Source organism: Microvirga mediterraneensis, assembly GCF_013520865.1.
In the GTDB taxonomy this organism is placed as follows: Bacteria; Pseudomonadota; Alphaproteobacteria; order Rhizobiales; family Beijerinckiaceae; genus Microvirga; species Microvirga mediterraneensis.
In genome coordinates, this window is the sequence record NZ_JACDXJ010000001.1 from 339,119 (window position 1) to 451,898 (window position 112,780).

At 65.6% G+C, this 112,780-nt stretch carries 106 protein-coding genes (2 of these 106 cut by a window edge); 53 read left to right on the forward strand and 53 right to left on the reverse strand.

The genetic code is table 11. From position 1 onward, the window contains the following. The 6 genes from H0S73_RS01560 to H0S73_RS01585 form a co-directional block, all read right to left on the reverse strand. Positions 1-82, reverse strand: partial view of a glucokinase gene (locus tag H0S73_RS01560; protein WP_425488208.1) — the beginning only. Its footprint begins 860 nt before the window's first position; 82 of the gene's 942 nt are visible here — the first part of the coding sequence; the start codon lies at positions 80-82; its stop codon lies off the left edge, out of view. 104 nt (positions 83-186) lie between these two features. Continuing rightward, positions 187-1,995 carry a glycoside hydrolase family 15 protein gene (locus H0S73_RS01565; protein ID WP_181050507.1) on the reverse strand — a complete coding sequence of 603 codons (1,809 nt, stop codon included), beginning with the start codon at positions 1,993-1,995 and terminating at the stop codon, positions 187-189. A gap of 1 nt (position 1,996) precedes the next feature. Next, positions 1,997-2,749 carry a trehalose-phosphatase gene (gene otsB, locus H0S73_RS01570; RefSeq protein ID WP_181050508.1) on the reverse strand — a complete coding sequence of 251 codons (753 nt, stop codon included), beginning with the start codon at positions 2,747-2,749 and terminating at the stop codon, positions 1,997-1,999. 21 nt (positions 2,750-2,770) lie between these two features. Next, positions 2,771-4,972, reverse strand: coding sequence for an alpha,alpha-trehalose-phosphate synthase (UDP-forming) (locus H0S73_RS01575; protein ID WP_246389186.1), 2,202 nt, complete (start codon positions 4,970-4,972; stop codon positions 2,771-2,773). A gap of 314 nt (positions 4,973-5,286) precedes the next feature. After that, positions 5,287-6,609: an HlyD family type I secretion periplasmic adaptor subunit gene (locus tag H0S73_RS01580; RefSeq protein WP_181050510.1), complete on the reverse strand. Its 1,323-nt coding sequence runs from the start codon at positions 6,607-6,609 to the stop codon at positions 5,287-5,289. Beyond that, positions 6,610-8,475 carry a type I secretion system permease/ATPase gene (locus tag H0S73_RS01585; RefSeq protein ID WP_181050511.1) on the reverse strand — a complete coding sequence of 622 codons (1,866 nt, stop codon included), beginning with the start codon at positions 8,473-8,475 and terminating at the stop codon, positions 6,610-6,612. It lies immediately after the preceding gene. A gap of 307 nt (positions 8,476-8,782) precedes the next feature. Between H0S73_RS01585 and H0S73_RS01590 the strand changes: the two genes are divergently transcribed. Then, complete coding sequence (locus H0S73_RS01590; RefSeq protein ID WP_181050512.1) at positions 8,783-9,625, forward strand: hypothetical protein; 843 nt, start codon at positions 8,783-8,785, stop codon at positions 9,623-9,625. 127 nt (positions 9,626-9,752) lie between these two features. On the opposite strand, the gene cydB is transcribed toward H0S73_RS01590, so the two are convergent. The 6 genes from cydB to H0S73_RS01620 form a co-directional block, all read right to left on the reverse strand. Then, on the reverse strand, positions 9,753-10,802 hold the full coding sequence (gene cydB / locus H0S73_RS01595) for a cytochrome d ubiquinol oxidase subunit II (RefSeq protein WP_181050513.1): 1,050 nt from the start codon (positions 10,800-10,802) through the stop codon (positions 9,753-9,755). 11 nt (positions 10,803-10,813) lie between these two features. Further along, positions 10,814-12,250 (reverse strand): cytochrome ubiquinol oxidase subunit I, encoded by a 1,437-nt coding sequence (locus tag H0S73_RS01600; RefSeq protein WP_181050514.1) that lies wholly within the window; start codon positions 12,248-12,250, stop codon positions 10,814-10,816. A gap of 162 nt (positions 12,251-12,412) precedes the next feature. After that, positions 12,413-13,291 carry an MBL fold metallo-hydrolase gene (locus H0S73_RS01605; protein ID WP_181050515.1) on the reverse strand — a complete coding sequence of 293 codons (879 nt, stop codon included), beginning with the start codon at positions 13,289-13,291 and terminating at the stop codon, positions 12,413-12,415. An 88-nt stretch (positions 13,292-13,379) separates the two neighbouring features. Further along, complete coding sequence (locus tag H0S73_RS01610) at positions 13,380-13,718, reverse strand: hypothetical protein (protein ID WP_181050516.1); 339 nt, start codon at positions 13,716-13,718, stop codon at positions 13,380-13,382. A 127-nt stretch (positions 13,719-13,845) separates the two neighbouring features. Further along, complete coding sequence (locus tag H0S73_RS01615; RefSeq protein WP_181050517.1) at positions 13,846-15,012, reverse strand: DNA topoisomerase IB; 1,167 nt, start codon at positions 15,010-15,012, stop codon at positions 13,846-13,848. A gap of 27 nt (positions 15,013-15,039) precedes the next feature. Further along, entirely contained in the window at positions 15,040-15,357 is a 318-nt protein-coding gene (locus H0S73_RS01620; RefSeq protein WP_181050518.1) for a SemiSWEET family sugar transporter, read from the reverse strand. Between the two features lie 109 nt (positions 15,358-15,466). Between H0S73_RS01620 and H0S73_RS01625 the strand changes: the two genes are divergently transcribed. The 6 genes from H0S73_RS01625 (at position 15,467) to H0S73_RS01650 (ending at position 22,141) form a co-directional block, all read left to right on the forward strand. Continuing rightward, positions 15,467-16,618 (forward strand): glycosyltransferase family 4 protein, encoded by a 1,152-nt coding sequence (locus H0S73_RS01625; RefSeq protein ID WP_181050519.1) that lies wholly within the window; start codon positions 15,467-15,469, stop codon positions 16,616-16,618. Beyond that, a complete protein-coding gene (locus H0S73_RS01630) occupies positions 16,615-17,265 on the forward strand; it encodes a class I SAM-dependent methyltransferase (protein ID WP_181050520.1) in 651 nt (216 codons plus the stop codon). Before H0S73_RS01625 ends, H0S73_RS01630 begins: the two co-directional genes overlap by 4 nt. A gap of 144 nt (positions 17,266-17,409) precedes the next feature. Next, positions 17,410-17,925, forward strand: a complete 516-nt coding sequence (locus H0S73_RS01635; protein WP_181050521.1) for a Fur family transcriptional regulator — start codon at positions 17,410-17,412, stop codon at positions 17,923-17,925. Between the two features lie 87 nt (positions 17,926-18,012). Next, positions 18,013-19,299: a flavodoxin-dependent (E)-4-hydroxy-3-methylbut-2-enyl-diphosphate synthase gene (ispG, locus tag H0S73_RS01640; RefSeq protein WP_181050522.1), complete on the forward strand. Its 1,287-nt coding sequence runs from the start codon at positions 18,013-18,015 to the stop codon at positions 19,297-19,299. A 196-nt stretch (positions 19,300-19,495) separates the two neighbouring features. Then, complete coding sequence (locus H0S73_RS01645) at positions 19,496-21,442, forward strand: potassium transporter Kup (protein ID WP_181050523.1); 1,947 nt, start codon at positions 19,496-19,498, stop codon at positions 21,440-21,442. Between the two features lie 153 nt (positions 21,443-21,595). Then, on the forward strand, positions 21,596-22,141 hold the full coding sequence (locus H0S73_RS01650) for a GNAT family N-acetyltransferase (RefSeq protein WP_181050524.1): 546 nt from the start codon (positions 21,596-21,598) through the stop codon (positions 22,139-22,141). A gap of 64 nt (positions 22,142-22,205) precedes the next feature. Here the strand turns inward: H0S73_RS01650 and H0S73_RS26035 are convergent, their stop codons facing one another. Both H0S73_RS26035 and H0S73_RS01665 read right to left on the reverse strand, forming a co-directional pair. Then, entirely contained in the window at positions 22,206-23,276 is a 1,071-nt protein-coding gene (locus tag H0S73_RS26035; RefSeq protein ID WP_281369095.1) for a calcium-binding protein, read from the reverse strand. 444 nt (positions 23,277-23,720) lie between these two features. Further along, a complete protein-coding gene (locus H0S73_RS01665; protein WP_181050525.1) occupies positions 23,721-24,647 on the reverse strand; it encodes a polyprenyl synthetase family protein in 927 nt (308 codons plus the stop codon). 103 nt (positions 24,648-24,750) lie between these two features. Here H0S73_RS01665 and mtgA point away from each other — a divergent pair, with 103 nt between their 5' ends. The 3 genes from mtgA to H0S73_RS01680 all read left to right on the forward strand — a co-directional run bounded on the left by mtgA (position 24,751) and on the right by H0S73_RS01680 (position 27,602). Beyond that, complete coding sequence (mtgA, locus tag H0S73_RS01670) at positions 24,751-25,437, forward strand: monofunctional biosynthetic peptidoglycan transglycosylase (RefSeq protein WP_181050526.1); 687 nt, start codon at positions 24,751-24,753, stop codon at positions 25,435-25,437. 150 nt (positions 25,438-25,587) lie between these two features. After that, positions 25,588-25,773, forward strand: coding sequence for a 50S ribosomal protein L32 (gene rpmF, locus H0S73_RS01675; RefSeq protein WP_009493255.1), 186 nt, complete (start codon positions 25,588-25,590; stop codon positions 25,771-25,773). Between the two features lie 206 nt (positions 25,774-25,979). After that, positions 25,980-27,602: an EAL domain-containing protein gene (locus H0S73_RS01680; RefSeq protein WP_181050527.1), complete on the forward strand. Its 1,623-nt coding sequence runs from the start codon at positions 25,980-25,982 to the stop codon at positions 27,600-27,602. Positions 27,603-27,609: 7 nt separating this feature from the next. Here H0S73_RS01680 and phaR read toward each other — a convergent pair whose 3' ends face one another. Continuing rightward, the gene (gene phaR, locus H0S73_RS01685; protein WP_181050528.1) at positions 27,610-28,185 is read right to left on the reverse strand and encodes a polyhydroxyalkanoate synthesis repressor PhaR; all 576 of its coding nucleotides are present in this window, start codon (positions 28,183-28,185) and stop codon (positions 27,610-27,612) included. A gap of 235 nt (positions 28,186-28,420) precedes the next feature. On the opposite strand from phaR, the gene H0S73_RS01690 reads away from it, so the two are divergent. From H0S73_RS01690 to yddG, 4 genes are all read left to right on the forward strand, one after another. Further along, entirely contained in the window at positions 28,421-29,599 is a 1,179-nt protein-coding gene (locus H0S73_RS01690) for an acetyl-CoA C-acetyltransferase (RefSeq protein ID WP_181050529.1), read from the forward strand. Between the two features lie 178 nt (positions 29,600-29,777). Beyond that, positions 29,778-30,503, forward strand: coding sequence for an acetoacetyl-CoA reductase (gene phbB / locus H0S73_RS01695; protein ID WP_181050530.1), 726 nt, complete (start codon positions 29,778-29,780; stop codon positions 30,501-30,503). A gap of 130 nt (positions 30,504-30,633) precedes the next feature. After that, positions 30,634-31,380 (forward strand): SDR family NAD(P)-dependent oxidoreductase, encoded by a 747-nt coding sequence (locus H0S73_RS01700; protein ID WP_181050531.1) that lies wholly within the window; start codon positions 30,634-30,636, stop codon positions 31,378-31,380. Positions 31,381-31,453: 73 nt separating this feature from the next. Further along, on the forward strand, positions 31,454-32,329 hold the full coding sequence (gene yddG, locus H0S73_RS01705) for an aromatic amino acid exporter YddG (RefSeq protein ID WP_181050532.1): 876 nt from the start codon (positions 31,454-31,456) through the stop codon (positions 32,327-32,329). On the opposite strand, the gene H0S73_RS01710 is transcribed toward yddG, so the two are convergent. Next, positions 32,301-33,065 (reverse strand): GNAT family N-acetyltransferase, encoded by a 765-nt coding sequence (locus tag H0S73_RS01710; RefSeq protein WP_181050533.1) that lies wholly within the window; start codon positions 33,063-33,065, stop codon positions 32,301-32,303. The two genes, yddG and H0S73_RS01710, sit on opposite strands and share 29 nt — an antisense overlap. Before the next feature lie 33 nt (positions 33,066-33,098). Further along, on the reverse strand, positions 33,099-33,866 hold the full coding sequence (gene gloB / locus H0S73_RS01715) for a hydroxyacylglutathione hydrolase (RefSeq protein WP_181050534.1): 768 nt from the start codon (positions 33,864-33,866) through the stop codon (positions 33,099-33,101). Positions 33,867-33,981: 115 nt separating this feature from the next. Here gloB and H0S73_RS01720 point away from each other — a divergent pair, with 115 nt between their 5' ends. The 3 genes from H0S73_RS01720 to H0S73_RS01730 all read left to right on the forward strand — a co-directional run bounded on the left by H0S73_RS01720 (position 33,982) and on the right by H0S73_RS01730 (position 37,355). Next, positions 33,982-34,734: a class I SAM-dependent methyltransferase gene (locus tag H0S73_RS01720; protein WP_181050535.1), complete on the forward strand. Its 753-nt coding sequence runs from the start codon at positions 33,982-33,984 to the stop codon at positions 34,732-34,734. 123 nt (positions 34,735-34,857) lie between these two features. Beyond that, positions 34,858-35,811 (forward strand): acetyl-CoA carboxylase carboxyltransferase subunit alpha, encoded by a 954-nt coding sequence (locus H0S73_RS01725; protein WP_181050536.1) that lies wholly within the window; start codon positions 34,858-34,860, stop codon positions 35,809-35,811. A gap of 257 nt (positions 35,812-36,068) precedes the next feature. After that, a complete protein-coding gene (locus tag H0S73_RS01730; RefSeq protein ID WP_181050537.1) occupies positions 36,069-37,355 on the forward strand; it encodes a L,D-transpeptidase family protein in 1,287 nt (428 codons plus the stop codon). A gap of 137 nt (positions 37,356-37,492) precedes the next feature. Here the strand turns inward: H0S73_RS01730 and H0S73_RS01735 are convergent, their stop codons facing one another. From H0S73_RS01735 to H0S73_RS01745, 3 genes are all read right to left on the reverse strand, one after another. Beyond that, positions 37,493-38,200 carry a protein phosphatase CheZ gene (locus tag H0S73_RS01735; RefSeq protein WP_181050538.1) on the reverse strand — a complete coding sequence of 236 codons (708 nt, stop codon included), beginning with the start codon at positions 38,198-38,200 and terminating at the stop codon, positions 37,493-37,495. Positions 38,201-38,205: 5 nt separating this feature from the next. Further along, complete coding sequence (locus H0S73_RS01740) at positions 38,206-38,589, reverse strand: response regulator (protein ID WP_114943316.1); 384 nt, start codon at positions 38,587-38,589, stop codon at positions 38,206-38,208. Positions 38,590-38,770: 181 nt separating this feature from the next. Further along, positions 38,771-40,393, reverse strand: coding sequence for an ABC-F family ATP-binding cassette domain-containing protein (locus H0S73_RS01745; protein WP_181050539.1), 1,623 nt, complete (start codon positions 40,391-40,393; stop codon positions 38,771-38,773). A 380-nt stretch (positions 40,394-40,773) separates the two neighbouring features. Between H0S73_RS01745 and H0S73_RS01750 the strand changes: the two genes are divergently transcribed. Further along, positions 40,774-41,214, forward strand: coding sequence for a c-type cytochrome (locus tag H0S73_RS01750; RefSeq protein WP_181050540.1), 441 nt, complete (start codon positions 40,774-40,776; stop codon positions 41,212-41,214). Between the two features lie 50 nt (positions 41,215-41,264). Further along, positions 41,265-42,107, forward strand: a complete 843-nt coding sequence (locus H0S73_RS01755) for a DUF1194 domain-containing protein (protein ID WP_181050541.1) — start codon at positions 41,265-41,267, stop codon at positions 42,105-42,107. Positions 42,108-42,127: 20 nt separating this feature from the next. On the opposite strand, the gene H0S73_RS01760 is transcribed toward H0S73_RS01755, so the two are convergent. Both H0S73_RS01760 and secA read right to left on the reverse strand, forming a co-directional pair. Beyond that, the gene (locus tag H0S73_RS01760; RefSeq protein ID WP_181050542.1) at positions 42,128-42,550 is read right to left on the reverse strand and encodes a GFA family protein; all 423 of its coding nucleotides are present in this window, start codon (positions 42,548-42,550) and stop codon (positions 42,128-42,130) included. A gap of 222 nt (positions 42,551-42,772) precedes the next feature. Further along, positions 42,773-45,586, reverse strand: a complete 2,814-nt coding sequence (gene secA, locus H0S73_RS01765; RefSeq protein WP_181050543.1) for a preprotein translocase subunit SecA — start codon at positions 45,584-45,586, stop codon at positions 42,773-42,775. Positions 45,587-45,835: 249 nt separating this feature from the next. Between secA and H0S73_RS01770 the strand changes: the two genes are divergently transcribed. Further along, on the forward strand, positions 45,836-46,741 hold the full coding sequence (locus H0S73_RS01770) for a peptidylprolyl isomerase (RefSeq protein WP_181050544.1): 906 nt from the start codon (positions 45,836-45,838) through the stop codon (positions 46,739-46,741). Positions 46,742-46,929: 188 nt separating this feature from the next. Here H0S73_RS01770 and H0S73_RS01775 read toward each other — a convergent pair whose 3' ends face one another. Then, entirely contained in the window at positions 46,930-47,142 is a 213-nt protein-coding gene (locus H0S73_RS01775; RefSeq protein ID WP_181050545.1) for a hypothetical protein, read from the reverse strand. A gap of 164 nt (positions 47,143-47,306) precedes the next feature. Here H0S73_RS01775 and argJ point away from each other — a divergent pair, with 164 nt between their 5' ends. Next, complete coding sequence (argJ, locus tag H0S73_RS01780) at positions 47,307-48,548, forward strand: bifunctional glutamate N-acetyltransferase/amino-acid acetyltransferase ArgJ (RefSeq protein WP_181050546.1); 1,242 nt, start codon at positions 47,307-47,309, stop codon at positions 48,546-48,548. On the opposite strand, the gene H0S73_RS01785 is transcribed toward argJ, so the two are convergent. Next, a complete protein-coding gene (locus tag H0S73_RS01785; RefSeq protein WP_181050547.1) occupies positions 48,549-48,926 on the reverse strand; it encodes a hypothetical protein in 378 nt (125 codons plus the stop codon). A gap of 160 nt (positions 48,927-49,086) precedes the next feature. Between H0S73_RS01785 and mutT the strand changes: the two genes are divergently transcribed. Beyond that, positions 49,087-49,500, forward strand: coding sequence for an 8-oxo-dGTP diphosphatase MutT (gene mutT / locus H0S73_RS01790; protein WP_181050548.1), 414 nt, complete (start codon positions 49,087-49,089; stop codon positions 49,498-49,500). A gap of 8 nt (positions 49,501-49,508) precedes the next feature. Then, positions 49,509-50,438 carry a DMT family transporter gene (locus tag H0S73_RS01795; protein ID WP_181050549.1) on the forward strand — a complete coding sequence of 310 codons (930 nt, stop codon included), beginning with the start codon at positions 49,509-49,511 and terminating at the stop codon, positions 50,436-50,438. Here the strand turns inward: H0S73_RS01795 and H0S73_RS01800 are convergent. The 4 genes from H0S73_RS01800 to H0S73_RS01815 form a co-directional block, all read right to left on the reverse strand. Beyond that, a complete protein-coding gene (locus tag H0S73_RS01800; RefSeq protein WP_181050550.1) occupies positions 50,422-50,856 on the reverse strand; it encodes an acyl-CoA thioesterase in 435 nt (144 codons plus the stop codon). The two genes, H0S73_RS01795 and H0S73_RS01800, sit on opposite strands and share 17 nt — an antisense overlap. Positions 50,857-50,864: 8 nt before the next feature. Next, positions 50,865-52,013, reverse strand: a complete 1,149-nt coding sequence (locus H0S73_RS01805) for an iron-containing alcohol dehydrogenase (RefSeq protein ID WP_181050551.1) — start codon at positions 52,011-52,013, stop codon at positions 50,865-50,867. 194 nt (positions 52,014-52,207) lie between these two features. Continuing rightward, entirely contained in the window at positions 52,208-52,573 is a 366-nt protein-coding gene (locus tag H0S73_RS01810; RefSeq protein WP_181050552.1) for a DUF427 domain-containing protein, read from the reverse strand. Positions 52,574-52,651: 78 nt separating this feature from the next. Continuing rightward, a complete protein-coding gene (locus H0S73_RS01815; RefSeq protein ID WP_181050553.1) occupies positions 52,652-53,536 on the reverse strand; it encodes a methyltransferase domain-containing protein in 885 nt (294 codons plus the stop codon). 123 nt (positions 53,537-53,659) lie between these two features. On the opposite strand from H0S73_RS01815, the gene H0S73_RS01820 reads away from it, so the two are divergent. From H0S73_RS01820 to H0S73_RS01835, 4 genes are read left to right on the forward strand one after another with little or no spacing between them, the layout of a single operon-like run. Next, on the forward strand, positions 53,660-54,442 hold the full coding sequence (locus tag H0S73_RS01820) for a ComF family protein (protein ID WP_246388697.1): 783 nt from the start codon (positions 53,660-53,662) through the stop codon (positions 54,440-54,442). 51 nt (positions 54,443-54,493) lie between these two features. Continuing rightward, positions 54,494-54,751 carry a glutaredoxin 3 gene (gene grxC, locus H0S73_RS01825; protein WP_181050554.1) on the forward strand — a complete coding sequence of 86 codons (258 nt, stop codon included), beginning with the start codon at positions 54,494-54,496 and terminating at the stop codon, positions 54,749-54,751. Positions 54,752-54,766: 15 nt separating this feature from the next. After that, positions 54,767-55,630: a carbon-nitrogen hydrolase family protein gene (locus H0S73_RS01830; RefSeq protein ID WP_181050555.1), complete on the forward strand. Its 864-nt coding sequence runs from the start codon at positions 54,767-54,769 to the stop codon at positions 55,628-55,630. 43 nt (positions 55,631-55,673) lie between these two features. Next, entirely contained in the window at positions 55,674-56,114 is a 441-nt protein-coding gene (locus H0S73_RS01835) for a DUF1178 family protein (protein ID WP_181050556.1), read from the forward strand. Here the strand turns inward: H0S73_RS01835 and H0S73_RS01840 are convergent. Next, positions 56,111-56,443 carry an ArsR/SmtB family transcription factor gene (locus tag H0S73_RS01840; RefSeq protein ID WP_181050557.1) on the reverse strand — a complete coding sequence of 111 codons (333 nt, stop codon included), beginning with the start codon at positions 56,441-56,443 and terminating at the stop codon, positions 56,111-56,113. The two genes, H0S73_RS01835 and H0S73_RS01840, sit on opposite strands and share 4 nt — an antisense overlap. Before the next feature lie 45 nt (positions 56,444-56,488). Between H0S73_RS01840 and H0S73_RS01845 the strand changes: the two genes are divergently transcribed. Together H0S73_RS01845 and H0S73_RS01850 are read left to right on the forward strand one after the other, a co-directional pair. After that, the gene (locus tag H0S73_RS01845) at positions 56,489-56,944 is read left to right on the forward strand and encodes an SRPBCC domain-containing protein (RefSeq protein WP_181050558.1); all 456 of its coding nucleotides are present in this window, start codon (positions 56,489-56,491) and stop codon (positions 56,942-56,944) included. Positions 56,945-57,015: 71 nt separating this feature from the next. Beyond that, a complete protein-coding gene (locus H0S73_RS01850; protein WP_181050559.1) occupies positions 57,016-57,549 on the forward strand; it encodes a metallophosphoesterase family protein in 534 nt (177 codons plus the stop codon). Positions 57,550-57,558: 9 nt separating this feature from the next. Here H0S73_RS01850 and H0S73_RS01855 read toward each other — a convergent pair whose 3' ends face one another. Further along, a complete protein-coding gene (locus H0S73_RS01855; RefSeq protein ID WP_181050560.1) occupies positions 57,559-58,749 on the reverse strand; it encodes an MFS transporter in 1,191 nt (396 codons plus the stop codon). Between the two features lie 114 nt (positions 58,750-58,863). Between H0S73_RS01855 and H0S73_RS01860 the strand changes: the two genes are divergently transcribed. Together H0S73_RS01860 and nhaA are read left to right on the forward strand one after the other, a co-directional pair. Continuing rightward, the gene (locus tag H0S73_RS01860; RefSeq protein WP_181050561.1) at positions 58,864-59,769 is read left to right on the forward strand and encodes a LysR family transcriptional regulator; all 906 of its coding nucleotides are present in this window, start codon (positions 58,864-58,866) and stop codon (positions 59,767-59,769) included. 99 nt (positions 59,770-59,868) lie between these two features. After that, the gene (gene nhaA, locus H0S73_RS01865; RefSeq protein ID WP_181050562.1) at positions 59,869-61,089 is read left to right on the forward strand and encodes a Na+/H+ antiporter NhaA; all 1,221 of its coding nucleotides are present in this window, start codon (positions 59,869-59,871) and stop codon (positions 61,087-61,089) included. Here nhaA and ubiG read toward each other — a convergent pair. Next, positions 61,058-61,786, reverse strand: coding sequence for a bifunctional 2-polyprenyl-6-hydroxyphenol methylase/3-demethylubiquinol 3-O-methyltransferase UbiG (gene ubiG / locus H0S73_RS01870; protein WP_181050563.1), 729 nt, complete (start codon positions 61,784-61,786; stop codon positions 61,058-61,060). The two genes, nhaA and ubiG, sit on opposite strands and share 32 nt — an antisense overlap. A 271-nt stretch (positions 61,787-62,057) precedes the next feature. Between ubiG and H0S73_RS01875 the strand changes: the two genes are divergently transcribed. From H0S73_RS01875 to H0S73_RS01900, 6 genes are all read left to right on the forward strand, one after another. Further along, entirely contained in the window at positions 62,058-63,296 is a 1,239-nt protein-coding gene (locus H0S73_RS01875; RefSeq protein WP_181050564.1) for an aspartate kinase, read from the forward strand. An 88-nt stretch (positions 63,297-63,384) separates the two neighbouring features. Further along, on the forward strand, positions 63,385-65,652 hold the full coding sequence (gene ptsP / locus H0S73_RS01880) for a phosphoenolpyruvate--protein phosphotransferase (RefSeq protein ID WP_181050565.1): 2,268 nt from the start codon (positions 63,385-63,387) through the stop codon (positions 65,650-65,652). After that, a complete protein-coding gene (prfA, locus tag H0S73_RS01885) occupies positions 65,652-66,740 on the forward strand; it encodes a peptide chain release factor 1 (protein ID WP_181050566.1) in 1,089 nt (362 codons plus the stop codon). Before ptsP ends, prfA begins: the two co-directional genes overlap by 1 nt. After that, positions 66,737-67,162, forward strand: a complete 426-nt coding sequence (fosX, locus tag H0S73_RS01890) for a FosX/FosE/FosI family fosfomycin resistance hydrolase (protein WP_181050567.1) — start codon at positions 66,737-66,739, stop codon at positions 67,160-67,162. The genes prfA and fosX overlap by 4 nt, the downstream gene beginning before the upstream one ends. After that, positions 67,146-67,994, forward strand: coding sequence for a peptide chain release factor N(5)-glutamine methyltransferase (gene prmC / locus H0S73_RS01895; RefSeq protein ID WP_181050568.1), 849 nt, complete (start codon positions 67,146-67,148; stop codon positions 67,992-67,994). Before fosX ends, prmC begins: the two co-directional genes overlap by 17 nt. A gap of 361 nt (positions 67,995-68,355) precedes the next feature. Then, the gene (locus tag H0S73_RS01900; protein WP_246388699.1) at positions 68,356-69,393 is read left to right on the forward strand and encodes a DUF4167 domain-containing protein; all 1,038 of its coding nucleotides are present in this window, start codon (positions 68,356-68,358) and stop codon (positions 69,391-69,393) included. A 317-nt stretch (positions 69,394-69,710) separates the two neighbouring features. Here H0S73_RS01900 and H0S73_RS01905 read toward each other — a convergent pair whose 3' ends face one another. The 3 genes from H0S73_RS01905 to H0S73_RS01915 form a co-directional block, all read right to left on the reverse strand. After that, positions 69,711-70,493, reverse strand: a complete 783-nt coding sequence (locus H0S73_RS01905) for an MOSC domain-containing protein (protein WP_425488209.1) — start codon at positions 70,491-70,493, stop codon at positions 69,711-69,713. 224 nt (positions 70,494-70,717) lie between these two features. Further along, complete coding sequence (locus H0S73_RS01910; protein WP_181050570.1) at positions 70,718-70,996, reverse strand: hypothetical protein; 279 nt, start codon at positions 70,994-70,996, stop codon at positions 70,718-70,720. A 6-nt stretch (positions 70,997-71,002) separates the two neighbouring features. Continuing rightward, positions 71,003-71,329 carry a hypothetical protein gene (locus H0S73_RS01915; protein ID WP_181050571.1) on the reverse strand — a complete coding sequence of 109 codons (327 nt, stop codon included), beginning with the start codon at positions 71,327-71,329 and terminating at the stop codon, positions 71,003-71,005. 175 nt (positions 71,330-71,504) lie between these two features. Here H0S73_RS01915 and clpB point away from each other — a divergent pair, with 175 nt between their 5' ends. Further along, on the forward strand, positions 71,505-74,126 hold the full coding sequence (gene clpB, locus H0S73_RS01920; RefSeq protein WP_181050572.1) for an ATP-dependent chaperone ClpB: 2,622 nt from the start codon (positions 71,505-71,507) through the stop codon (positions 74,124-74,126). Between the two features lie 63 nt (positions 74,127-74,189). Here clpB and H0S73_RS01925 read toward each other — a convergent pair whose 3' ends face one another. The 4 genes from H0S73_RS01925 to H0S73_RS01940 all read right to left on the reverse strand — a co-directional run bounded on the left by H0S73_RS01925 (position 74,190) and on the right by H0S73_RS01940 (position 78,093). Beyond that, the gene (locus H0S73_RS01925; RefSeq protein ID WP_181050573.1) at positions 74,190-75,140 is read right to left on the reverse strand and encodes a prephenate/arogenate dehydrogenase family protein; all 951 of its coding nucleotides are present in this window, start codon (positions 75,138-75,140) and stop codon (positions 74,190-74,192) included. Continuing rightward, entirely contained in the window at positions 75,133-76,233 is a 1,101-nt protein-coding gene (locus H0S73_RS01930) for a pyridoxal phosphate-dependent aminotransferase (RefSeq protein WP_202049764.1), read from the reverse strand. Before H0S73_RS01930 ends, H0S73_RS01925 begins: the two co-directional genes overlap by 8 nt. Positions 76,234-76,285: 52 nt before the next feature. Continuing rightward, complete coding sequence (locus H0S73_RS01935; RefSeq protein ID WP_181050575.1) at positions 76,286-77,125, reverse strand: chorismate mutase; 840 nt, start codon at positions 77,123-77,125, stop codon at positions 76,286-76,288. A gap of 86 nt (positions 77,126-77,211) precedes the next feature. Further along, positions 77,212-78,093, reverse strand: coding sequence for a LysR substrate-binding domain-containing protein (locus tag H0S73_RS01940; RefSeq protein ID WP_181050576.1), 882 nt, complete (start codon positions 78,091-78,093; stop codon positions 77,212-77,214). Between the two features lie 103 nt (positions 78,094-78,196). Between H0S73_RS01940 and H0S73_RS01945 the strand changes: the two genes are divergently transcribed. The 3 genes from H0S73_RS01945 to metW all read left to right on the forward strand — a co-directional run bounded on the left by H0S73_RS01945 (position 78,197) and on the right by metW (position 80,886). Then, positions 78,197-78,904, forward strand: a complete 708-nt coding sequence (locus H0S73_RS01945) for a glutathione S-transferase family protein (RefSeq protein ID WP_181050577.1) — start codon at positions 78,197-78,199, stop codon at positions 78,902-78,904. Between the two features lie 168 nt (positions 78,905-79,072). Then, positions 79,073-80,245 carry a homoserine O-acetyltransferase MetX gene (gene metX / locus H0S73_RS01950; protein ID WP_202049765.1) on the forward strand — a complete coding sequence of 391 codons (1,173 nt, stop codon included), beginning with the start codon at positions 79,073-79,075 and terminating at the stop codon, positions 80,243-80,245. Beyond that, positions 80,242-80,886, forward strand: a complete 645-nt coding sequence (metW, locus tag H0S73_RS01955) for a methionine biosynthesis protein MetW (RefSeq protein ID WP_181050578.1) — start codon at positions 80,242-80,244, stop codon at positions 80,884-80,886. The genes metX and metW overlap by 4 nt, the downstream gene beginning before the upstream one ends. A gap of 151 nt (positions 80,887-81,037) precedes the next feature. On the opposite strand, the gene xerD is transcribed toward metW, so the two are convergent. Then, positions 81,038-81,973: a site-specific tyrosine recombinase XerD gene (gene xerD / locus H0S73_RS01960; protein WP_181050579.1), complete on the reverse strand. Its 936-nt coding sequence runs from the start codon at positions 81,971-81,973 to the stop codon at positions 81,038-81,040. After that, positions 81,970-82,119: a histidine kinase gene (locus H0S73_RS01965; protein WP_181050580.1), complete on the reverse strand. Its 150-nt coding sequence runs from the start codon at positions 82,117-82,119 to the stop codon at positions 81,970-81,972. Before H0S73_RS01965 ends, xerD begins: the two co-directional genes overlap by 4 nt. 306 nt (positions 82,120-82,425) lie before the next feature. Here H0S73_RS01965 and H0S73_RS01970 point away from each other — a divergent pair, with 306 nt between their 5' ends. Genes H0S73_RS01970 through H0S73_RS01980 form a run of 3 tightly spaced genes read left to right on the forward strand, consistent with a single transcriptional unit; the run spans position 82,426 to position 85,498 of the window. Then, a complete protein-coding gene (locus H0S73_RS01970; RefSeq protein WP_246388701.1) occupies positions 82,426-83,058 on the forward strand; it encodes a shikimate kinase in 633 nt (210 codons plus the stop codon). Next, positions 83,055-84,203, forward strand: a complete 1,149-nt coding sequence (aroB, locus tag H0S73_RS01975) for a 3-dehydroquinate synthase (protein ID WP_181050582.1) — start codon at positions 83,055-83,057, stop codon at positions 84,201-84,203. The genes H0S73_RS01970 and aroB overlap by 4 nt, the downstream gene beginning before the upstream one ends. Then, positions 84,200-85,498, forward strand: coding sequence for an HlyC/CorC family transporter (locus tag H0S73_RS01980; RefSeq protein ID WP_181050583.1), 1,299 nt, complete (start codon positions 84,200-84,202; stop codon positions 85,496-85,498). Before aroB ends, H0S73_RS01980 begins: the two co-directional genes overlap by 4 nt. 2 nt (positions 85,499-85,500) lie before the next feature. Here H0S73_RS01980 and H0S73_RS01985 read toward each other — a convergent pair whose 3' ends face one another. The 6 genes from H0S73_RS01985 to H0S73_RS02010 form a co-directional block, all read right to left on the reverse strand. Next, complete coding sequence (locus H0S73_RS01985) at positions 85,501-86,370, reverse strand: alpha/beta fold hydrolase (protein WP_181050584.1); 870 nt, start codon at positions 86,368-86,370, stop codon at positions 85,501-85,503. Further along, positions 86,367-88,163, reverse strand: coding sequence for a glucan ABC transporter ATP-binding protein/ permease (locus tag H0S73_RS01990; protein WP_181050585.1), 1,797 nt, complete (start codon positions 88,161-88,163; stop codon positions 86,367-86,369). Before H0S73_RS01990 ends, H0S73_RS01985 begins: the two co-directional genes overlap by 4 nt. Before the next feature lie 122 nt (positions 88,164-88,285). Continuing rightward, on the reverse strand, positions 88,286-90,253 hold the full coding sequence (locus H0S73_RS01995; RefSeq protein WP_181050586.1) for an ABC transporter ATP-binding protein/permease: 1,968 nt from the start codon (positions 90,251-90,253) through the stop codon (positions 88,286-88,288). A gap of 102 nt (positions 90,254-90,355) precedes the next feature. After that, positions 90,356-90,853, reverse strand: coding sequence for a CAP domain-containing protein (locus tag H0S73_RS02000; protein ID WP_181050587.1), 498 nt, complete (start codon positions 90,851-90,853; stop codon positions 90,356-90,358). Continuing rightward, on the reverse strand, positions 90,850-93,363 hold the full coding sequence (locus tag H0S73_RS02005; protein WP_181050588.1) for a DUF3772 domain-containing protein: 2,514 nt from the start codon (positions 93,361-93,363) through the stop codon (positions 90,850-90,852). Before H0S73_RS02005 ends, H0S73_RS02000 begins: the two co-directional genes overlap by 4 nt. A 231-nt stretch (positions 93,364-93,594) precedes the next feature. Beyond that, positions 93,595-93,885, reverse strand: a complete 291-nt coding sequence (locus H0S73_RS02010) for a hypothetical protein (protein WP_181050589.1) — start codon at positions 93,883-93,885, stop codon at positions 93,595-93,597. Between the two features lie 320 nt (positions 93,886-94,205). On the opposite strand from H0S73_RS02010, the gene H0S73_RS02015 reads away from it, so the two are divergent. Further along, positions 94,206-96,956 carry a glycoside hydrolase family 2 protein gene (locus tag H0S73_RS02015; RefSeq protein ID WP_181050590.1) on the forward strand — a complete coding sequence of 917 codons (2,751 nt, stop codon included), beginning with the start codon at positions 94,206-94,208 and terminating at the stop codon, positions 96,954-96,956. Positions 96,957-97,027: 71 nt separating this feature from the next. Here the strand turns inward: H0S73_RS02015 and H0S73_RS02020 are convergent, their stop codons facing one another. The 7 genes from H0S73_RS02020 to H0S73_RS02050 form a co-directional block, all read right to left on the reverse strand. Next, positions 97,028-99,199 carry a family 1 glycosylhydrolase gene (locus H0S73_RS02020; RefSeq protein ID WP_181050591.1) on the reverse strand — a complete coding sequence of 724 codons (2,172 nt, stop codon included), beginning with the start codon at positions 99,197-99,199 and terminating at the stop codon, positions 97,028-97,030. 71 nt (positions 99,200-99,270) lie between these two features. Continuing rightward, complete coding sequence (glf, locus tag H0S73_RS02025; RefSeq protein ID WP_181050592.1) at positions 99,271-100,425, reverse strand: UDP-galactopyranose mutase; 1,155 nt, start codon at positions 100,423-100,425, stop codon at positions 99,271-99,273. Between the two features lie 6 nt (positions 100,426-100,431). Next, positions 100,432-101,544 carry a glycosyltransferase gene (locus tag H0S73_RS02030; protein ID WP_343058191.1) on the reverse strand — a complete coding sequence of 371 codons (1,113 nt, stop codon included), beginning with the start codon at positions 101,542-101,544 and terminating at the stop codon, positions 100,432-100,434. Between the two features lie 300 nt (positions 101,545-101,844). Beyond that, on the reverse strand, positions 101,845-102,156 hold the full coding sequence (locus H0S73_RS02035) for a polyhydroxyalkanoic acid system family protein (protein WP_181050594.1): 312 nt from the start codon (positions 102,154-102,156) through the stop codon (positions 101,845-101,847). Positions 102,157-102,210: 54 nt separating this feature from the next. Continuing rightward, a complete protein-coding gene (locus tag H0S73_RS02040; protein WP_181050595.1) occupies positions 102,211-102,516 on the reverse strand; it encodes a hypothetical protein in 306 nt (101 codons plus the stop codon). 113 nt (positions 102,517-102,629) lie between these two features. Beyond that, positions 102,630-102,896, reverse strand: coding sequence for a hypothetical protein (locus H0S73_RS02045; RefSeq protein ID WP_181050596.1), 267 nt, complete (start codon positions 102,894-102,896; stop codon positions 102,630-102,632). Between the two features lie 148 nt (positions 102,897-103,044). Beyond that, on the reverse strand, positions 103,045-103,365 hold the full coding sequence (locus H0S73_RS02050) for a septal ring lytic transglycosylase RlpA family protein (RefSeq protein ID WP_343058440.1): 321 nt from the start codon (positions 103,363-103,365) through the stop codon (positions 103,045-103,047). A 357-nt stretch (positions 103,366-103,722) separates the two neighbouring features. Here H0S73_RS02050 and crtI point away from each other — a divergent pair, with 357 nt between their 5' ends. The 8 genes from crtI to H0S73_RS02090 form a co-directional block, all read left to right on the forward strand. Continuing rightward, entirely contained in the window at positions 103,723-105,303 is a 1,581-nt protein-coding gene (crtI, locus tag H0S73_RS02055) for a phytoene desaturase family protein (RefSeq protein ID WP_181050598.1), read from the forward strand. Positions 105,304-105,329: 26 nt separating this feature from the next. Next, positions 105,330-105,719: a DUF2141 domain-containing protein gene (locus tag H0S73_RS02060; protein ID WP_246388703.1), complete on the forward strand. Its 390-nt coding sequence runs from the start codon at positions 105,330-105,332 to the stop codon at positions 105,717-105,719. Between the two features lie 9 nt (positions 105,720-105,728). Then, positions 105,729-106,823, forward strand: a complete 1,095-nt coding sequence (locus tag H0S73_RS02065; protein ID WP_181050599.1) for an SAM-dependent methyltransferase — start codon at positions 105,729-105,731, stop codon at positions 106,821-106,823. A gap of 81 nt (positions 106,824-106,904) precedes the next feature. Beyond that, positions 106,905-108,440 carry a phytoene desaturase family protein gene (locus H0S73_RS02070; RefSeq protein ID WP_181050600.1) on the forward strand — a complete coding sequence of 512 codons (1,536 nt, stop codon included), beginning with the start codon at positions 106,905-106,907 and terminating at the stop codon, positions 108,438-108,440. A gap of 95 nt (positions 108,441-108,535) precedes the next feature. After that, positions 108,536-109,276: a lysophospholipid acyltransferase family protein gene (locus H0S73_RS02075; protein WP_181054211.1), complete on the forward strand. Its 741-nt coding sequence runs from the start codon at positions 108,536-108,538 to the stop codon at positions 109,274-109,276. After that, entirely contained in the window at positions 109,273-110,385 is a 1,113-nt protein-coding gene (locus H0S73_RS02080; RefSeq protein WP_181050601.1) for a glycosyltransferase family 2 protein, read from the forward strand. The genes H0S73_RS02075 and H0S73_RS02080 overlap by 4 nt, the downstream gene beginning before the upstream one ends. Next, a complete protein-coding gene (locus H0S73_RS02085; protein ID WP_181050602.1) occupies positions 110,382-112,040 on the forward strand; it encodes a squalene/phytoene synthase family protein in 1,659 nt (552 codons plus the stop codon). The genes H0S73_RS02080 and H0S73_RS02085 overlap by 4 nt, the downstream gene beginning before the upstream one ends. Further along, on the forward strand, positions 112,037-112,780 hold the 5' portion of the coding sequence (locus H0S73_RS02090) for a hydroxysqualene dehydroxylase (RefSeq protein WP_181050603.1). The gene runs 543 nt beyond the window's last position; the window shows 744 of its 1,287 coding nt (coding positions 1-744); its start codon is at positions 112,037-112,039; the stop codon falls past the right edge of the window. The genes H0S73_RS02085 and H0S73_RS02090 overlap by 4 nt, the downstream gene beginning before the upstream one ends.

Below are 112,780 nucleotides of genomic sequence, written 5' to 3' on the forward strand. Positions count from 1 at the left end.
TGATCGCTCCGGCCGGGTCGGGCGTCTGCGCCGTCAGCTTGCGCGGCAGAAGTTTGACGGCCGCTCCGGGCGCGGACAGCACGGCGAAGCGGGCGTTGGTCCCGCCGATATCCCCGAGCAGAACAGGAAATGCAAACATCGAAGCCTATCGTCCTTTCTGCCTCTTTCCGCGCCCGAAGACCGCGATCAGAACGCTTCCTCCCAGCTCCGACTCAGGCGCACGGCGGAGTTGATGAGGCCGACCATGGAATAAGTCTGCGGGAAATTCCCCCACAATTCCCCGGTTGTGAAATCCGCATCTTCCGAGAAGAGCCCGAAGGAATTGCGCAAGCTCAGGATGTGCTCGAACAGTTCCTTCGCCTCGTCCTTGCGCCCGATGGCGTTCAGCGCATCCACGTACCAGAAGCCGCAGATCATGAAAGCCGTATGCATGAGGCCGAAATCGTCTTCCACATCATAACGCAGGAGAAGATCGCCGCGCCGCAGCTTCGCGCCCACCGCTTCCACGGTCGCGATGAAGCGCGGATCCTCGGCCTTCACGAAATCGAGCTCCGCCAGCAGCAGAAGCGTCGCATCGAGATCCTTGCCGTCGAAGGAGGACACGAAGGTCCCCGTCTCGGAATTGTAGGCGCGCTCGTTGATCACCCTGTGCATGTGGTCGGCATTCTCCCGCCAGAACGCGGCCCGGTCCTCGCGTCCCATGGCTTCGGCGATCTTGACGAGACGATCGCAGGCCGCCCAGCACATCACGCTCGGAAAGGTATGAACGGCCGCCTTGGTGCGCAGTTCCCACGGGCCGGCATCGGGCTGGTCGAAAACCTCGATGGCCCGGTGTCCCAGCTTTTCCAGATGCGCGAACAGGGCCCGGTTGCCGGTACGGATCAGGCGCCTGTCGAGGAAGGCGTGCACGGAGGCCAGGACGACGCTGCCATAAGCATCGTTCTGGATCTGCGTGTAGGCCGCGTTGCCCACGCGCACGGGCCCCATGCCGCGATAGCCGGCCAGCGCCGTCGCCTCCCGCTCGTCCAGATCGGGCGAGCGCGTGATGCTGAAGAGCGGCGGCATGTCCTTCTGGTCGGGGATCGCTTCCATGTCATCGACGATGTTGGTGATATAGGTGAGGTATTCCTCCATCGTCTTGGTGGTGCCGAGCCGGTTCAGGGCCTGGATGACGAAATAGGCGTCGCGCAGCCAACAATAGCGGTAGTCCCAGTTGCGTTTGGTGTGCGGCGCTTCCGGCACCGAGGTGGTGAGCGCCGCCACGATGGCGCCCGTCTCCTCGTAGTTGCAGAGCTTGAGCGTGATGGCGGCGCGGATTACCGCCTCCTGCCAGTCGAACGGGATCGAGAGCGAGCGCACCCAGTCGCGCCAGAAATCGACCGTGCTGTCGAGGAAGGCGCGGGCCGTGGAATCCGTCTCCGACCGGAGCGGTTCGTCCTCGCCGAAGAAGAATGACAGGGGCCGGTCGACCACGAAGGGCCTCTCGTCCTGCACATAGGACACGGAGGCGTCGGTGGTGAGCCGCAGCGAATAGGCCGGACCGACGAAGCGCAGGTGGTTGCTGCCGCGGGTCAGGCTGGGCGGGCAGCCGCCCCAGTCGTAATGGGGCCGCAGGCGCACGCGGATGCGCGGACGCCCTTTCACCGGGTAGACCCGGCGGATCAGCATCGGTGGACGGAAGGTGCGGTCGTAATGCTTGAAGCGCGGTGCGAAATCCGTGACCTCGAGAATATTGCCGAAGGAGTCCGTCATGCGCGACACGAGAACGGCCGTGTTCTCGAGATAGGTCTGCTCGCAGCTGACCATGCCGACCATGTCGATGGCGAAGATTCCCTTCTGCTCCGCGTCGGTCCGGCCCTCCGGGCTGTCGAGCAGGGCGGAAAACACCGGGTCGCCGTCGAAGCGGGGAAAGCAGCTCCAGACGATCTGCGCACGGCGGTCCACAAGGGCCGAGATCGTGCAGTTGCCGATGACGGCAAGATCTAGCGAACTCATATCAGTATTCATCCCCTTTGAAAGGCGGCGTCCCTTCGTAAGCCCACGTGGACAGGCAATGTCGCAGATCCGAAGGCGTTCCAAGGCGGACCTTGGCAATGGTGTCCCCCTGGCCGATGCGCACGGACAGGCCATCATGAGCATTGACGGTCTTGAAGCCATGCTCGTCGGTGAGATCGTCGCCGATGAAGATCGGACGCCGACCCTTGTAGGGAGCTTCCTGGAGAAATCTCTCGATCACCTTGCCCTTCCCGGCCGCCGAGGGAAGGATTTCTGCCACAGCTTTCCCGTGTTGAACACGGTAATCCGCACCGAGCGCCTCGACGGCCGCCCGGGCGGTGGCGAGGGCGAAATCCTTCTCATGCGGAGCAAGGCGCCAATGGATGGCGACGGAGCAGCCCTTGTCCTCGATCAGGACGCCCTCCTTATCGGCAACGATCCTGCACAGGCGCTCGACCGCCTCCCGCAGGGCGGGGTGCTCGTCGGGATCGCACATGGAGAGGTGGCCGGCAATGCGATGCTCGAGCCCGTGAAGCCCGGCCATGTCGAAGACATGTGGAGCGAAGCGCGCATCGAGGAACTCGACGGGGCGTCCGCTGATGATCGCGAGCGCCCCGCCGAGCCGCTCCTGCAGGCGGGTGAGAATGTCCGGCAGGGCCGGGTCGACGGCCACCGCATCGGGCCGTTCGACGATGTCGACGAGGGTTCCGTCGAAATCGAGAAACAGCGCGCAGTCCTTGTTCATATCAGGCATCGAATCGGGTCTCGCAGGGTTTCACGCATTGGCCGGTGCGAGCTTCCGCCCCCTGGCGATCAAACGCCTGATCCGCTGCTGCTTGCGCAGGCGGGAGGCGGCCAGCAGCATCTGGCCCGCCCAGCGATAGACGTTTCTCTCCTTGACCTGATCGCGCATCAGCCGCATCCGCTCCCGTTGTTCGGGCTGCGGCATGGTCAGCGCGCGGTTGATGGCCTCGCCCATGGCGTGGGCGTTATACGGATTCACGATCAACGCTTCGGACAGCTCGCGGGATGCACCGGCGAAGGCCGACAGGATGAGCACGCCCTGTTCGTCGTCCCGCGCGGCCACGAACTCCTTGGCGACGAGATTCATGCCGTCGTGCAGGCTCGACACGATGCACAGATCCGCCGCGCGGAAAAGCTCGAAGACCTGGGCGGGCTCGTGATGGCGCACGAGCAGCTTGATGGGCTCGTAGCCGTTGCCGCCGTGCCTCTCGTTGATGTCGCGCGCCAAGGCTTCGGCCTCTTCCTGGAGCTGGCGGTAATTGGAAAGCTTGCTTCTGGTAGGCGCCGCAACCTGAACGAAGGCAAAATTACCATGCCATTCCGGATGCTCCGTCAGCAGCACATCGATGGCCTGCATGCGGTCGAGAATGCCCTTCGTATAGTCGAAGCGTTCGATGCCGACGCCGATGCGCATGTCGGGAGACAGACCCAGACGCTCGCGTACGATCCTGCGGCATTCCTCCACGGGCTTCTGGCCCTCCATGGCGGTGGGCGGCCACTCGATGGAGATCGGATAGGGGCGGATCAGGGTTTCCTCGCCGCCGAAGATCACCGAATCCTTCTCCCGGTCGATGCGGCTTTCCACATAGGAATCGACCGCGTCCATGAAGTTGTTGCAATGGGCCTGGGTGTGGAAGCCGAGGATCGAGGAGCCCAGGAGCCCGTCGATGATCTCCTCGCGCCAGGGACAGATGCCGAAGGTCTCCGCATTGGGCCAGGGGATGTGCCAGAAGGTCACGATGGTGGCCCGGGGCAGCCGGTCGCGGATCATGCGCGGCAGCAGGGCGAAGTGGTAGTCCTGCACGAGGATGATCGGATCCTCGCGCTTGGCCTCGGCCACGATCGCCTCGGCGAATTTCTCGTTGACGGACCGGTAGTACTGCCAGTCCGCCTCCCGGAAGATCGGCCGCACGAAGGCGATGTGGCACAGCGGCCAAAGTCCCTCGTTGGCCGCGCCGTAATAATACCCGTCCTGCTCCTCGTCCGTGAGCCAGACGCGGCGCAGGGTGTAGGACGGGTGATTCGGCGGCACGGGCACCCGGTCGTTGGCATCGACCGTCTCCCGGTCGGCCGTGCCGCTGCCATGGGCGACCCATGTGCCTCCGCAGGCGCGCACCACCGGCTCCAGGGCCGAGACGAGGCCGCTGGCCGGGATCTGCAGGGAGATCTCGCCGCTCTCCGTCCGGTTGTGGATGTACGGCTCGCGATTCGACACCACGATGACCTCCGAGCCCGACAGCTCGTTGGAGAGGGCGGCCCTCAGGGTTTCGGGGCTCCAGTCCGTATGGGCGGCGTCGATGGTCCGCCGCGAGGCTTCCAGTTCCTGGAGCACGTCGCGGATTTCCTGCCCGAGCGGAATGATATTCTCCTCGACGGGCGGGTTGGCGTTGCCCGCGCGGGCGCTTTCGAGGGCCTGCCGGATGGACGCCAGCCAGCGGCGCATGATGATGGCCGCGATCATGGCCGCCAGGGCCGCGGCCCCGAAGGCGACGCCGGCGAGCGCCAGGAAGAGATAGTTCCTCGCCTCCCCGCCGCGCTGATCGGCATAGCTCAGGTCGTGCAGCACCACGAGATGCCCGGTCCGTCCCCCGACATTGAGCGGGAAGGAGCTGACCAGGATGTTGTGATCCTGGTTCCTGACGACGGAGAAGCTTTCCGCGTCGGACCGGGAGGCCTCCCGGCAGGAGAAGGACGGCGGCATGTTGCTGGTGGGGAAGCGCAGTTCCTGCCCGTCGCAATAGCCGATGGCGAGAACGCGCTCGTCGGTGGCGATGCGCTCGAACAGGATGCCGGCCTGCTGGGTGTCGTTGCGGGCCAGGAGACCGCTGACCTGGTCCCGGACGGAGTTGAAGACGAGGCGGGATCGCAGCTCGACGTCGCGGCGCGACCATTGTTCCACGAAGGATGTAGCAAAGGGCAGCACGGCCAGGATGACGATGGCCGCGACGAGCATTGCGATACCGCCAAAGCGGAAGATGATCCTCAAAACGCTAAGTCCCTTAAGAATACCAAGGCCGTCATCGAGGCGGGCCGGTCCGATCCTGCGACGGGACCGCGGATTTTGCCTTCGATGGAGGAGCGCAGGAGAACGCAGCCCTCGCCCCTGTTATGGGTTCCCGAGCGGAACTTTCCAGGCTTGGCCGGTCTGCGGTCGATGCTCTTACGCCTTGTTCGGCACAGGCAACGCTCTCGAGGGCTCGAACGAAAACCGCGGCCGAAGCTCATGGCCCCGACCGCGGTTTTCGTTATTCGTCCGGCAAGGAGAGATCAATGCTCGCGGAAGGCGCGGGCGATCTGCTCTTCCATGGGCTTGAAGAAATACTCGAACGGGGTGCGCTGGTTCACCTCGACAAAGACCTCGGCCTGCATGCCGGCGATCAGATGGAGGTTCTCGAGCTTCTTGATTTCGTCCTGGGGCAGCTCGATCCGGATCGTGTAGAAGGTCGCGCCGGTCTGCTGGTCCCGCGACACGTCCGCCGAGATGCGGCTGACGGAGCCGTGCAGATCCGGGATCATGCGCGCATTCGAGGCATGGACCTTCACGGTCGCCTTCTGGCCCAGTTTCACCTGATCGATCTCGTTGGGCAGCACCTTGGCCTCGAGTTCGAGCTTGTCGTTCACCGGCACGATGTTCATCACCGGCTCGGCCGGGGAGATCACGCCGCCGATGGTGTGAACGTTCAGCTGGTGCACGTAGCCGTCGCTCGGCGCACGGATGTCGATGCGCTTCAGCTGGTCCTCGGCCGCCACGCGCCGCTCGGTATATTCCGCGATCTTGCCCTGGATCTCGCGCAATTCCTGCATCGCCTCGGCGCGCATCTGCTCGTCGATCTGGATGATCTGGAACTTGGTCTCGGCGATCCGGCTCTCGGCCTGGGCGACGGCGGCGATGAGCTGGCCGCGCTGGCCCTCGATGCTCGCGGCGTCGCGCTCGAGAGCGTTCAGGCGGGTGATCGGAACCAGGTTCTTCTCGTAGAGGTCGCGAACGCCCTTGAGCTCCGCCACGATCAGATCGGCCTCGCGGGCCTTGGCCGTCTGCTGGGCCTTCAGGCCCACGATCTCGTCCTCGGACTGCGAAATGCGCTTGCGGAGCTGGTCCTTCTGCGCATCGCGGGAGGCGCCGCGCGCGGTGAAGAGCGTGCGCTCGGAGGACATGATCTTCTGGACGGCCGGTTCGCTGGTGCGGCTGGCGAATTCATCAGGCGTCCTGACCTCAGGCGATCCATCGCGCTCGGCTTCCAGGCGCGCCTGGCGGCCGAGATACTCGTCGAGCTGCTTGGCCACCACCTGCAGGTTGGCGCGGGTCAAGGTCTCGTCCAGGCGGACTAGGAGATCGCCCTGGGACACCCGGTCGCCTTCCTTGACCTTCAGCTCGCCGACGATACCGCCGGTCGAGTGCTGGACCTTCTTGACGCTGGTATCGACCACGAACTGGCCGCCGGCGACGACGGCGCCGGACAGGGTCGACGTGGCCGCCCAGAGGCCGATGGTCCCGCCGAAGAGGGCGATCATGGCCACGCCCGCGATGGTCGACTGACGCAGCATCCGCTGGTGCACGGAGGGTTTTTGGGGAGCTTGAATGACCAACATTTAACCAACCTCTCGCAGGTTCGCAGCCGGGGCTGCCGGGGCCTGCTGCGGCCGCACCGGTGCCGGTGCCGGCGTCGCATTGCGTTTCATGACGGACTGCAGAACCTCGTCGCGCGGTCCGACGGCCTTGATCCGGCCTTCTTCCATGATGGCGACCTGATCGACCTGGCCGAGAGCCGCCGGACGGTGCGTGATCACGATGACGACGCCGCCGCGCTTGCGGACTGCCAGGATGGCCTGGTTCAGGGCCTCGTCGCCAGCGCCGTCGAGGCTGGCATTCGGCTCGTCGAGCACGACCAGGAACGGGTTGCCGTAGAGGGCGCGGGCGAGGGCCACGCGCTGGCGCTGGCCGCCCGACAGGGAGGCTCCGCCCTCGCCGATCCGAGTATCATAGCCTTCGGGCAGGTTGAGGATCAGCTCATGCGCACCCGCGGTCTGCGCCGCCGCGATGATGTCCTCCGGGTTGGGCTTCGGCTGGAAGCGGGCGATGTTCTCGGCGACGGTGCCCTCGAACAGCTCCACGTCCTGCGGGAGATAACCCACATGGCGGCCGAGCGCGTCCGGCTCCCACTGGTCGAGCGCCGCTCCGTCGAGGCGGATCTCGCCGCGCAGGGTCGGCCACACGCCGACGAGGGCGCGGGCAAGGGTCGATTTGCCCGAGGCGCTGGGGCCGATGAGGCCGAGGCCCTGGCCTGCCTGGAGCTTGAGCGAGGCGGCCTGGACGATCGGCAGCGAGGCGCCGGGAGCGCCGACGAAGACCTCTTCCACCGACAGGGCGGCCTTCGGGGCAGGCAGCGGCATGCGCTGGCCCTGGGCCGGCACGAGCGACATGATGTGCTGCAGGCGGCGATAGGCTTGGCGGGAGGCGGTGAACCCCTTCCAGTGCGCGACCGCGATCTCGATCGGGGCGAGCGCGCGGGACATCAGGATCGAGCCGGCGATCATCAGGCCGCCCGACATCTGCCCCTGGATCACGTAATAGGCGCCGAGGCCGAGGACGGCCGACTGGATCACCATGCGGAAGACCTTGGCGAAGGCGCTGATGCCGGCCGAGGATTCGCTGGCGAGCAGGCCATCATTGACGTGACGGACATGCACTTCGTCGTAGCGCTTGGCCAGGAAGCCGAGCATGCCGTTGGCGCGGATGGCCTCCGCGTTGCGGCGGCTGGTCTCGGCCATGGCATGGCGCTCGGCGCCGCTCTTGGTCACCTCGTAGGATGGGCCCTTGCTCTTGGCGTCCGTATAAAGGGTCAGGAAGATGATGACCACGCCGCCGACCACCGACAGAACGCCGATGCCGGGGTGGATCATGAAGCAGCCGATGAGGAAGATCGGCATGAAGGGCATGTCGAACAGGGCCGTCGGACCCAGGCTCGACAGGAAGCCGCGGATCGTGTCGAGGTCGCGGATCGGCTGCATGCTCTCGGCCTGCTTGGCGCCTTTGAGGGGCATCGTGGCCACGAGATCGAACACCCGGTGGGAGAGCAGCTCGTCGAAGCGGGCGCCGATGCGCGCCAGCATGCGGCCACGCAGCATGTCGAGGCCGCCCGAGAGTGCAAATGCCGCGAGGGTGATCAGGGACAGACCGATCAGGGTGGGAATGCTCCGGCTCGACAGCACCCGATCGTAGACCTGGAGCATGTAGATGGAGCCCGTGAGCGCCAGTAGGTTGACCACTGCCGAGAACACGGCAACCCCGGTGAAGGAGGGAAGACAGGACTTCAGAGCGTCTTGGACCTCTGTGCTTTCTTCCCGATTTCTCGATGCCTGCTTCATAATCTTTTTCCATCGGCCGACCGGTAATCCGGTGCCTTCGTGGTGGTAGAGCCATTGCGCAAGGTTATACCTTACCACAATGTTCGCCATCTGGCGATGGCTGCGATGTCGGGCAGTGGCCCCACGAGAGTATCCCGTTATGGTTAGGCCTGAAAGGCCCCGTTTCTTAGCACTCTTATGGGTATTGGAGGTGCCCCAAGATGGTCGCTTTCCGTTACGCCATCTTTTGTAACCTTATTATATGTAACTATGTCAACAAAAAGTTCGGTTCAAATATAAATTCTTGACGCTCATCCCATTTTTGGGAGGGCCTGCAACGTAAACACTTAACGGCAAAGATAACCCTTTGGTAAACTTTCAGGGTTAATGCTCTCTGACCTGGAAATGAGGTCGGAATATGGACATCAACATACGTTCTCAGGATCGTGCCGGAGCCGCCGAACAGCCCAGCGCACCATCCGTTCAGCCGATCCAGCTCGACCCTAAAGCCAGTGCGGCCCTGGAAGAGGCCATCCGAAGCGCGAAGCTCGGCCCGAAGCCGGCTCCCTCCCACAAAGCCGGGACGGGCGAAGCGGCCGCATCCGGTCGCCGGGCGTCTCCCGCCAGATTCCTGGGGCAGTCCGCCATGGCCCTGCTCCTCGTCGGAGCCGGGTGGGCGGCCTCCTATATGGGAACATTGGCCAACCAGGACGCCATCCGGCGCCTCGAGACCGAGACGGCCCGCAGCCAGGAGATCCTCGCCCGGCTGAGCACCGACCTGGATGCCCTCAAGGCGACGGTCGTCGCGTCCAAGGATGTCGAGCACACCGCTTCCCTATCGTCGGCATCGGAACGAACGGAGCTGTCGGACAGGGTCGAGCGCCTGACCATCAGCCTGCAGGAGCCGGCCAAGAAGCTCTCCTCCCTCGAGGAAAGGCTGGGCCGGATGGAAAACCAGATCATGACGACCCTGGCAGAGCTGAACACGAAACCGGCGACGCCGGCCGCGCCTCCGGTGACCGAAGCGGCCTTGCGCGAGGAAGCTCCCGCGCCCAAGCCGGTGAAAAGCGAACCCGTCGACGGATGGGTGCTCCGGGAAGTCTATGACGGCGCGGCCCTCGTCGAGAATCGCAGCCGCCGCCTCTACGAAGTCATGCCGGGCGGCACGTTGCCCGGCGTCGGCCGCATCGAGGCCATCGAGCGCCGCGGCGCCCGCTGGGTGGTCGTCACCGACAAGGGCTTCATCGGCACGTATCGTTAACGGGGAATGATGCCCCTCAGGCCATAGACGAGCCCCGCGAAGACCGCGAGGCTCGCGACATACAGAAAGACGAACCAGAGAAGGCGCTTGGAGCGCGATTCCCGCGGGCGATCCATGTCGGCCTGCATCAATGATACCCGTAGCCGCCGCCCGAGATCTCCTCGGCGACCTTGCCGCGAAAGACGTAATAGGCATAGGCCGTGTAGGCGAAGGTGATCGGCAGCACGATGGCGAAGCCGACCAGTGCGAAGAGTTGAGAATGAACGGTGTTGGCGGTGTCCCAGATCGTGAGGCTCGGCGGCACGAGGAAGGGGAAGAGGCTGACGCCGAGGCCGAGATAGCCCAGCAGGAACAGCGAGATCGCCAGAAAGAATGGCCTCACGTGCCGGCCTTCCTCCAGGTCGCGGAAGAGCCTGTAGGCGACATAGGCCGTGACCAGCGGGATCGGCGCCAGAAAGGCGATGTTCGGCCAGGTGAACCAGCGCGTTTCGATCTGTCTGCCTAAGAACGGCACCCATGCCGACACGGCGGCCATGGCGAGAATGGTGGCGAGAAGAAAGCGCACCGCGATACGACGCGCCCAGATCTCCAGCTCGCCCGTGGTCTTCATCACGCACCAGGTCGCGCCGAGAAGCCCGTAGCCGCAGATCAGGCCGATGCCGGTGAGCACGCTGAACGGCGTCAGGAAATCGAAGGTGCCGCCGGTGAACTGGCGGCCATCGGTGGGAAAGCCCTGCACGAAGGCGCCCAGCACCATGCCCTGGAAGAACGTCGCCAGCAGAGAGCCGAAGAAGAAGGCGTTGTCCCACACGAATTTCGACCGATCCGCCTTGAACCGGAATTCAAAGGCGACGCCGCGAAAGATCAGCGCGATCAGCATGAGGATGATCGGCACATAGAGGGCTGGCATGAGCACCGCATAGGCGACGTGGAACACGGCGAAGAGACCGCCGCCGCCGAGGATGAGCCAGGTCTCGTTGCCGTCCCAGATCGGCGCCACCGAAAACATCATCCGGTCGCGCCAGTTCTCGCTGCCGGCCGCCTTGAACATGATGCCGACGCCGAGATCGAAACCGTCGACGATCACGTACATGGCGACGGCGACAGCGATCAGCCCCGCCCAGATCAGCGGCAGCCAGAAGGCCAATCCTTCGTGTTCCATTCCGAAACCGAACATGCCCTGCCCTCCTATTCCGCCGGCTGCGCGCGATGGCCCGGCCGTCCTTCGATCGCTTCATCCGGCACCGAAAGCGGACGTTTCGGCTTTCTGTCGAGATCGTCCCCGGGAATATCCTCGACCGGATCGGGGCCGCGCCGCAGGATCTTGGCGAGATAGTAGGAGCCGAAGCCGAACACGAAGGCATAGACGACGATGAAGATCAGGAGCGAGGCGGTCACCGCTCCGGCCGTGATGGGCGACACCGCATCGGCCGTGCGAAGATGGCCGTAGACCACATAGGGCTGCCGGCCGATCTCCGCGACGAACCAGCCGAAGAGCACGGCGCCGAAACCGGACGGCGTCATGATCATGGCGGCCGTCAGGAAGGCTCTGTTGGTGAAGAGCGTCCCCTTCCAGCGCAGATAGACGCTCCACAGCCCGATGCCGAGCATCGCGAAACCGATGGCGACCATGATGCGGAAGGAAAAGAAGACCGGCCAGACCGGCGGGCGCTCGTCCGGCGGCACTTCCTTCAGGCCGGGCACGACGCCGTCGAAGGCATGAGTCAAAACCCAGCTCCCGATCTTCGGAATGGCGATTTCGTAATGGTTCGTTTCCGCCACCTCGTCGGGAAGGGCGAAAAGGCGAAGCGGCATGTTCGCCATCCTGTCCCAGTTGCCCTCGATGGCAGCCAGCTTCGTCGGCTGATATTTGAGCACGCCGAGGCCATGGAGATCGCCGATCAGGATCTGCACCGGCACGAAGATGGTGGCGAACCACAGCGCCATGGACATGGAGCGCCGCGACGCCTGCAGCTTCGCGGGCGGCGCATCGTGCGGATGCCGGAGCAGCATCCAGGCCGACATGCCGGCGACCGCGAAAGCCGTCGTCAGGTAGCAGCCCATCACCATATGCGCGTAGCGAAGCGGGAAAGACGGGTTGAAGACGACCTTGAACCAATCGACCGGCACCGCCTTGCCGTTCTCGATGGCGAAACCGTCGGGTGTCTGCATCCAGGAATTGGCGGACAGGATCCAGAAGGCCGAAATCAGGGTTCCCAAGGCCACCATGCAGGTGGCGAAGAAATGCAGGCGGTCGCCGACCTTTTCCCAGCCGAAGAGCATGATGCCCAGGAAGGCCGCCTCCAGGAAGAACGCGGTGATGACCTCGTAGGCGATGACGGGCCCGAGCACGTTGCCTGTGAATTCGGAGAAGCGCGACCAGTTCGTCCCGAACTGATAGCTCATCACGATCCCCGACACGACCCCGAGCCCGAAGGAGACGGCGAAGACCTTGACCCAGAAGCGGAAGAGATTGCGATAGAGCGGGTCGCCCGTGCGCAGCCAATTGAATTCCAGCGCCGCGAGCCAGCTGGCAAGCCCGATGGTGAAAGCCGGGAAGATGATGTGGAAGGCGACCGTGAACGCGAACTGGATGCGCGAGAGCAACAGGGCATCGAATTCCATTTTCCGCTTCCCCTCATCGGCCTACCTGCCTGCTTTTAGGGCGACGGCGGGCAGCGACCAGAGGGAGGAGCCGTTTCCACCGGCATGGAGGCAGCTCTCTTCTCAATATGTCGCGCTTTCAACGGCGAACCGGGTTTCCTTCGCGGAGCATGCCCGCACGGTTCAATGGGCGCGCGAATGCGGACTGTATTGCATCGGGACCGGTCGCCATCCCGTGCTCAGACGCTGCAGGGCCTCGAGCTCGATCGGGTCGTGGCTGCAGAAGATCTTCACGTTGCTGCGTCCGTCGTTGGCCAGAACGCGCAGCCGTTCCTGATTGTGGAGGCGCAGCGGCCGATCCTCCTCCATCAAGGCCTGGTAGGCGCGCAGCCCCGGCGTGCAGGACGGGTCCTCGTCCATCTCGTGCCGATGGAAATAGGCGTCGCCCGCATTGAGCAGCCAGCCCTCCGGCGTATCGATGGCGATGCCCGCATGGCCCATGGTGTGGCCCGGAAGCGGGATCATCAGGATCTCGGGCGGCAAGCCGTCGAGGTCGCGCACGGAACGGAAGCCGAACCATCCCTCCCCCGTCGGGTCGTAGAACCGCCAGTCCCGCACCTCGTCCCATTGCCGGGGGCTGTAGCGGCGGCGATGGATGAAGCCGTGCCTTACCTCGGCTTCTTCGATTTCCGCGCGCAGGACGTGAACGGTCGCCTCCGGGAAATCCTCGAGGCCGCCGGCATGGTCGAAATCGAGATGGGTCAGCACGATGTGGCGCACGTCGCGGGGCGAAAAGCCGAGGCTCCGCACCTGCTCCAGCGCTGTGTAGCGGTGCTCCAACTGGATCCGGTTGGTGTGGATGAAGAGCGGGCTGATCCGCCCATAGGGATCGTCCACGTCCCTGGAGCCGAAGCCCGTATCGACGAGGACGAGGCCGCTGTTGTCCGTCTCGACGAGCAGGCAATGGCAGATCAGATGCCCGGTCAGGCCGCCGCTCGCGCCGTCCCAAAGCTTTCCCCCAACCGGACACATGCAGCCGCAATTGAGATGATGAATGCGCATGGCGGGGCCTCGCTGAAATCGTGGTGGCGAAGCCCTAACGGACGAGACAGGGAAATGTTCGCGCTGCCGGGCGAAGGCGGGCGGTCCGTCACTTGCGGCAGGCGAAGGGCGGGAACGTGCTCGCCGTTCCGGCATTCATGGCGGCGACCACCATCATGTTGGCGAGGTCGAGCTCCTCCGCGGAGCGCGGGCAGACATCGCCCTTCGCCGTGCAGCCCGATGCCAGGAAGTCATCGTGCCGCGCGACGAATTCCTGGCTCAAGCCCTTCATGCCGCGATGGGCTAGGGCGTCCGACCACGCCTTCCTGTAGCGGGCGCACTTCACCTCGGGCCAGCTTTGGCCTTGCGGCTCCTGCGCGACCGATGGCTCGGCGAAGCACGCGAGAAAGGTCACGATGGCGGCGATCGTCGGCAGTGAACGGCTCATCTCGCGCAGTCCCGGTTGATGGGATGGGATGACCACGTGCGAGACGGGAGGTCAAGGTGTTGTGCTTTTGAAGCCATCACGTCGAGCGTTTCGCTCCGGACGGAGCGACCTCGAACCGCCCGGTTCCTCAAACCCGCATCTCGGGCTGATGCTTGTGCTTTCGACCCGCCGAGGCGCGGCGCTTCTTCGCGGGCTTCTTCTCCGCCTGCTTCTCGACCTCGCGGGAGAGGCGCTGCTCCAGCAGGGCCAGGACGGCGGCCTCCTCGGGCTTCAGGCTGGAAAGATCCTCGCGGAGTTCCGTCTCGATCTCCTGCTTGATGTCCAACAGCAGATCCCCGTCGAGATAGCTGGCGAAGACCTCCGGGTGCACGTAGCATTTGCGGCAGATGCTCGGCGTGTTGCCGAGGCGGGACGAGACCTTCTCGATGGCCGCGCGGATGTTCTTCTTGGCCTTCGCGTCGCTGTCGAATTCCTCGAATTCGGCGAGGGCGAGCGCCGCCAGCACCGTTCCGGCCCAGGTGCGGAAATCCTTGGCCGTGATGTCGCGTCCGGTGATCTCCTTCAGGTAGGCGTTCACATCGGCCGAAGCGATCGATTGCTGCTCTCCCGTCTCGTCGAGATACTGGAACAGATCCTGCCCCGGCAGGTCCTGGCAGGCCTTCACGATCCTGGCGATGCGCCGGTCCTTGACCTGCAGGCGCCACGTCTTGCCGCTCTTGCCCTTGAATTGGAAGCGCAGCTCGCTGCCGTCCACCTTCACATGCGGGTCGCGCAGGGTGGTGAGGCCGTAGCTCTTGTTCTGCTTGACGTAGTCGGAATTGCCCACGCGGATGAGCGTGTTCTCGAGCAGGTGAACGACCGTCGCCAGAACCTTTTCGCGCGGCAGGCCGCGTAGTCTCATATGCTCGTCGATGGTCTTGCGGATCGCCGGCAGGCCCTTGGCGAATTCGAGCATGTGCTCGTACTTCGTGCTCTCGCGAACCTCGCGGAAGGCGGGATGGTAGCGGTATTGCTTGCGGCCCTTGGCGTCGCGGCCCGTCGCCTGGATATGGCCGCTGGCCTTGGCGCAGATCCACACATCCGTGTAGGCGGGCGGGATCGCGAGCGATCGGATGCGATCGAGCGTCGCCTTGTCCTCCACCTTCTTGCCGTCCGGCTTGGTATAGGAGAAACCCTTGCCCGACTTCTTGCGCCGGATGCCGGGCTCCTCGTCGGAGACGTAGAGCAGTCCCGCCGTCTCGGCGGCATCGCGAGGATCGACGATGTTCTCGGTGGTGGCGTTCGGGTCCAGCATGGGAAGCCTTGATTGAGGTGCAGGACGTCAACCGGGCCGCGCCAGTCCGGGTTCCCTGGAAGACCGCGCTCCTCGGGATTTGCGCCTGTCGTCGCGGATCTTGAAGACCAGGATGGTGGCGCTCAACCCTAAGCTCAGCAGGTTGAAGACCATCATGGGCCAGCTGCCGATCAGGAATCCGTAGGCCGACCAGAGGACGAACGCGGTGACCGTGACCATGTACATGTGCTTCGAGATCGCCTTCGTATCCCGCTCGCGCCACGCCTTGACCACCTGCGGGACGAAGCTCGATGTCGAGAGGATGCCCGCAATCGTCGCCAGGAATGTCGGCAGCCAATCCGGCATGCAGTTGTCTCCTTGTATCAAGATGACGGCAACGGATCCCGATCGGGGGAGTTCCCTTTTGCCCCTCGCGGAGGGTAGAAGGGCGAAACCGTTTCATCTGGATGATCCCTTGTCTTCCTTGTCCAAGCCTGACGTCCAGGGCCGCAAGCTCGTCTTCGTGGTCACCGAGGACTGGTTCTTCGCCTCACACTTCCTGCCCATGGCCAGGGCCGCGCGCGAACTTGGGCTCGCCGTGACGGTCGTGACTCGGGTGCGCTCGCACCGGGACGCGATCGAGGCCACGGGCGCCAAAGTGATTCCGCTCGAAGCCGAACGGCGCAGCCTGAACCCCATGGCGGCGGGCTATGCCGCCGGACAGCTGGCTGCGATCCTGAAGAGCGAGAAGGCGGATCTCGTCCATTGCATCGCTCTCAAGAGCATCCTGGTCGGGGGCTTCGCCGCCGCCATGGCGGGCATCCCCCGCCGGGTCTATGCCCTGACCGGTTCCGGCTTCCTGGGCGCGCGCACGGACATGGTCGCGCGCCTGTCGCAGCGGGCGGTGCGCCTGCTCGTGCGCTGCCTGGAGACGGGCAAGACCCATTTCGTCTTCGAGAACACGGATGATCCGAAGCTCCTCGGCCTCGACCCGGGGAGCGACCGGGTCACGATCCTCGGCGGTGCCGGCATCGATCCGGATCGTCTCAGGCCCAGCCCCCTGCCCCCGGAGCCGCCGCTCAAGGTCGCGGTGGTGGCCCGCATGCTCTGGTCCAAGGGAATCGACGTGGCCGTGGAGGCCGTGCGAACAGCGAGGGCGAGGGGCGCGGCCGTCGAGCTGTCCCTCTACGGCGCCCCCGATCCCTCGAACCCAAAGGCGATTCCCGAGGAAACCCTGAAGGCCTGGAGCGCCGAGCCGGGCATCTCCTGGTATGGGGCGACCAGGGACGTGGCCGCCGTCTGGCGCGATCATCACGTCGCCTGCCTGCCTTCGCGAGGCGGCGAGGGACTGCCCCGGTCGCTTCTGGAAGCCGCCGCCTGCGGCCGCGCCATCGTCACCACGGACGTCCCCGGGTGCCGCACCCTGGTGCGGGACGGCGTCGAAGGACGCCTCGTCCCTCCCGGCGATGCGGCTGGCCTCGCGGAAGCACTCACGGTCCTGTCCAGCCGGCCTGATCGCGTCGCCCTCATGGGCGAGGCCGCCCGTGCCCGGGTTCTCGACGGATTCACGGAGCGGGACGTCGTCGACAGCGTCAAACGGCTCTACCGCTCCATGCTGGCCGCATGATTCCCGATCCCGCCGCCTTCATCCGGTCCGAAACCCGCCTTCGTCCCGTGCCCCATGCGCCGGAAATCTCCCTGCATGTGGCCGACGAAGCGACGGAGCTTTGGCAGAAGACCGAGGAGGAACTGGGCGAGATCGGCCTGCCGCCCCCTTTCTGGGCCTTTGCCTGGGCGGGCGGACAGGCGCTCGCCCGCTACATCCTCGACCATCCGGAGACGGTGCGCGGACGTCGCGTGCTCGATTTCGCCTCGGGCTCGGGGCTCGTCGCCATCGCGGCCGTGAAGGCCGGCGCCACGGAGGTGACCGCCTGCGACATCGATCCCTTCGCCATCGCGGCCATGGACATCAATGCGGCGGCCAACGGCGTTTCGATCACCCCGCTCCAGGCGGACATCGTCGGAGAGGACAGAGGCTGGGATACGGTGCTGGCCGGCGACATCTGCTACGAGCGCGACCTCGCCGAGCGGGTGATCCAGTGGCTGTTCGCCTTGAGCGAGAGGGGCGCGACGGTGCTGATCGGCGATCCCGGGCGCAGCTATCTGCCCAAAGACCGACTGGAAATTCTTGCGGACTACGAGGTTCCGGTGACCCGCACGCTCGAAGACGCCGACATCAAGAAATCCAACGTCTGGCGCTTCCGGCAACCCTGATCCCGTTCTTTCGGAGCGATTTCTTATTTGAGCGGATTGCCTCTTCAAATGAGTAGTGTTATAACCTATATGAATGAAGTGGATCCACCTCTCGGACGCGGAGGCCACGGAACATTCGACAGCGATTGAACGAGGACCTACCCGATGGCTCATTCGCCTTCTCTTCCGCAGGAACTACCCTATGGCGGCGCTCCGGTTCACGCTTCCGGAACCTCCGAGAAGACGAAACAGGCCCTGGCCCTGTCGGAGGCCCTCTGCCGGGCCAAGGGAGCGCGCCTGACGCCGATCCGCCGCCGTGTCCTCGAGGTGTTGCATGGCGCCGACAAGCCGCTTGGGGCCTATGACCTCGTGGATTTGCTCGGATCGCACGCACGGCGCATGGCTCCGATCACCGTCTACCGCGCCCTGGATTTCCTCATCGGGCAGGGTCTGGTGCATCGGCTGGCGAGCCTGAACGCCTATATCGCCAGTTCCGAGGTTTCCGCGAGTCGAGGTCCCTCGGCCTTTCTGATCTGCGAAGGCTGCGGGGACGTCACCGAAATCACGTCTCCGGACGTGGCTGAGACCGTGCTCAAGGTCCTGCAGGAGCAGGGCTACCAGCCTCGTACGAGGATCCTGGAGATCGCCGGACGCTGCACCCATTGCCAGGACGCTCACTAAGGCGCTCCATTAAGCCGCGCTTGACGAAGAAGGCTTTTGGCATCAGCTAAACGGCGGCAGCCCGGAGCTGCTGTCGTGGATTGCAGCATGTCCTTCATCTCGTCTCCCGAGACCTCCTCCGCCTCCGAGAGCCTTGCCGGTCCGGCCCCACGCCACCGCACCGTAGGGGTGCGCGTGGGCTCCGTCATGGTCGGCGGCGGCGCGCCGATCGTCGTCCAGTCGATGACCAACACCGATACGGCGGACGTGGACGCGACCGTGAAGCAGGTCGCCGCGCTCGCCCGGGCGGGCTCGGAGATCGTGCGGATCACCGTGGACCGCGACGAGGCCGCCGCCGCCGTGCCGAAGATCCGCGAGAGGCTCGACCGGCTGGGAATCGACGTGCCGCTCGTCGGCGACTTCCATTATATCGGCCACCAGCTCCTCGCCGATCACCCCGCCTGCGCCGAGGCTCTGGCCAAGTACCGCATCAATCCCGGCAATGTGGGCTTCAAGGAGAAGAAGGACCGGCAGTTCGGCGCCATCGTCGAGCAGGCGATCCGGTACGGCAGGGCGGTGCGGATCGGGGCCAATTGGGGCTCCCTCGACCAGGAGCTGCTGACCCACCTGATGAACGAGAATGCGGCCTCGGCGAACCCTCGCGACATGCGCTGGGTCACCCGCGAGGCCATGATCCAGTCCGCCCTGCTCTCCGCCGCCCGCGCGGAGGAGATCGGCCTGGGGAAAGACCGGATCATTCTCTCGGCCAAGGTCTCGGCCGTGCAGGATCTCATCGCCGTCTACCAGGATCTCGCCCGCCGGTCCGATTACGCCATCCACCTCGGCCTGACCGAGGCCGGCATGGGCACGAAGGGAATCGTGGCCTCGTCCGCCGCTATGGGAATCCTGCTCCAGCAGGGCATCGGCGACACGATCCGCTATTCCCTGACCCCGGAGCCGGGCGGGGACCGGACCCTGGAGGTCAAGACCGCCCAGGAGCTGCTCCAGACCATGGGGTTCCGCACCTTCGTGCCGCTGGTCGCCGCCTGCCCGGGCTGCGGGCGCACCACCTCGTCCGTCTTCCAGGAGCTGGCGCGGGATATCCAGAACTGGATCTCCACCTCCATGCCCGAATGGCGCCGGACCTATTCCGGCGTCGAGAACCTGAACGTGGCCGTGATGGGCTGCATCGTGAACGGGCCGGGCGAGTCGAAGCATGCCAATATCGGCATCTCGCTTCCCGGAACCGGCGAGCAGCCGGCCGCCCCGGTCTTCATCGACGGCCGCAAGGCCATGACCCTGCGCGGCCCGACCCTGGCCCAGGACTTCCAGAAGATCGTCCTCGACTACATCGAGAAAAACTACGGCCAGCCCGGGCGCGATGCCGCCGAATGAGGCCGCAAGCGGGGCCATGGAACCTCAGGCGAAATTCCGTTTTTAAGCTAAAGCGCGATGTGCTAGAGAGCGCCGCGCCGGCAGTGACAGCCGCTGCGCTCTTTGGAAAAATGGGGCGGAGAAGAAGCCGCCCTTCGTCGTTTGCAGGGTGTTTAACCAGAGCCGTCTGCGGGCACGTCCGCGAAGAAAAGCACACATGGCAGAACAACAAGCCGTTGCCCCAGGACATGCAGACTCAGCAGCCCCTGAGGCCACTCTACCGGATAGCCATTCCAAGGCGAGCTTCTGGACCCTGACCCTCGGCGCAATCGGCGTCGTGTATGGCGATATCGGCACCAGCCCGCTTTACGCCATGCGGGAGACGGTGATGGCCGCCACCGGCGGTCACCATGGAACTCCTGTCCCCCTGACCCGCGAATTGGTGATCAGCATCCTGTCCCTCCTGCTGTGGGCGCTGATCCTCACGGTTTCCGTCAAATACGTGGGCCTCCTGCTGCGGGCCGACAACAAGGGCGAAGGCGGTTCGCTGACCCTGGTTGCGCTGGCGCAGCGCGCCCTCGGACGGCGCAGTCTGCCCGTGCTCATGATGGGCATGGCGGGAGCGGCCCTGTTCTATGGCGATGCCGCCATCACGCCGGCGATCTCGGTGCTCTCGGCCCTCGAAGGCCTGAAGCTCGTCACACCGACGTTCGAAGCTTATGTCCTGCCCGGCGCCCTGGCGATCCTCATCGCCCTCTTCGCGGTGCAGAGCCGAGGCACCGGCAAGGTGGCGGCCTTCTTCGGCCCTCTCACGCTCCTGTGGTTCATCTCCATGGCGGGCCTCGGGCTTTTCCATATCGCCGACGACTGGGAAGTGTTCCTGGCCTTCAACCCATATTACGGCGTGTCCTTCCTCCTGACGCATCCGGGCACGGCCTTCGCCATCCTCGGCAGCGTCTGCCTTGCCGTGACCGGCGCCGAGGCGCTCTATGCGGATCTCGGCCATTTCGGCCGCAACCCGATCCGCGTGGCCTGGGGCACCGTCGTCTTCCCGGCACTGGCGCTGAACTATCTCGGTCAGGGCGCCCTCGTTCTGTCCAACCCGGAAGCCATCACGAACCCCTTCTTCCTGCTGGCCCCACCCTGGCTGCTCCTGCCCCTCGTGATCCTCGCGACGCTCGCAACCATCGTGGCGAGCCAGGCCGTGATCACCGGCGCCTATTCCCTGACCCGGCAGGCCGTGCAGCTCGGCCTGCTGCCGCGCCTGGAGGTCCGCTTCACCTCGGAGACGCACCAGGGGCAGATCTACCTGCCGCGGGTGAACTGGCTCCTCCTGGCCGCCGTCGTCGGCCTGGTGCTGCTCTTCGGCTCCTCCAGCAGCCTCGCCAGCGCCTACGGCATCGCGGTCTTCGGCACCATGGTCGTCACCACCCTGCTCGCCTGTCTGGTGATGAGCAGGAGCTGGGGCTGGGGTCCGGTGAAGACCGGGCTCATCATGATCCCCCTGCTGCTGATCGACCTCACCTTCCTGTCGTCGAACCTGGTCAAGCTTCTCGACGGCGGCTATGTCCCCCTGATCATCGCGGGCATCTTCTTCGTGCTCATGTGGACCTGGGTGAAGGGAACCAGGATCCTGTTCGAGAAGACCCGCAAGATCGACGTGCCGTTCCTCGAACTGGTGCAGATGCTGGAGAAGAGCCCCCCGCACCGCGTGAAGGGCACGGCCGTGTTCCTGACCAGCGACCCGGACACGGCGCCGGCTGCCCTCCTGCACAACCTCAAGCACAACAAGGTCCTGCACGAGAAGAACGTGATCCTCACCGTCAACAGCGCCGATGTTCCCCGGGTGGAGGACGAGGATCGCGTGAGCCTGGAGAATGTGGGCGATTCGTTCTGGCGCATCCGTCTGAGCTACGGCTACATGGAAACGCCGAACATTCCGCGCGGCCTCGCGATCCTGCGCAAGCAGGGGTTCAAGTTCGACATCATGGCGACGTCGTTCTTCCTGTCCCGGCGGTCGATCCGCCCCGCCAGCCAGTCGGGCATGCCGCTCTGGCAGGACAAGCTTTTCATCGGCTTGGCCAAATCGGCGAGCGACGCCACGGACTTCTTCCAGATCCCGACCGGGCGCGTGGTGGAGGTCGGCACGCAGGTGACGGTCTGACGCATCGGACCCAAAAGTGGACTTGCACTTTTGGGATCCCATCCGATGCTTTCCTTTTGAAAGAGCATCGTGCGGACAACCGGATCCTCTTCTCAGCACGATGCTCTAGGGCCTGTTGCCCTCGAGATCGTGCGATGTCAGTTTTGACGGTTCATGACCGACATCACCCTCATTCACCCAAGCCTGGACTGGCTTCCCTCCTACGCCGACGCCCTCGCGCGGGGCTGGTCGCCCAACACGGACCAGGATGTCAGCCGCGAGCAGCTTCTCCAGCTCCGACGCAACCCTGAGCGCTTTCTCCACGACCTCTACAACAGCCCCATGGTTCTGCTGCCGGACGGCCGCGAGGTGCCGCGTCTTCCGGCGCGCGACTTCTGGATCAGCGACGGGGAATTCTGCGGTCGCATCGGGTTCCGCTTTCAGACGGGTACGGAAGACCTGCCGGTCGCCATCTACGGCCATATCGGGTACACCGTCGTGCCCTGGAAGCAGCGGCGCGGCTATGCCACGCAGGCGCTTCGCATGATCCTGCCGGTCTGCCGCTCGGAAGGTTTCTCGCGCGTGCTGATCACCTGCGACGACGACAACGAGGCCTCGCGAAAGGTCATCCTTGCCAATGGCGGCGTGCCCGCGGGCTTTCTCCCGCACAACCGCCGCCCCGGTCACGCCAAGCTGAAGTTCTGGGTGCCGACGGGCTGAGCATGAGCCCCGCCCGCTCTTGGCTGCGGTCTGGAGACATCCTGCGCGCGCTTCGCCTGCCGGTTCAGACGATGAAGAAATCGGCAAAGGTCAGGGCCTGCGCGCCCTGCATGACGGCGAATTGGACCGGCGCAAAGGCTGTCGCTGTGCCGTCGGCGTCGTAATAGAGGGCTCCCGTCGTATTGTCGTAGATGATGCGGTCGGTGGCATCGGCGGCGGCCGTTCCGACATGGAAGGCATCCTCCGTCAGAGCGCCCTTCGGCAGTGCCGCGAAGATGGAGCTGTCCAGCTGGATCGTATCGGCCGCGCTGTTGTAGCCTCGAATGGTATCGACGTTGCTGCTGCCCAGGGCGGTGTTGAAGACGAATGTATCGGCACCGCTGCCGCCGGTCAGCACGTCGTTGCCGAGGCCGCCGTTGAGACTATCGCGGCCGCTGCCTCCGGACAGGCTGTCGTTGCCGCTCCCTCCATCGAGCCGATCATTCCCCCGGCCTCCGATCAAGATGTCGTTGCCGCTGTCACCGAACAGCCGGTCGTTGCCCGCTCCGCCATCCAACAGGTCGTTCCCCTCCCGGCCGTGGATGCGGTCGTTGCCGCCGAGCCCGGGCAGGAAGTCGGCATCGGCCGTGCCCCTGATCGTATTGCTGCTGTCGTTCGCGATCGTAAGCCATTGCCCCCGGATCGCGCCATCCGGGAAGCCCGACGTCGTGGCGTCCGTATAGAAGCCCGCGTCGGACCCGGGAAGACTCAGGTTGAGAATGCTGGCGAACCCCACGATCCAGACGCTGGCCGGATCCGCCGGATCCCAAGTGCCGCTCAACGTCCAGGATCCATCGCTATTGGGAGTAATCTGCAGATTGGGGTCTTGGTTAGGATCGATCTGACCGAAAACGAGATCGCCGTTATAGCCTGCCGTACCGAAATGAAAATGGAATCCCGTGACATCGTCACTGGTATCGGCCGTCTGTGGTCCAAGGCCCGTTACGGCTCCGAAGTCGAGGCCCTTCACGGTGAACGAGTAGGATGCCGTGACAGCAATGCTGTCATAGATCACCGTCCCAACAGCTGTCGCTGTTGAATTCGTCGACGGCACGACTTGATCTCCGGTCATGTTAACGCGGAACGCTGTGGCCATCTATTCCTCCCGTTGATCCAAGCCCCCGGGGTAAGAAGCCCAACTGAATGTCTCCGATCGACACGCTCTGCCGATGGTTGGATGCACCTCGTGATTGCATCGTCTCTTGGTGCCAGGCTGGGAAGATTGTGAAGCAACTCACGTTGTTTTCCCAGGGGAAAGAGCCTGGTAGCTTCCGGGTTACGCCTTCATCGCAAGAGATCGAACAGCACGATCTTCGCGTGCAGATCCGCAGGGTAACATTCGCCGTTTTTTGACAGGGTGAGCCTTTCGACGGATGCAACGCTCCCAATGCGCATTCACGCGATTACCCATAATAGTTCAATGGCTTAGCTTTCGATGAAGGGATGGACGCGTCTCTGCGCATCAAGGGTTCGAGAAGCCACGGGCGAATCTGACCTGAATTGGATTCGCCCCAGGCGATCCTGTCGGGCAAGAGCCCCCTCACACCTGCCGCTCGACCACGAAGCGCACGGCTTCGCGCAAGGTCTGGGCCGGCGGCCCGAACTCGTCGAGAGCGCTCTCGGCCTTCTCCACGAGCTGCCGGCACTCGCGCTGGGCGCCCTCCATCCCGAGCAGGTCGACCAGGGTGGCCTTGCCTTTCTCCTGATCCTTGCCGGTGCGCTTGCCGAGGGCTTCCGGGGTCGCCTCCCGGTCGAGAATGTCGTCGGCGACCTGGAAGGCCGCCCCGAGCGCGCGCCCGTATGCGACGAGCTTGCCGCGCGCCGCCGCGTCGGCCTGTCCCAGGATGGCACCCGCCTCGACCGAGAAGGTGAGGATCGCACCGGTCTTCATCATCTGGAGCAGCCGCACGTCGGCCTTTCCCATCTCGACGGCTCCGTAACGTCCCTCGGCGGTCAGGTCGAGCAGCTGCCCTCCGACCATGCCGCCCGGGCCCGAGGCTCGGGCGAGGCCGAGCACGAGGTCCGAGCGGATAGCCGCATCCCCGGCCGTCGCCGGATCGGCGAGGACCTCGAAGGCGAGGGTCTGAAGGGCGTCGCCCACCAGGATGGCCGTGGCCTCGTCATAGGCCCTGTGGACGGTCGGACGCCCCCGGCGCAGGTCGTCGTCGTCCATGGACGGCAGGTCGTCATGGACCAGGGAATAGCAATGCAGGAGCTCGACCGCGCAGCCCGCCCTGAGCGCCCCCTGCCCTTCCACGCCACAGAGACGTGCCGCCTCGATGGTCAGGAAGGGGCGCAGGCGCTTGCCGCCTCCCAGGACCGCGTGACGCATGGCGGCCATGAGGCGCGGCGGACGGGCAAGCTCGCCGGGAGCCGCTTTGTCTGATAGCAAGGCTTCGAGACTTGCTTCGACAACCTTCGCGGCGTCGGAGAGCCGTGTGGTGAAAGAGCTGGTGGATGGCGTCATGATGAGCCTGAATTCGGATGGAGCCGCCGCTCCACCCGAGGGGAGCGTTGATGAACGAGCGAGGCCGAAATGGACGCTGCGGTCGGGGCGGCCGCGGAGGCCTATGACGGTCACCCGCTTTCTCCACCGAGTCGTCCGGATCGGCCTTGGTCTCACTCTCTTATGGGTCGGGGCGGTCTTTTGGCTAGGCCTTTTGTACTGGGCCGTGCCGCCGGTCTCGACCCTGATGGTCGGACGCTGGCTCACCCTGCAGCCCGTCGAGAGGACCTTCGTCAGCCTGAACGAGATTTCGCCGAACCTGCCGCTCGCCGTCATGACGTCCGAGGACAGCCGCTTCTGCGAGCATAACGGCGTGGACTGGGACGCGCTCTGGGACGTGGTGGAGGCCGCCGACGGGGACGGACCGTCCCGTGGCGCCTCGACCATTCCCATGCAGGTGGCGAAGAACCTCTTCCTGTGGCCGAGCCGCTCCTATGTGCGCAAGGGGCTGGAGATCCCGGTCGCCCTCTATCTCGACCTGATCTGGTCGAAGCGGAAGATGATGGAGGTCTATCTCAACGTGGCCGAATGGGGCGACGGCGTCTTCGGGGCCGAGGCGGCGGCCCAGAGATATTTCCGCAAGTCGGCCAAGACCCTGACCCGCCAGGAGGCGGCTCTCCTGGCCAGGGCCCTGCCCAATCCCCTGGTGCGCAATCCGGCCCGTCCGCGGCCCGGCCATCGGGCCCTGGCGGGCCAGCTCCAGGCGCGCATGGCGCGAGCCGCGCCTTTCAGCGATTGTCTCAAGCCTTGAGGCTTCCTGCGGCAATGAAAAACCCTCGGATTGCGTCAAAGGGCTAGATATTTCCCCAAAGACCTTGTATGAGGCGCAACCTCATCAAGTTTGAGATGTGAGCGTTCCCCGGTTGAGCGGGCGCTCCGCTATTTTAACCGGAGACGAGAAATGGCCGTTCCAAAAAGAAAAACGTCGCCTTCGCGGCGCGGAATGCGTCGCTCCGCCGATGCCTTGCAGGCCCCGACCTATATCGAGGACAAGGATTCCGGCGAGCTGCGCCGCCCTCACCATGTTGACCTGAAGACCGGCATGTACCGCGGCCGTCAGGTCCTCAAGGTGAAGACCGACGCGTAATCGACGCGACATGCGACAATCCGAACCGGCGCCTCCGAGCGCCGGTTTTTTTATGCCCGCAATCCCCAAGGAGCCTGATTTCCTTTCGCTTTTTACCCTTCATTAAGCGTGAGGGCGGATCCTGTATCCCTTGGTTTCCCGGGCAGTCAGGCTTGTGCAGGCGCTTTGGCCGCTCCCGGGTCGGGCGTATTTCGAGGGTGAGTGTGATGGCGACGAAGGGGCAGGGGCGGACGGGGCTTTTCAAGGGCGTTTCCCGGCCGCGACGCCAAGCCTCCCGGAGCCCTCTGCCTCCGGCGAGCGTCACCTATGCCTGGGACATGGTGTCCGACACCCTCACCTGGGGTCCCGGCGCGGCCGAAACCCTCGGCGTACCGGCGAAGGATCTGCCGAAGACGGGGCAAGCGTTCTCCCACCTGATCGAACACGGCTGCGGCCTGTCCCGCCGGGACGCCATTGCCTCCGCCGAGGCTCGGGGCGGAGCCTACGAAACCCGGTATGCCCTGCGCTTCGAGCCGGACCGGGTGACGATGGTCGAGGATGCGGGCCGCTGGCAGCCGGACACCCTCGGTCGCCCTGCCTTCGCCCGTGGCCAACTGCGCCTCGATCCGGTTTCAGGCGCATTGCTGCCTGCGGTGCTGAACCAACGCTCGGAGCTTCTGTGCAGCATCCAGAACGGCATCAATGAAGCTCTGAGGGTGTCTCATACCTGCACCCTGATCGTCGGTGCCCTCGACGATCAAGGAGCCGACGCGATGACGGAGATCGCCCGGAAGGTGCGCCCGATGATGCGCCGTCACGACCTCTTCACCGTCCTCGGGCCCGATCGCTTCGCCCTCGCCCTGACCTGCTGCCCGGCCGCCGATGCTCCGAGCGCCATGAAGCGTCTCGCCGGGCTCATCGGGGATCATCCGGCCGTCGCCTCGCTGAGCCTAGGGGCCGCCTGCGCGCCGGACCATACCTTCAAGGCCACCAAGCTGCTGCGGTTCGCCGAGCAGGCCCTGGCCTCGGGTCTCGAGCGCGGGGAAACCTGCAAGCTCTACGACACGCGCCCGAAGTCCCCCTCGCCGGCTGCCGATCAGGCCCCGTTCGACTGGGTCGACGCCCTCAACAGCCGGAACCTGACGCTCGCCCGCCAGCCGGTGGTAGAGGCCCAAAGCCGTACGCCAGCCCTGATGCAGGCCTGCGCCTCCCTGGCGGGTCCTGAGGGGCGCCCCCTCATGCTCGGCCCGGTGCCGAAGCTCAAGGATACGAACCTCGCCCTTCTCGTGGACGGGCGCATGCTGGAGCTGGCGGCCGATTACCTGAAGGACCATCCCGGCCAACGCCTGGCGCTGCCGGTCTCCGTCAGGACCCTGCAGGATGCCGAGTGGCTGTCCATGCTGGCAGCCCATCTCGGTGCCCGTCCCGGCATCGAATCGCGGCTCATCGTCGAGGTTCCCGAAGCTGCCATGGCCGAGAGCCGGACGGTTCTGGGCCGCCTCCACGCCATGAAGGCCTTGGGCATCGGTCTCGCGCTCACCGGCTTCGGAGCCGGCTACGTGACGCCGGACCAGCTGCGGATGCTGCCCGTCGACCTTCTCAAGATCGACGGCGTCTTCATCCAGCCGCTCAAGCGCTCGACCGACGACCGGCTCACCGTCAGGACCCTGGTCGACAGGGCCCAGCACCTCGGCATCGCCACGGCGGCGGAATGGGTGGAGGATGAGGCCACCGCCCGCCTGCTGGCATCCTGGGGCGTGGATTATTTGCAGGGCGGATTGTTCGGAGAGCCCGAGGCGCTGCCGCAGGCTTCAGGCCTGCAGCGGATGCTGAAGACGGCGCGCGGCTGAACCCGGACTATTTGCTCGCCAGCTTGTCGAGCTTGGCCTGCATGTCGGCCATCTGCTGCTTCAGGCGGTCGAGATCGGTCGTCTCCTCGCTCTTGGCCGACGGCTTCGTCTCGGATGTCCCGGACGAGGTCTGAGGGAAGGGCGCGAACATGCGCATCGCTTCCGTAAAGAAGCCCATGTTCTTGCGCACCTGCTCCTCCATGGCCTGGAAGGCCCCGGGCCCGAAGGCCTGCGCCATCTGCTCCCGGAGCTTCTGCTGCTCCTGGGACAGGTTGTTCATGGAAAATTCGAGGTAGCTCGGCACCAGGGCCTGCATGCTGTCGCCGTAGAAGCGGATCAGCTGGCGGAGCACCGTGACCGGCAGGAGGTTCGGCCCCTCCTTGTTCTCCTGCTCGAAGATGATCTGCGCCAGGACCGAGCGGGTGATCTCCTCGCCGGACTTCGCGTCATAGACCACGAAGTCCTCGCCCTTGCGCACCATGCCGGCCAGATCTTCCAGCGTCACGTAGGTCGAGGTGCCCGTGTGGTAGAGGCGGCGGTTGGCATATTTCTTGATGACCGTCGGTTGTTTGTCCGTCGCCATTTCGCCCGATACGCTCCCGGGAAAACTACCATGGCCGACACTCCCGATCCCGATCCGTCGGAATGCCAGCCGTTTATGATTATAAGTCTTATGCCGGACGATCAAAGCGCCAAAAGTCTAAGGCGTATCGGAGCAGGGTTGCGCATCGGGTCCTTGACATCCCACCCCCTGGGGATTTGATCGAGCCGGCACTACATTCATTCTGCGACCAGACAATCAGCATGAGGAGAGAGGAATGGCCGGAGACAGGATCGTCATCGTCGGCGCGGCGCGCACCCCCGTCGGCTCGTTCAACGGCGCCTTCGCCAATACCCCGGCTCATGAGCTCGGCGCCGTCGCCATCAAGGCTGCCCTCGAGCGCGCCAAGGTCGAAGGCGGAGAAGTGGACGAGGTGATCCTCGGCCAGATCCTCACCGCGGGCCAGGGCCAGAATCCGGCTCGCCAAGCCGCGATGGCGGCGGGCATCCCGCAGGAAAAGACCGCCTGGGGCCTCAACCAGCTCTGCGGCTCGGGCCTGCGTACGGTCGCCATCGGCATGCAGCAGATCGCCAACGGCGACGCGAGCATCATCGTGGCGGGCGGCCAGGAATCCATGTCCCTCGCCCCGCACGCGGCTCACATGCGCTCCGGCACCAAGATGGGCGATTTCAAGCTCATGGACACCATGCTGAAGGACGGCCTGATGGACGCCTTCCACGGCTACCACATGGGCAACACCGCCGAGAACGTGGCCCAGCGCTGGCAGCTCACCCGCGAGGAGCAGGATCAGTTCGCCACCGGCTCCCAGAACAAGGCCGAGGCCGCCCAGAAGGAAGGCCGGTTCAAGGACGAGATCACGCCCGTGACGATTTCCACCCGCAAGGGCGACATCGTCGTGGACCAGGACGAGTACATCCGCGCCGGCACCACGGTCGAGTCTCTCGCCAAGCTGCGTCCCGCCTTCTCCAAGGACGGTACGGTCACGGCGGGCAACGCCTCGGGCATCAATGACGGGGCCGCCGCCATCGTGCTGATGACGGAGGCCGAGGCCGAGAAGCGCGGCCTGACCCCGCTCGCCCGCATCGCCTCCTGGGCCACCGCAGGTGTCGACCCGGCCATCATGGGCACGGGTCCGATCCCATCCTCGCGCAAGGCGCTGGAGAAGGCCGGCTGGAAGGTGTCCGACCTCGAGCTCGTCGAGGCCAACGAGGCCTTCGCCGCCCAGGCGCTCGCGGTCAACAAGGACATGGGCTGGGATCCGTCCATCGTGAACGTGAACGGCGGCGCCATCGCGATCGGTCACCCGATCGGCGCCTCGGGCGCCCGCGTGCTCGTGACCCTGCTGCACGAAATGGGCCGTCGCAACGCCAAGAAGGGCCTCGCCACCCTCTGCATCGGCGGCGGCATGGGCGTCGCCATGTGCCTCGAGCGCTGAACCGCCCGAAGCCCACAAACTGCTAAAACGTCATGAAGCTCCGGAAATTCCGGAGCTTCTCTCTTTCCCGTTCCGTCAAATATCCTAAGCTATGTTGTCAGGGGCTCGGAGAGAGCCGCCTGACGATGAATGGATCCTCAAGAGATCCGCACGGGAACGGTCTTGGGAAGGAAACAGCATGGCGCGTGTTGCATTGGTTACCGGCGGCACCCGCGGCATCGGTGCCGCGATTTCGAAAGGCTTGAAGGACGCGGGCTACAGGGTTGCGGCCAATTACGGTGGCAATGACGAAGCGGCCAGTCATTTCAAGCAGGAGACCGGCATTCCGGTCTTCAAGTTCGACGTTTCCGATGCAGCATCCTGCGAGAGCGGCATCAAGGCGGTCGAAGCCGAACTCGGCCCGGTCGACATCCTGGTCAACAATGCGGGCATCACCCGCGACGGCATGTTCCACAAGATGACCTACGACCAGTGGTCCGCCGTGATCCGCACCAATCTCGATTCCATGTTCACCTGCACGCGCCCCGTGATCGAGGGCATGCGCGAGCGCGGCTTCGGACGCATCATCATCATCTCGTCCATCAACGGCCAGAAGGGCCAGATGGGACAGGCGAACTATTCCGCCGCGAAAGCGGGCGTGATCGGCTTCGCCAAGGCCCTCGCGCAGGAGAATGCCAACAAGGGCGTCACGGTCAACGTGATCGCGCCGGGCTACATCGCCACGGAAATGGTGAAAGCCGTCCCCGAAGAGGTTCTCAAGTCGAAGATCCTGCCTCTCATTCCCGTGGGCCGCCTCGGCGAGGCGGAGGAGATCGCCCGCAGCGTGCTCTTCTTGGCCGCCGACGAGGCCGGCTTCGTCACCGGCTCGACCCTGTCCGTCAACGGCGGCCAATACATGGCCTGATCGACTTGGCCTGATCGACTTGGCCTGATCGAATCGGCCTGACCCGCAAGGCATCGTTCCGGACCCGGCCTGTTCGCGCCGGGTTTCGGAACGACGCGCCCGATCCTGCTGCAAAACGGAGAAGTGACGAATGAACCGCATCGACATGGCGGGCCGAACCGTCGTGATCACGGGAGGGGCTCGCGGCATCGGCTGCGCGATCGGCGAGCGCCTCGTGCAATCGGGCGCCCGGGTCGCCATCTGGGATCTCCGCCTCGACGATTCCCGGACCAGTGCCGCCGCGCTCGCGCAGGATTGCCTCGGCCTGAGCGTCGACGTCTCGGACAGCCTGTCGGTGGAGCATGCCGCGCAGCAGACGCGCGCCGCCTTCGGGCGCATCGACGGCCTGGTCAACGGCGCCGGGATCACGGGACCGGTCAAGCCGCTGGCCGAATATTCCGTCGAGGAGTGGCGCAGCGTCGTCGAGGTCAACCTGACCGGAACCTTCAATTGCTGCCGCTCCATCGTGCCGATCATGCAGGAGAACGATTACGGCCGCATCGTCAACATTTCCTCGGTCGCGGGCAAGGAGGGCAACCCGAACCTCGCCGCCTACAGCGCCGCCAAGGCCGGGATCATCGGCCTCACCAAGTCGCTGGGCAAGGAGCTGGCCAGGACCGGCATCGCGGTGAACTGCATCACGCCGACCACGGCCAAGACGAAGATCCTCGATTCCCTGACGCCGGAATTCATCGAGTACATGCGCGTGCGCATCCCGCGTGACCGCTTCGCCGAGCTGCACGAGATCGCCGCCATGGTGGCCTGGATGCTCTCCGAAGAGAATTCCTTCACCACGGCCGCCACCTTCGATCTCAGCGGTGGACGCACCACGTATTGAGACGTTTTATCCGCTCGACCTCAAGGCGCCCCCGCTTCGCATTTACGGGCAACCCATGCTAGTGGCGGGCATCATGACGACTCGCACCGCCACCTCCATCGGCCTCATCGCCATCCTGCTCTGGTCCATGCTCGCCCTGTTCACGGCCGCGACAGGCACGATCCCTCCGTTCCAGCTCAACGCGATGACGTTCCTGGTCGGCGGACTGGTGGGCGTGGGCAGCTGGATCGTGCGGCCTCAAGGGCTCAAGGCCCTGCGCCAGAAGCCCGTCGTCTGGGCCTTGGGGATCGGCGGCCTGTTCGGCTACCACGCGCTTTATTTCGCTGCCCTGCGCTGGGCGCCGCCGGCCGAGTCGGGGCTGATCAATTACCTTTGGCCGTTGCTGATCGTGCTGTTCTCCTCGCTCCTGCCCGGCGAGCATCTGCGGCGGGCGCATATCGTGGGAGCGTTGCTCGGATTTGCGGGCGTCATCGTGCTGATCGCCGGGCGCGGCGCCTTCGATGCGCGCGCCGAATACATGCCGGGCTACATCTGCGCTTTCGTGGCCGCCTTCGTCTGGGCGGGCTATTCGGTGCTGTCCCGCCGTTTCGGCCAGGTTCCGACCGATGCGGTGGCGGGCTTCTGCCTCATGACCTCGCTCCTGAGCCTCGTCTGCCACCTCGCCTTCGAGACCACGATCTGGCCCGAGACGACGACGCAATGGCTCGCCCTTCTGGCGCTCGGCCTCGGCCCGGTGGGCGCGGCCTTCTACGTGTGGGACATCGGCATGAAGCGCGGCGACATCCGCTTCCTCGGCGTCGCCTCCTATGCGACGCCGGTGCTGTCGACCCTGCTGCTGGTGGTCGCCGGCTACGCGGAGCCGACCCTGACGCTCTTGCTCGCCTGCGGCCTCATCGTGGCCGGCGCGCTCATTGCTACCCTCACACCGAAGAAGACCGTCCCGGCATGACCCGGTGGGTGTATCGGTAGGCGGTCTCGAAGCCGAGGGCCCCATAAAGCGAGCGGGCTATCTCGTTTTCCTCGCGCACCTGCAGATAGGCCGTGTGCGCCCCCTCCCGGCAGCCCCACGCCATGAGGCTCGCCACCACCCGGCGGCCCAGGCCGATGCCGCGCAGGTCCGGCGCGACCACGATGTCGTAGAGGCCGACATAGCCACGCTCCACCACGCCGAGGCCCCAGGCCACCGGTCTCTCGTCGAGGCTGAGCGTCGCGAATGCCGTCTTCTGGCGGATCCGGGAGACGATCCTCATCAGCGTCTCGTCATCGGCCTTGTCCCCGCCATAGGATTCCGCCGCCGCCCGCACCCAGCGCTTGGACACCTGCGGGTCGAGGCTCACTTCCGGATCGCTCTCGCAATCGCCGATCCTGATCGGAGCCGTGAGGACATGCGTGGGCTCGATATCCTTGAAACCGCGCTCCTTCAGCAACTCGTCCACCTGGGGCGCCTCTATCCCGTTGAGACGGAAGGTGGGACGCACATTGGCCTCTACGAAGCGCGCGACCATGTAATCGAGGAGCTCATCATCGAGGCCGATATCCGGCCGGAAGGGCGTCGCGGAATTGGCCCGCTTCGAGTAGCCGTTCGCAAGACGGAGAACCCAGCCGTCGTAGAGCTGATAATCGAACGAGGGCCAGGCGTTCAGGAGGCGGCTCTCGAGTCCGATGATGAGACTGTGGTCGTTCATGAGGCTGTCGGCTCCTGCAAGGTCATGCCCTCATCAGAACCTGTTCTTCCATTCGCGCAAGGCCTGAAACACCTCCACGGGCGAGGCTCCTTCCTTATGAACGGATTTCGCGAGCGCAGGCTCCCCGGCCCTTAAGAACGGATTGACGGCTTTCTCCTGGCCGATGGTGGTCGGCACGAGAAAGCGGCCCTCCGCCTGGGCCCTCTCCGCTTCCGCCGCCCGCGCCTTCAAGGCCTCGTTATGCGGATCGGCGGCGAGAGCGAACCGCGCATTGGACAGCGTGTAATCGTGCCCGCAATAGACCCGTGCCTCGTCCGGCAGAGAAGCGAGACGCTGCAGCGTGGCCCAGAATTCCGCATAGGTTCCCTCGAACATCCGCCCGCAGCCGAGGGTGAAGAGGGTGTCGCCGGCAAACAGCGCCCGATCCGCCGCGAACCAGTAGGAGACGTGGTCCATGCAATGACCCGGCGTCTCCCAGACATGGGCCTGAAGGCCGCCCACATGCACCGTATCGCCTTCGCGCACATAGGCATCGGCGGACGGCACCGCCTCGCGCGCCTTGACCGGAGCCACGACCCGGCAGCCCGTGCGACGCTTCAGAGGCTCGACGGCCTGCACGTGATCGGCATGGCGGTGCGTGACGAGGATGTCGGTCAGCTGCCATCCCGTCTGGGCAAGAGCCGCCAGGATCGCCCCCTCGTCGGGCGCGTCGATGGCCGCGCAGGCCCCCGTATTGGGATCGTGGACCAGAACACCGATATTGTCCTTGAGGCAGAGAAAGGCGTGGATCTGGGCGGACATCGGGGCACCTTGTCTTGATGTGCTCTGAGCTATCATGGAACAGTCGGCCCGTGAAACCAGACCCGGATCACGCATTCGCTTGCCGGGCCGGATCGAGAGGCAAGCCGTTGAGATCATGAGCATCGACATTACGGATCTGCGCGGCTTCTACGCCAGCCCCTTGGGAGCCGTGACGCGCCGATTCGTCGGACGCGCCATAGACCGGTTCTGGGGGCCTCTCACGGGCCTGCGCGTGCTCGGCCTCGGCTATGCGCCCCCTTATCTCTCGGCCGTGAAGGGCGACAGCGAGCGGACGCTGGCCTTCATGCCGGCGAACCAGGGCGTGGTGAACTGGCCCAGGACCGGCGCCTCGGCCTCGGCGCTCGTCGATCCGCTGATGATGCCCCTGCCCGATGCCTCCATCGACCGGGTCCTCGTGGTTCATGCCCTGGAGACGGTGGAGAGCCCGAGCGAGCTCCTGCACGAGATCTGGCGCATCCTCACCCCCGGCGGGCGGATCATCCTGGTAGCCCCCAACCGCCGGGGCCTGTGGGCGCGCATGGACACGACCCCCTTCGGCTACGGGCAGCCCTACAGCCGCTCGCAGCTCAAAAGCCTCATGCGCCAGACCTGGTTCTCCCCCGAAGGCTGGGCAGAAACCCTCTACGTCCCTCCCTTGCGCAACCGCCTCCTGCTCCAGAGCGCCCAGGCCTGGGAGCGGGTGGGTTCCGGGTTCTCGCTGCCCTTCGCGGGCCTTCACATCGTGGAAGCGACGAAGCAGCTCTACCGGCCGGGAGCCGTCCATGCGGTGCGCCGCTCCCGGCGCCTCTCGCCCGTTTTCGTCCCGGCTCCGGCCGCCCCCGCCTCGCGAATGACGCCACTGTCTTGATTCCGCCGGGTTTTGCGGGAGTAAGACAGGGCTCAACTTGACTTGAGTCCTCCAAAACGCCAGTGTCCGGCCCGCTTCGGCAGGGCTATCCGGTCACGCCGGCCTTCATGTTCATAGAGTCTGATGCGCAGTTATCTCGATTTCGAAAAGCCCGTCGCCGAGCTGGAAGCCAAGGTCGAGGAGCTCCGGGCCCTCGGTGAGAACCGGGACGCCGTCTCCATCACCGACGACATCTCGCGCCTGGAGGTCAAGGCCGCAGACGCCCTGAAGGAGCTTTATGCCAAGCTCACGCCCTGGCAGAAGACCCTGGTCGCGCGCCATCCCCAGCGCCCGCATTTCGTCGATTACTGCGCCGGCCTCATCACCGAGTTCACCCCCCTCGCCGGCGACCGCAAATTCGCCGAGGACGAGGCCATCGTCGGCGGCTTCGGCCGATTCCGGGGCCAGCCCGTCTGCGTGATGGGCCAGGAGAAGGGCTACAACACCGAAACCCGCATCCGGCACAATTTCGGCATGGCCCGTCCCGAGGGCTACCGCAAGGCCGTGCGCCTGATGGAGATGGCCGACCGGTTCGGCTTGCCCGTTCTGTCCTTCGTTGATACCGCCGGAGCCTATCCCGGCATCGAGGCGGAGGAGCGCGGCCAGGCCGAGGCCATCGCCCGCTCGACCGAGATGCAGCTGGCGCTGGGCGTGCCGAACGTCTCTCTCGTGATCGGTGAAGGCGGTTCGGGCGGCGCGATCGCCATCGCCACGGCCAACAAAGTGCTGATGCTGGAGCACGCCATCTACAGCGTGATCTCTCCGGAAGGCGCGGCCTCGATCCTCTGGCGCGACGCAGCCCGTGCCCAGGACGCTGCCACCAACATGAAGATCACGGCACAGGACCTCCTGCGCCTCGGCATCATCGACGGCATCGTCACGGAGCCCGTGGGCGGCGCTCACCGGGATCCGCAGGCGACCATCCAGGCCGCCGGCAACGCGATCGAGGAAGCTCTGCAGGACCTCGGCAACATGGGCCCGGCCGAGATCCGCGACCACCGCGCCGACAAGTTCCTCAATATCGGGCGCAAGCTCTAATTCGACTCGTCCGATGTCTCGCCCGCCCGGCGCCCCGGGCGGGTTCCCTTGGCCGCTCCCCTTTACCCCGGAAGAGATAGGCACCCCTCCGATGAGCGGTGCCGCAACCTGTCTCAGGCCGATCTTTTACCTTCGATTCAGCATAACTCCGTTACGGCCCCGCTTGCAGTAAGGGCCAGTTAAGGCTAACGATTTAAGGGTTAAAGGGGAACTGACCGGCACAGACGCCGGCAGATCAAAAATTGCGGGGTCCCCCCATGATGAAGCGTTTTGCATTGGCCGCGAGCCTGGTGCTCGCGCTTGCTGCCTGTCAGGACGACCAGCTTTCCCGTGGCTCTACACGACATCTCGTCCCGATTCCGCCGGCCACGATGGCGCTGATGTCCACGAAGGGCATGTCCAAGGCCGATCCCATCCTGATCCGGGCCTATAAGAAGGAATCGGAGCTGGAGATCTGGAAGCGCGGCTCCAACGGGAAATACGCGTTGCTCAAGACCTATCCGGTCTGCCGCTGGTCCGGCCAGCTCGGCCCCAAGACCCGCGAAGGCGACCGGCAGGTGCCGGAAGGCTTCTACTCGGTCACGCCGGCCCAGATGAACCCGAACTCGGCCTTTTACCTGTCATTCGATACCGGCTATCCGAACGCCTACGATCGGTCCTTCGGCCGCAACGGCGGCGACATCATGGTCCATGGGGCCTGCTCCTCGCGGGGCTGCTTCGCCATGACGGACCAGAATATCGCCGAGATCTACGCCATTGCCCGCGAGGCCCTCGGCGCCGGTCAGCGCAGCTTCCAGTTCCAGTCCTATCCGTTCCGGATGACGGCCGAGAATCTGGCCAAGCACCGCCTCGACCCGAATATCGGCTTCTGGAAGAACCTGAAGGAAGGCTCCGATACCTTCGACGTGTCGAAGGAGGAGTTGCGCGTGGCGGTTGCCAACAAGCGCTATGTCTTCAACGCGGACGACAGCACGATGGCCGCCGTGACGCAGAAGCAGCGGCACGACGAGCAGGAGGTGGCCGATCTGGTCGCCAAGGGCGAAAAGCCGATCAAGCTCGTTTACAACGACGGCGACACGCATGAATCCTTCCGCGCCGCCCTAGCCAGCGTGTCGGGCGTGTCCGACAGCAAGCTCGGTTTCGTGAGCCGCACCGAAGGCATCTCTTCCGGCCCGCAGCAGATCGCGCTCGACGACAGCGGCCGCGAGAAGATCGACACGCCGTCGACTGCGCTCGCCTTCGCGTCGATGAAGGAGGTCCCCGCCTCGCAGCCTGAGCCTCGTCAGGCCGCAAGCCGCGTAGCGGTCACCCAGCAGACCGCGCCGGTCGCCACCGCTGCCGCGGCGGCCTCCTCGCAGGAGACGCCCTTCTACAAGAAGATGTTCAGCGGCGTGACCGACCTGTTCAGCACCTCGGATGCCCAGCCCGTGGCCGAGACGGTCCAGGTCGCTCCGGCTCCTCTCAAGGCGGCACCGACGGCGAAAGTCGTGCCGCAGAAGCGGGCGCAGGGCTCCACCGCGGTCAACGTAGCGGCGGCGAACTGAGCCGCAATCCCGTTCAGACGCAAGAACCAAAAGCCCGCCTCACCGGCGGGCTTTTTTGTTGATGGGACTGGAAGTGCCCGCAGCAGAAAGCCCGGCGCGATGGCCGGGCTTCGATGGGTCTTGCCGCACAGTTCCGGTCAGCCGAACAGGGCGTCGATGGCATCCTGGGAGGTGCGGTTCGGATCGCCGTCGAGGGCCGGCCCGTTCAGCAGGGCCTCGTCCCCATCCCGCTCCGGCATCTGGAAGGCGTCCACGTCGTTGAAGCTTTCGAGGCCGCCCCAGATGTGAGCCATCTGGGTCACGCGCTCCTCGATGAACTTCATCGAGCCGACGACCTTGCTGATGCGCTGGCCGGTAATGTCCTGAAAATTGCACGCCTCGAAGATCGTGATCACCTTGTCGGAGATGCGCTGGGCCATCGCGGCGTCCTCGCCCGACAGGTGCGAGGACAACGCTCCGGTGATCTCGTCGATCTCCTCGGCCGCCGCCAGGATGCTGTTGGTGGCTGCTTCCGTACCGGAAACAACGGCCCCCAGTTCATCCGTGACGCTCGTTACCTGCCCTCCCGGCGTGTGCGAGTGTAGGGTCGCGATCTCCCGCTTGGTGCGCTGGATCGATTCCGTGATGGCGTCGAGCTCTTCCTTGAGCCTGAGCGCCTCGCGCAGGTCGGTACGGATCTGGTCCAGGAGAGCCTTGGAGGCCCCGCTGTTGGGCTCGAGCGCCGCGTGAATGGCCGCCATGCCCCGCATGATTTCCGCATGCCGTCGGGCGGCGATGCTCTCGCGGGACTGAGCCAGGAGGTCCAGGCTCAAAGGGTCGAAGGAGACGGGTGGCGGAAGGCGCATCGTGGCTACTCGCCCAGCACCGCGGCGATCTTCGAACGGAGGGTTTCCGCGTTGAAGGGCTTCACGATGTAGTTGTTCACGCCCGCCTGCTTGGCGGCCACGACGTTCTCGGTCTTGGCCTCGGCGGTGATCATGATGAAGGGAAGGGCATTCAGCTCCGCGTCGGCGCGGACCTTCTGGAGGAGCTCGAACCCAGTCATCGGCGCCATGTTCCAGTCGGAGATCACGAGCCCGTACTTCTTCTCCTTGAGCTTGCCCAGGGCTTCCGAACCGTCCTTGGCCTCGTCGACATCGGTGAAGCCGATCTGCTTGAGGAGGTTGCGGATGATGCGCAGCATCGTCTGGTAGTCGTCGACGATGAGCACCGGAAGAGAGGTATTCAATGCCATGATGTTTCGGCCCGAATTGAGAAAGGGTTGCGGATCGGGCCCTTCGGCAGGGCCCTGGTCCAAAAAGGGTTGTTGTGTCCCTGCCTTATTCACGACGATGCTTGTCTCAAGCTGACCTCGAGACGACAGCAAAAAGCCCGGCACGATGGCCGGGCTTTCATTTGGCTCTTCAGAGGCTGTCTCAGTGGCGCAGGCCTGGGGCTTCCTGGCCGGTGCGCGCCACATACTCGGTATAGCCGCCGCCATATTGGTGGATGCCCTCCGGGGTGAGTTCGAGCACCCGGTTGGACAGGGCGGCCAGGAAGTGGCGGTCGTGGGAGACGAAGAGCATGGTGCCCTCGTATTTCGACAGGGCCTCGATCAGCATCTCCTTCGTGGCCATGTCGAGATGGTTCGTCGGTTCGTCGAGCACCAGGAAGTTCGGCGGGTCGTAGAGCATCTTGGCCATGACGAGGCGAGCCTTCTCGCCGCCCGAGAGTACGCGGCACTTCTTCTCCGCGTCGTCGCCGGAGAAGCCGAAGCAGCCGGCGAGCGTGCGGAGCGATCCCTGGCCAGCCTGCGGGAACGAATCCTCCAGGAACTCGAATACCGTGCGGTCGCCTTCCAGCACCTCCATGGCGTGCTGGGCGAAATAGCCCATCTTCACGCTCGCTCCGATCGTGACCGTTCCGTCATCAGGCGCTGCGGAACCGGCCACCAGCTTCAGCAGGGTCGACTTGCCGGCGCCGTTGACGCCCATGACGCACCAGCGCTCCTTGCGGCGCACCGCGAAATCCAGCCCCTCGTAGATGCTGCGGCTGCCGTAGCGCTTGTGCACGCCCTTCAGGCTGACCACGTCGTCCCCCGAGCGCGGAGCCGGCAGGAACTCGAAGGCCACCGCCTGGCGGCGCTTCGGCGGCTCGACCCGGTCGATCTTCTCCAGCTTCTTGACCCGGCTCTGGACCTGGGCCGCGTGGGAGGCGCGCGCCTTGAATCGCTCGATGAACTTGATCTCCTTGGCCAGCATGGCCTGCTGGCGCTCGAACTGGGCCTGCTGCTGCTTCTCGTTGAGCGCCCGCTGCTGCTCGTAGAATTCGTAATCGCCGGAATAGGTGGTGAGCGAGCCGCCGTCGATCTCCATGATCTTGTTGACGATGCGGTTCATGAACGCGCGGTCGTGCGAGGTCATGAGCAGCGCGCCCTCGTAGCCCTTCAGGAACTCCTCCAGCCAGATGATGCTCTCGAGATCCAGGTGGTTGCTCGGCTCGTCGAGGAGCATCACGTCCGGTCGCATCAGGAGGATGCGGCCGAGCGCGACGCGCATCTTCCAGCCGCCCGAGAGGGCGCCCACGTCGCCGTCCATCATCTCCTGGCTGAAGCCAAGCCCGGCCAGCACCTCACGGGCCCTCCCCTCGAGGGAATAGCCGTCCAGTTCCTCGTAGCGCGCCTGCACCTCGCCATAGCGCTCGATGACCGCCTCGAGGTCGCCTGCCCTCTCCGGGTCCACCATGGCGGCTTCCAGCTCCCGCAGCTCGGCCGCCACGGCGCTGACGGGGCCGGCGCCCTCCATGACCTCGGCGAGGGCGCTACGACCCGCCATTTCGCCCACATCCTGGCTGAAATAGCCGATGGTGACGCCGCGATCGACGGAAACCTGCCCCTCGTCGGGGTGCTCCTCCTTGTTGATCATCCGGAAGAGCGTGGTCTTGCCCGCGCCGTTGGGGCCCACGAGGCCGACCTTCTCGCCCTTCTGGAGCGTCCCGGAGGCCTCGATGAAGAGGATCCTGTGGCTGTTCTGCTTACTGATGTTCTCGACGCGAATCATAACTCGTGAGGCCTGGCGCATCGTGCGGAAAAGGGTCCCGGTCTTCCGCCCCGAACGATGCGCTCTTCAAAGGGGAAAAGAGCATCGAATGGGCCCCGGAAGTGAGTTCCAGTTTCGGGCCCGATGCTCTGGAGGAGTTGCTGCGGCCTTATGGCATGGCTCGCGTCCCGGGGCGAGCACCTAGCGCATCGTGCGGTAAAGTGGCCCGGTTTTCCGCGCTCAACGATGCGCCAAGCTAAAGAATAAGCATCGGACCCGGGCAAAATGTCAGAGGTCCAAGGTTGAACGCTGCAGCCTAAGAGCCGCGTCTAACCCTCTTTTCCTATGGCCTTGTCCGGGACGCGAAGACATCCTGTCATGGAGGAGAAAGGATGGTCGCCATGCGAAGGACCGTCATTGCGGCAGCCACAGTGCTGATCGCCAGCGGGCTCGGAGTGCTCGCCCAATCCAGCGACCCGGTCGTGCAGCGCCAGAACCTGATGAAGAACAACCAGGAACAGGTCCGCGCGCTCACCGGCATGGTCCGGGGACAGGTCCCGTTCAATGCGGCCACCGCCCAGGCGGCCTTCCAGCGGATCGCGCAGAACGCGCAGCAGATCCCCGGGCTGTTCCCGCCGGGCTCGCATCGCGGGAAGACCGAGGCGCTCCCCGTCGTCTGGGAGCGGAAGGCGGATTTCGACGCCCGCGCGACCAAGCTCGAACAGGATGCCAAGGCGGCTCAGGCAAGTATCTCGGACCAGGCGGGCCTGCAGGCCGCCATCCAGCGGGTCGGCCAGAACTGCGGCGGCTGTCACGAATCCTACCGCCGCAAGGAAAGCTGACGTAACATCCGAGGTTTCGAGGAAACCTCGATCCTCTGAGGGAGATCGCGATGCGGTGTCCCAGGGCTTCATGGCTGCTCCCCGCACTCGTGGCGGGACTTCTGACCGTCGCCCCGGCCTGGCAGCGGGCGCCCGACGAGGTCGATCTCGCCCTCGTGCTGGCCGTCGACGTCTCCACCTCCATGGACCCGGACGAGCAGGCCCTGCAGCGGCAGGGCTACGTGGAGGCCTTCCGCTCAGGGACTGTGCATCAGGCCATCGGCAGCGGCATGCGGGGGCGCATCGCCGTCACCTATGTGGAATGGGCCGGGGCGCATCCGCATGTCCAGAACGTCGTGGTGCCCTGGACCGTGCTGGACAGTCCGGCGGACAGCCTCGCCTTCGCCGATCGGCTGGCCCGCGCCCCCATCCGCCGCGAAGCCGGAACCTCGATCTCGGAGGCCATCGATTTCAGCCTGGCTCTTTTCTCCGTCGCCCCCTTCCTGCCCGCGCGGCGCGTCATCGATATCTCGGGCGACGGCTCGAACAACCAGGGCCCTCTGGTCACGGAGGCGCGCGACAGGGCCGTTTCGCGCGGCGTCACGATCAACGGTCTTCCCATCATGCTTCACCCCACCGATTGGCGCGAGGACGCGATGCTGGACGCCTATTACCGCGACTGTGTGATCGGCGGCGTGAACGCGTTCATGGTGCCGGTGCGGGACCGCAGGCAGTTCCTGACCGAGACGCGCGCCAAGATCGTCCACGAGATCGCGGACATGTCCGAAACCGCCGGACTGGTTCGGCCTGCGGGAAGCGCGTCTAAGACCGATTGCGACACAAGCGAAAGCCTGTGGGACGACCTTGCCCCCTCGCCGCACTCGCACGACAGCCCCGTCGGCCACGAGCTTTGAACGTTCCGCTTCCCGTTTAATCACTCGGCCATCGTCTCGCCGGTTCCGCCGACCTCGGCCGGAAAGTCCTTCATCTTCGGCAACCCATCCCGCATGGGCAGCACCGTCTCGGCATAATTGAGATGGACGGCGGGGATGAAATCGAGCGTCGGGATGGTCGCGGCGAACACATCGACGAGCCCGATGGTCGGATGGTCGGCCATCAGGTGTCCGCCGCATTTCGAGCAGTATTGCCGTTGGCTGAAGGGGGTCTTCTGAAACGTCGCGAGATGCTCGGCGCCGGAGGTGACCCGCACGGCCTCGGGCTTCCACAGGCTGAAGGCATTCACCGGCCCGCCGGACCACGAGCGGCAGGACCGGCAATGGCAATAGCCCATGGCCTCCGGTGATCCGCTGACCTCGACCTGAACGGCACCGCAGAAACAGCTTCCGATATGAGACATGGCTCTCTCCCTCGGTTCGCGCATCGGCGGCCGGTCCCGGCAAGCCCGAAGGGGCCCTGCCGGGAGCCTGGAAGCGTTGCTCGTGCCTTATTCTACCCCTGGCCGCCTTCGAGATCTGCTGGCGCAACGGAGGTAGGAGGCCGACCGGACCCGGAAAGAGACGGTCGCAGCAAAAAGCCCGGCACGAAGGCCGGGCTTTTCCATGGTCGATGTCCGTACCGCTTACGCCACGAACTGTCCGTGGCAATGCTTGAACTTCTTGCCAGATCCGCAGGGGCAGGGCTCGTTGCGGCTGACGCGGCCCCAGGTGGAGGGGTCGTTCGGGTCGCGCTGGGCGCCCGTGGCCGGGTCGACGGAGGTTGCCGCATAGCCGAGAGCTCCACCCTCGCCGAAGGCCGAGCCCTGGGGCATGTCGAACTCGTTCTCGCCGGTGGCCGGATCGAGATGCTGGGCGAACATGGGCGGGAGGCTCTGCGGCTCCGGCTGCTGGAACACCACCTGGATGCGCATGAGCTGGCCCGTCACCTGCTCGCGCAGATGGCCGATCAGGCCGTTGAACAGCTCGAACGCCTCGGATTTGTACTCGTTCAGCGGATCACGCTGGGCCAGGCCGCGCCAGCCAATGACCTGACGCAGATGGTCGAGGGTCACGAGGTGCTCGCGCCAGAGGTGGTCCAGGCTCTGCAGCAGAACCTGCTTCTCCACATAGTTCATCACATCGGAGGTATTGGCCTCGATGCGCTGGGCATAGGCCTCGTCGGCCGCCTTGGTGATGCGCTCGCGGATCTCGTCGTCGGCGATGCCCTCCTCCTTGGCCCATTCCTCGACCGGCAGGTCGAGGTTGAGGAAGTTGAGGGCATTCTGCTTCAGGCCTTCGACGTCCCATTGCTCGGCATAGGCATTCTCCGGGATGGCGCGGGAAACGATGTCCTCGATCACGCCGTGGCGCATGTCGTCGATGGTCTCGCGGACGCTCTCCTCGGCCATGAACTCCTTGCGTTGCTCGAACACGACCTTGCGCTGGTCGTTCATGACGTTGTCGTATTTGAGGATGTTCTTGCGGATGTCGAAATTGCGCGCCTCGACCTTCGCCTGCGCCCGCTCGATGGCCTTGTTGATCCACGGGTGGATGATGGCCTCGCCTTCCTTCAGGCCGAGCTTCTGCAGCATCCCGTCCATGCGGTCGGAGCCGAAGATGCGCATCAGGTCGTCCTGGAGCGACAGGTAGAACTTGGAGCGGCCCGGATCGCCCTGGCGGCCGGAGCGGCCGCGCAGCTGGTTGTCGATGCGGCGGGATTCGTGGCGCTCGGTGCCGAGCACGTAGAGGCCGCCGGCGGCGAGCGCGCGCTCCTTGAAGGACGCGACCTCGTCGAGGATCTCTTTCTCGCGGCGGGCACGCTCCTCGCCCTCCACGCCGACGAGCTCGCGCTCGATGCGCATCTTGGCGTTACCGCCGAGCTGAATGTCGGTGCCGCGGCCGGCCATGTTAGTGGCGATCGTGATCGCGCCCGGCACGCCGGCCTGGGCGACGATGAAGGCCTCCTGCTCGTGGAAGCGGGCGTTGAGCACGGCGAAGTGCTTGGTGCCTCGGCCGGCCCGCGCGTCGCGGTAGAGGGGTTCGAGCGCCTGCGGGTTCTCGAAATCGATGAGCTTGTAGCCTTCCTGGATCAGAAGCTCGGCCAGATGCTCCGACTTCTCGATGGACGTGGTGCCGACCAGGATCGGCTGGCCCTTGGCCGAGGCCGCCTCGATGTCCCGGATGACCGCCTTGTAGCGTTCCTCGACGGTCCGGTAGACCTCGTCGTCGTCGTCGATACGGGACACGGGACGGTTGGTCGGGATCTCGACCACTTCGAGGTTGTAGATCTCCAGGAACTCGTCGGCCTCGGTGGCGGCCGTGCCGGTCATGCCGCCGAGCTTCTCGTAGAGACGGAAATAGTTCTGGAAGGTGATGGAGGCCAGCGTCTGGTTCTCGGGCTGGACCTGGACCTTCTCCTTGGCCTCGAGCGCCTGGTGCAGGCCTTCCGAGTAGCGGCGGCCCTGCATCATGCGGCCGGTGAACTCGTCGATGATGACCACTTCACCGTTGCGGACGATGTAGTCCTTGTCGCGCTGGAACAGGGTGTGGGCGCGCAGGGCCTGGTTCATGTGGTGGACCAGGGTGGCGTTCTGGGCGTCGTAGAGATCGCCCTCCTTGAGCAGGCCGATTTCCCGCAGCAGTTCCTCGATCTTCTCTGTGCCCTCTTCGGTCAGGGCCACGGAACGCTGCTTCTCGTCGAGTTCGTAATCGCTCTTGTTCAGGCGCGGGATCACCACGTCGATGGCGTTGTAGAGCTCGGACCGGTCGTCGAGGGGACCGGAGATGATGAGCGGGGTCCGGGCCTCGTCGACGAGGATCGAGTCCACCTCGTCCACGATGGCGAAGTTGTGGCCCCGCTGGACCATCTGGGCCATCTCGTACTTCATGTTGTCGCGAAGGTAGTCGAAACCGTATTCGTTGTTGGTCCCGTAGGTGATGTCGGCCGCATAGGCGGCGGCGCGCTCGACATCGTCGAGCCCGTGGACGATCACCCCGACCGAAAGGCCCAGGAACCGGTAGATCTGGCCCATCCATTCGGAGTCGCGGCGGGCAAGATAATCGTTGACCGTCACCACATGGACGCCCTTGCCGGCAAGGGCGTTCAGGTAGACCGGCAGGGTCGCCACCAGGGTCTTGCCCTCGCCCGTGCGCATTTCCGCGATCGAGCCCTCGTGGAGCACCATGCCGCCGATGAGCTGCACGTCGAAATGCCGCTGTCCGAGGGTGCGCTTGGCCGCCTCGCGGACCGTCGCGAAGGCGGGCACCAGGATGTCGTCCAGGGTCTTGCCGGCGGCGAGCTGGGCCTTGAAGTCCTCGGTGCGGGCACGGAGCTGCTCGTCGGACAGGGCCTCCAGCTCGGCCTCCATCGCGTTGATGGCCGCTACCTTCGGCCGATAGGACTTCAGACGGCGTTCATTGACCGAACCGAAGATTTTCTTCGCGAGAGAACCGAACATCGAGAGCCTTCGAAATTCCAGAATACAGGAGAAAGGAGCGTTTGCGCCGCCTTATAGACCTAATTACGCCGGAGCGCACCTTAAAGACTATGACTTTAGTAGCGCAGTCTCGAGCGGCCCGGAGGCCCGTTCAAGACCCCGCGAGCGGCGCTGCTGTGACATAAATATGCCATCACTTGCAAACGTAAACACATTCGGCCATCTGATCGTCGCTGTCCGTGGGCGATCACGCTCACCAGAGGAAACCATATGTCCCGCTCACTCACGTTCCGTAAGAGCTTTCTGACCCTCGGCGTCGCCCTGCCGCTCATGTCCGGAGCTGCCCTCGCCCAGACCCCTCCTGCGACCCCTGCGGCGCCTGCGACCTCTCCCGCGGCCGTTCCGGCCGTCGATCCCGCCAAGGTGATCGCTCGCGTCAACGGCGTCGACATTACGGAAGGGGATCTCGCCATTGCGTCCGAGGATCCGGCTCTCCAGATGCCGAACGTGCCCGAGGAGCAGAAGCGTGAACTGCTGACCGGCTACATGATCGACCTGAAGCTCGGCGCCAAGGCCGCCGAGGCGGCCAAGGTCGGCAGCGGCGCCGAATTCGCCCGCAAGCTCGCTTATAACCGGGACAAGACCCTGCTCGATGAGTACCTCGACCAGGAATCCAAGAAGGCCGTGACCCCCGAAGCCGCCCGCAAGCTTTACGACGAGACGGTCAAGAGCGTGCCGGCCGAGCAGGAGGTCCGCGCCCGCCATATCCTGGTCGAGAACGAGGACGAGGCCAAGAAGATCGCGGCCCGCGTGAAGGGCGGCGAGGATTTCGCCAAGGTGGCCGGAGAGGTCTCGAAGGACCCGGGCTCCAAGACCGATGGCGGCGATCTCGGCTTCTTCACCAAGGACCGCATGGTCGAGCCCTTCGCCGAAGCCGCCTTCAAGCTCGATCCGGGCCAGATCTCCGATCCGGTGAAGAGCCAGTTCGGCTGGCACGTGATCAAGGTCGAGGAGAAGCGCACCAAGCCGGCCCCGTCCTTCGAGGAGACAAAGGACCAGGTCGAGACCTATCTCGCCCGCAAGGCCCAGCAGGACCTGATCATGGGCCTGCGCAAAAACGCCAAGATCGAACGCCTGGACGACAAGGGCAACCTCGTCGAGCAGAAGCAGCCGTAAGGGCTGGTGATTTCACTGGATTTCAAAGGGCGGCCTTCCGGGCCCGCCCTTTTTGTTTCCTGACGTTTCCTCACCACGTCATGGCGGGGCTTGTCCCGGCCATGACGGTTGCGTGAAGCGCCACGCTCTTCCGATCGGGATCACCGGCACGAGGCCGGTGATGGCGTGAAGACGAGTTGGCGCCGATGTCACTTGTTGTGCCGCCCCATCCGGTTCGGATCGACGCCGCCCTGGCGGTTCGTCTGGTTCTCCACGTCGCCCTGGAAGGTCGAGCCACCGTCGAGGTCGCGGGGATCCTCGCCGGTCATGGTCGAGCCCTTCGAGCGACCGATGCCCGGATCGACATCGAGATCGCTGCGTGGGCGCTCCTGGGGCTGAGTCTTGGGGTGCTTGCCAGTCATGAAAGCCTCCATCGCTTGCAGATCGGGTCAACGAGGACACACTCGCGGCGTTCCTTGGCCTAGGCCATCATGCTTCTGCAGCTTTGACTTGACAAAAAGCCTTAAAAAACCACAGGTCGCCTTTCCTAAACGGTATTCCATCCGCTCATTCCGAGACCTTTCGCATGTCCAAGTCCGTGTCTCCCCTCGCGCCCAAATCGTTTCCGGCGCTTCCCGCCATCGACGGCGTCAGGATCGCGACGGCGGAGGCCGGCATCCGATACAAGAACCGGACTGACGTTCTCTATGTGACCCTGCCCAAGGACACGACCGTGGCGGGCGTGTTCACCCGCTCCAAGTGCCCGTCGGCCCCGGTCGACTGGTGCCGCAAGAATTTGGCCAAGGGCACGGCCCGGGCTCTCGTGGTCAATTCGGGCAACGCCAATGCCTTCACGGGCAAGAAGGGCGCGGAGGCGGTCAAGCTGACGGCCGACATCGCCGCCGAGGCGGCCGGCTGCCGGGCTTCTCAAGTCTTCATCGCCTCCACGGGCGTGATCGGCGAGCCTCTCGATGCGACGAAGTTCGAGAATGTGCTCACAGCCTGCGAGAAGAAGGCGAAGCCCACAGCCTGGCTCGATGCCGCCAAGGCGATCATGACCACCGACACCTTTCCCAAGGTGGCGACCCGCACGGCCACCATCGGCGGCGTCGAGGTGACGATCAACGGCATCGCCAAGGGTGCCGGCATGATCGCGCCCGACATGGCGACCATGCTCTCTTTCATCTTCACCGACGCGCCCATCGCCGCCCCGGTGCTGCAGGCGCTGCTGAAGAAGGGCGCCGACAAGAGCTTCAACTGCGTGACGGTGGACAGCGACACCTCCACGTCCGACACCCTGCTCTTCTTCGCGACCGGCGCGGGCGCCGCCAAGGGCGCGCCCGCGATCTCCCTGCCGAGCGACCGGCGCCTGAAGGAGTTCCGCGGCGCGCTGGAGAGCCTTCTGATCGACCTTGCCCAGCAGGTCGCCCGCGACGGTGAAGGCGCGCGCAAGTTCGTGACCGTGAAGGTGACCGGCGCCACAGGCGCCACCTCGGCCAAGCGGATCGCCATGGCGATCGCCAATTCGCCCTTGGTAAAGACGGCGGTGGCCGGCGAGGACGCCAATTGGGGCCGCGTGGTCATGGCCGTCGGCAAGGCTGGCGAAGCCGCCGAGCGCGACAAGCTCGCGATCTGGTTCGGCGACATCCGCGTCGCCGTCAAAGGCGCCCGCGATCCGGAATACGACGAGGCCAGGACCACCGCCTACATGAAGGGCGACGAGATCACGATCCGCGTCGACCTCGGTCTCGGCCGCGGCGAGGCCACCGCCTGGACCTGCGACCTCACCAAGGCTTACGTGGAGATCAACGGCGATTACCGGAGCTGATCAGGGAACGACGGTGACCTTGCGCCTGACGGTGATCCGCATCGGGCCGCCGTACTGGCTCATGCCGATGAACGTGTAGGCAAATTCGTCCGGCCCCTGATAGCCGGGCTTGGCCATGTAATAGGGTTTGAGACCGTCGACCCCGGCCCGGCCGATCCGGGGCTTCAGCGAGATCACCGTTTCATTGAGGGCACCAGGGATGCCGTTGAGGCCGAAAACACATCCCTTGCCGGCCTTGACGGTCAACTCGCCCTCGACATCGGCCAGTTCACCATTGAAATAGACCGGAGCCCCTGAACAATCCTGCGCCTGCGCCACCCCTGTTCCGAGGACGCAAACGAGGGCGGCAGAAGCCGCGGCACACATCATCCGGATCATGAAAGCCCCCTGGAGAACGGTTGTATCGCCAACCGGAATTATTTCTTCAAGTTGCGTTTCAAAGTTACACTTGTCAAGCAATGTGAAACCGGTTCGCTTTGGAGGCGAAGCGGGGTATGAGAGCGGCCTTGCTCCACCCATACAGGCGGCTTGATCACCCGTGTCTTCCGTAAAGCTCACCCTCGTCGTTGCCGTCGCCCTGATCGATACGGACAACCGCATTCTTCTGGCGCAGCGGCCTGAAGGAAAGCAGCTCGCCGGCCTTTGGGAGTTTCCCGGCGGCAAGCTGGAGCCCGGCGAGCGGCCGGAGGAGGCACTGATCCGCGAACTGCGCGAGGAGCTCGGCATCGCCGTGAAGGAGCCCTGCCTCGCCCCGCTGACCTTCGTGAGCCACGCCTACGAGACCTTCCACCTGCTCATGCCGCTCTACATCTGCCGGCGCTGGGAAGGGTTCGTGCAACCGCTCGAGGGGCAGGCCCTGAAATGGGTCAAGGCCCAGGAGATGCGCGGCTACCCCATGCCGCCGGCCGATGAGCCGCTGATCCCGTTCCTCGTCGACCTTCTCGGGTCTTGAAGGGCGCCATGTCGTCCCAGCAAGCCACCGAAGCGGTTCCGGAGACGTCCGCTCCGACGGCCGCCTTCGTTGCCTCCAACCTGCTTGTCTGTTCCATGCTCTGGGGAAGCTCGCTTGTGCTGATCAAGCTGAGCGGCAACCAGAACCCCTTCGTGCTCGCAGCCATGCGCGGGCTGATCGGTGGAACGACCCTTGCCGTATGGTTCGCGACCCAGGGCAAGAGCATCCTGCCGCAGAGACATGAATGGCGGGTCTGGGCCATTCTGGGCACCCTCAATGGTTGGCTGCCGAACGTGCTCTTGGCCTATGCGCTCACTCGGCTCCCTACGGCAACGGCCGGCATGATCCAAGCCTCTTCGCCACTGATCGTGGCGATCCTGTCGCATCTCCTTTTCGCCGACGAACGGCTGAATCCCCGGCGCTTCCTTGGCATTGCGATCGGTTTCGGCGGCATGGCGATCCTGATCGGTCCGGCCGCCCTGCCTGACAGCGGCATTGATGAGACAGGTGTCCTGATCATGTTGGCCGTCGCCTTCAGCTATGCGATGGCGAATATCTATGTGCGCACGGTCAGAGGGACAGATCCGGGCCGGATGGCGCTTGGCCAGCAGATCTGCTCGGGTGCGGGAGCGATGGTGCTCGCCCTGACCCTGGCCGGCCCGTCTGCCTTCGCTCCGGTGCTGCCGAATGCGTTGCCGCTCCTCGCGCTCGGCGCCCTCTCGACTGCCCTGCCGATGCTGATGTTCATGCACCTGATCCGCCGCACAGGCCCGACCCGCGCCTCGATGGTGGGCTACCTGACGCCGGTCTGGACCACCATCATGGCGGTGCTGTTCCTCGACGAGAGCATCGGCCTGCGCGAACTCGCCGGGGGCGCCGTGGTGCTGGCCGGCGTGGCGGTCGTGTCTTTCAGCGGTCGGCTCAAAGCCATTCGCTGAGCAGGGTCCGCGCCTCGGGCGGAATCTCCACCGGACGCTGGGTGGCGCGGTCCACATAGACATGGACGAAATGGCCCTGGGCCGCAGCCTGCTCGCCGCCGCTCCTGAAGATGCCGATCCGGTAGCGCACCGAGGAACGGCCGAGATGCGCGACGGCGATACCGGCCTCCAGGGGCTCGGGAAAGGAGACGCTCTCGAAATAGGTGCAGCCCGATTCCACCACGAGACCGATGATGGGGCTTTCCGTAATGGCGAGCAGGCCTTTCTCGACGAGCCATCCGTTCACGGCACTGTCGAAATACGAGTAGTAATGCACGTTGTTGACGTGCCCGTAGGCATCGTTGTCCATCCAGCGGGTCGCGATGGGGCGATAAAGCCTGAAGTCGGAGCGGTGGAGGCGCACGGGGCGGTCGGACATGCTCATCGTCACCAGGCCGCTTCATAGATGGCGCGGACATCCTCAAAGGTGAGCGGGCGTGGGTTGTTCACGAGAAGCCGCGTCTGCTTCATGGCATCCTGAGCCATCATCGGCACGGCCTCCTGGGGAATGCCCACGTCGCGCAGGCGCGGCTGAAGGCCGACTTTCGCGCACAAGGCGGCGAGCGCTTCCACAAAAGCCGAACCGGTCGCGCGGCCCGCGAGTTCCGGGAACGCATGGGGCGCAAGCTCCGCGTAAGATCCCTCGCAGGCGCTTGCATTGAAACGCAGCACATACGGCAGGACGAGCGCGTTGGACAACCCGTGCGGCACGCCGAAATGTCCGCCGATGGGATAGGCCAGCGCGTGAACGGCGGCCACGGGCGAATTGGCGAAGGCCTGCCCGGCCAGCATGGAGCCGAGCAGCATGGCGGAGCGGGCCTCGATGTCCTGGCCGTGATGCACCGCGCGCTCGATGTTGCGGCCGAGCAGGCGCAGGGCCTCCTTCGCCAGCGCCTGCGAAACCGGATTGTTGTTGGGGCTCGTCGAGGTGTAGGCCTCGATGGCATGAACCATCGCGTCTATGCCGGTGGCCGCCGTCACATGGGGCGGCAGGTTCACGGTCAGATCCGGATCGAGCAGCGCGATGTCGGGAATGATGAGCGGCGAGACGACGCCCTTCTTCTCGTGCGCACCGGTGGTGACGATGGAGATCGGCGTCACCTCCGATCCCGTCCCGGCCGTCGTGGGAATGGCGAGCAGCGGCAGCCGGGGACCTTTCGCGATCCCGACGCCGTAGATCTCCGGAAGGCTCTCGTCGCTCGCCGCGAGCAGCGCCACGAGTTTCGCCACGTCGATCGAGGAGCCGCCGCCGAACCCGATCACGGCCCGCGCCTCGAAATCCCTGGCTTTCGCCACGGCTTCCAGCACCACGCCCTCGGGCGGGTCGGCCACGACCGCGTCGAAGACGTCGACCGCGATGCCCGCCTCCTCCAGCACCTGGAGGGCGGGCGCGATCAGCCCGGCTTTCACGAGACCCGCATCGGTAACCACGAGCACACGGGGCCCGAGGCGCTGGGCTGCGATCTCGCCCAGGCGCGCGATGCTGCCGGAGCCGACGATGAGCGAGGGTGCGGTGTTGAAGGTGAACGGCGACATGGACTGTCCCAAGGTGGGTTCCTTTGCGCCAAGAGTGCCTTGGGCCGGGAGGGTCAGCAACCCGCCCGCGCTTCAGCCATTAGGACGAGGGGCGAAAGTCTCGGACATGAACTCGACCTCACTCCGAGGCTTTCGCTTTTTGGTTTGAAGTATCTTTTCACGCAAAACCGGTTCCCGCTTTTCCGTTCGATGCCTTATTCTTGGAATTCCTCGATGGCATCGACCTTCTCCGGATAGAAAGCCAGGTGTTCCTTGATGGCCGCGACAGCGGGAGCAGGCTCCTCGTAGCTCCAGGCTGCGTTCTCCCGCACGAGCCCGCCGCCGTTCACGGTGAAGTAGGAGGCGTCGCCCTTGTAAGGGCAATGGGTTCTGTGCTCCGTGGAATCCAGCAGATCCATCCGCACATCCTCGCGGGGAATGTAGTGAACCGGCGGAAGAGTGGCCTCCCGGAGGGTGAGGCCCTTCGTCGTCTCGGCGACGATGAAGCCGCCGAGCATGACCCGGATGCGGTGCGGGTTCTTCGTAATCGTGATCGGATGATCCGGGCCGGGCTCTTTCATGGGGTTACCGCTTTCCAGAGAGGTCTTCGCAGGAAAGAAGATAGGGCAACCCGGTTGCGGCCCAAGACGGGATGAGAATCACGTCTGGTCCGGCTTGGGCGCGGGGGCTCCCTCCTTCACGCCCAGGGCATCGGCCAGCCGCGCCTTGGCGGAGCCGGGACGCAGGGGCTTCTGCTGGCTTTCATGCGGGGTCCAGCCGGAGAGCCAGACGATCTCGAAGGTCGCCGGGATGCGTCCATCCGCATCGCCGAAGCGTTCCGCGTAAATCTCGGCCGCCCGCATCAGGGTCGCGCGCCGCATGGGGGTTTTCCGGCGATCATGGAGGGCATTGGTCAGCCCCATCCGGCGCAGATCCCGCATGAGCGCGAAGGCATTGGCATAGCGCACCCGGACCACATCCGTATCGGTGACCGGAAGGGCAAAGCCCGCGCGCTGCAGCAGGCCGCCGATGTCGCGCAGGTCGGCGAACGGCGCCACGCGGGGGCTTACGCCGCCCTCGATTTCCGCTTCGGCCTGGGTCAGGGACTGCCGCAGCTCGGTCAGGGTCGAACCGCCCAGGAGCGCGCCGATGAAAAGGCCGTCGGCCTTCAGCGCCCGGCGGATCTGGATGAGGGATCCCGGCAGGTCGTTGACGCCGTGCAGGGCCAGGAGCGACACCGCGAGGTCGAAGCGCTCGCCAGAGAACGGCAGGCGCTCCTCGTCTCCGACAATGCTTCCCCGCTCCGGCACCGGCGACAGGCGGATGACTGTCTCGACATGGCCGCTCCGGCGCAGGGCCTCGGCGGCAATCGGGGTCGGCGTGCCCACATCGAGCGCGAGATCAAAGCTCCGCAGCACCGTGGACAATCGCTCATCGAGATCCTCGACGGCGCGGGCCAGAAGGAAATCGGCATAGCCCTGGTCCAGGGCGCGGGCCAGACGGCGGCGGACGAGAGGACGGTCGAAGACGAGGGGCGTGGTCATGAGGTGCTCGATATGGCGTGTGCAGTGCCAAGAACCAAGGATTTTTTCGGGATGACACGGGCGTTTATATCTCCTGGCATCTGCCTCCTCGCCCTTCGAACCGCCTTCCGCTAAGCTTCGCCCATGAGCGAGCCTGTCGAGGTCGAGCCGATCCCGTTGAGCACCCGCGTCCGTGCTGGGGCGCGCGAGGCTTGGCGATCGGCCCTCGGCCTGCTCTATCCGCCGACCTGCATCGCCTGCCAGGCGGCCACGGGTGAACCCCATGCCCTTTGCGCCGCCTGCTGGTCGCAGATCCGCTTCATCGAGCGGCCGTTCTGCGAACGGCTGGGAATGCCCTTCGCGGTCGATCTCGGCCAGCCGCTCCTCTCGCCCGCCGCCATCGCGGATCCGCCGGTCTTTCAGCGCGCCCGGGCGGTGGCGGAGTACGACGGTACGGCGAGCCTCCTCGTGCACCGGCTGAAATACAATGACCGCCTGGAGCTCGCCCGGGCGCTCGGCGGCATGATGGCCCGGGCCGGCGCGGAGCTGCTCGCGGAGGCCGACGTGATCGTGCCGGTGCCGCTGCATCGCTGGCGGCTGTGGCGGCGGCGATTCAACCAGGCGATGGCCCTGGCCCGCATCGTCTCGGCCGGGAGCGGCGTGGCCTGCGATCCGTTCCTGCTCGCACGCGTCAAGCACACGCGCCGCCAGGTGGGGCTCACCAAGGCGCAGCGGCAGGAGAACCTCCAGGGCGCCTTCCGGGTGCCTCTGGACGCCAGGGCCAGGCTCAAGGGTAAGCGGGTGCTGCTGATCGACGACGTGCTGACCACTGGATCAACGGCCAACGCGGCCTCGCGGGCGCTCCTGCGCGGCGGAGCGGCCGCCGTGGATATTCTGGCCTTCGCCCGAGTTGTCCAGGAGTTGTGAAGCTAGCCCAAGACTTCCTATATCATCGCCGTCAGAGGAGAATTGTCCGTCATGCCGTCCATTACGATCTACACGAAGAGCTGGTGCCCCTATTGCTCGGCCGCCAAGAAGCTTCTTACCGAGAAAGGCGTCGCCTTCACCGAGATCGACATCGAGAAGAAGCCGGAAGCCCGCGCGGAGATGATCCAGAAGGCGAACGGCCGCTCCACCGTCCCGCAGATCTTCATCGGCGGAAAACATGTCGGCGGCTGCGATGATCTGTATGCTCTTGATGACAGAGGTCAGCTTGAGTCTTTATTGAACGCCTGACGGAGACCAGATTTCATGACCTCGACCCGCTTCACCGCCGCCTGCGTCCAGATGCGCTCCGGGCGCGACGTGCTCAAGAACCGCGACGATGCGGTCGCACTCGTGCGCGAGGCCGCCGCCCAGGGCGCGCATTTCGCCCAGACGCCGGAGATGACCTCCCTCGTCTGCCGGGATCGGGCGGAGCTGTTCGACAAGGTGGGGCCGGAGGCGCAGGACCCGGTGCTGGCGGCCCTGCGCGAGGTGGCGCGGGAGAAGGGCATCGTGGTTCAGATCGGCTCGATTGCCGTGAAGGAAGGCGACAAGGTCGCCAACCGCGCCTTCCTGATCGGCCAGGACGGCGACATCATCGCCTCCTACGACAAGATCCACCTCTACGACGTGGACCTGCCGAACGGCGAGAGCTGGCGCGAATCGGCCACCTATACGGGCGGCGCCTCGGCGGTCGCGGCCGAGACGCCCTGGGGCTATCTCGGCATGACGATCTGCTACGACGTGCGCTTTGCCGCCCTCTACAAGGCGCTGGCCGACAACGGCGCCTCGTTCCTCTCGGCCCCGGCGGCCTTCACCCGGCAGACCGGCGAAGCCCATTGGCACGTGCTGCACCGGGCACGAGCCATCGAGACCGGCTCCTTCATGATCTCCGCCGCCCAGGGCGGCCTGCACGAGGATGGGCGCGAGACCTATGGGCACTCGGTCATCATCGATCCGTGGGGCCGGGTTCTGGCGGAAGGCGGCACGGAACCGGGCGTGTTCCTGGCCGAGATCGATACCGCCCTCGTGACCGACGTGCGCGGCCGCATCCCGACCCTCAAGAACGCCCGGCCCTTCAAGGTCGAGGTCGTTCCGATCATCGAGACGGATCGGGCGGCCAGCGCCTGATCCCTTCCCTTTCCCAGCCTCAATCCTTAAGTCTCACCGAGACATGATCAAGTATGCCCTGGCCTGCGAGCAGGCCCATGAGTTCGAGAGTTGGTTCCCGTCGAGTGAGGCGTTCGAGACGCAGCGCAAGCGCGGCTTCGTGACGTGCCCGTTCTGCAACTCGCCTAAGGTCGAGAAGCAGATCATGGCCCCTTCCGTGGCACGGACGGACAAGCCCCCGAAGGTGCCGGAGACCCAGCCCGTCGCCGTTCTCTCCGAGCGTGAACGGGAGCTGCGCGCCGCGTTGCGGGCCCTGCGCGAGCACGTGATGAAGAACGCCGAAGATGTCGGCAAGGGCTTCGTCGAGGAAGCGCGCAAGATGCATTACGGCGAGACGGAAGAGCGCTCGATCTACGGCGAGGCGGATCTCGCCGAGGCTCAAGCCTTACTCGAGGAAGGCATCGACGTGCTCCCCCTGCCCGTCGTGCCGGACGACCGGAACTAATTTCCCTTGCTTTCCAGATCCGTCTTGAGGCGGTCGAGCATCTCCACGGCCCGGCCCGCATAGGCGCCGATCCAGCGGTCGTAGATCTGCCTGATCGGGAGCGGGTTGAGGTGGTTCCACCGCTCCCGCCCCTCCCGCCTGACGATCACGAGGTCCGCTCCCTCCAGGACTTTCAGGTGCTGCATCACGGTGCAGCGGTCGAGCGCCGGAAAGCGGGCGCACAATTCGCCCGTGGTCTGGGGCCGGTCCTTCAACGCATCGAGAATACCGCGACGGGTCGCGGCCGATAAGGCCTTGAAGATCCGGTCGCTTTCCTCGTCGCTTGACATGTTATCTTTTTATAACATGATAAGACGAAATTCAAGGAGATGGCCATGGATCTGACGTTCAAGGTGTCCGCGAGGATTGCGAAGCCGGTGGCCGAGGTGTTCGAGGCCGTCGCCAATCCGGATGAGCTGTCGCGCTATTTCACGACCGGCGGAGCCAAGGGCCGGCTGGAGACGGGCGCGACCGTCACGTGGGATTTCCACGATTTTCCGGGAGCCTTCCCGGTCTGGGTCGTCGAGGTTGTGCCGGAGAAGCGGATCGTCCTGCAATGGGAGGCAAACGACGGCGCGTCCTCGACCAGCTACAGGACCACGGTGACAATGACCTTCGAGCCGCTCGACGACGGGCGGACGCTGGTCTCGATTTCCGAGGAAGGCTGGCGCGAGACGGAAACGGGTCTGAAAGCCTCCTATGGCAATTGCCAGGGCTGGATGCAGATGCTCTGCGCCCTCAAGGCCTACAAGGAATACGGCATCAACCTGCGGGAAGGCATGTTCAAGTAGGAGCCTGATCGGAACGAGCCCGGGCGTTCCGCGCTTATGCCTCATCCCAGGATGATCGAGACGGGCTTCTCTTGACGGTTTTCTTCACCAGCGACACGCATTTCGGCGATCCCCGGGTCCTGCGAATCGATAAGCGTCCTTTCAGGACGATTGCCGAGCACGACGACGCCCTCATCGCCAATTGGAACGGGATCGTTTCGCCCGGGGACGAGGTCTGGCATCTGGGCGATTTCGCCCTGCATGTGAAGCCGGAGCGGATCGACGAGCTGCTTGGGCTTCTCCATGGCCGCAAGCACCTGATCACCGGCAACAACGACGGCCCGGCAACCCTTGCGGCGCAAGGCTGGGCGAGCGTCCAGGCTTATGCGGAAATCCATCTGGAAGGTCATGCCCTGGTGATGTGTCACTACGCCTTCCGCACCTGGAAGAACATGGGCCGCGGCTGGATCGACCTGCACGGTCATTCGCACGCCAAGCTGAAGCCGCAGACGCGGCAATACGACGTGGGCGTGGATGCGTTCGATTACCGCCCGGTCACGCTCGAGACGATTCTGGCCTCCCGGGCGAGACGCCGGAAGGCCAGTGCCGACATGGTAGCCGGTTGACAGGAGCTGTCAGACGGGAGCTTTCAAGGGCTTCCAATTGACCGCGCCTTCGGCCCGGTCGAGCCTGCGGCTCCAGAGGGCCAGGAGAAGGCCCGAGGCCGGCAGCAGGGCGGCGATCCAGGGGACCGCGCCCAGGCCCCATCCGTGATCGATCACGAAGCCCCCGAGCCAGGCGCCGAGCGCATTGCCGAGGTTGAAGGCCGCGATGTTGAGGCTGGACGCAAGACTCTGGCCGGCACCGTCGGCCTTTTCCAGAACCCACATCTGCAGCGGCGGCACGGTTGCGAAGGCGGCGGCGCCGAGCAGGCCCACGAACACGATGGCCGCGGCCTTGTCGTGGATCCCAAAGGCCATGGCGGCGAGAACCAGGGCGAGGACCCCGAGGGTCCCGAGCAGGGTCGCCATGAGGCGCCGGTCGGCGAGCCTGCCGCCGAGAAGGTTGCCCAGCACCAGACCGCCGCCGAAGACGAGCAGGATCGGCGAGACGGCGGCCTCCGAGAAGCCGGTGATCTCGGTCAGGATCGGCGCGATATAGGTGAAGACCGCGAACACGCCCGCATAGCCGAGCACGGTGGTGAGAAGTCCGAGCAGCACGGGCCGGCGCGAGAGCACCTTCAGCTCGTCGCGGAGGCTGCCGTCCTCGACGTTCTCCTGCCGGTCCTTGGGGACGAAGAGCGCGATCACGGCCAGGGCCGCGAGGCCGACGAAGGTCACGGCCCAGAAGGTCGCACGCCAGCCATAGGCCTGGCCGAGCCAGGTGCCGAACGGAACGCCGAGAATATTGGCGACCGTGAGGCCCGTGAACATGACGGCGATGGCCGAGGCCTTCTTATCGGCGGGCACGAGGCTCGTCGCCACGACGGAGCCGACGCCGAAGAACGTACCGTGCGCGAAGGCGGTCAGCACCCGGGCGGCCATGAGCGTCGCATAGTCCGGCGCGACCGCGCAGGCGAGGTTGCCGAGGGTGAAGACGATCATGAGGGCGAGGAGCACGGTCTTGCGCGACCATCGGCCCGTCAGGGTGGTCAAGAGCGGCGCCCCGACCACGACGCCGAGGGCATAGCCGGAAATGAGCAGGCCCGCGGCCGAGATCGAGACGCCGAGATCGGCGCTCACCTGGAGCAGCAGGCCCATGATGACGAATTCCGTGACGCCGATGCCGAAGGCACCGGCCGTCAGGGCATAGAGGGCAAGAGGCATGTAGGACGTCCTTGAGCGGAGCGGCGCCGGGCCGCCGGGTTGCCGCAAGATGGACGCCTTCCCGCCTATGAACTAGCCTGCAGGCAGGAACAGGATCTATGAATTGAAGTCACAATGGCCAGAATGGACGTCAACCGGTCCGGCGAGATGGAAGTCTTCGTCCGCGCCGTCGATCTCGGTGGCTTTTCGGCCGCCGCCCGTGCCCTGCGGATGACACCCTCGGCCGTGAGCAAGCTCGTCGCCCGGCTGGAGGCGCGTCTGGGCGCCCGCCTTGTCAACCGCTCGACACGCAAGCTGCAACTGACGCCCGAGGGCGCGGCCTTCTATGACAGGGCGGTGAGAATCCTGGCCGATCTCGACGAGGCCGAACGCGGCGCCGCGTCCGGGGCGGCTCCGCGCGGCCGGCTGCGGGTGAACACGAACGTTCCCTTCGGGACGCATTACCTCCTCCCGCTGCTGCCCGATTTCCTGGATCGCCACCCCGAAGTGACCGTGGAGGTCACGTCCACCGACACGGTCGTCGATCTGCTTGAGGACCGCGCCGACATCGCCATCCGCGTCGGCCCCTTGAAATCCTCGCAGCTCGTGGCGCGCAAGCTCGGCGAGAGCCGGATGATGCTCGTGGCCTCCCCCTCCTATCTGGACCGCCGCGGCGCGCCGAACAGCCCGGAGGACCTCGCCCGTCACAACCTTCTCGGGTTCAGCTTCGCCCGCCAGAGCAACGGCTGGCCGTTCATAGACGGAAGAGGCCATGTCAGCGCCGTCGTGCCGACGGGCAACGCGCAGGTCAGCGACGGGGAATCCATGCGGCTGCTCGTGCTCGCCGGGCTCGGGATCAGTCGCCTGTCGCTCTTCCACATCGGCCCCGATATCCGGGCCGGGCAGCTCGTCCCTGTGCTGGAGGCCTACAATCCCGGCGACACAGAGAGCATCCACGCGGTCTATGTGGGCGGCGGCCCTCTGCCCGCGCGTGTGCGCGCATTCCTGGATTACCTGGTCGAAACCGTGCGGCTCGCTTGAGCAGAGTTGCTCCTGGTTTTGTGATGGGAAAAGGCCGGTTTCGACTTTTTCTGCGAACATTTCCGCCTATGACGGGTTGCGTTCGATCAGGAGACGGGAATGGATTTGCCGAAGAGCGACTTGAGGCCCACGCGACGCATCTCGTTGATGCGCAGGTTCTTCGACAGCGAGGCCTCCGGCGGCATGATCCTCATGGGCGTAACGGTGATCGCCCTAGCTGTCGCCAACTCGCCCCTGGCCGGTGTCTATTTCGGCGTCCTGAAGACCTACATCCTGGGCCTGAGCGTCCTGCACTGGATCAACGATGCGCTCATGGCGGTGTTCTTCCTGCTGGTGGGCCTCGAGATCAAGCGCGAGATGCTCGACGGGCAGCTCTCCACTTGGCCGCGCCGGGTCCTGCCCGGCATCGCGGCCTTCGGCGGCATGGTGGTCCCGGCCCTGGTCTATCTCGCGGTCACCTGGAGCGAACCGCAGCTCCGTCACGGCTGGGCGATCCCGGCGGCCACCGACATCGCCTTTGCGCTCGGCGTGCTGGCGATCCTCGGGTCGAAGGTGCCGACCTCCCTTAAAATCTTCCTGACCGCGCTGGCCATCCTCGACGATCTCGGGGCGATCGTCATCATCGCGCTCTTCTACACGAGCGATCTCTCGCTCCCGATGCTCGGCCTCGCCGCCCTGTGCCTCTTGGCTCTCATCGCGCTCAACCGGTTCAACGTGACGAGGCTCCTGCCCTATCTCGTCATCGGGGCGGTGCTGTGGTTCTTCGTCCTGAAATCCGGCATCCACGCCACCCTGGCGGGCGTGGCCCTGGCCCTCACGATCCCGCTCCAGGACAAGCCGAAGGAGACCAGGGCCGAGGATTCGCCCCTGCACCGGCTGGAGCACGCCCTTCACGGCTGGGTGGCCTATGCGATCATTCCGATCTTCGGCTTCGCCAATGCGGGCGTGTCGCTCTCCGGGCTGTCCCTCGACGCCGTCTTCTCCCCCCTGCCCCTGGGCATCGCCATGGGCCTGTTCATCGGCAAGCAGCTCGGGGTCTATGCGTTCGCCGTGGGGGCCATCCGGCTGGGCCTCGCCGATGTGCCCGCGGGCGCGACGCGCCTGCAATGCTACGGCGTCGCGCTCCTCTGCGGCATCGGCTTCACCATGAGCCTGTTCATCGGCGCCCTCGCCTTCCCGGACCAGCCGGACCTGAACGACGCCACCAAGATCGGCGTGCTCATGGGCTCCCTCGTCTCGGCGCTCGCCGGCTATGCCCTGCTCAGCGTCGCTCCCCGGGAGCAGCCGCTCAAGCCCTCGCGGCCAGCAGCATATAGTTGACGGCCGTGTCGCGGGACAGGGACCAGCTGTCCCGCAGCGGGTTGTAGGCCACGCCCGTGAGGTCGTTGACGGAAAAGCCCGCCGCCCGGATGGCGTCGGTCAATTCGTCCGGGGTGACGAACTTGTCCCATTCGTGGGTGCCCTTGGGCAGCCAGCCGAGGATGTATTCGGCACCCACGATCGCGGACGCGAAGGAACGCAGGGTCCGGTTGATCGTCGCCATGGCGAGGCAGCCGCCGGGCTTCACCCCTTGGGCGCAGGCGTTCACGAAGGCCTGCCGGTCCGCCACGTGCTCCACCACCTCCATGGCGAGCACCATGTCGAAGGTTTCGCCGCGGGCGACCACGGCTTCCACGGTCTCGTTGCGATAATCGACCGGGATCCCGGCCCGCTCCGCATGGAGCCGGGCCACCGAAATATTGGTGGGCGCCGGGTCGAGCCCGGTCACCGTGGCGCCGAGCCGCGCCAGGGGCTCAGACAGGACACCGCCGCCGCAGCCCACGTCGAGGATCGTGATCCCGTCCAGGGAGCGGGCCGAGCGCGGATCGCGCCCGAACCGGCGGCAGGCCTCGTCCCGGATATAGGCCAGCCGCACCGGGTTGAACTTGTGCAGGACCTTCATGGGGCCCTTCGGATCCCACCAGGTCTCGGCGATCTTCTCGAAACGGGCGACCTCGGCCGGGTCGATGGTGGTCATGAGATCCTCCGCAGAGAGGCCCACTCCCTTGCGGGGAGGGGTAAGGGTGATCGGACTTGATGAACCCGCGACGTCATGGCCGGGCTTGTCCCGGCCATCCCGCTTCGAAGAGCCCTGCGCTTCTCACATCGGGATCAACGGCACAAGGCCGGTGATGACGTGAGGGTAAAACTGCGCGTTGACAGGGGGCGGCCCTACCGTCATGTATACGCGCCTTTTCGCGGCGCGAAGGGGCTGAACGTCTCAAATCTCACCACGGCCTCCCTCGCCCATGCCCCGTCTCGTCATGAAGTTCGGCGGAACATCCGTCGCCACCGTAGAGCGTATCCGCAATGTGGCGCGGCACGTCAAACGCGAGGTCGAGGCCGGCTACGACGTCGCCGTCGTCGTGTCCGCCATGGCGGGCAAGACCAACGAACTCGTCGGCTGGGTGAAAGAGGCCAACGCCTTCTACGATTCGAAGGAATACGACGTGGTCGTCGCCTCGGGCGAGCAGGTGACCTCGGGCCTTTTGGCCATCGCCCTGCAGGAAATGGGCCTGAAGGCCCGGTCGTGGCAGGGCTGGCAGATCCCGATCATGACCTCCGACGCCCATGGCTCGGCGCGAATCGCCGCCATCGATGGGACCGGGATCATCAAGGGATTCACGGACCACGGGGCAGTGGCCGTCGTGTCCGGGTTCCAGGGCGTGCACCAGCCCACGGGCCGCGTGACCACTCTGGGCCGCGGCGGCTCGGACACCAGCGCCGTGGCGCTGGCGGCCGCCATCCAGGCCGAGCGCTGCGACATCTATACGGATGTGGACGGCGTCTACACCACCGATCCGCGCATCGTGCCCAAGGCCCGACGCTTGGATAAGGTGTCCTACGAGGAAATGCTGGAAATGGCCTCGCTGGGGGCCAAGGTGCTCCAGGTGCGCTCGGTCGAGCTCGCCATGATGCACCGGGTGCCCACCTATGTGCGCTCCAGCTTCGACGACCCCGCCGATCCCAAGCTCGGCACCCTCATCTGCGACGAGGAAGACATCATGGAACAGCAGGTTGTCACGGGCATCGCCTATTCGCGCGACGAAGCCCAGATCACGCTGCGGGACATTGCGGACAAGCCGGGCATCGCCGCTTCGATCTTCGTGCCCCTGGCCGACGCCAACATCAACGTGGACATGATCATCCAGGTCGTGTCCGACAACGCCGCCACCACGGACCTGACCTTCACGGTGCCCACCTCGGATTACGAGCGGGCCTGCGCGATCCTCAATTCCCACCGGGACGAGATCGCCTTCAAGGAGCTCCAGGGGGCGACCGACGTGGTGAAGGTCTCGGCCATCGGGGTCGGCATGCGCAGCCACGCGGGCGTCGCGGCGCGCGCCTTCAAGGCCCTGGCCGACAAGGGCATCAACATCCGGGCGATCACCACCTCTGAGATCAAATTCTCAGTCCTGATCGAATCGGCCTATACGGAGCTTGCGGTGCGCACGCTCCACTCGCTATACGGCCTTGATCAAGCCTGATTGACGAGGGAACCGTCGGGCTGCGACATTTATAATAGGTAGCCGCCGGTTCGCTTCGCCGGCTCACGAAGGACGGGAACTGTAGCTCATGCCAAGTGCTCCCGGCGGTCCGCGCCTTCTGCTGCGCCGCCTCCGCGAGATCATGGCGGAGCCGGTCGGGGCGCAGGACCGCCTTGACAAGATCGTCACGCAGATCGCCGCCAACATGGTGGCGGAGGTATGCTCCGTCTACGTGATGCGCGGCGACGGGGTGCTCGAGCTGTTCGCCACCGAGGGCCTGAACCGGGAAGCCGTCCACCTCACCATCATGCGCTCGGGCGAGGGTCTTGTCGGCCTCATCGCCTCCACGGCCGAGCCCCTGGCCTTGTCCGACGCGCAAAGCCACCCGTCCTTCTCCTACAAGCCGGAGACCGGCGAAGAGATCTACCACGCCTTCCTGGGCGTGCCGCTGCTGCGCGCCGGCAATACCCTGGGCGTCCTGGTCGTCCAGAACCGCACCTACCGCATCTATACCGAGGAAGAGGTCGAGGCGCTCCAGACCACCGCCATGGTGGTGGCCGAGATGCTCGCCACAGGCGAGCTGCAGGCCCTGGCGCCCGTGGATACCGGCATCGCGCTCCGCCGTCCCGTCTACCAGAAGGGCGTTGCGCTGGCCGACGGCGTGGGCCTGGGCCATGTGGTGCTCCACGAGCCCCGCGTGGTCGTCAAGAACCTCATCGCCGAGAACATCGAGGCGGAGCTCCAGCGGCTCGATTCGGCCATCGCCGAGGTGCGCCTGTCCATCGACGAGCTGATCGAGCGCGGCGACGTGGCCCATCACGGGGAGCACCGGGAGGTCCTGGAGACCTTCCGCATGTTCGCCCACGACCAGGGCTGGCTCCGGCGCATGCGCGAGGCCGTGACCTCCGGCCTGACGGCGGAGGCCGCCGTCGAGCGGGTGCAGTCCGACAACCGGGCCCGCATGCTGCGCCAGACCGACCCGTACCTGCGCGAGCGCCTGCACGATCTCGACGACCTCGCCAACCGCCTGCTGCACCGCCTCGTGGGGCGCAACCTGGTGGTCGAGCGCAAGCACCTGCCCGAGAACGCCATCCTGGTGGCCCGGTCCATGGGTCCGGCGGCGCTCCTCGATTACGACCGCTCGCGCCTGCGCGGCCTCGTGCTCGAGGAGGGCGGGCCGACGAGCCACATCGCCATCGTGGCCCGCGCCCTCGGGATTCCCGCCGTGGGCGAGGTGTCGAACGCCACCTCCCTGACGGAACAGGGCGACGCGATCATCGTCGACGGCGCGGCCGGCGACGTGCAGATCAGGCCCAATCCCGACGTGGAGGCGGCCTATGCCGAGAAGGCGCGCCTTCGCGCCCGCCGGCAGGAGCAGTACCTCAAGCTGCGCGACGTGCCCTCCGTCACCAAGGACGGGGTCGAGATCACCCTGCAGATCAATGCCGGCCTCGTGGTCGACCTGCCGCACCTGGACGAGACCGGGGCCGCGGGCGTCGGCCTGTTCCGCACCGAGCTGCAGTTCATGATCGCCGAGCGGATGCCCTCGGCCTCCGAGCAGCAGGCGCTCTACAGCACCGTTTTCGCGGAGGCGGGCGGGCGGCCCGTCACCTTCCGCACCCTCGATATCGGCGGCGACAAGATCCTGCCCTACATGCAATCCGTCGAGGAGGAGAACCCGGCGCTCGGCTGGCGGGCGATCCGCATCGGCCTCGACCGTCCGGGCCTGCTGCGCGCCCAGGTCCGCGCCCTCCTCAAGGCCGCGGCCGGGCGCCCGCTCAAGATCATGTTCCCCATGGTGGCGACCTGCGACGAGTTCGAGCGTGCCAAGCAGATCGTCGAGCGGGAGAAGGCGCATCTCGCCAATCACGGCCATCCGCTGCCGTCGGACCTGAAGCTCGGCGTCATGCTGGAGGTGCCCTCGCTCCTGTTCCAGCTGGAGGAGATCTGCGAGAGCGCCGATTTCATCTCGCTCGGCACGAACGACCTGATGCAGTTCCTCTTCGCCAGCGACCGTGAGAACCGGCGCGTGGCGGACCGCTTCGACCCCCTGAGCGCCCCCATGCTGCGTGCCCTCAACATGGTGGCCGAGCAGGCCCAGGCCACCGGCTGCGTCGCGACCGTCTGCGGCGAGATCGGCGGGCGTCCCCTCGAGGCCATGGCCCTGATCGGCCTCGGCTTCCGGTCGCTCTCCATGTCGCCGGCTTCCATCGGCCCGGTGAAGGCCATGCTGTTGGAAATGAACGTCGCGGAACTCAGCGCCCTGATCCGCGAGGAGCTGAAGAATGCCGGGGGCGGCGAAACGCTGCGTCCGAAGCTTGCCCATTTTGCGGAAACCCGTGGTATTCCGGTCTGATGTCGATTGCGCCTCCCTCCGATCGCCTGAACGCCATTCTTGCCCGCCATGACATCATCACGGCGACGCTCAATGCAGGTCCCGATCCCGAAACCTTCGTCGCCCTCTCCCGCGAGCTCGCCGAGCTCGACGGCGTCGTGTCCGCCATCCGGGCCTACCGGGCCATGGAGGACAACCTGAACGGCCTCCAGGCCCTCATCGACGACGCCTCTACCGATGCCGAGATGCGCTCGCTGGCCGAGGACGAGCTGCCCCAGGCCCGCGAGGACCTGGAGAAGGCCGCGCAGGACCTGCGCATCATGCTCCTGCCCAAGGACGAGGCGGACGAGAAGAGCGCCATCCTGGAAATCCGCGCCGGCACCGGCGGCGACGAGGCCGCCCTCTTCGCCGGCGACCTGCTGCGCATGTATACCCGCTACGCCGACCTGAAGGGATGGAAGGTCGAGATCGTGTCCGAGAGCGAGGGCACGGCCGGCGGCTACAAGGAAGTGGTGGCCGAGATCAAGGGACGCGGGGTCTTCGCAAGGCTCAAGTTCGAGAGCGGCGTCCACCGGGTCCAGCGCGTGCCGGACACGGAGACCCAAGGCCGCATCCACACCTCGGCGGCCACCGTGGCCGTGCTGCCGGAGGCCCAGGACGTGGACATCGTTCTCAACGACGCGGACCTGAAGATCGACACCATGCGGGCGCAGGGAGCCGGCGGCCAGCACGTGAACAAGACCGAATCGGCGATCCGGATCACCCATATCCCGACCGGCACGGTGGTGTTCGTCCAGGACGAGCGCTCCCAGCACAAGAACCGTGCGCGCGCCATGGCGCTGCTGCGCGCCCGCCTTTACGACGCCGAGCGCACCGCCAAGGACGCCGCCCGCGCGGCCGACCGCAAGGCCCAGGTCGGCTCCGGCGACCGCTCCGAGCGCATCCGCACCTACAACTTCCCGCAAGGCCGCGTGACCGACCACCGGATCAACCTGACCCTCTACAAGCTGGAGGAGGTGATCGCCGGCAATGCCCTGGACGAGCTGATCGACGCCCTGATCACCGAGCACCAGGCCGCCCAGCTCGCGGACCAGGACCAGGCGGCATGATCGAGGGCTTAAGCCACATCACGCTCATCACCCGCGACCTCGACCGCATGACCGCCATCGTCGAAGGCGCCCTGAACGGCCGGGAAATCTACGCCTCCGGGGACGAGACCTTCTCCCTGTCGCGGGAAAAGTTCTTCGATGTGGGCGGGGTCTGGATCGCCGTGATGGAGGGCGAGAGCCTCCCGGCCCGCACCTACAACCACATCGCGTTCAAGATTCCGGCCTCTTCCGTCGGGGAATACCGGGCCCGGATCGAGGCACTGGGGCTGGAGATCCGCGAGTCCCGCCCGAGGGTCGAGGGCGAGGGCCGTTCGTTGTACTTTTACGACGAGGACAACCACCTGTTCGAGCTGCACACCGGCACCCTGGAGGAGCGGCTCGAACGCTATCGGCAGGGCCGAAGCCTTGACGACCCGCGCTGAAGCCCTGAGAGACCTGCGCCGGACCCTTACCGAGGCCGGGTTCGAGACCGCGGCGCTCGACGCCCGTCTTCTCCTTCTCGCGGCCCTGGGGATCCCGGCGACCGACCTGATCACCCGGCCGGATGTTCCCCTGTCGGCCGACGAGGCCGAGATTCTCGCGGCCTTCGCCCGAAGGCGCCTCGCCCATGAGCCGGTCGCCCGGATCGTCGGCACGCGCGAGTTCTGGGGCCTGCCCTTTCGCCTCTCCCCCGAGACCCTGGTGCCCCGGCCCGACACGGAAACATTGGTCGAGACCGCCCTCGACCTGATCCCGGACCGGCGGCCCCCCCTCCGGATCGTGGATTTCGGCACCGGATCGGGCTGCATCCTGGTGGCGCTCCTTCACGAGCTGCCCAATGCCACGGGCCTCGGGATCGACCTGTCCTTCGGAGCCCTCGCGACGGCCCGGGCCAATGCGGCCGAGAACGGGGTCGGCGACCGCAGCCGTTTCGCCCTCTCCCGCTGGGCCGACGCGGTTTCGGGGCCCTTCGACCTCATCGTCTCCAACCCGCCCTATATCGCCTCCGGGGTGATCCCGGGTCTCGCCGAGGAGGTGCGGGAGCACGATCCGAGGCTTGCCCTCGACGGCGGCCCCGACGGCCTGGAGCCCTATCGGATCATCCTCAGCGAAGCCAAGCGATTGCTCGAGCCCGGAGGCCTGGTCGTGGTGGAGATCGGCTACGACCAGGAGGAGGATTTAACCGGCCTGGCGGCGGCTCATGGCCTTGAAATCCTGCGGGTCGCCCACGATCTATCAGGGAACCCCCGCTGCATCGCCATGAAGCGATCGTGATGGACCGGATGCGTCTTTTGCGTCCAGGAGCGGGATAAAGTCGGAATTACCCCTTGTTGGACCGGAAGGAACCCGCTAGATTCGGGTCTAGAGATCGTCCTCGGTCTAAACAAATCGGTAGTCCCTCGGGGACATGCCGGAAGACCAAACGATATCAATCGCGCAGGCAGGGGCTTTTGAAACAGAAACAGCCTGGCGCGATCACCTGAACCCGACACTGAAGGATGGCCGGAAGCCTCGACAGGCTATGGCTGAATGTCAGACGGTTGCCACGCGAACGGTGGGCGTTGAGCCCGTTCGGTGAATATTGGCTTGCATATCGCGTGGGCATGAAGAACCAGCGAGGCTCGTAGAGCGAACGATGAGACCAGGACAAAACAGGCGGATGCGCGGTCGTAACAACAACAACCGCAACAACAAGGGGCCCAATCCCCTGACGAAGAGCTATGAGTCGAACGGCCCGGACGTGAAGATCCGTGGCACGGCTCAGCATATCGCCGAGAAATACAGCCAGCTCGCCCGCGACGCGCAATCGAGCGGCGACCCGGTGGCGGCCGAGAACTATTTCCAGCACGCCGAGCATTATTTCCGCATCATCGCGGCCGCCCAGGAGCAGCTGCGCGAGCAGTACGGCTACCAGCAGCGGCCCTTCGATGAGGAAGGCGGCGAGGACGACGGCTTCGCCCAGGGCGAGCGCCAGGGCTTCGACCGCTCCGGCGGCCAGGATTTCGGCAACGGCGACGATCAGGATTTCGGCTCCCAGCCGCAGCCTTACGAATCCCGCAGCGAGCGCAACGACCGTCCCTCCCGCTACGACCGGCAGGACCGCGGAGATCGCGGCGACCGGCAGGATCGGAACGACCGCCAGGATCGCGGCGATCGTCCGGATCGCGGCGACCGTCGCGAGCGCTTCCAGCGCGACCGGGGCCCGCGTCAGGATTACCAGCGCCAGGATAACCAGCGGCAGGATTCGCAGCGGCAGGACGAGCTGCCCTACGAGGCCCGCCAGGACGGCGAGCGCAGCGAGCGCCCGGCCCGCTTCGAGCGCGGCGACCGGGGCGACCGGCCGGAACGCCAGGAGCGGAACGACCGCTTCGATCGTGGCGAGCGTCCCGAGCGCCGTGAGCGCTTCCAGCGGGATCGCCGCCGCGACGAGGCCGAGGCGCCCGAGCAGGGCACCCTGCCTGCCTTCCTGACGAACCCGGTCCGCGCCCCGGCTCCCCCGGTCGCGGTCGAAGAGGCCCCGCCCGCCCCTCCGGTGGTGCAGGAAGCGGCCAATGACGAGGAGGCTCCCCGCCCGCGTCGCCGCCGCCGCACCCGCCAGGAGATGCTCGACGCGGCCAATGCCGAGAAAGCCGGCTTCGCACCCGATCCGGCCGAGACCCCGGCCGCCGAGTAAGGCTTCATTGCAGATGATACGGAAAGGGAGGGCTTTGCCCTCCCTTTTTGTTGCCTGGGTTCTTATCGGGGGATGATATCCACCCCGTCATGGCCGGCCTTGTGCCGGCCATCCCGATACGATGAACTTCGGCGCTTCAATCAATCGAGACACCGGCCAAGGCCGGTGATGACGTGAGAGGGTGTCATTCCCGGCCGGAGCGCAGCGGAGGGGAAGGGAATCCATAGTTCAGCGCTTGATCGTGGATCCCCTTCCCACACTTCGTGCGCCGGGGATGACAGCGTGGCACCATCCACGCTTTCACCATGGAAAGAAGATCACAGCGCGAGCATCGTCTGCTCCGCCTCCAGGTCCTCGCCGATTTCGAGGGTTCCCCCGTCCAGGACCTCGGCATAGATGCCGCAGTCGAAATGGCCATAGGCCGCCATGAGGCTCTTGGGGATCTGCAGGTCGCGAATCCCCGTCTGCGGATCCACGTTGGTGGCGGCGCAGCGCTCGATGCGCTTGGTCACCTTCAGGCGCGCGCCCGAGGGCGTGGTCAGCACCTGGCCGACGAGGTCGAACTCCGACCAGGGGTCGAGCCCATCGATGTGGATGTTGCCGCGAAAGCGCAGCGGGTCGACGGCCGAGCCGACCACATTCTCCAGCGCGCGCACGCTCGCGAGGTTGATCAGCGAGACGAAGCCGCGCCGGGAATCCGTGAAGCGGAAGCCCGGCGGAGCCGTGAGCAGCTTCGGGGCGCCGCGCAGCTCCTTGGACATGAAGCGGCGGAAGAACGCCTCGATGGCGAGCCGCCCTTCCTTTGTCGAGAGATCGCCCCGCGCCACCTCGCGCCCGCCCTGCTCGATGAAGAGGGTCGTGATCGAATCGAGATAACGGGTTTTGAGCCGCGCCAGGCTCTCGTTGCGCATCAGCATCAGGAACTTGATCTTGGGCTGGTGCTGCGGGTTGTCCGGATCGAACCCGGCCGGGCCGTTCTCGACGGCGAACAGCCGGTCGCCGGGAAAGTAATCGCCCTTCGTGAGGGTGACCTGGGTCAGCGGCTCGGGCGACAGGCCCTTGACCGGATAGCGCTGGAGGGAAGCGATGCGGATGCTCATGGCGTAGCGATAAGGGGCGCGGCGATGCGGGGCAAGGGGATGACAGAGCGCCGACCTCATTGTCATTCCCGGCCGGAGCGTCGCGGAGAGGAAGGGAATCCATAGTTCATCGCTTGATCATGGATCCCCTTCCCTCGCTGCGCTCGCCGGGGATGACACCGGGGCTACAAACAAAAAAGCCCCGCCGAAACGGCAGGGCTTTCTCTTGAGCGCAACCGCAACACTTACGAAGCATCGCCGGAACGGGCCACCTTCGAGCGCTTGAGCTGGGGGGTGAAGCCGGCTTCGCGGCCGCGGGTCGCGTCCACCTCCACCCGGTGCAGATCCTGATGCATGCCCTCGTGGGACGTCTGATGCTCGGGAATGTTCGTTTGCGGGCCGGCCTCCTGCTTCATGCGCAGGGCCTTCTCGGCATTGGCCTTCAGCTCCTCGCGCGCCTTCTCGGCCTGTTCGGCCTTGCGCTTCTTGGGGCTGAGGCGGGAGATCAAATCGGATAAGGCCATCATAGATTACTCCTTGGCGCGGGTGAGCACGCCGTCTTCTTCGTCGCTGCGGTGGGTCGGAGGGGCTTTCACGTGGTTGGGATCGACCGGAATGTCCCGGGACGTGGCGATGCTTCCGGTGGAATCACCGATATCCCGGCTCGCTTCGGCTTCGGCGGACGTCTGGCCGGGCAAGGGGGGCACCCGCCCGTTCTCCGTGGTGTCGCCGAAGGTTTCCGGCGTGACCGACGGCCCCTCCTCGACCGGGCTTTCCGGAACCGCAAGGCCAAGCTCCGCATTGCGGGCCAAGTCGGCGCGGGCTTTCTCGGCTTCTGAGCGCGGGTCGCGCGTCATGGGAACCTCCTCAAAGTGTTGCTGGGTCAATGCCAGGAGGACATGCCGGTTCCCCCTCTTGTTGTTCCTGATCAATGCACCCACCTTAGGTTTGCGGATGCTCCAGAAGGGGGTCCGACATCGCAGGATCGGCCTGTGCCTCAAGGAGGGCGGGCGGATCCGAGGAGGGATGAGAATGAATTTCGAAAAGTATACCGAGCGTGCCCGGGGCTTCGTTCAGGCGGCGCAGAACCTCGCCGTGCGCGAAGGCCACCCGCAGCTCGCTCCCGGCCATATCCTGAAAGTTCTGCTCGACGATCCGGAGGGCCTGTGCGCCGGTCTGATCGACCGGGCCGGCGGCCGCTCCCGCGACGCCCATGCGGCCATCGAGCAATGGCTCGCGAAGCAGCCCAAAGTCTCCGGCTCGGCTTCGCAGCCGCAGGCCACGCGCGAGCTGATGCGCTTCTTCGACACCGCTGAGAAAGCAGCCGAGAAGGCGGGCGATTCCTTCGTCACCGTCGAGCGGATGCTGCTGGCGCTCGCCGTCGAGAAGGACACGGAAGCGGGCAAGATCCTGGCCCAGGCTGGCGTGACGGCCCAGGGGCTGAACACCGCCATCAATGCGCTTCGCAAGGGTCGCACCGCCGACAACGCGACGGCTGAGAACGCCTATGATGCGTTGAAGAAATACGCGCGCGATCTGACGGAAGCGGCGCGCGACGGCAAGCTCGATCCGGTGATCGGTCGCGACGAGGAAATCCGCCGCACGATCCAGGTCCTGTCGCGCCGCACCAAGAACAACCCGGTGCTCATCGGCGAGCCCGGCGTCGGCAAGACCGCCATCGTCGAAGGCTTGGCGCTGCGCATCGTCAACGGCGACGTGCCGGAATCCCTGAAGGACAAGCAGCTGCTCGCCCTCGACATGGGCGCGCTCATCGCCGGCGCGAAATATCGCGGCGAGTTCGAGGAGCGCCTGAAGGCCGTGCTGCAGGAAGTGACCTCGGCGGAGGGCGGCATCATCCTGTTCATCGACGAGATGCACACGCTCGTCGGCGCGGGCAAAGCCGACGGCGCCATGGATGCGTCGAACCTCCTGAAGCCCGCGCTCGCGCGCGGCGAGCTGCACTGCGTCGGCGCGACCACGCTCGACGAGTACCGCAAGCACGTGGAGAAGGACGCGGCGCTGGCCCGTCGTTTCCAGCCGGTCTTCGTGAGCGAGCCCACGGTGGAGGACACCGTGTCGATCCTGCGCGGCCTGAAGGAGAAGTACGAGCAGCATCACGGCGTGCGCATCACCGACTCGGCCCTCGTGGCCGCCGCCACGCTGTCGAACCGCTACATCACCGACCGCTTCCTGCCCGACAAGGCCATCGACCTCGTCGACGAGGCGTCTTCGCGCCTGCGCATGCAGGTGGATTCGAAGCCCGAGGAGCTCGACAACATCGACCGTGAGATCGTGCGTCTCAAGATCGAGCAAGAGGCGTTGAAGAAGGAAACCGACAATGCGTCCAAGGACCGTCTCGAGCGCCTCTCGAAGGAGCTTGCGGACCTGGAAGAGCAGTCGGCCGCGATCACTACACGCTGGAAGGCCGAGAAGGACAAGCTCGGCACAGCCGCCGACCTCAAGAAGAAGCTCGAAGAGGCGCGCAACCAGCTCGCCGCCGCGCAGCGTGGCGGTGATTGGGCGAAGGCGGGCGAATTGTCCTACGGGGTCATTCCGGGTCTCGAAAAGCAGCTGTCCGAAGTCGAGGCGCGTGCCGATGGCGGCGGCCTGATGGAAGAGGCTGTGACGCCCGACCACGTGGCGCAGGTCGTCTCGCGCTGGACCGGCGTGCCCGTCGACAAGATGCTCGAAGGCGAGCGCGAGAAGCTGCTGCACATGGAGCAGGATCTGGCGAAGCGCGTCGTCGGACAGGCCGAGGCCGTCACCGCCGTGTCGACCGCCGTGCGCCGTGCCCGTGCAGGATTGCAGGACCCGAACCGGCCCATCGGCTCGTTCATGTTCCTCGGCCCCACGGGCGTCGGCAAGACCGAGCTGACGAAGGCGCTGGCGAGCTTCCTGTTCGACGACGAGACCGCGCTCGTGCGCATCGACATGTCGGAATACATGGAGAAGCACTCGGTCGCCCGGCTCATCGGCGCGCCTCCCGGCTATGTGGGCTACGAGGAAGGCGGCGCTCTGACGGAAGCCGTGCGCCGCAGGCCTTATCAGGTGGTTCTGTTCGACGAGATCGAGAAGGCGCATCCGGACGTGTTCAACGTCCTGCTGCAGGTGCTCGACGACGGACGCCTCACGGACGGCCAGGGCCGCACGGTGGACTTCCGCAACACGTTGATCATCATGACGTCGAATCTCGGCGCCGAATATCTGGTGAACCAGCCCGAGGGCCAGGACACGGATGCGGTGCGCGACGAGGTCATGAGCGTGGTGCGGTCGCATTTCCGGCCCGAATTCCTCAATCGCGTGGACGAGATCATCCTGTTCCACCGGCTGAAGCGTTCGGAGATGGGCGCGATCGTCGACATCCAGATGCGTCGCCTGCAGAAGCTGCTGGAGGATCGCAAAATCGTGCTGCAGCTCGACGAGGAGGCGCGCAACTGGCTCGCGGACAAGGGCTACGATCCGGCTTACGGCGCACGTCCCCTGAAGCGCGTGATCCAGAAGAACGTGCAGGATCCGCTGGCGGAGCTCATCCTGTCCGGCGAGATCCACGACGGCGAGACCGTGTCGGTGCATGCGGGCCCCATGGGCCTGATGATCGGCGACGTCACCGTCGGCGCGACGGAGCGTCCGCCGGAGGGCGCGCGGCTCAACTGAGCGGATCGCTTATCGCGATAAGGACAATGGCCGGGCTTAGCGCCCGGCCATTTTTTGTACCTGTTATGCCTTGTCTTCGCGGCGGCGGCCGAAATCCGGCTCCGGGGTTTCCTGGCCCGACGAGATGATGCCGCGGCGGATGGCACGGGTGCGGGTGAACAGGTCGAAAAGCTTGTCGCCCTCGCCCCAGCGGATGGCGCGGGCGAGCAGCGCGATGTCCTCGTTGAGGCGGCCCAGCATCTCCAGCACGGCCTCCCGGTTGTGCAGGAAGACGTCGCGCCACATGGTCGGATCGGAAGCCGCGATGCGGGTGAAATCGCGGAAGCCGCCAGCGGAGAACTTGATGACCTCGCCCTGCGTGACAGTCTCCAGATCCGCCGCCGTGCCGACGATGTTGTAGGCGATCAGGTGCGGCACGTGGCTGGTGATCGCGAGCACGAGGTCATGGTGCTGCGCGCTCATCACCTCGACGTTGGAGCCCATCGCCTCCCAGAAGGCGCGCACGCGCGCGACGGCCGCCTCGTCCGTGCCCTCCGGCGGCGTGAGGATGCACCAGCGGTTGTGGAAGAGCGTCGCGAAGCCCGCATCCGGGCCCGAATGCTCCGTGCCGGCCACCGGATGAGCCGGAACGAACGACACGCCCTCGGGCAGATGCGGCTGCACCTGCGCGATGACGGAAGCCTTCACCGAACCCACATCGGACACGATGCAGCCGGGCTTGAGGCCTGGGCGCATGGCCTCGGCCACCTGCCCGCAGACGCCCACCGGCACGCAGAGGATCACGAGATCCGCATCCCGCACGCCGGCCACCACGTCGGTGGTCGCCTCGTCGGCGATCCCGAGCTCCCGCACCCGTTCGACAACGGCCTCGCCCGCATCGACGGCCACGATGGTGCGCGCAAGGTTGAGATGACGCGCCGCGCGGGCGATGGACGAGCCGATCAGCCCGAGGCCGACGAGAGCGACGCGCTCGAAGAGCGGCGTGTCGCGGGGCGGTCCGAGACGCTCAGGCATGCTGGCCCCCGAGAAAATCGCGCAAGGCCGCCACCACGAGACCGTTCGCCTCCTCGTCGCCCACGGTCAGGCGAAGCGCGTTCGGCAGGCCGTAAGCGTCGATGCGGCGCAGGATCAGGCCGCGGCCGGAGAGGAACGCGTCGGCATCCTGCGCGGTCCGGCCGGCTTCCTTCGGGAAATGGATCATCAGGAAGTTGCCGACGCTCGGCGTGACCTTGAGGCCCAGGGCCTCGATCTCGCGGGTGAGCCAGGCGAGCCAGCGCTCGTTGTGATCGATGGCCTTGGCCAGATGAGCCTCGTCCTGGATCGCCGCGATGCCGGCCGCCATGGCCGGGCCGCTGACGTTGAACGGACCACGGATGCGGTTGACCGCGTCGGCGATGTGGGCGGGCGCCACCATCCAGCCGAGACGCAGGTTGGCGAGGCCGTAGATCTTCGAGAAGGTGCGCGTCATCACCACGTTCTCCGACGTGGCGACGAGTTCGAGGCCCGACTCGTAATCGTTGCGGCGGACATATTCCGCATAGGCCGCGTCGAGCACCAGCACCACATGGGGCGGCAGCCCCGCATGCAGGCGCTTCACCTCGTCGAAGGGAATGTAGGTGCCGGTCGGGTTGTTGGGATTGGCCAGGAAGACGATCCTGGTCTTCTCCGTCACCCGGCTCAGGATCGCGTCCACGTCGGTGCGCAGGTCCTTTTCCGGCGCCACGACGGGCGTGCCGCCCGCCGCCAGGATGGCGATGCGGTAGACCAGGAAGCCGTGCTCGGTGAAGATGCCCTCGTCGCCCGGGCCCACATAGGCATGGGTGATCATGGCGAGCAGCTCGTCCGATCCCGCCCCGCAGATGATGCGGCTCGGATCGAGGCCGTATTTCGCCCCGATGGCTTCGCGCAGCTTCGTCGCCGCGCCGTCCGGATAAAGCTCGAGATGGTCGAAGGCGCGGAACGCCTCCATGGCCCGCGGCGAGGGGCCGAGGGGCGTCTCGTTCGAGGAGAGCTTATGGACCTTGGCAACCCCTGCGGCCTTGCTCTTGCCGGGCACATAGGCGTCGATCTGCATCACGCCGGGACGGGGTTGGGGACGGGTGGACATCTTCACTTCCTAGCAATCGATCAATGGGACAGGCTCTAGCGCAGGTCGGATTTCATTTCACGTGGAAACGTTCGGCATGGCTGCCGATCTCGGCCAATTGCGCGAGGCTCGCGCCCGCCCGGGTGAGGGACTGGCGCAGCTGCGCGGGCTCGACGGTGCCCGGCACGGCAATGAGCTCGGACAGGCCGTTGGTATCCGCCGCGCTCGCCACCACCTCGCCGCCGAGTTGGATCAGGGCCTCGTTGGCGCCCTTGTGCCAGCGCTCGAACTGGGCCGCATAGAGCACCACGTCCCGCACGGCCGCGTCGGTCAGGGGCTTGGAGATGACGAAGACCGGCGTTCCGGCCGGATGGTCCGGCCGCTCGATGAAGGGCAGGCGCGCGATGATCTTCGGGCGGCGCTTGTCGGCGAGCGTCCGCCACCAGGCGCCGCTGGTCGCGCCCTGGTCGAGCCGGAAGATGCCGAGATCGCCCCGGGAGGCCGCCACCGCCTCGATCACGGCCGCGGCGCTCGGATGGGTGATGTAGGGCACCGTGAAGCCAAAATGGAACCGGGCTGAGTCGCGCATGGGCGCATCCCCGCCCGACACGTCCGCATGGACCGAGTAGTTGGACTGGACATAGGTGAAGGTGCCGATGATCACCCGCCAGATGCTCTCCACTGTGTCGAGGGGCAGCAATCCCTCGTGGCGCTCGGCGAGCGCCTTCATCATCGAGGCCTCGCGGCCGGGCCGGAAGGCGGAGCTTATGCCCGTCTGTGAGGCCTTCTTGGAGGCGATCAGCCGGTCGATGATGGTGCCGCGCTCCATGAGCAGCCGGTGCATCGCCTCGTCGATCCGATCGATCTCCTGGCGCAGCTCGGCAAGGGAGGGGGCGGTCTTCTCGGCGGACATGGCGCGGCATCCTTCGGTCGGGCGCCATTCTTTGACGGGTTTGCCCGGTCTTGTCATCACCGATTGCATTGTGGCGTTGCGAGGCATCAGGTCCCGGCCAGGAAATCGATGACGGCCCTGACCGATGAAAGCTCGCTGCGCCGGTGGGGCGTCAGGATCGTGGAGGTCACGCTTCCAGCGGACCAATCCGGCAGTACCCCTGTCAGTTCTCCGGTTTCTACACACTCTGCCGACATGGATTCCGGAAGACATGCGATCCCAAGTCCGGCAGCCGCAGCCCTCATCAGCACCAGGGATTCATCGGCAACGAGCCGCGATACCGGGGTGACCTGCACCTCCCGACCGTTTCTGTTCGTCAGGCGCCATGTCTTTGACGGGGGGCCCGTCAACAGTCCGTCATGTCGAGCGATGTCCTCAGGGTGCTCCGGCACGCCCCGAAGAGCCAGGTAGTCCGGCGCTGCGACCAGCCTGATGCGCTCGACCGTCATCCGGCGCTGGACAAGATCGGAATCGGGCAATGGTGCGAAATGGCTTCGGATGGCGATATCGAAGCCTTCCCGAACCAGATCGACGAAGCGGTCCGTAATGTGGAGCTGCAGATCCAGCTTGGGATAGGCGCGCGCAAGAGCAGGCAGACGATCGGCAAGATGATACTGCGCCACCGGAACGGAAGCGGTGATCCGAACGAGACCCTGGGGCTCCTCCCGCCGCCGCTGCACCACGCTCTCGGCCGCCTGCGCCTCGATGACGGCGGCCCGGGCGTGGTCGTAGAAGTCGCGGCCGACATCGGTCAACACGAAGCTGCGTGAGGTTCGGTGGATCAGGCGAATGCCGAGATCGGCTTCGAGCTCAGCGACGCGCTTGCTGATGGTCGATTTGGGCATGTTCAACTGCCGTGCGGCGGCTGCGAAACCTCCGTGCTCCACGGCTTGGACGAAGACATGCAGATCGTTGAAGTTGAACCTCATCCGTATCGTTCACATTTGTGGACTTTGAGTTTCAAATCTACCGTCTACTGCCCTAAAGTCCACAATGGCATCGTGGTGACGTCATCAAGAACGGAGACACACCATGATTCAGACCCTCATGTACGGCGTTCCATCGGGATGCTCGTTCGGCTCAATCGTTGCCCTGGAATGGCTCGGGGAGCCCTATCGCCTCTGCCGCATCGAAATGCCCGCCGTCGTGACGAGCGACGCCTACCGGGCGATCAATCCGCTCGGCGAAACCCCAACCCTGGTCACCGCCAAGGGCGAGCGGATCAGCGAGAGCATGGCGATCCTCAATCATCTCGGCGCGCGGGGCATCGACAAGGGATTGTCCTTCGCACAGGGGACGGCAGGGTTCGATCAGCTCAACCAGATGCTGGCATTCCTCAACACCAGCTTCTTCGCCGCCTTCGGCCCGCTCTGGTATGCCCTCGAGCATGGCGCGGAGGGGAGCGAAAAGGATGTCCTCAGAGCCTATGGGGCGGCGCAGGTCACGAAAGCCCATGCCAACCTGAATGCGATGCTCGGGAGCAAGGAATGGCTTCTGGGCAAGCAGCGCACATTGGCCGATGCCTATTTCATCGGTGTTGCCCGCTGGACCAAATATCACGACGTCGTCGACCGGCGCGACTATTCCGGCTTGCAGCGCCTCTTCGAGAAGCTGGAGGCGGATCCGGCGGTCCAATTCGCTCACGCGATCGAGCGCGGAGAAAAGGCCGACAGCACCGGCGGGTTCAAGGGTGAGATTTCCCTGGCCGAATTCCTGCGCCAGCAGGCGCTCGCAGCCTGATCGAGGATTGAGTGCCCGCCTCTCACCACGAGGCGGGCTTTCCGCAAAATGGAAGGTCGTCGGCAACCTTATCCCAAGGCCTGGCAGGCCCCAGCGAGACGTTATGTTCGTTGACGCGACAGCCGCTCCGCAGTACCGGTTGTTCGGAAGAACGAACGTTTCCCCTGAATGATGTCCTCTGCGCCCCTGTCCTCCGAACCGCGAAGCCAGGTCGACGACCCGTCGAGCCTGCTCATGCGTTTTGGCCCGGACGAGCCCCTGATGATGGATTCCGGGGTGGCTCTGGCCCCCTGGCAGATCGCCTACCAGACCTACGGCACCCTGAACGCGGACAAATCCAACGCCGTGCTGATCTGCCATGCCTTGACCGGCGACCAGCACGTGGCGAACGACAACCCGGTGACGGGAAAGCCCGGCTGGTGGCTGACCATGGTGGGCCCCGGCAAGCCTGTGGACACGAACCGCTTCTTCGTGATCTGCGCCAACGTGATCGGCGGCTGCATGGGCACCACGGGCCCGGCCTCCATCAACCCGGCCACGGGCGAGCCCTATGCGCTCGACTTCCCGGTCGTCACCATCCGGGACATGGTGCGGGCGCAGGCCGCCCTGATCGACAGGCTGGGCATCGCGAGCCTGTTCTGCGTCGTCGGCGGCTCCATGGGCGGCATGCAGGTGCTGCAATGGGCGGCGAGCTATCCCGACCGGGTGTTCTCGGCCCTGCCCATTGCGACGGCCGCCCGCCATTCCGCCCAGAACATCGCGTTCCACGAGGTCGGACGCCAAGCCGTGATGGCCGATCCCAACTGGCGCGGCGGGCGCTACCTGACCGAGGGCACGCGGCCTTCCAAGGGCCTCGCGGTCGCTCGCATGGGCGCGCATATCACCTACCTGTCCGAGATGGCCCTGCACCGGAAGTTCGGGCGCAACTTCCAGGACCGTAGCGCCCCGACCTTCTCCTTCGACGCCGATTTCCAGATCGAGAGCTACCTGCGCTACCAGGGGATCTCCTTCGTCGAACGGTTCGACGCCAATTCCTATCTCTACGTCACCCGTGCGATGGATTATTTCGACATCGCGGCGGAGCACGACGGCTCGCTTGCGAAGGCCTTCAAGGGCTCGTCCACGCGCTTCTGCGTGATCTCGTTCACCTCCGACTGGCTTTTTCCCACCTCCGACTCGCGGGCCATCGTTCACGCGCTCAACGCGGCGGCGGCCTCCGTCGGCTTCGTCGAGGTGGAGAGCGACAAAGGCCACGACGCCTTCCTGCTCGAGGAGCCCGAAATGTTCGCGGCCGCGCGCGGCTTCATCGATGCGGCGGCGCGGGTGCGGGGGATCGCATGAGCCTGCCCGCCACCCTGCCCCTGACCGACAGCGAGACAGGGCACCGCCTCGACTTCCTGATGGTGGCCGACATGGTCGAGCCGGGCTCCCGCGTGCTCGACATCGGCTGCGGCGACGGCTCGCTCCTGGCCATCCTGCGCGACCGCAAGGGCGTGGACGGGCGCGGCATCGAGATCTCGCGCGAGGGCGTGAATGCGTGCCTCGCCAAGGGCCTGCCGGTCATCCAGGGCGACGCGGACACGGACCTGGCCGACTATCCGGACGATGCCTTCGATTACGTGATCCTCTCGCAGACCATCCAGGCGACGCGCCACCCCAAGGTCGTGCTGGAGCACCTCCTGCGCATCGGCCGCCGGGCCATCGTGTCCTTCCCCAATTTCGGCCATTGGCGCGTGCGCTTCGACCTCGGCTTCCGCGGCCGCATGCCCATGACCGAGAACCTGCCCTATTCCTGGTACGACACGCCGAACATCCATTTCTGCACCATCCGGGATTTCGTGGAGCTGTGCCGCGAGGTCGGTGCCCAGATGGAAAAGGCCGTTGCGCTCAATGCCGGCGGCCAGCCCATGCGCGTCACCCTGCCCTGGTGGGTCTGGAACCTGCTCGGCGACCAGGGCGTGTTCCTGCTGAAGCGTCGGTAGGTAATTACCCCTCAATGTCATTCCCGGCCGGAGCGCAGCGGAGGGGAAGGGAAACCACCCGCACGCTCCGCCCCCTGGATCCCCTTCCCGCACTGCGTGCGCCGGGGATGGCACCCGCGTCGTCATGCCCGCCAGGACAGCGAGAGAATCGCTACCCCTCCCCGCTTTCCGCCAATGGATGCAGGTCGCGCACCATGCTCTTCAGGCGCTCGTCGAGCACGTGGGTATAGATCTGGGTCGTCGAGATGTCGGAATGGCCCAGCAGCTCCTGCACCACGCGCAGGTCGGCCCCATTCTGGAGCAGGTGGCTGGCGAAGGCGTGGCGGAGCACGTGGGGGCTGACTTTGTCCGCCCTCAACCCCGCCGCCCCGGCCAGAGCCTTCAGGTCGCGGGCGAAGGCCTGGCGGGTGAGGTGGCCGGTCTCGCTGTCGGCCGGGAACAGCCAGGGGCCGACGGCTTTCTTCTGCTCCTCCAGCAGGGCCAGATAGGCGCGCGCCGCATCCCTGGCCGCGTCGGTGAGCGGGACGAGCCGCTCTTTCGCGCCCTTGCCGCGCACCACGAGAAAGCGGTCGCGGGTCCTGGCGGCGCTGCTCGGCAGGGCGATCAGCTCCGAGACGCGCAGCCCCGTAGCGTAGAGAAGCTCCAGCAGGCAGGCCATGCGGGCCGCCCGCAGGCGGTCGGCAGGCGCGGCCTCCGGGTGCCGGACGCCCTCATAGGCCACCTGCAGCAGGCGGTCGACCTCGGCGACGGAGAGGACTTTCGGAAGCACCCTGCCCCGCTTCGGCGCCGAGACGGCCGCCGTCGGATCGGCCGGGGTATAGCCTTCCACATAGAGGAACTTGTGGAACTGGCGCACCGCCGAGAGCCGGCGGGCCGCCGAGGAGGCCTTCAGGCCCCGCTCCTCGAGGCTCGCCATGAAGCCCCGGATCGCAGCCGAGGTCGCATTGTCGGGCTGGCCGCCTGTTTCCTTTAGGTAAGCGAGATAATCGTCTAGGTCGCGCCGGTAGGCGTCGAGCGTATTCTTGGAGGCGCCGCGCTCGGCGGCGAGCATGTCGAGGAAGAGGCTGGCGTGGCGCGCGCCGCTCATGAGGACGACGGCGTCTTGCTGGTATGCACCGGAACCGAGATCTCGCGCGGATCGGGCTGGACCAAGGTCGCCAGGGCGATCATGGCGGCAAAGCCAAGGCCAGCGAGGACGGCGACGACGAAGAGAAATCGGAACAGGGTGGGCACATGAGCCTCTTGAATCGTTGGGTCGCTAGGGCATCGGGTCCAAAAGTGGCTCTGCACCTCTGGGGTCGCCCCCGATGCCTCACTCCGTGAACAGCGCATCGTTCAAGCGGACCCGGAGGGCCGCACGATGCGCTAGAACCATGCCAGGGCCGGGAAGGCAAGTCCTTGACTTCGGTTAAGTTTGCCGGGGAAAACGGAATAACGCTCTTGTGACAGGGCGCCGCGCCCGAGTTTGCGGGGCAATGAGCTCCGGATAGCTCCCAAAAGTGCATTCCACTTTTTGGCCCGATGCTCTACGACATTCCCATGAACACTATCAGCCGCTTCAATTCGCTCGATGAAGTCGGCGGGCAAAACCAGGCAAGCCAGCGCGGCCATCCCGTCAGCCGCCTGCTCGGCACGCGTTCGATTGTGCTCGTCGGGCTCATGGGCGCCGGAAAGAGCACCGTGGGCCGGAGGCTCGCGCAGGCGCTCAAGCTGCCTTTCCGTGACGCCGATCACGAGATCGAGGCCGCGGCCGGCATGACCATCCCCGAGATCTTCGCCATCCACGGCGAAGAGCATTTCCGCGACGGAGAGCGCCGCGTGATCGCCCGCCTGCTGCAGGACGGCCCGATCGTGCTCGCCACCGGCGGCGGAGCCTTCATGAACGAGGAGACCCGCAGGCGCATCGCCGAGCACGGCATCTCGCTCTGGCTCAAGGCCGATCTCGACATCCTCATGCGCCGCGTCCGCAAGCGGGCGACCCGCCCGCTGCTGCAGAACCCGGACCCGGAGGGCACCATGCGCCGCCTCATGGAGTTGCGCTACCCGGTCTATGCCACGGCGGACATCACCATCGATTCCCACGAGGCACCGCACGACCGGGTGGTCGCCGACGCCGTCAAGGCGCTCGCCGAGTGGCTCGCCCGCGAAAAACAAGGAAGCGCCGAAGCATGACGCGCCTCGCTGCCCGGACAGACGATCCCACCTTCATCACGGTTCCGGTCCCGCTCGGCGACAGGGCCTACGACATCCTGGTCGGGCGCGGCCTGATCGAGACCGCCGGGGCGCGGATCGCGCGCCTAGGCGCCCGCGCGGCCGCCATCGTGACAGACGAGCATGTGGGGCCGCTTTACGCCGAGGCCCTGGCGAGCGCCCTGGAAGCCCAGGGCCTGCGCGCCTCCGTGGTCACGCTCCCCCCGGGCGAGGCCACCAAGTCCTATGCCAGCCTGGAACGGGTCTGCGACGCGGTGCTGGCCGCGAGGATCGAGCGCGGCGACCTCGTGGTGGCGCTCGGCGGCGGCGTGATCGGGGACCTGGCGGGCTTTGCGGCCGCCGTGGTGCGCCGGGGCGTGCGCTTCGTCCAGGTGCCGACCACCCTGCTCTCGCAGGTCGATTCCTCCGTCGGCGGCAAGACCGGCATCAATTCCCGCCACGGCAAGAACCTCGTCGGAACGTTCCACCAGCCGAGTCTGGTGCTGGCCGACACGGCCCTCCTCGATACGCTCCCGGTCCGCGAGATGCGCGCAGGATACGCCGAGGTGGCGAAATACGGCCTCATCGACGATGAGCGCTTCTTTTCGTGGTGCGAGGCCAATTGGCAGGGCGTCTTCGCCGGCGGCCCCGAGCGGGACGAGGCCGTGGCGCAGAGCTGCCGGGCCAAGGCCGCCGTCGTGGTGCGCGACGAGCACGAGAACGGCGACCGGGCCCTGCTCAATCTGGGCCATACCTTCGGCCATGCCCTCGAGCGGATCACGGCTTACGATTCCGCCCGCCTCGTCCATGGGGAGGGTGTCGCCATCGGGCTGGCCCTCGCGTTCCGCTTCTCCGCCGCGCTCGGGCTGTGCCCGGCGGCGGATGCCGAGCGCGTCGAAGCGCATTTGTCGGCCACTGGACTTCCCACGCGCCTCGCCCATGTTCCCGGTGGCTGCGGCACGGTCGACGAGCTTCTCGACGCCATGGCCCAGGACAAGAAGGTGAAGGGCGGCGCCCTGACCTTCATCCTGGCCCGGGGCATCGGGCAGAGCTTCATCGCTCCCGGCATCGAGGCCGATAAGGTCCGCGGCTTCCTGGACAGCGAACTCAACCCGTCACGCTCATGATCGAAGAATCCTCCGGCGATCTCTGGTTTGCGGCCCTGGTCGTCGTCTTCTGCCTTCTGCTCTCGGCCTTCTTCTCGGCCGGCGAGACGGCCTTCACGGGCTCATCGCGCTCCCGCATGCTGGTCCTGGAGAGGAGCGGCGACAAGCGCGCCAAGCTGGTGAACCGCCTGCTCGAAATGCGCGAGCGCTTCATCGGCACGGTTCTGATCGGCAACAACATCGTCAATATCGGCGTCTCGGCCTTCGCCACCAGCGTGCTCGTGGCGATCTTCGGCCACGAGGGCGCGATCTACGCCACGGTGCTCATGTCGATCCTGGTGATCGTCTTCGCCGAGGTGCTGCCGAAGACCGTCGCGATCTCCTCTCCCGAAACCGTCGCGCTCACGCTCTCGCGGCCCATGACATGGGCCGTGGCGCTGCTGGGACCGCTCGCGCTCGCCATCGAGCGGATCGTGCGGCTCATGCTGCGCCCCTTCGGCATCAGGATCGGGGCGAACACGCCGATCCTCTCCGCCAGCGAGGAGATCCGCGGGCAGGTGGCCCTGCTGCACAAGGAAGGCGGCGTCGCGAAGGTGGAACGCGACATGCTGGGCGGCCTCCTCGACCTCGAAGACCTGACCGTCTCGGAGGTCATGGTCCACCGTACCAAGATGCGCACCATCAACGCGGACCTGTCGTCGGAAGAGATCGTCCGCGAAGTGCTCTCCTCGCCCTATACCCGCATGCCGCTCTGGCGCGAGAGCCAGGAGAACATCGTCGGCGTGCTCCACGCCAAGGACCTTCTGCGCGCTCTCGACGCGGTCGGCGGCGATGCGAGCAAGCTGAGGGTCGAGGCGATCGCGCTCGAAACCTGGTTCGTGCCCGACACCACGTCGCTCCGCGACCAGCTGAAAGCCTTCCTGGCGAAGAAAACCCACTTCGCCCTCGTGGTCGACGAATACGGCGAGGTGATGGGTCTGGTGACCCTCGAGGACATCCTCGAAGAGATCGTCGGCGACATCAAGGATGAGCACGATCTCTCGGTCCAGGGCGTGCGGCCGCAGCCGAACGGCTCGGTGAACGTCGACGGCTCCGTGCCGATCCGCGACCTCAACCGCGCCATGGACTGGAACCTGCCGGACGAGGAGGCGACCACCATCGCGGGCCTCGTCATCCACGAGGCGCAGACCATCCCCGACACGGGCCAGATCTTCACCTTCCACGGCTTCCGATTCCAGGTCCTGCGCAAGTCGCGCAACCGGATCATGGCGCTCAGGATCACACCGCTCGCTTTGGTGCGCCCACGGGTCGAGTGAGATCAAGTCTTCAGGAATCCCACCATCGCGGCATTCACGGCCTCCGGCTCCTCGTGCTGGACCCAGTGGGTGGCGGTCTCGATCCAGCGAACATCGCCATAACGACAAAGGGCAAGGCTCGCCTCCGCCAATCCCCGCTCCAGAAACCGGTCGCGCGTCCCCCAGATGACCAGCGTCGGCGCAGGGACCGTGGGATCCTTCATGTCGGGTTTGAACGGCAGCGCCCGATACCAGTTCAGCATGGTCGTGACCGCTCCGGGCCGCGCCCAGGCTTTCTCGTACTGCGCGAGATCCTCGGCGGAAAAAGTGCCGGGTCGGCTCGTGCGCCGGAGCGCGTCCTTGAGGCTGCGATAGCCGTTGGCCGAGAGCATGGCCTCGGGCAGAAACGGGATCTGGAAGAACCCCACATAGAGGCTTCGCAGCATCTGGCTCGGATGCGACCGCATATAGGATCCGGCAACGGCCGGATGGGGCGCGTTGAGCACGACGAGCCTGTCGACGCGGTCCGGGTAGCGCGAGGCCGTCCACCAGGCGACGAGACCGCCCCAATCATGGCCGACGACGGAGAACTTTTCGCGGCCGAGCGCATCCGCCAGACCCACCACATCCTTCGCCAGCCGGTCGAGATCGTAGGCGCGCCGGCCCTCGGGCTTGTCGCTGAGGCTGTAGCCGCGCTGGTCGGGCACGAGCACGCGAAAGCCCGCCTCCGCGAGTGGGCCGATCTGGTAGCGCCATCCCCACCAGAACTCGGGAAAGCCGTGGAGCAGGATGACGAGCGGCCCGTCCTCTCGCCCCGCCTCGACCGCATGGAGCGTGACGCCGTCGACTTGGCGGCGGATGCCCGAAGTGAGCGGGTCGAAAACCTGCGTCATGCGTGCGCCGACACTCTTACGCGCTTCGGCGGGGGTTCCTCGGCGGCCATGAACTGCGCCTTCGCAAGCTCCGCGAAGCGACCGCCCGTCGCCACCAGCTCGTCGAAGGTGCCGGTCTCGATCACGCGCCCCTGATCGAAGACGAGGATGCGGTTGGCGTTGCGGATGGTGGCGAGGCGATGGGCGATGACGAAGGTCGTGCGGCCCTTCATCACCTCGTCCAGGGCGAGCTGGAGCTTGCGCTCGGTCGCGGCGTCGAGCGCGCTCGTCGCCTCGTCGAGGATGAGGATCGGCGGGTTCTTCAGGAGCGCGCGGGCGATCGACAGGCGCTGGCGCTCGCCGCCCGAGAGGGAGCGCCCGCGTTCGCCGATGACCGTGTCGAGACCTTCCGACTGGCGCGAGATGAACTCGATGGCCTGGGCCCGCTCCAGCGCTTCGATCATCTCCGCGTCGGTAGCGTCGGGCCGCCCGACCTGCAGGTTCTCGCGGATGGTGCGGGCGAACAGCATCGGCTCCTGGAACACCACGCCGATGTTGCGCCGCAGGGACGAGAGCGTCACGTCGCGGATGTCGAGGTCGTCGATGCGGATGCAGCCCGATTGCGGATCGAAGGCGCGATGAAGCAGGCCCAGGGTGGTCGACTTGCCCGAGCCCGTGGCACCGACGAGCGCCACGTTCTCGCCGGACTGCACGGCAAACGACACGTCCTGCACGGCGGAGCGCTTGCCGTCATAGGAGAAGCTCACGTCGTCGAAGACCACGTCGCCGCGGAAGCGCTCCACATTCCTTGCGTTGGCACGGTCGTGGACGGCCGGGGTCGTGTCCAGGATCTCGAAGAATTCCTGCAGTTTCGGCGCCTGCATGAAGAGCTGATTGATGAAGCTCACCGCCTGCTCCAGACGGCCGATCAGCATGGTGGCCATGCTCATGAACATGACGACTTCACCGATGGTGGCAAGCCCGTTCAGGTGCAGCCAGGTGCCCATGAGGAAGATCGCCGTCACCGTGATCGTCGCCGAGGCGCGCGACGCGACGGAGGCCAGCGCCCACCAGGACAGCACCGGGTTCTGCGCCTGAAGCAATTGCTGAATGATCGTGCGCAGCGAACGGCTCTCGGCCTCGATGCGGGTGAACGACTGGATCACCGGCACGTTGCCGAGCGCATCGGAAGCATGCTCGGCAAGGCTCGAATGGTAGCGTTCCACCGTGCCCTGGAGGGTCTCGGTCTTGCGCAGCACGATGGCGGTGAGAAGCGCGAACACCGCCACGAGCGCAACGAGAAGGAGCCCCAGGCGCCAGTTCAGGAACACGGTGAGCGGCAGGAGGACGACGAGGGCGATGAGGGCCGAGAGATGCTCGCGGAAGAAGCCCAGCCAGAGCCACGACATGGCGCCGGAGCCTTCCAGCATGACCTTCAGCACCCGGCCCGAATGGGTCGAGGTGTGGAAGGCGAGCGGCAGCTCGAGCACATGCTCGAAATAGCTCGCCACCACGGAAAGCCGCCGGCGATGGGCAAGGCGGTCCGCATGAAGCGCCACGAGCGCGCCGGCCCCGATGGAGAACAATCCGAACGCCACCCAAGCGAGGATGAGCGGCATGAGAACGCCGAAGGTCACGGGCGACGAATTCGGGATCTGGGCCCGGGTGAGCACGTCGATGATGCGCCCGAACAGGATCGGCTCTGCGAAGGCCGAGATCGCAAGCGCGATGTTGGCCAGGGCCAGCAATGCACCGACCCTCATGTCGGATCCGAGCTGGCCGAGAACGCGGATATACAACCTGATCAGCCGCATGGGGATCTACCTGCGAACGTGACGTGGGGGCCTTCGCCTCCGGCCAAGAGTTTGTCCCTGACCAAGAGTTGCGCACTTCGCGCTGATTGAAAAGCCGGGACTGTCCGGGGCGGTTCCGCGGGTCATGCGCGGCTCCGGTCCGGCTTCAGTCTCCGGCGAAAGCGCCCGATCCATTTCGGCCCGAGCTTCGACGACGTGTCCCCCTTCTGCCGTGACCGGGGCCGGGCCAGGAGAATGGCCCCTTCCTTGGTCTTGCGGATGTGAAGGGTGCGGGTGTGGAACTCCTCCAGGCCGGGTCGATGGCCGATCGACAGGACGCTCGCGCCCTTCAGCTCGTTCTCGAACAGGGCCAGCATGGAAGCCTGGTTCTCCTCGTCGAGGGCGGAGGTCGCCTCGTCCATGAACACCCATTTGGGCCGGTGCAGCAGCACGCGGGCGAAGGCCACCCGCTGCTGCTGACCCAGCGACAGGCTGCGGTCCCAGCGCTCAGGCTTGTCGAGCATATCCACGAACTCGCCCAGGCCGCAGCGCTCGAGCGCTTCTCGCACGTCCGCATCGTCGAAGGTCTCGGGCGAGGCCGGGTAGCTGATGGCGGCCCGCAAGGTTCCCAAAGGCAGATAGGGCCGCTGCGGCAGGAACATCATCTCCTCCGCCTTGGGAATGCGGATCCGGCCGGATCCCCAGGGCCAGAGGCCGGAAATCGCGCGGAACAGCGTGCTCTTGCCGGCTCCCGATTCGCCCATGATCAGCACCCGCTCGCCAGGCTGGATCTCGGCCGTCGCATCCTCGATGAGGATGCTGCCGTCGTTGAGCGCGATGGAGACGCCCTCGAAGCTGAGCCAGCCCTTAGGATGAGGGCCCGTCTCGATCTTGCTGCTCTCGGCCGCGACTTCGTCGAGGTCGATGGCCGCCTGACGGAAGGTGGCGACGCGCAGGACCGCGGAGCGCCAATCGGCGATCTTCGGGAAGTTGTCGACGAAGTAGCGCAGGGCCGACTGCACCTGGTTGAAGGCGCCGACCACCATCATCATCTCGCCGAAGGACAGGCGTCCCGCGAAGTAATCCGGCGCGGCGGCCAGGATCGGCACCACGATGGCGAGCCAGCCGTAGCCGGAGGTGATCCAGGTCAGGCGGGCGAGGCCGCCGGAGAGGCGCCGGGATGCCTTGAGGACGGCCTCGACGAACTCGTCGAGGTTCCGGCGCTCGTCCGGCTCTCCGTTGTAGAGGGCGACGCTCTCGGCGCTCTCGTTCACGCGCACGAGCGCGAAGCGCAGCTCGGCCTCGCGGGCATAACGGAGCGTGTTCAGCCGGATCATCGGGCGGCCAACGAGCCAGGTGAGCCCGGAGCCGATCCCCGCATAGCCCACGGCCACCCAGACCATGTAGCCGGAGATCGTGATCTCGCGCCCGCCCAGGGTGAAGCTGACCGGACCGGACAGGGCCCACAGGACGCCGATGAAGCTCACGAGGAGCAGGAAGGCCTGCAGCATGCCGACCCCGAGCTCCGTGGAGAGTTCGGAAAAGAGGCGGCAATCCTCCTGCATGCGCTGGTCCGGCTGGGCGCCGTTCTCGCCCATGAAGCCCATCTGGTAGGCGCGGTTCGGCTTGAGCCAGATGTCGAGCAGCACCTGGGTCAGCCGCTGCCGGAGCCGGATCTTCAGGCGCTCCTGCAGCCAGGTTTGCGCCACCACGAGGGCGAGGAGCACGCCGACGATGACCACGAAGACCAGGAGCTGATGAAAGAACGCCGAGGTATCGCGCTTCTCGACCGCGTCGAAGAAGGCGCCGTTCCACTGGTTGAGCCGCACCTGCCCGAACATGTTGCCGACCAGGATGACGAGAATGGCCGCTCCGAGACGGAGCATGGGCCAACCCTTCCCTTTGCGGAGCATGTCGCGAAAGAGCTGGAACAGCTCCCGCAGGATGCTGGGGGTCATTTCAGGGGAATGAGGAGTTTCGGGATGATGGGACGCGGCGGTGGCGGCTTCCTTCGCCAAGGTGCTGCTTTGGCCGGGTCCGACCTCCTGCTCGCTCCCCACCGCAGGCGGCGGGGGGAGCTGCTTGCCCAGTTTGGGATCGAAATCCGGCATGTGACGAAACGCGTACTCGTTCAGCTTGAGAGTTCCTCAAGCTAAAGCGCGCTCACATCGGTTCGGTTCCGGAATGGCCCCGCTCCGGGGCGCGGCATGTGGTCAGCGCTTGTCGGCGGCGACTGCCATCACCCAATAGACCTTGTACTTGGAATTCGGCGTATAGGCCGTCGCGATCCCGATCCGGGTCGCCCGGGTATCGAGGAGGACGCGGTTGTGCTGCGGGCTCTCGCGCCAGCCGGAGAAGGCCTCGGCCAGGGTGTGGTAGCCGGCCGAGATGTTGGCGGCGGGCGCCGTGAACCCTCCCGAGACCAGGCGGGCCTTGAAGGCCTCCGCCGAGCCCGGCTTGTCGGCCCGGGCCATGGCATCCGCCGCCGCCTGGGCGGCCGCCTGCAGGTCGGGATCGAGGGTCAGGGGCCGCAGGCCGTTGTTGCCGCGATAGGCGCCGATCATGTCGCGCGCCATGGCGGCATCCACCCGGGCATCGGCGCTCGCCATGGAGACGTAGAAGCTCGGGGTCTGGCTTCGCTGGGCGGGCTTCTCGCTCTGGCAGCCGGCAAGAGCGAGGGCGGGGAGGATCAACGGGATGAGACGCTTCATGCGGGCGTCTTATCCTTGAGAAGGGTTAAGGTTTCGTCCTCTTTCTCGTCCGCTTTCGGGGCTTTGTCCTGCGGCTCCTCGTCCGGCTTGGGCGCCGGAGCCGGGGCGGGAACGCCGATGCCGGCCTTCCGGAGGCCGCGGAAGATATCGAAATAGATGTCGCTCGAGACGCGGCCTGCCGCATCGATATCGTCCACGAAGCAGACGAGGTCGAAGTCGATGGTGTTCTCCGTCACCTTCTTGAACAGCACCCGGGGCGCCGGTTCGCTCATCACCTCGCGGTGGGCGAGCGCGGCCTTGCGCATGATGTCCGCGACCTGGTCCGGATCGGACGCCCGAGGGACCGGAACCGAGACGAGCACGCGCCCCACGCGGTCGTTGCGCACGCGATTGCGCACGATGCCGGAAATCAGGTTCGAGTTCGGCACGATGATGGTCGAGCGGTCGAAGGCCTGGATCTCCGTCGAGCGCACGTTGATCCGGCGCACGTAGCCCTCCCCGTCGCCCACGACCACGAGGTCGCCGACGCGGATCGGGCGCTCCCAGAGCAGGATCAGGCCGGAGATGAAATTGTTGACGATGGATTGCAGGCCGAAACCGATACCGACCGACAGGGCGCCGGCCACGATGGTCACCCGCTCCAGGCTGAGGCCCAGATAGGTGAAGGCGAGCACGCCCGCGATGATGATGCCGACATAACCCGCCGCCGTGCTGATCGAGTTGCGCAGGCCCGCATCCAGGTCCGTCGCCGGCAGGAAGGTGTTGTTGAGCCAGCGCTGGACCATGCGCGTGACTGCGAAGCCGCCGGCGAACAAGGCGGCCGCGATCAGGATCGACGACAGGGAGATCGTGACGTCGCCGACGCTGAACCCGAAGAACATGGCCCTGAGGGAGCCGGTCACGTCGGTGGATTCGATGCCCCAGGGAGCCAGCACCAGCAGGAAGCCGATGACGATGAGGGCGAGCCGCGCGAAGCCGCTGCCGAGAACGCCGATCTGCTCCAGGGAGCGGCGGCGCAGGCCCGTATTGGCCTGGAGCGTGGTGGCAAGCCGCGTCTGCCCGCGCAAGGAGCCACCGATGAATTCATCCGCGAGCGCGATGCAGAGCCCGATCAGCGCGACCACGATGGTAATCCAGACCGCCTGATCGACCAGGAAGGAGGCCAGCGCCACATAGCCGCCGAGCACGCTGCCGACGATGAGCGCCGTCAGGAACCAGCCGAGGCTGCGCAGGGGGCCGCCGATATCCACGTCCTGCGACACGTAAGGCCCGAGACAGGCCTCGTCCTGGCTCTCGCGGGCCGCGAAACGCCGCAGGAGTTCGGCGAAGACAACGGCCCATGCCAGGGCGAAGATCGCCCGGGTCATGACGGTGATGGGCAGGGCGGCCGCGATGGCCGCGTTGAACGATTCGATCACCTTGCCGACGACCATGATGGTGGCCAGAGTGACGGAGAAGCTCATGATCCGCGCCGCGGAGGCGTCCCGGACCGGGATCAGGCGCCAGGAGGTATGATCCGGCGCCAGGATCGCATCGATCAGGGCGCGCACGAAGGCGATGAAGGCGAGGCCGCTCAGGATGGCCTTGCCGACCTGCTCGATTCGCGACGGGACGATATCGACGGAATCGAAGGCCACCCAGACGATCCAGCTGCCCGCGATGGCCGGGACCGCGCCCAGGATCAGAACGCCGAGCGCGGCCAGGAGGCGGCTGCGGCGCGCCGGGTCGGTGATGGCGGGATCGCGCCTGACCAGGCGCGGCGCGATGGAGTGCCGCCCCACATAAAGGGCAATGGCCGCGCCGATGGCCAATCCCATGAGGAGCAGGACGCCGAGCGAGGTGGTGCGCTGGAGCTGCTCCAGGGCATCTCCCATGACGATTCCGAGCGACCGCAGCTCCCGTGGAACGGCCTGGACCACATTCATCCAGAGGCTGGGGCTGATGAGTCCGTCGCTCTGCTCGAACAGGGCGCGGGTGAAGCCCGCCCGGCGCAGGTCGCCGATCTGGGTGCTCAGCTGCTCGGCCTGGACGAGCAGGGCGCGGCCGAGCCGCTGGGTTTCGTCGAGTTCCGCAACGGCGGCCTCCCGCTCCGCGCGGTCCCGGGCGACGTCTGCGCTCTCCTCCGGCTGCCCCTTCTCCGGCTTCGGCCCGAGCTGGCTCAGCCGCTGCTTGCTGGCCTCGAGCTTCGGAGCCTGCTCCTCGATGACGGCGCGGATCTCGGCGATGATCGGTTCGAGCTGCTGGCGGATGTTCTGCAGATCCGCGTCGGGCATGACCCGGCCCTGGACCGCCGCCTCCTTCTGCTCGAGATCGGCCTTGAAGCCGTCGAGCTTGGCGCGGGCGGCTTTCGTCTCGGGCGAGACCGGCGCGGGGGCCGGGGCCGCCTTGGGCTGGGGCGCGGCCTGTGCCTGGGGTTGGGTATTGGGAGAGGTCTGAGCCTGCTGCGCGGAGGACGCGCCGCCCGCCGCCATGCTCAACACGATCACAGCGGCCCGGAAGAGCCCCTTCATGCCAATACTCGTCATTCAGTCCAACCCCGTCGCATTCTCATGAGTGCATCGTCCCGCGCGAACCGGAGGTCCACGCAGGCGATAAGACCGGCACATCTTCGCAGCAGGATGCGTCAGCGGGCCGGTTCTTTGCGAATCATTACGGCGAAAAGTCGCCGCCCCGCCGACGAAGCGCAACAAAAAAGCCGGGAGAGGACGAGCACCTCTCCCGGCTTCCGTAAGGGAACTTGATTATGGCTTCGGCGCTTCGTTGGCCGAAGGCTGCGCGCCCGGGGCCGGATAGGCCGGATTGGCGGGCGACGTCCGATCGGTGGGGTTGGCGTTGGACGAGCCGGTCGTCGAGCCTGTCACATTGGCGCGGGCCGCATCGGTTCCCGGATCGTCGGGGGACGTGGAGCCCGCCCAGATGAGATAACCGGAAACAGCCACGGCGAGGAGCAGGAGCGAACCGATCAGGACACCCAGAACTGGGCGGCCTGATCCTCCCTGCCGGGCGCGATCGTCGGGAATCTGTTGAGCCATCTGTAGCCTCTTTGAGAAACAGGGTGTTGGGCGAGCAGCGAGGCTCGGCATTATCAGGGCAACGCGAGATGGCAGAGCCGGTTCCTGTCCCGACTGGCGGATCGAAGCGGCCGGGCCGGTCATGTCCTGGGATCCAATGAAGCTTTTCTCCGTTGTTCGAGACGGACCACGAACCACGGTCAGAGACGAGGGGCGATGGAGCGAGCAAGGCTCGGTGACGCGCGATGTCGCAGGCGGGATACCTTCCCGCGTGCCCTGCCTTCAGTCATGTTTTCGCCGCTTTCGAAACCCTTGGGTAATCTCTGATTCAAGGAGATGTCATGCAGGACAATCGCATCAGTCTGGATGGGACTTGGGAATTTTTGCACGTGGCCGACGACCGTCTGTCGGGCCCTGCGGAGGTTCGCCAGATCACCGTGCCCAGTCCATGGCAGGCTCAGTTCGCGGACCTGCGCATGCGTGCCGGCATCGGCATCTATCGCAAGACGATCGAGATCGAAGAGGCTTGGCTGCACGACAGCGTCTGGATCCGCTTCGGCGCCGTGTTTCACAACACCAAGGTGTTCATCAACGGTGAGGTGGTGGGCCACAACGAGGGCGGGTTCCTGCCCTTCTCGTTCGACGTGACGCCGTATCTCAAGCCCGGACCCAACGAGATCAAGGTCCGCGTCGACAGCCCGACCGACAACCCGGCCGAGTTCCCGGATTCGCCCTTCGCCGAAATCCCGTTCGGCAAGCAGAGCTGGTACGGCCCTCTGTCGGGCATCTGGCAGCCGGTGTATTTCGAGCGTCGCATTCCCGACCACATGAATCGCGTCCGCCTCGTGCCCAACCTGACCACGGGACGGGTGAGCTCCGGCGTGTTCTTCGCGCGTCCGCTGACCGACGCAACCCGGATCCGCATCGAGGTCACCGACCCCTCCGGCGATGTCGTGCTCGACGAGATGCACGAGACGCAGGTGGGCGTCACGTCCATGCCCTTCGAGTTCACCATCGGCGACGTGCGCGCCTGGTCTCCGGACCATCCCAACCTCTACCGTGTCCGCCTCGAGTTCATCCGCAACGGCGAGGTGAAGGACGAGATCGCGGACAATTTCGGATTCCGCTCCATCGAAACGCGCAACGGCAAATTCTATCTCAACGGCGAGCCGCTCTACCTGCGCTCCGCTCTCGACCAGGACTACTATCCGGACACGATCTGCACCGTGCCGTCCGTGGAGTTCCTGGAAGATCAGTTCCGCAAGGCCAAGGAGCTCGGCCTCAACTGCCTGCGCTGCCACATCAAGGCGGCCGATCCGCGCTACTACGAGGTGGCGGACCGGATGGGCATGCTCATCTGGACCGAGCTGCCGAACGGCGGCATGGCCACGGACCGCTCCCGCGGGCGCAAGGAAAAGCTGCTGAAGGGCATCGTCGACCGCGACGGGAACCATCCCTCCATCGTGATCTGGACGATCATCAACGAGAACTGGGGCGTCGACCTCGTCAACGACGCGGATCACCGCGACTGGCTCAAACGCACCTTCGCCTGGCTGAAGGCCTACGATCCGACGCGCCTCGTGGTCGACAACTCGCCGCTCGCGCCGAGCTTCCACGTGGAATCCGACATCGCGGATTATCACTTCTATGCCGCTTATCCCGATCACCGCGCGGCGTGGGACCAGTTCGTCGACGAGCTCTCGGGCCGGGCCTCCTGGCTCTACTCGCCTCACGGCGATGCGGTCATCACCGGGCGCGAGCCGCTGATGTGCTCGGAGTTCGGCAATTGGGGCCTGCCCTATCCGAAGGACCTGCGCGACGCCAAGGGCGAGGAGCCCTGGTGGTTCGAGACAGGGCACGATTGGGGCGAGGGCGTGATGTATGCCCACGGCGTCGAGAACCGCTTCTCGGACTGGAGCCTCGACCGTGTCTTCGGCGACCTGCGCCGCTTCGTCATCGCGGCCCAGTGGCAGCAGTTCCGCGCCTTGAAATACGAAATCGAATCCATGCGCCGGAAACCGAACCTCGCCGGCTACGTCATCACCGAACTGCACGATTGCCATTGGGAATCCAACGGCCTGCTCGACATGCGCCGGAACCCGCGCGTGTTCCACGAGCTGTTCCACATCGTCAATTCGGACACGGTGATCGTGCCGAAATGGGAGCGCGCATCCTATTGGGCGGGAGAGACGGCCTCCCTGGGCCTCGCCATCGCCCACGGGGCCGGGCCGGTTCTGGAGAACTGCAAGCTGGAGATCACACTCTGCGGCGAGAGCCAGGTGATCGACCTGCCGCGCCTCGAGGCCCCGGACCTGCTCGATCTCGGCCGCATCGAGATCCGCCTGCCGGAGATGGACGAGCCTTCGCTGCGGCGCATCGGCCTGGACCTGCGCACGGCGGACGGACGCGTCGTCGCGCATAACCACCACGACATCGCGATCCATCCCAAGCGCACGCGGCCGGTTCATGCCCGCGAGCTGGTGTGGTCGCCGGACGAGGACATTCGCGAGCGCTTCCGGGCTCTGGGCTACACCATGGCCCGCGCTTTCGAGGAATCGACCCTGATCGTATCGCGCACGCACAACAAGGCCATTGCGGATCACGTGCGCGCAGGCGCCAAGCTTCTGCTCCTGCCGGAAGAGGACATGACTCTCTACCCGTTCTTCCCGCACTGGCAGGCCGTGCGGGTGCAGGCTCGCGCCGGCACTCTCTGGTCGGGCGATTGGGCGTCGTCCTTCGGCTGGCTGCGGCGCTCGGGCCATTTCGCCCGCTTCCCGTCGGGCCCGCTGCTCGACGAGACGATGGACCGGGTGCTGCCGGATTACGTGATCGCCAATTGCAACCTGCTCGATTTCCAGGCCCGCGTGTTCTCCGGCCTCGTGGTCGGCTGGATCCACAAGCCGGTCGCGCTCGGCGTCGAACGCTCCTACGGCCGCGGCCGCCTGGTGGCCTCGACCCTGCGCCTGTTCCGGGACGAGCCCCTCGCCGACCCGACCGCCACGGTGCTGACCGATGCCCTGGTCGAGCTGGCCGTGGAATCCCGCGCCGCACGCCTCGAGGAAGCAGTCCGGGCGGCGGAGGCTGCGGCTTAGCGCATCACATCACACATCGAAAAGGCGGCCAGAGCATTCTGGCCGCCTTTTTTGTTGCCGTTGTCTGGATTTTACTCTGCGGCGATCTTCATCGCGTCGTCGGACCATTCCACTTCGCTGTCGATGAAGAACCGGTCGAGAGCGCCGTCGAGGCGCGGCATGAGGATGCCGCGTTCCGTGAAGAGGGCCGTGTTGAGGGCCGGAAGATCGCCCGTATCCATCACGAGGCCCGGATCGAAGCCAGCGCGTTCCGCCGCCATGACGGCGAGATGGCGCCAGGAGGTTTCGCCGATATTGGCCATATGCCAAATGCCCGTGCCGCCGTCGATCAGGAGATCGAGCGAGGTGTTCACGAGGTCCGGTACATAGGTGGGCGACACCACGTCGAGGCTTGCCTTCACGCCCTCGCCCTTGCTGAGGGCATTCAGGATCGACCAGACGAAGTTGTAGCGGTCCCACGGGCTGAAGAAGGCGCTCGTGCGCAGGACGAGAGCCTTGTCGTGCGCTGCCAGAACTCTGCGCTCCGCCTCGGCTTTGCTCTCGCCGTAGACGGTCGTGGGATTGACCTCATCGCTCTCCACGTAGGGCCGTCCCAGCGTTCCGTCGAACACGAGATCGGACGAGAAGGTCACGAGGGGGATGTCGAGATCCGCGCAGGCCCGCGCCAGCACCTCCGCCCCGGTGGCGTTCTCTCGGAAGCAGGCCTGCCTGTCGTTTTCGGCTTCCACCACGCGCACATACCCGGCCGTGTTGATCACGGCCCAGGGGCGATGGCACGCGAGGGCCTCGGCGACGCTCTTCGGATCGGCGATGTCCATGTCCTGGCGCGAGAGCAGCACATGGTTGAGACCGCGGAAATCGCACAGGCGGGAATAGGCGCGGCCGAGCGTTCCCGTGGCCCCCGTGATCAGGAGCTGCCGCGGGACATCAGCGAGCCAGCAGGATTTCGATTGCCGCGCGGGCGGCTTGTAGAACCGGATGTCGCGCTTCCACCAGCCGGCTCGGTCGAGCACCGGATGATCGAAGGTGCCGGTCGTGGCAAGTGCTTGTGCCGCATGGGCAAGCGCCGTGCGGCGCGGACGGGGAGCGCGCACATCGAAAGGGCCCGGCTCGTAGAAGGCGTCGCGGCGCGTCAGCAGGCTGTTCCAGTCGACGGCGCCGTAAAGAGACCAGATTGTCACGGCCCGGATATCGGCGCCCTCGTCGCGCAGGGTGTTGACGTCGTTCCAGACTTCCATGAGCCAGCGCAGCTGATCGTCACGGGAGCTGCCGTGATGCACCTCCGTGACCGCGATGGGGCGCCTGTAGCGTTCCCACACCTCGCGCAGGCGGGCGGCCGGTCCTAGATCGGACGATGGCAAAGGCATGCGGACGGCTTCGGCATCCGCATATCGATGCCGGCCGTTTCCGCCCCAATGATGCTCGGGATAACGGGCCATGCGCTCGTCGAGATAACGCTCGCTCGTCAGGTAATGATTGATGCCGATGATGTCGGGCGCGGCATCCGCTTCGAGAAAAAGCTCAAGATCGGCCTGCGCGACGCCATTGTCCAGAAAGATCCGCCACCAGGGATGATTCCGGTCGACCATGCCGCAGAGAAGGTCGAAGCCCAGGAACCGGCGCTGGTTCTCGTGCTCGGCCTGATAGGCAAGGGCCGGTGTCGAAAAGGTCTTGCCCATGTCGTCCGTCTGCACGAGCTGCGCATCCGGCCGGATCTTGCGGATCTCGCGCATGGACAGGACGGTGGCCTTGCACTCGTTGACGAGGATCTTGAGGAAAGCCTCGTAGTTCGTGCCGTGCGGATACCAATGTCCGTACAGACCCGAGAACCGCGCGGTCGTGAGCGGCTCGTTGACGGGTGTATAGAGCTCGAGATGCGGATAGCGCCGGGCCACGTTGGCGGCATGGCGCGCCAGCAGCTCCGGCCAGGCGGGATCGAGCATGTAGGTGTAGTGCGGGCCGCTGCCATGATGGCACAGGCCCGCAATGGCACGGATATCGAGCTTCCGGAGATGCGTCAGACGTTCGTCGTGCCATGAAAAGTCCGTGCGGTCCGGGCTTTCGGGAGAGATCCTCTCCCAGAGCACCGGGTAGCGCAACGTGCGGATCCCGAGTTCGGCAATGCGGTCGAGATCCGCGATTCGGTCGTGATGACCCGTCTCCAGGTTTTGATCGCGGTAATCGTCCCCGATTCTCGCGACAGTGCATTCCAGGCCGCCCCAGAGTTCAAGCGGTCGATTCATCATACACTCCGAGCTATGACTAAAAGGCACTCAACAACTATGCTTAGCGCGGATTGTTCGATGCATTTCGACTAGGAGACCATAGCGGCTGAATTCGGCACGACTTTCACTGAACTGGTATCGGCGCCGACCGGCAGGGACTCGTTGATGCGCCGGAAGGTGGCGAGAGCCTGACCGACGATCTGGTCCATGTTGTAATAGCGGTAGGTCGCCAGCCGGCCGACGAACCACACGTCGGGCGTCGCCAGGGCCAGACGCTCGTATTTCTTGAAGAGCTCCTGGTTCTCCGCCTTCGGGATCGGGTAGTAGGGGTCTCCTTCAGCGGACGGGTACTCGTATGTGAGCGCCGTCTTGGCATGGTCCTGACCGGTGAGATGCTTGTACTCCGTGACGCGGGTGTAATCGTGCGTCTGCGGGTAGTTCACGACGCCCACGGGCTGGTGCCATGTCTTGTCGAGGGTGACATGCTCGAAGCGCAGCGAGCGATAGGGCAGCTTGCCGAACTGGAAATTGAAGTACTCGTCGATCGGACCCGTATAGATGACGCGGCGATGGGGGACGACGTGCTTGACGTCGTCGTAGTCTGTCTGTGTCATCACATGGATGTTGGGATGCCTCACCATCTTCTCGAACATCCGGGTGTAGCCATGCTTGGGCATGAACTGGAATTCGTCCGTGAAGTAACGGTCGTCCCGGTTCGTGCGCGTCGGCACCCGTGAAGTCACCGACTTGTCGAGCTCCGACGGGTCGAGACCCCATTGCTTGCGCGTATAGCCGCGGAAGAACTTCTCGTAGAGTTCACGTCCGACAACGGAGACCACCACGTCTTCGGAAGTCCTGATCTCGCCGTTCTTCTCCGCCCGCTCCGCGAACCAGTCCTGCAGCTGCTCGGACGTGAGGTTCAGTCCGTAGAGCTTGTTGACCGTATCGAGATTGATCGGAATCGGCACGAGCATGTCGTCCACTTCGGCCAGAACCCGATGCTCGTAGAAGCGCCATTCCGTGAAGCGGGACAGATGGTCGAAGATCTGCTTGGAATTGGTGTGGAAGATATGCGGCCCGTATTGGTGGATAAGCAGGCCGTCATCGTCGTATCGGTCATAGGCATTGCCACCGATGTGATTGCGACGATCGATCAGAAGGACGCGCTCGTTGCGCTCCGTGGCCAGGCGCTCCGCCAGAACGCTGCCCGCAAAGCCAGCGCCGACAATCAACCAATCATACATTCCAGATCACTCCGCAGGCGTGGTGGCATAGACGGGAAGGGACGAGGCGGGACGGTCGCTCGCGGTGTCGCCGGTGACATCCAGCATCAGCTTGTGCATGGAAGTCCAGGTCTTGTCCCAAGATCCGGCCGCCAGGTGACGATCGACCTTCGCGAGCCATGCATCCTTCGGTCGAGAAAGGATCGTCTCGACCTTGGCGACCACCTCGGCGGCGTCCTTGGCGATTTCGACGAGACCCTTGTCGCCGTAAGGCCGCACCACGTCTGTGATCGGCGTTGAGACGACCGGCACGCCGGCCGCCAGGAACTCCGGAGTCTTCGTCGGGCTGATGAACTTCGTCGCCTCGTTCAAGGCGAAGTTCATGAAGCCCACATCCCAGCCCGACAGGTACTGCGGCAGTTCATTGTAGGACTTGCCACCGAGCCAATGGACGTTGGGCCGCTGCGGCAACGTGGATGGATCGATCTTCACGACCGGACCGATCATCACGAACTGCCAGTCGGGCCGCAGGTCGGCGACCTCCGCCAGGAGGTCGATGTCCATGCGCTCGTCGACGACACCGAAGAAGCCAAGGCGGACATGCGGGATCTTCACCTGATCGTCGGGATCCTTGTCGATGGAGCGCGCCTGGGAAAAATGGTTGAAGTCGATGGAGGACGGAAATCCGTGAACGCTGCGGTGGCGATGGCGCTTGGCCTCGTAGAGGCTCATCCCGCCCGTGAAGACCAGGTCGCATCGGGCGAAGAGAGCGTTCTCCAGATCGAGCAGTTCCTGCGATGCGCCCCGGAAAAGCGAAAGCTCGTCCATGTTGTCGTAGACGCAGAGGTCGCATTCGAGATCGCTGGTGAAGGCCATCGCCATCGGCGTGTAGTACCAGAACACGCGCGGACCGGCGGCCTCGCGACCGATCAGTTCTTCGATCAGGTCGTGCTGCTCGGCAAGAATATCTTCATGCGACAGACCTTCGGGCAGAACCGGTACGGCGATGGTGACGCCCTGCGGCCGGTCGCTTACATCCATATGAGGCGTTGCACCCGCCGTGAAGACCGGTTCCTCGATGATCAGAACGTCGTAATGCTTGACGGCCCGGCTGAGGAGATGCTGCGGTCGCTGCCACACGAAATCCCAGCGGAGATGGGAGAAACAGACGAGGAGTGGTTTTTCTGAACCGGCTTTGACAGGCGAACGAAGGGCATGGGAATGCGTCGTCAAACGCTCGTGCATAGCGCCATCCTCAAATACAGGTGTGTTGTCGCGATCGGGCGGAAGAACACGGCCCGGGGTGATATAAATGCGATGTCTTTAGTGAAGCGCACCAGCGTTGGGTCGTGGTCGCAATCGATTATAGAACGCGGAGGAAGCCTTTTGGTTCCCTCTGCGTTCATCTTCGTGAACGGCTATTCATGAATATAGCCAGAATCATTTCTTCTCGAGCAGCAGAGTGCCTTGCTTCTGGATGAAGGTCTTGGCCTTCTCTGCAATCATCGCGAGGATCCACGGCAACTGCACTTCGACACGCACCACGTCCTGCATCACTTCCAGATGGCCGCTCACGTTCTGGCCCATGGCTCCGACACGGAAGTCCATGCGATTGCCGTTCCATGTCTCGTCGATGGATGCGACTTTGTCGCCGAACTGGGATTTCAGGCCCGACATGCCGCCGTGAAGCCGCCGCATCGCTTCGGCCTGACCGAGATTATGAGGAATCGAGACGACGAGGGGCTTGGCCATGGGAATGCTCCACTTTTCAACGACAAGCGAAGCAGTGCATGTCGGGTTCCCTCGTTACAGCATTTCAACCTTGATGGCCCGCATCACGATGGTTTCCTGTTCGAAGCGCCGTTCCAGGTCCGCCCGGTAGCGCTCCCACCAGACATGATCGAGTTCGCGGGCCATCACCTCGAACACGACGATGTCGTCGTGAGACGTATGACCGCCCTCCTTCCAGACGCCTTCGGCGGGCGCGCGCGTGAAGCTCGTGATCCCGCCGAACCGCTCCGACAGTTCCTTGCGAACCTTCGCGTACACAGCTCCGTCGAGGCGGCGGCCCTTGTTGTCGGCGAGCGGCAGCAGAATCTGAACCAGATGCATCGGCATCCCCTGAGAAGCGCCATCGGTTGGCGCAGGAAAATAGTTCAGGGGATGGAAAAGGCGAGGCCTTGAGCCTCGCTTAGCGCATGGGACCCGAAGGACCGTACGATGCGCTACGCCTGCAGGGCCGCAAACAGCTCGCGGTCCGATTCGGGCTCTTCCTCGGCGAGCCTATAGCGGCCCGATGGTTTCGACACGCGCCACGGACATTCCGTCGACGCGTGGAACGCCTCGGAAGGCCGCAGGCGACGGACGCGGCCGTCCGCCTGGATTTCGTCGATGACGACGAAGCCGAAGATCGTAAGGCGCGTTGCCATGACCTTGGTGGCGCGGTCGCCTGCCGCGATCGGCAGCGAGCCCGCGGCATAAACCGCATCCATCAGGCTCCGTTGATCGCGGTGGGGATTCGCCGACGAGCGTGCGCCCGGAAAGCGTATGACATTCGTCGGCTGCGACGATCTCGATTCCATGTAAGCAACCCTTGGTCCCGAATCGGGGCAAGAATCGCCGGAAGGAATTAAGAAGCGCCTAATCGAGGAGATGAAGCGACACGTATGCCGTGCCCTCGGAGGTCAGGCCGAGCGCCTGGGCGGGCCCTTTCGCAAGGTCGATGATCCGCCGGTGGGCGAAAGGACCGCGGTCGTTCACCCGGACGACGACCGAGCGGCCGTTGGTTTCATTCACGACCTTGAGCCTCGTGCCGAACGGCAGGGACCGGTGGGCGGCCGTCATGTCGGAGGAGTTGAAGCGCTCGCCGCTGGCGGTTTTGCGGCCATGGAATCCTGGGCCGTACCAGGAGGCGGTGCCGCGCTGAATGGCCGGTCCGGCGTCGATATTGGCTTGTGAGATGGATCCTGTGGTGAGCGGGTCGTTCGAGGCGGTTGTATTGCAGGCTGCTACGAGAAGAATAGGCACAATTGCGGATGCCCGGGTGAGGATGTTCTTCAAGGACAGTCTCCCCTTCCGTTTTGGTTGGAAGTGAAACTGAGCCTTAAAAAGGCAAGAATAAGGCGCTTCGGATTTTTATACGTTCGCTCACTCTTCAGAGATGTGAAACTATACCGAGAAATAGCCTGGACAAATGCATTTTCCTTCCTAGATAGCCTGCGTTATGGTTACGATATTTCAGGGCACTTTTTCACCCTCTCGCAATTGTGAATCATTGCCTCTGGTCATAGGTCGCGGTCGGTCTAGTTCAGGTAGCCGATGTTCCACGCCAATCAGGGCTGCCGACTCATGCGCGAATCCGCCCGATCACCTCAGGTCGCCGTCGTGGGGGCTGGCCCCGGAGGCTTGGCCTCCGCCATGCTGCTGGCGCGCGAGGGTATCCCCGTCACGGTGTTCGAACGGGAACCCGCCGTCGGTGGGCGTACCCGGACCATCCATGCCCCCGGCGGCTACAGGTTCGATATCGGCCCGACCTTCTTCCTCTATCCCCGCGTCCTGAAGGACATCTTCGAGGCCTGCGGCGAACGGCTGGAAGACCATGTCGAACTCAAACGCCTCGACCCGCAATATCACGTCGTGTTCGAGGGCGGCGGCTCCATTCGCGCCACTTACGATCTCGACCGCCTCGAACAGGAAATTGCCCGTCTGGCGCCTGCCGATGCGCGCAACGTGCGCCGCTTTCTCGACGACAACCGCGATAAGCTCGAGGCCTTCCGGCCCGTGTTGGAACAGGCCTTTTCGAGCCCGGCCGATCTCTTCTCGCCGGCGATGCTGGCCGCCTTGCCGAAGCTGAGGCCGTTCTCCAGCGTGGACAGCGATCTCAAGCGCTATTTCGCCGACCCGCGCGTGCGTCTCGCCTTTTCGTTCCAGACGAAATATCTCGGAATGTCGCCATTCCAATGTCCGAGCCTGTTCACGATCCTCTCGTTCCTCGAATATGAGCACGGCGTCTTCCATCCCATAGGTGGCTGCGGCGCAGTCTCGGAAGCCATGGCGAAAGTCGCGCGCAAAATGGGCGTCGACATTCGCCTGAACACACCGGTCGAGCGCATCGTCTACGAGAACGGCGAGGCCGTCGGGATCGAGGCAGACGGCGAACGCTTCGCGGCGGGCTCCGTGGTGATCAACGGCGATTTCGGCCATGCCATGCGCCACCTCGTACCGGAAGCCATGCGCCCGCGCTGGACGGACAGGAAGCTCGATCACGCGAAAATTTCCTGCTCCACCTTCATGCTCTATCTCGGCATCGAGGGCGATGTCGGCGATCTCGCCCATCACACGATCCTGCTGTCGCGCGACTACGAGCGCAACATTCACGAGATCACCAACGGCATCCTGCCCGAAGAACCATCGATCTACGTGCAGCACGCCGGCGCGACCGATGCGTCGCTGGCCCCGAAAGGCCACACGAGCCTATACGTGCTCGTGCCCGTGCCGAATCTGCGCTGCGGGATCGAATGGACGCGCGAGGCACCCCGCTATCGCAAGCTCGCGCTCGAGCGGCTGAAGCTGCTCGGATTGGAGGACATCGAGAGCCGCATCCGCTTCGAGCGCGTGGTGACGCCACGCAGCTGGCAAGATGAATTCTCCGTGTTCGAGGGCGCCACCTTCAACCTCGCGCACAACCTGACGCAGATGCTCTATTTCCGCCCGCACAACCGCTTCGGCCGCAACGTCTACTTGGTCGGCGGCGGCACGCATCCCGGCAGCGGGTTGCCGGTGATCTATGAAGGCGCGCGCATCACGACGCGGCTGCTGCTGGAGGATCGCGAGCGCCGAAGGGCGGGCGACCACGAAGCGAAGCCCGCCGTCGCGCCGCTCGGCGAAGCGGCTCTATAGAGGTGTGACGGATGAGACGCTTTGGATTGGCTTCTTTTCTTCTCATGTCCGTCTCGTCCGCCCACGCGGCGACGCTGACGATCCGCGCGCAGGGCATTCAACCGGACGGCAACATGGTCTATGCCGGGGTCTGCGACACGAGCTTCGAGGAGGCCGCCTGCCCCTACAAGGATCGCGGCCAGGCCATTGCGGGAACCGTGGAACTGCGCATCAGGAACGTGAAGCCCGGCACATACGCCATCGCGGTCTTCCATGACGTCAACGGCAACGGCAAGCTCGACCGCAACTTCATCGGCCTGCCCAGCGAGCCCTACGGCTTCTCGAACGATGTGGGCCGCCGCGGCCCTCCGAATTTCGACGCCGCCCGGATCGTCGTCAGGGAGCCTGCGACGACGGTCGTGATCCCGATCCGATAGGGGCCTCCCATGCTGTGGCGCGCCTATGCTCTTCTGTCACATGGCGGGGACCGCATAGGCCTCGGCTCCATCGGCCTCCCCTCCTGGCACGGTCCAGCCGCCCCGTCGTTCCAGCGGACGGGCGACGTTCTGAAGGTGCTCGAAGAAGCCGACACGGCCATCTGGTCGGCCAGCGCCCTCTCGGCTTGCGCCGAGACCGGCCTCCTCGCCCATCTCGGCAAGCCGGCGACGATCGACACGTTGGCTCAAGCCGTCTCGCTGTCGCCAGCGCTCGTCCGGACTCTGGTCGACGTGCTCGCAAGCCACAGGTTCGTGGTCTGGGACCAGGACCGGGTCCAGGCGGCTCCTTCCCTCCTGCCCTTCACCACGCCCGAGGGCGCCGAAACCTTCCGGGCATTCCTTCGGGCTCCCCTCCTGCAGGCTGACAGTTTCCGGCACAAGCTTGCCGACCACACCCTGACCCTCGACGGCTGGACCCATACGGATGAGGCCATCATCGAGTCCCAGGGCACCCTGACCCGGCTCTGGACCACCCGGGCCCTGCCGAAGCTGAAATTCCTGCCGGGCCTAGTCCCGCGCCTCGAAAAGCCCGGCGCAGCCCTTCTCGACGTGGGCGCGGGCGCCGCGGGCCTTTCGATCGCTCTCTGCAGGAACTTTCCGCACCTGAGCGCCGTGGCTCTCGAACCCGCGCCCCAACCGGCCCGCATCGGCGAGCGGCATGTGCGGGAGGCAGGGCTCGAAGGCCGCATCGTCATGCGACGGCAACGGGCGGAAGATCTGGACGACGAGCGAGCCTTCGACCTCGTCTTCCTGCCCCAGATGTTCCTGCCCGACGCGATCATCCAGGACGCCATCGAGCGGATCTTCCGTTCGTTGCGGCCTGGAGGCTGGCTTCTCGTCGCCGTCCTGTCCCAGGAAGGAGGCGGGACGGCCTCCGCCGTCAACCGGCTGAAGAACCTGCTCTGGGGCGGCAACACGCGCGCCGTGAACCACCTGAGACCCCGCCTGGCCGCCGCCGGGTTCGACCCGGTGATCCGCGCGCCGGGCCGGCACGCGCTCCGCATGATCTGCGCCCGCCGCCCAAACCTTCGTGATCCGTCTTGAACTGGCCTATGGGCTTCCTAGAACCATCACGATTGGACATGGGCGAATGACGGACAGGCTCGTGCCGCGCGGGAGGAATGCGTGAACGCTCAAGGGACTTCGGTTGCGGTCATCGGCGGAGGATTGGGCGGATTGGCGGCGGCCTGCGTCGCGGCGGCCCGCGGACACAAGGTCACCCTCTACGACAAGAACGCCTGGATCGGCGGCAAGGCGGCGGTGCTGCACGAGGACGGCTTCCGATTCGACATGGGTCCGACGATCCTGACCGTGCCGCGCGTCCTGGAGCGCATCTTCGCAGAGGCGGGCCGCAACCTTTCCAACTATCTCGATCTCGTGCGGCTCGATCCGCAATGGCGCTGCTTCTTCGATGACGGCACCCGGATCGACCTGCAGGAAAACATCGACGCTATGGCCGAGGCCATGGATCGCTTCGCGCCGGGCAAGAATACCGGCGACGGATACAAGCGCTTCCAGGAAATTTCCGCGCATCTCCACGACATTTCGAACCGATTCTTCTTCTGGAAGCCGGTGGAGGATCTCTTCGACACCATCAACATCCGCGCCAACATGAATCCCGCAACATTGCGGGATGTTTTGTCTCTTCGCATGGGGTCGTCGGTCGCCGGCACTATCCGGTCCAAGGTGAAGGACGAACGCCTGGCGCAGATGCTAGACCACTTCACGCAGTATGTGGGCTCGTCGCCCTACGGCTCGCCCGCCGTGCTCTGCGCCATCGCCCACATGCAGGCGGCGGATGGGGTCTGGTATCCCATGGGCGGCACGCGCGCGGTCGCCGAGGCCCTGGCGAAACTGGCCACAGAGCTCGGCGCCACGTTCAAGACCGACAGCGATGTCGCTTCGCTCAGGATCGAGAATGGCGCGGTGACGGGCATCGTCCTCGCGGGCGGCGATGTCGTTCCTTACGACAGCGTCATCTCCAATATGGATTCGATCCGCACCTATCGCGAACTCGTCGGCGGCGAGGTCGGCGAGCATTATGCCCGCAAGGACTTCGAGCCCGCCTGCTCGGGCGTGGTGCTCTATCTCGGCCTGAACAAGCGCTACGACCACATCCTCCATCACGATTTCGTGTTCTCCCGCGATCCGGAGGAAGAGTTCGACTTCATCTACCGGCGCGGCGAGCCGGCACCCGACCCCACTTGCTATCTGGCGGCCCCGTCCGCGACGGACCCGAGCGTCGCGCCGGAGGGCGGCGAGGCGCTCTACGTTCTCGTCCATACGCCCTACCTTCGCCCGCACCATGACTGGTCGCAGATGTTCCCCGCCTATCGGCAAGTGATCATCGACAAGCTGAAACGCACGGCCGGCATGAGCGATATCGAGGAGCGCATCGTGGTCGAACGCCACCTGACGCCGCAGGACATCCACGACCGCTACAAGGTGCTCAACGGCGCCATCTACGGTCTGGCGAGCCACGGCAAGTTCATGGGCGCGTTCAAGCCGGGCAACCGCAGCCGGCAGGTGCGCGGCCTTTATCTGGCCGGCGGAGCGGCCCATCCGGGTCCAGGCATGCCGATGGTCATGATGTCGGGCTGGATCGCCGCCGACGCCCTCGATGCGGATGGCAAGGCCGAGAACCTACGGAACGTGTCTTGAGGCAGGAAGCGGGCAAGGCAGGAACGGAGCGCTCTTCATCCGGTCGCGCGGGAGGTTCTCCCGTCGCGCGCCGTTCCGCCCTGCTTCACCGCTTCATGGTCTCGACCTTCCGGCGCTATTTCACACGCCACATGAATGCCCTGCGGATCGCCGCCTGGGGCATGCCGGTCGTTCCCCAGCACGGCCCGGTCATCGTCTATTCCAATCACCCGGCCTGGTGGGATGCGGCCGTCTACATCCTGGCAGCGGACCGCTTCTTTCCGTCCTATGAGAGCTATGCGCCCATCGATGCCGCGATGCTGAAGCAATACGGCATCTTCGGCCGCATCGGCGCCTTCGGAATCGACCTCGAAAGCCCGCGCGGGGCGGCGGATTTTCTCAAGGCCGGAGCGGAGATCCTCTCCGTCCCCGACCGCGCCCTCTGGATCACCGCGCAGGGACGCTTCAGCGATGTGCGCGAGCGGCCTCTCGGCCTCAAGCCCGGCGTGGCGCACTTGGTCGAGCGCGCGCCCGGCTGCACGATCCTACCGCTCGCCATCGAGTACGGCTTCTGGCTGGAGCGCGGCGCGGAAGCCTTCCTGGCCTTCGGCCAGCCGATGCGCGGATCGGACCTTTTGAACCTCTCGCGCGCCGACCGCCTGGAGCGGCTTGAAAGCGAGCTGACCTCGACGCTCACTCGCTTGAGCGCCGACGTGGAGAGCCGCGACCCGGCACGTTTTCGGGCGGTGCTCGAAGGCCGTGCCGGAATCGGCGGGCTCTACGACGGATGGCGGCGGATGGCGGCAGCCCTGCGCGGGCGCACCTTCGATCCGTCCCACGAGGGGCGGCCCTCATGACGATGCTCGGTCTCATCCTGCTCGCCTTGGCCGCCATCCCGTTCGTGCTCGCGCTCATGAACCTGGGAGTCCTGCGCGCGACACCGCGCCAATCCCCGCAAGGCGACGTGCTCGTCTCGATCCTCATCCCGGCCCGCAACGAGGCGGCGAATATCGGCCCCGCCCTCGAGGCGGCGCTGGGCAGCATGGGCGTTCCTGTCGAGGTCCTGGTCATGGACGACGGGTCGACGGATGGAACCGCCGACATCGTCCGCTCCTATGCGGCCCGCGATGCCCGTGTGCGTCTCCTGACCGCCCCACCTCTCGACGACGGCTGGACCGGCAAGGTCCATGCCTGCCACCATCTCTCCGAAGCCGCGCGGGGCACGCATTTCCTGTTCGTGGATGCGGATGTGCGTCTCGGCCCTCACGCGGCAGCCCGGCTCGCAGGCCATGCGCAGGCCGCCGATGCCGCCCTGGTCAGCGCCGTGCCGCGCCAGATCATGAACACCCTCGGCGAAATGCTGACGGTGCCGACTATCAACCTGCTGCTGCTCGGCTATCTTCCCATGGGCTTCATGCGCCTCTCCCGCGATCCGGGACTGGGCGCAGCCTGCGGCCAGCTCATGCTCGTCGAGCGCGACGCCTATCGGGCAAGCGGCGGACACGCGGCGATCCGCGCGCGCATCCACGACGGCATCCAGCTGGCGCGGCTCTTCCGCCGCAAAGGCCTCATGACGGACCTCGTGCCGGGCGAGCGCCTCGCGACCTGCCGCATGTATACGCGCTTCGACGAAGCCTGGGCCGGTTTCGCCAAAAACGCCCACGAGGGCATGGCGACCCCCGTGGCGCTGCCGGTCTGGACCGCGCTCCTGCTCGGCGGCCATGTGCTGCCGTTCCTGCTCCTGCCGTTCGCACCAAGCTTGCTGCTCGCCAGCGCGGCTCTTCTCCCCCTCGGCGCCCGCACGCTCGTGACATTCGCGACGCGCGAGAATCCCTGGTCGATCCCGCTCCATCCCTTCACCATCCTGGTCGGCCTGGCGATCCAATGGAGCGTGCTCCTGCGGATCGGCGAGGCGCGCCGCGCGGGATGGAAAGGCAGGCTTTATCCTCTGGAGGAGAAGCCATGAGCCCGGACCTCTCAGGACCAACCAAGCGCCCGCGCGACGAGAACTTCCCGGTCGCATCCCTGGTGCTCTCGCGCGAGCACCGGGACGCCGTTCTCGCCTTCTACGCTTTCGCCCGCATGGCCGACGACATCGCCGACGCGCCCGATCTCGCGGCCGCCGAGAAACTGGCGCGGCTCGACGCGCTCGAACAGGCGCTCGTATCGGGCGACGAGTCCATCCCGCAGGCCGCTCGTCTCCATGCCGTCGACCGGGAGCGCAGGACCGGCCTGACGCAAGCCCGCGCGCTGCTGCGCGCCTTCCGTCAGGACGTTGTCAAGACCCGCTACAACGATTGGGCGGAGCTGCTCGATTACTGCCGCTTTTCCGCCAACCCGGTCGGCCGCTTCCTGCTGGCCCTTCACGGGGAGCGCAGCTCGGCCCACGGACCGGCGGACGCCCTTTGCACGGCGCTGCAGATCCTCAACCACCTGCAGGATTGCGGCCAGGATCGCGACCGGATGGGCCGCATCTACATCCCGATCCGGTGGATGCTGGCGGCGGGCTCCGAGACGGCATTCTTCGATCCGTCGTACGCGGCGCTCCGCCGCGACGTCCTCGACGCGATGCTCGACCGGGTCGATGCCCTGATCGATCAGGCGCAATCCCTGCCCGCCCATCTGCGGAACGCGCGCCTGCGGGCGCAGAGCATCGCCACCATCGCGCTCGCCCGGCGCCTGAGCCGACGCCTGCGGCAGGCCGATCCGGTTCTGGAACGCGTGCAGGTCAGCAAGGCCGATGTGGGCATCGCGTTCCTGCGCGGTCTTCGCGGCACGATCCGGAAGCCTTCCTCCGACGACCTCCGCGTGACGGCGGCGGCAGTGCGGCGCTCGGGCTCATCCTTCCGCCTCGGCATGCAGAGTCTCTCGCCCGAGCGCCGCCGCGCCATCCATGCGGTCTATGCCTTCTGCCGCGCGGTGGACGATATCGCCGACGGAGCGGCGCCCGCCTCCGAGAAGCGGACCTTCCTGCGCGAATGGCGGCGCGAACTCGACCGGCTGCACCGCGCGCCGGAAACGCCCATCGGACGCGAGCTCGCCCGTGCCTCGACCCTGTTCAAGCTGCCCCTGGACGAATGCCATGCCCTGCTCGACGGCATGGAGACCGACAGCGCCGACCGTGTGCGCCTCGCCGACGATTATGAACTCGGCCTCTATGGACGCCAGGTCGCGGGCTCCGTCGGGGCGCTTTCGATCCGCATCTTCGGCGTTCCGTCGGCCCATGGTTTCGCCCTCAATCTCGGACGCACCCTGCAGCTCGTGAACATCCTGCGCGACGTCGACGAGGATGCCGCCCGCGAGCGGGTCTACGTCCCCCTTTCGAGGCTCGCGCAACTCGGATTGCGCGATGCTCCTGCCGCCACTCTCGTGGCCGATCCGCGCTTCGCGCGCGTCTGCGAAAGCCTTGCCGAAGAAGCCCGTGCGGGCTTTGCGGCGGCGGATGCCGCGCTCATGCGTCTCGATCGTCGCGCCCTGAAGCCGGCGATCCTGATGATGGAGAATTACCGCCGTGTGCTCGACCGGCTGCAGGCGCGCGGCTGGGGCCTGCGCCAGGGGAGGCTGCGCCTGAGCACCGCCGACAGATTGCATCTCATCACCCGCGCCATGAGGCCCGCATGACGACACGGCGAACCCATATCGTCGGAGCGGGAATCGCGGGCCTGAGCGCGGCGCTCACCGTCACGGCCGATGGCGGCGAGGCCATCGTCTACGAGGCCGCGCCGCAGCCGGGCGGACGCTGCCGGACCCTGCAGCCCGCCGATGGCTTCGTCCATGACAACGGCACCCATGTGCTGTTCACGGCCAATGGGCATGCGCTCGATCTCCTCAAGGCGATCGGCGCCCGCGACCGCTGGTTCGAGCCGGAACCCAAAGGGCTTCCGCTCTACGACGGGAAAACGGGAGAGATGCGGCGGGTGGGGCTTTCGCCCTGGTCGTGGTTGCTCCCGTCGCGCCGCCCGCACGGCCTGACCCTGCCCGATCTGGCGAGGATCCTGCGCCTCCTCCTCGCGGCGAAGGATTGCCCGGTCGCATCCATCATCGGGGATCGCCCGATCATGGACAGCCTGATCGAGCCCCTGACGGTGGCGGTGCTCAATACGCCGCCCGCACAGGCCTCCTCGCAGCGCCTCGCCTGCGCCTTGCGGCGGCTCATCCGGCCCGGCGCCGGGCGCCTCCTGGTGGCGCGAAACGGCCTGAGCGAGGACCTGATCGAGCCTGCCCTTGCCACGCTCGCGGCGCGAGGCGCGACCGTTCACACCGGGCAGCGCCTGCGCAGGCTTCTGACCGGCCAGGAGCGCGTCATCGGATTGGCCTTGACGGACCGCACCGTGATGCTCGGCCCCGACGACCGCGTGATC

Excerpts from the sequence above, each read along its gene's own strand:
- secA (WP_181050543.1), bottom strand. The coding sequence starts at position 45,586 with ATGTTCGGTTCTCTCGCGAAGAAAATCTTCGGTTCGGTCAATGAACGC.
- ptsP (WP_181050565.1), top strand. The coding sequence starts at position 63,385 with ATGCCAAGTGCTCCCGGCGGTCCGCGCCTTCTGCTGCGCCGCCTCCGC.
- H0S73_RS01980 (WP_181050583.1), top strand. The coding sequence starts at position 84,200 with ATGATCGAAGAATCCTCCGGCGATCTCTGGTTTGCGGCCCTGGTCGTC.
- H0S73_RS01875 (WP_181050564.1), top strand. The coding sequence starts at position 62,058 with ATGCCCCGTCTCGTCATGAAGTTCGGCGGAACATCCGTCGCCACCGTA.
- H0S73_RS01645 (WP_181050523.1), top strand. The coding sequence starts at position 19,496 with ATGGCAGAACAACAAGCCGTTGCCCCAGGACATGCAGACTCAGCAGCC.
- H0S73_RS01970 (WP_246388701.1), top strand. The coding sequence starts at position 82,426 with ATGAACACTATCAGCCGCTTCAATTCGCTCGATGAAGTCGGCGGGCAA.
- H0S73_RS02005 (WP_181050588.1), bottom strand. The coding sequence starts at position 93,363 with ATGAAGGGGCTCTTCCGGGCCGCTGTGATCGTGTTGAGCATGGCGGCG.
- H0S73_RS01745 (WP_181050539.1), bottom strand. The coding sequence starts at position 40,393 with ATGATTCGCGTCGAGAACATCAGTAAGCAGAACAGCCACAGGATCCTC.
- H0S73_RS01785 (WP_181050547.1), bottom strand. The coding sequence starts at position 48,926 with ATGATCCGGATGATGTGTGCCGCGGCTTCTGCCGCCCTCGTTTGCGTC.
- H0S73_RS01900 (WP_246388699.1), top strand. The coding sequence starts at position 68,356 with ATGAGACCAGGACAAAACAGGCGGATGCGCGGTCGTAACAACAACAAC.
- H0S73_RS01585 (WP_181050511.1), bottom strand. The coding sequence starts at position 8,475 with ATGGCGAACATTGTGGTAAGGTATAACCTTGCGCAATGGCTCTACCAC.
- otsB (WP_181050508.1), bottom strand. The coding sequence starts at position 2,749 with ATGCCTGATATGAACAAGGACTGCGCGCTGTTTCTCGATTTCGACGGA.
- H0S73_RS02040 (WP_181050595.1), bottom strand. The coding sequence starts at position 102,516 with ATGCATCTGGTTCAGATTCTGCTGCCGCTCGCCGACAACAAGGGCCGC.
- H0S73_RS01815 (WP_181050553.1), bottom strand. The coding sequence starts at position 53,536 with ATGACCACGCCCCTCGTCTTCGACCGTCCTCTCGTCCGCCGCCGTCTG.
- H0S73_RS01690 (WP_181050529.1), top strand. The coding sequence starts at position 28,421 with ATGGCCGGAGACAGGATCGTCATCGTCGGCGCGGCGCGCACCCCCGTC.
- glf (WP_181050592.1), bottom strand. The coding sequence starts at position 100,425 with ATGTATGATTGGTTGATTGTCGGCGCTGGCTTTGCGGGCAGCGTTCTG.
- H0S73_RS01935 (WP_181050575.1), bottom strand. The coding sequence starts at position 77,125 with ATGTCCGCCGAGAAGACCGCCCCCTCCCTTGCCGAGCTGCGCCAGGAG.
- H0S73_RS01565 (WP_181050507.1), bottom strand. The coding sequence starts at position 1,995 with ATGAGTTCGCTAGATCTTGCCGTCATCGGCAACTGCACGATCTCGGCC.
- H0S73_RS01770 (WP_181050544.1), top strand. The coding sequence starts at position 45,836 with ATGTCCCGCTCACTCACGTTCCGTAAGAGCTTTCTGACCCTCGGCGTC.
- H0S73_RS01985 (WP_181050584.1), bottom strand. The coding sequence starts at position 86,370 with ATGACGCAGGTTTTCGACCCGCTCACTTCGGGCATCCGCCGCCAAGTC.
- clpB (WP_181050572.1), top strand. The coding sequence starts at position 71,505 with ATGAATTTCGAAAAGTATACCGAGCGTGCCCGGGGCTTCGTTCAGGCG.
- xerD (WP_181050579.1), bottom strand. The coding sequence starts at position 81,973 with ATGAGCGGCGCGCGCCACGCCAGCCTCTTCCTCGACATGCTCGCCGCC.
- H0S73_RS01835 (WP_181050556.1), top strand. The coding sequence starts at position 55,674 with ATGATCAAGTATGCCCTGGCCTGCGAGCAGGCCCATGAGTTCGAGAGT.
- H0S73_RS01710 (WP_181050533.1), bottom strand. The coding sequence starts at position 33,065 with ATGAACGACCACAGTCTCATCATCGGACTCGAGAGCCGCCTCCTGAAC.
- grxC (WP_181050554.1), top strand. The coding sequence starts at position 54,494 with ATGCCGTCCATTACGATCTACACGAAGAGCTGGTGCCCCTATTGCTCG.
- ubiG (WP_181050563.1), bottom strand. The coding sequence starts at position 61,786 with ATGACCACCATCGACCCGGCCGAGGTCGCCCGTTTCGAGAAGATCGCC.
- H0S73_RS01650 (WP_181050524.1), top strand. The coding sequence starts at position 21,596 with ATGACCGACATCACCCTCATTCACCCAAGCCTGGACTGGCTTCCCTCC.
- H0S73_RS01840 (WP_181050557.1), bottom strand. The coding sequence starts at position 56,443 with ATGTCAAGCGACGAGGAAAGCGACCGGATCTTCAAGGCCTTATCGGCC.
- H0S73_RS01845 (WP_181050558.1), top strand. The coding sequence starts at position 56,489 with ATGGATCTGACGTTCAAGGTGTCCGCGAGGATTGCGAAGCCGGTGGCC.
- fosX (WP_181050567.1), top strand. The coding sequence starts at position 66,737 with ATGATCGAGGGCTTAAGCCACATCACGCTCATCACCCGCGACCTCGAC.
- H0S73_RS01930 (WP_202049764.1), bottom strand. The coding sequence starts at position 76,233 with ATGTCCACCCGTCCCCAACCCCGTCCCGGCGTGATGCAGATCGACGCC.
- cydB (WP_181050513.1), bottom strand. The coding sequence starts at position 10,802 with ATGTTCGGTTTCGGAATGGAACACGAAGGATTGGCCTTCTGGCTGCCG.
- argJ (WP_181050546.1), top strand. The coding sequence starts at position 47,307 with ATGTCCAAGTCCGTGTCTCCCCTCGCGCCCAAATCGTTTCCGGCGCTT.
- H0S73_RS01860 (WP_181050561.1), top strand. The coding sequence starts at position 58,864 with ATGGCCAGAATGGACGTCAACCGGTCCGGCGAGATGGAAGTCTTCGTC.
- H0S73_RS01805 (WP_181050551.1), bottom strand. The coding sequence starts at position 52,013 with ATGTCGCCGTTCACCTTCAACACCGCACCCTCGCTCATCGTCGGCTCC.
- H0S73_RS01830 (WP_181050555.1), top strand. The coding sequence starts at position 54,767 with ATGACCTCGACCCGCTTCACCGCCGCCTGCGTCCAGATGCGCTCCGGG.
- H0S73_RS01665 (WP_181050525.1), bottom strand. The coding sequence starts at position 24,647 with ATGACGCCATCCACCAGCTCTTTCACCACACGGCTCTCCGACGCCGCG.
- H0S73_RS01590 (WP_181050512.1), top strand. The coding sequence starts at position 8,783 with ATGGACATCAACATACGTTCTCAGGATCGTGCCGGAGCCGCCGAACAG.
- aroB (WP_181050582.1), top strand. The coding sequence starts at position 83,055 with ATGACGCGCCTCGCTGCCCGGACAGACGATCCCACCTTCATCACGGTT.
- crtI (WP_181050598.1), top strand. The coding sequence starts at position 103,723 with ATGTTCCACGCCAATCAGGGCTGCCGACTCATGCGCGAATCCGCCCGA.
- prfA (WP_181050566.1), top strand. The coding sequence starts at position 65,652 with ATGTCGATTGCGCCTCCCTCCGATCGCCTGAACGCCATTCTTGCCCGC.
- H0S73_RS01615 (WP_181050517.1), bottom strand. The coding sequence starts at position 15,012 with ATGCTGGACCCGAACGCCACCACCGAGAACATCGTCGATCCTCGCGAT.
- H0S73_RS01800 (WP_181050550.1), bottom strand. The coding sequence starts at position 50,856 with ATGTCCGACCGCCCCGTGCGCCTCCACCGCTCCGACTTCAGGCTTTAT.
- ispG (WP_181050522.1), top strand. The coding sequence starts at position 18,013 with ATGTCCTTCATCTCGTCTCCCGAGACCTCCTCCGCCTCCGAGAGCCTT.
- H0S73_RS02085 (WP_181050602.1), top strand. The coding sequence starts at position 110,382 with ATGAGCCCGGACCTCTCAGGACCAACCAAGCGCCCGCGCGACGAGAAC.
- H0S73_RS01760 (WP_181050542.1), bottom strand. The coding sequence starts at position 42,550 with ATGTCTCATATCGGAAGCTGTTTCTGCGGTGCCGTTCAGGTCGAGGTC.
- H0S73_RS01700 (WP_181050531.1), top strand. The coding sequence starts at position 30,634 with ATGAACCGCATCGACATGGCGGGCCGAACCGTCGTGATCACGGGAGGG.
- H0S73_RS01910 (WP_181050570.1), bottom strand. The coding sequence starts at position 70,996 with ATGGCCTTATCCGATTTGATCTCCCGCCTCAGCCCCAAGAAGCGCAAG.
- H0S73_RS01735 (WP_181050538.1), bottom strand. The coding sequence starts at position 38,200 with ATGCGCCTTCCGCCACCCGTCTCCTTCGACCCTTTGAGCCTGGACCTC.
- H0S73_RS02010 (WP_181050589.1), bottom strand. The coding sequence starts at position 93,885 with ATGGCTCAACAGATTCCCGACGATCGCGCCCGGCAGGGAGGATCAGGC.
- H0S73_RS02035 (WP_181050594.1), bottom strand. The coding sequence starts at position 102,156 with ATGGCCAAGCCCCTCGTCGTCTCGATTCCTCATAATCTCGGTCAGGCC.
- H0S73_RS01635 (WP_181050521.1), top strand. The coding sequence starts at position 17,410 with ATGGCTCATTCGCCTTCTCTTCCGCAGGAACTACCCTATGGCGGCGCT.
- H0S73_RS01990 (WP_181050585.1), bottom strand. The coding sequence starts at position 88,163 with ATGCGGCTGATCAGGTTGTATATCCGCGTTCTCGGCCAGCTCGGATCC.
- mtgA (WP_181050526.1), top strand. The coding sequence starts at position 24,751 with ATGACGGTCACCCGCTTTCTCCACCGAGTCGTCCGGATCGGCCTTGGT.
- H0S73_RS02045 (WP_181050596.1), bottom strand. The coding sequence starts at position 102,896 with ATGGATGCGGTTTATGCCGCGGGCTCGCTGCCGATCGCGGCAGGCGAC.
- H0S73_RS01740 (WP_114943316.1), bottom strand. The coding sequence starts at position 38,589 with ATGGCATTGAATACCTCTCTTCCGGTGCTCATCGTCGACGACTACCAG.
- yddG (WP_181050532.1), top strand. The coding sequence starts at position 31,454 with ATGACGACTCGCACCGCCACCTCCATCGGCCTCATCGCCATCCTGCTC.
- H0S73_RS01915 (WP_181050571.1), bottom strand. The coding sequence starts at position 71,329 with ATGACGCGCGACCCGCGCTCAGAAGCCGAGAAAGCCCGCGCCGACTTG.
- H0S73_RS01810 (WP_181050552.1), bottom strand. The coding sequence starts at position 52,573 with ATGAAAGAGCCCGGCCCGGATCATCCGATCACGATTACGAAGAACCCG.
- H0S73_RS01575 (WP_246389186.1), bottom strand. The coding sequence starts at position 4,972 with ATGCTCGTCGCGGCCATCGTCATCCTGGCCGTGCTGCCCTTTGCTACA.
- H0S73_RS02000 (WP_181050587.1), bottom strand. The coding sequence starts at position 90,853 with ATGAAGCGTCTCATCCCGTTGATCCTCCCCGCCCTCGCTCTTGCCGGC.
- H0S73_RS02015 (WP_181050590.1), top strand. The coding sequence starts at position 94,206 with ATGCAGGACAATCGCATCAGTCTGGATGGGACTTGGGAATTTTTGCAC.
- H0S73_RS01630 (WP_181050520.1), top strand. The coding sequence starts at position 16,615 with ATGATTCCCGATCCCGCCGCCTTCATCCGGTCCGAAACCCGCCTTCGT.
- H0S73_RS01820 (WP_246388697.1), top strand. The coding sequence starts at position 53,660 with ATGAGCGAGCCTGTCGAGGTCGAGCCGATCCCGTTGAGCACCCGCGTC.
- metX (WP_202049765.1), top strand. The coding sequence starts at position 79,073 with ATGATGTCCTCTGCGCCCCTGTCCTCCGAACCGCGAAGCCAGGTCGAC.
- nhaA (WP_181050562.1), top strand. The coding sequence starts at position 59,869 with ATGGATTTGCCGAAGAGCGACTTGAGGCCCACGCGACGCATCTCGTTG.
- gloB (WP_181050534.1), bottom strand. The coding sequence starts at position 33,866 with ATGTCCGCCCAGATCCACGCCTTTCTCTGCCTCAAGGACAATATCGGT.
- H0S73_RS02075 (WP_181054211.1), top strand. The coding sequence starts at position 108,536 with ATGGTCTCGACCTTCCGGCGCTATTTCACACGCCACATGAATGCCCTG.
- H0S73_RS01580 (WP_181050510.1), bottom strand. The coding sequence starts at position 6,609 with ATGTTGGTCATTCAAGCTCCCCAAAAACCCTCCGTGCACCAGCGGATG.
- H0S73_RS01795 (WP_181050549.1), top strand. The coding sequence starts at position 49,509 with ATGTCGTCCCAGCAAGCCACCGAAGCGGTTCCGGAGACGTCCGCTCCG.
- H0S73_RS02080 (WP_181050601.1), top strand. The coding sequence starts at position 109,273 with ATGACGATGCTCGGTCTCATCCTGCTCGCCTTGGCCGCCATCCCGTTC.
- H0S73_RS01730 (WP_181050537.1), top strand. The coding sequence starts at position 36,069 with ATGATGAAGCGTTTTGCATTGGCCGCGAGCCTGGTGCTCGCGCTTGCT.
- H0S73_RS01755 (WP_181050541.1), top strand. The coding sequence starts at position 41,265 with ATGCGGTGTCCCAGGGCTTCATGGCTGCTCCCCGCACTCGTGGCGGGA.
- H0S73_RS01940 (WP_181050576.1), bottom strand. The coding sequence starts at position 78,093 with ATGAGGTTCAACTTCAACGATCTGCATGTCTTCGTCCAAGCCGTGGAG.
- H0S73_RS01925 (WP_181050573.1), bottom strand. The coding sequence starts at position 75,140 with ATGCCTGAGCGTCTCGGACCGCCCCGCGACACGCCGCTCTTCGAGCGC.
- phbB (WP_181050530.1), top strand. The coding sequence starts at position 29,778 with ATGGCGCGTGTTGCATTGGTTACCGGCGGCACCCGCGGCATCGGTGCC.
- H0S73_RS01600 (WP_181050514.1), bottom strand. The coding sequence starts at position 12,250 with ATGGAATTCGATGCCCTGTTGCTCTCGCGCATCCAGTTCGCGTTCACG.
- H0S73_RS01680 (WP_181050527.1), top strand. The coding sequence starts at position 25,980 with ATGGCGACGAAGGGGCAGGGGCGGACGGGGCTTTTCAAGGGCGTTTCC.
- H0S73_RS01725 (WP_181050536.1), top strand. The coding sequence starts at position 34,858 with ATGCGCAGTTATCTCGATTTCGAAAAGCCCGTCGCCGAGCTGGAAGCC.
- rpmF (WP_009493255.1), top strand. The coding sequence starts at position 25,588 with ATGGCCGTTCCAAAAAGAAAAACGTCGCCTTCGCGGCGCGGAATGCGT.
- metW (WP_181050578.1), top strand. The coding sequence starts at position 80,242 with ATGAGCCTGCCCGCCACCCTGCCCCTGACCGACAGCGAGACAGGGCAC.
- H0S73_RS01775 (WP_181050545.1), bottom strand. The coding sequence starts at position 47,142 with ATGACTGGCAAGCACCCCAAGACTCAGCCCCAGGAGCGCCCACGCAGC.
- H0S73_RS02065 (WP_181050599.1), top strand. The coding sequence starts at position 105,729 with ATGCTGTGGCGCGCCTATGCTCTTCTGTCACATGGCGGGGACCGCATA.
- H0S73_RS01605 (WP_181050515.1), bottom strand. The coding sequence starts at position 13,291 with ATGCGCATTCATCATCTCAATTGCGGCTGCATGTGTCCGGTTGGGGGA.
- H0S73_RS01905 (WP_425488209.1), bottom strand. The coding sequence starts at position 70,493 with ATGAGCATCCGCATCGCTTCCCTCCAGCGCTATCCGGTCAAGGGCCTG.
- H0S73_RS26035 (WP_281369095.1), bottom strand. The coding sequence starts at position 23,276 with ATGGCCACAGCGTTCCGCGTTAACATGACCGGAGATCAAGTCGTGCCG.
- H0S73_RS01945 (WP_181050577.1), top strand. The coding sequence starts at position 78,197 with ATGATTCAGACCCTCATGTACGGCGTTCCATCGGGATGCTCGTTCGGC.
- H0S73_RS01720 (WP_181050535.1), top strand. The coding sequence starts at position 33,982 with ATGAGCATCGACATTACGGATCTGCGCGGCTTCTACGCCAGCCCCTTG.
- H0S73_RS01995 (WP_181050586.1), bottom strand. The coding sequence starts at position 90,253 with ATGCCGGATTTCGATCCCAAACTGGGCAAGCAGCTCCCCCCGCCGCCT.
- H0S73_RS02020 (WP_181050591.1), bottom strand. The coding sequence starts at position 99,199 with ATGAATCGACCGCTTGAACTCTGGGGCGGCCTGGAATGCACTGTCGCG.
- phaR (WP_181050528.1), bottom strand. The coding sequence starts at position 28,185 with ATGGCGACGGACAAACAACCGACGGTCATCAAGAAATATGCCAACCGC.
- H0S73_RS01610 (WP_181050516.1), bottom strand. The coding sequence starts at position 13,718 with ATGAGCCGTTCACTGCCGACGATCGCCGCCATCGTGACCTTTCTCGCG.
- H0S73_RS01750 (WP_181050540.1), top strand. The coding sequence starts at position 40,774 with ATGCGAAGGACCGTCATTGCGGCAGCCACAGTGCTGATCGCCAGCGGG.
- H0S73_RS01620 (WP_181050518.1), bottom strand. The coding sequence starts at position 15,357 with ATGCCGGATTGGCTGCCGACATTCCTGGCGACGATTGCGGGCATCCTC.
- H0S73_RS01855 (WP_181050560.1), bottom strand. The coding sequence starts at position 58,749 with ATGCCTCTTGCCCTCTATGCCCTGACGGCCGGTGCCTTCGGCATCGGC.